General features: G+C 61.9%; 110 protein-coding genes, 1 pseudogene and 1 riboswitch (1 of these 112 running past the window's edge). Of the genes and pseudogenes, 46 read left to right on the top strand and 65 right to left on the bottom strand.

The window, feature by feature from the left end; translation table 11 throughout:
• Nucleotides 1-553, bottom strand: partial view of a pimeloyl-ACP methyl ester esterase BioH gene (bioH, locus tag OJHNALOF_RS01995; protein WP_094201188.1) — the 5' portion only. It extends 218 nt beyond the left edge of the window; 553 of the gene's 771 nt are visible here — the first part of the coding sequence; the start codon lies at nt 551-553; the stop codon falls past the left edge of the window.
• Nucleotides 554-580: 27 nt separating this feature from the next.
• On the opposite strand from bioH, the gene OJHNALOF_RS01990 reads away from it, so the two are divergent.
• Both OJHNALOF_RS01990 and nfuA read left to right on the top strand, forming a co-directional pair.
• Nucleotides 581-1,276 carry a ComF family protein gene (locus OJHNALOF_RS01990; RefSeq protein ID WP_165661004.1) on the top strand — a complete coding sequence of 232 codons (696 nt, stop codon included), beginning with the start codon at nt 581-583 and terminating at the stop codon, nt 1,274-1,276.
• Nucleotides 1,277-1,347: 71 nt separating this feature from the next.
• Nucleotides 1,348-1,926 (top strand): Fe-S biogenesis protein NfuA, encoded by a 579-nt coding sequence (gene nfuA / locus OJHNALOF_RS01985; protein ID WP_094201190.1) that lies wholly within the window; start codon nt 1,348-1,350, stop codon nt 1,924-1,926.
• An 84-nt stretch (nt 1,927-2,010) separates the two neighbouring features.
• On the opposite strand, the gene gpsA is transcribed toward nfuA, so the two are convergent.
• The 3 genes from gpsA to OJHNALOF_RS01970 are packed head-to-tail and all read right to left on the bottom strand — an operon-like array spanning nt 2,011 to nt 3,962.
• A complete protein-coding gene (gene gpsA, locus OJHNALOF_RS01980) occupies nt 2,011-3,015 on the bottom strand; it encodes an NAD(P)H-dependent glycerol-3-phosphate dehydrogenase (protein WP_165661003.1) in 1,005 nt (334 codons plus the stop codon).
• Nucleotides 3,015-3,500 (bottom strand): protein-export chaperone SecB, encoded by a 486-nt coding sequence (gene secB / locus OJHNALOF_RS01975; RefSeq protein WP_094201192.1) that lies wholly within the window; start codon nt 3,498-3,500, stop codon nt 3,015-3,017. The genes gpsA and secB overlap by 1 nt, the downstream gene beginning before the upstream one ends.
• Before the next feature lie 33 nt (nt 3,501-3,533).
• Nucleotides 3,534-3,962, bottom strand: coding sequence for a rhodanese-like domain-containing protein (locus OJHNALOF_RS01970; protein ID WP_165661002.1), 429 nt, complete (start codon nt 3,960-3,962; stop codon nt 3,534-3,536).
• 217 nt (nt 3,963-4,179) lie between these two features.
• Here OJHNALOF_RS01970 and gpmM point away from each other — a divergent pair, with 217 nt between their 5' ends.
• A complete protein-coding gene (gpmM, locus tag OJHNALOF_RS01965) occupies nt 4,180-5,712 on the top strand; it encodes a 2,3-bisphosphoglycerate-independent phosphoglycerate mutase (protein WP_165661001.1) in 1,533 nt (510 codons plus the stop codon).
• Between the two features lie 10 nt (nt 5,713-5,722).
• Entirely contained in the window at nt 5,723-6,940 is a 1,218-nt protein-coding gene (envC, locus tag OJHNALOF_RS01960) for a murein hydrolase activator EnvC (RefSeq protein WP_165661000.1), read from the top strand.
• 2 nt (nt 6,941-6,942) lie between these two features.
• On the opposite strand, the gene OJHNALOF_RS01955 is transcribed toward envC, so the two are convergent.
• Nucleotides 6,943-7,194 (bottom strand): YkgJ family cysteine cluster protein, encoded by a 252-nt coding sequence (locus tag OJHNALOF_RS01955; protein WP_165660999.1) that lies wholly within the window; start codon nt 7,192-7,194, stop codon nt 6,943-6,945.
• Entirely contained in the window at nt 7,194-7,766 is a 573-nt protein-coding gene (locus OJHNALOF_RS01950; RefSeq protein WP_165660998.1) for a gamma-glutamylcyclotransferase, read from the bottom strand. The genes OJHNALOF_RS01955 and OJHNALOF_RS01950 overlap by 1 nt, the downstream gene beginning before the upstream one ends.
• 107 nt (nt 7,767-7,873) lie before the next feature.
• Between OJHNALOF_RS01950 and OJHNALOF_RS01945 the strand changes: the two genes are divergently transcribed.
• Together OJHNALOF_RS01945 and OJHNALOF_RS01940 are read left to right on the top strand one after the other, a co-directional pair.
• Nucleotides 7,874-8,245, top strand: a complete 372-nt coding sequence (locus OJHNALOF_RS01945; RefSeq protein WP_165660997.1) for an acetyl-CoA sensor PanZ family protein — start codon at nt 7,874-7,876, stop codon at nt 8,243-8,245.
• A 34-nt stretch (nt 8,246-8,279) separates the two neighbouring features.
• Complete coding sequence (locus tag OJHNALOF_RS01940; protein ID WP_165660996.1) at nt 8,280-9,662, top strand: aspartate ammonia-lyase; 1,383 nt, start codon at nt 8,280-8,282, stop codon at nt 9,660-9,662.
• A gap of 262 nt (nt 9,663-9,924) precedes the next feature.
• On the opposite strand, the gene OJHNALOF_RS01935 is transcribed toward OJHNALOF_RS01940, so the two are convergent.
• The 5 genes from OJHNALOF_RS01935 to phnW form a co-directional block, all read right to left on the bottom strand.
• Nucleotides 9,925-11,271, bottom strand: coding sequence for a DASH family cryptochrome (locus OJHNALOF_RS01935; protein ID WP_165660995.1), 1,347 nt, complete (start codon nt 11,269-11,271; stop codon nt 9,925-9,927).
• Between the two features lie 70 nt (nt 11,272-11,341).
• Nucleotides 11,342-12,352 (bottom strand): putative 2-aminoethylphosphonate ABC transporter substrate-binding protein, encoded by a 1,011-nt coding sequence (locus OJHNALOF_RS01930; RefSeq protein WP_165660994.1) that lies wholly within the window; start codon nt 12,350-12,352, stop codon nt 11,342-11,344.
• Nucleotides 12,353-12,529: 177 nt separating this feature from the next.
• Nucleotides 12,530-13,426: a DMT family transporter gene (locus tag OJHNALOF_RS01925; RefSeq protein ID WP_165660993.1), complete on the bottom strand. Its 897-nt coding sequence runs from the start codon at nt 13,424-13,426 to the stop codon at nt 12,530-12,532.
• Entirely contained in the window at nt 13,426-14,256 is an 831-nt protein-coding gene (gene phnX / locus OJHNALOF_RS01920; protein ID WP_165660992.1) for a phosphonoacetaldehyde hydrolase, read from the bottom strand. Before phnX ends, OJHNALOF_RS01925 begins: the two co-directional genes overlap by 1 nt.
• A 15-nt stretch (nt 14,257-14,271) precedes the next feature.
• Nucleotides 14,272-15,366 (bottom strand): 2-aminoethylphosphonate--pyruvate transaminase, encoded by a 1,095-nt coding sequence (gene phnW, locus OJHNALOF_RS01915; RefSeq protein ID WP_165660991.1) that lies wholly within the window; start codon nt 15,364-15,366, stop codon nt 14,272-14,274.
• A 216-nt stretch (nt 15,367-15,582) separates the two neighbouring features.
• Here phnW and OJHNALOF_RS01910 point away from each other — a divergent pair, with 216 nt between their 5' ends.
• The 4 genes from OJHNALOF_RS01910 to OJHNALOF_RS01895 all read left to right on the top strand — a co-directional run bounded on the left by OJHNALOF_RS01910 (nt 15,583) and on the right by OJHNALOF_RS01895 (nt 20,512).
• Nucleotides 15,583-16,284, top strand: a complete 702-nt coding sequence (locus tag OJHNALOF_RS01910) for a UTRA domain-containing protein (RefSeq protein WP_165660990.1) — start codon at nt 15,583-15,585, stop codon at nt 16,282-16,284.
• A gap of 96 nt (nt 16,285-16,380) precedes the next feature.
• Nucleotides 16,381-17,436, top strand: coding sequence for a putative 2-aminoethylphosphonate ABC transporter ATP-binding protein (locus OJHNALOF_RS01905; RefSeq protein ID WP_094201212.1), 1,056 nt, complete (start codon nt 16,381-16,383; stop codon nt 17,434-17,436).
• Entirely contained in the window at nt 17,433-19,109 is a 1,677-nt protein-coding gene (locus OJHNALOF_RS01900) for a putative 2-aminoethylphosphonate ABC transporter permease subunit (protein WP_165660989.1), read from the top strand. Before OJHNALOF_RS01905 ends, OJHNALOF_RS01900 begins: the two co-directional genes overlap by 4 nt.
• On the top strand, nt 19,109-20,512 hold the full coding sequence (locus OJHNALOF_RS01895) for an FAD-dependent oxidoreductase (RefSeq protein ID WP_165660988.1): 1,404 nt from the start codon (nt 19,109-19,111) through the stop codon (nt 20,510-20,512). The genes OJHNALOF_RS01900 and OJHNALOF_RS01895 overlap by 1 nt, the downstream gene beginning before the upstream one ends.
• A gap of 50 nt (nt 20,513-20,562) precedes the next feature.
• On the opposite strand, the gene glpX is transcribed toward OJHNALOF_RS01895, so the two are convergent.
• The 6 genes from glpX to ftsY form a co-directional block, all read right to left on the bottom strand.
• Nucleotides 20,563-21,570 (bottom strand): class II fructose-bisphosphatase, encoded by a 1,008-nt coding sequence (gene glpX, locus OJHNALOF_RS01890; RefSeq protein WP_094201215.1) that lies wholly within the window; start codon nt 21,568-21,570, stop codon nt 20,563-20,565.
• A gap of 21 nt (nt 21,571-21,591) precedes the next feature.
• On the bottom strand, nt 21,592-22,248 hold the full coding sequence (can, locus tag OJHNALOF_RS01885) for a carbonate dehydratase (protein ID WP_094201216.1): 657 nt from the start codon (nt 22,246-22,248) through the stop codon (nt 21,592-21,594).
• Nucleotides 22,249-22,353: 105 nt separating this feature from the next.
• A complete protein-coding gene (rpoH, locus tag OJHNALOF_RS01880) occupies nt 22,354-23,211 on the bottom strand; it encodes an RNA polymerase sigma factor RpoH (protein WP_094201217.1) in 858 nt (285 codons plus the stop codon).
• 176 nt (nt 23,212-23,387) lie between these two features.
• Entirely contained in the window at nt 23,388-24,338 is a 951-nt protein-coding gene (gene ftsX / locus OJHNALOF_RS01875) for a permease-like cell division protein FtsX (RefSeq protein ID WP_165660987.1), read from the bottom strand.
• Nucleotides 24,335-24,997, bottom strand: a complete 663-nt coding sequence (gene ftsE, locus OJHNALOF_RS01870) for a cell division ATP-binding protein FtsE (RefSeq protein ID WP_094201219.1) — start codon at nt 24,995-24,997, stop codon at nt 24,335-24,337. Before ftsE ends, ftsX begins: the two co-directional genes overlap by 4 nt.
• Nucleotides 24,998-26,881 carry a signal recognition particle-docking protein FtsY gene (gene ftsY / locus OJHNALOF_RS01865; RefSeq protein ID WP_165660986.1) on the bottom strand — a complete coding sequence of 628 codons (1,884 nt, stop codon included), beginning with the start codon at nt 26,879-26,881 and terminating at the stop codon, nt 24,998-25,000. It abuts the gene before it with no gap.
• 133 nt (nt 26,882-27,014) lie between these two features.
• On the opposite strand from ftsY, the gene rsmD reads away from it, so the two are divergent.
• Nucleotides 27,015-27,611 carry a 16S rRNA (guanine(966)-N(2))-methyltransferase RsmD gene (gene rsmD / locus OJHNALOF_RS01860; protein WP_094201221.1) on the top strand — a complete coding sequence of 199 codons (597 nt, stop codon included), beginning with the start codon at nt 27,015-27,017 and terminating at the stop codon, nt 27,609-27,611.
• Nucleotides 27,611-27,895: a DUF1145 domain-containing protein gene (locus OJHNALOF_RS01855; protein WP_094201222.1), complete on the top strand. Its 285-nt coding sequence runs from the start codon at nt 27,611-27,613 to the stop codon at nt 27,893-27,895. Before rsmD ends, OJHNALOF_RS01855 begins: the two co-directional genes overlap by 1 nt.
• A gap of 1 nt (nt 27,896) precedes the next feature.
• On the opposite strand, the gene OJHNALOF_RS01850 is transcribed toward OJHNALOF_RS01855, so the two are convergent.
• Complete coding sequence (locus tag OJHNALOF_RS01850) at nt 27,897-28,217, bottom strand: DUF2007 domain-containing protein (RefSeq protein WP_094201223.1); 321 nt, start codon at nt 28,215-28,217, stop codon at nt 27,897-27,899.
• 585 nt (nt 28,218-28,802) lie between these two features.
• Between OJHNALOF_RS01850 and OJHNALOF_RS01845 the strand changes: the two genes are divergently transcribed.
• Nucleotides 28,803-29,660, top strand: coding sequence for a sulfurtransferase (locus OJHNALOF_RS01845; RefSeq protein ID WP_165660985.1), 858 nt, complete (start codon nt 28,803-28,805; stop codon nt 29,658-29,660).
• Between the two features lie 48 nt (nt 29,661-29,708).
• Here OJHNALOF_RS01845 and OJHNALOF_RS01840 read toward each other — a convergent pair whose 3' ends face one another.
• Nucleotides 29,709-30,086, bottom strand: a complete 378-nt coding sequence (locus tag OJHNALOF_RS01840; protein WP_094201225.1) for a YijD family membrane protein — start codon at nt 30,084-30,086, stop codon at nt 29,709-29,711.
• Between the two features lie 23 nt (nt 30,087-30,109).
• A complete protein-coding gene (gene fabR, locus OJHNALOF_RS01835; RefSeq protein ID WP_094201226.1) occupies nt 30,110-30,721 on the bottom strand; it encodes an HTH-type transcriptional repressor FabR in 612 nt (203 codons plus the stop codon).
• A gap of 307 nt (nt 30,722-31,028) precedes the next feature.
• On the opposite strand from fabR, the gene OJHNALOF_RS01830 reads away from it, so the two are divergent.
• Nucleotides 31,029-32,375 carry a sodium-dependent transporter gene (locus OJHNALOF_RS01830; RefSeq protein WP_165660984.1) on the top strand — a complete coding sequence of 449 codons (1,347 nt, stop codon included), beginning with the start codon at nt 31,029-31,031 and terminating at the stop codon, nt 32,373-32,375.
• 566 nt (nt 32,376-32,941) lie between these two features.
• Here OJHNALOF_RS01830 and OJHNALOF_RS01825 read toward each other — a convergent pair.
• From OJHNALOF_RS01825 to OJHNALOF_RS01810, 4 genes are all read right to left on the bottom strand, one after another.
• On the bottom strand, nt 32,942-35,095 hold the full coding sequence (locus OJHNALOF_RS01825; protein ID WP_206063528.1) for a S9 family peptidase: 2,154 nt from the start codon (nt 35,093-35,095) through the stop codon (nt 32,942-32,944).
• Between the two features lie 175 nt (nt 35,096-35,270).
• On the bottom strand, nt 35,271-35,585 hold the full coding sequence (locus tag OJHNALOF_RS01820; RefSeq protein ID WP_240919616.1) for a YdbL family protein: 315 nt from the start codon (nt 35,583-35,585) through the stop codon (nt 35,271-35,273).
• Between the two features lie 10 nt (nt 35,586-35,595).
• A complete protein-coding gene (locus tag OJHNALOF_RS01815) occupies nt 35,596-35,778 on the bottom strand; it encodes a YnbE family lipoprotein (RefSeq protein WP_094201229.1) in 183 nt (60 codons plus the stop codon).
• Nucleotides 35,775-37,562, bottom strand: coding sequence for a YdbH domain-containing protein (locus OJHNALOF_RS01810; protein WP_206063527.1), 1,788 nt, complete (start codon nt 37,560-37,562; stop codon nt 35,775-35,777). Before OJHNALOF_RS01810 ends, OJHNALOF_RS01815 begins: the two co-directional genes overlap by 4 nt.
• 68 nt (nt 37,563-37,630) lie before the next feature.
• Between OJHNALOF_RS01810 and OJHNALOF_RS01805 the strand changes: the two genes are divergently transcribed.
• Nucleotides 37,631-37,987: a DUF2500 domain-containing protein gene (locus OJHNALOF_RS01805; protein ID WP_165660982.1), complete on the top strand. Its 357-nt coding sequence runs from the start codon at nt 37,631-37,633 to the stop codon at nt 37,985-37,987.
• Here OJHNALOF_RS01805 and OJHNALOF_RS01800 read toward each other — a convergent pair.
• Nucleotides 37,968-38,399, bottom strand: coding sequence for a DUF411 domain-containing protein (locus tag OJHNALOF_RS01800; RefSeq protein WP_370462286.1), 432 nt, complete (start codon nt 38,397-38,399; stop codon nt 37,968-37,970). The two genes, OJHNALOF_RS01805 and OJHNALOF_RS01800, sit on opposite strands and share 20 nt — an antisense overlap.
• Nucleotides 38,400-38,541: 142 nt before the next feature.
• On the opposite strand from OJHNALOF_RS01800, the gene OJHNALOF_RS01795 reads away from it, so the two are divergent.
• The gene (locus tag OJHNALOF_RS01795; protein WP_165660981.1) at nt 38,542-38,931 is read left to right on the top strand and encodes a SirB2 family protein; all 390 of its coding nucleotides are present in this window, start codon (nt 38,542-38,544) and stop codon (nt 38,929-38,931) included.
• Between the two features lie 22 nt (nt 38,932-38,953).
• Here OJHNALOF_RS01795 and OJHNALOF_RS01790 read toward each other — a convergent pair whose 3' ends face one another.
• Nucleotides 38,954-40,504 carry a M14 family zinc carboxypeptidase gene (locus OJHNALOF_RS01790; protein WP_240919615.1) on the bottom strand — a complete coding sequence of 517 codons (1,551 nt, stop codon included), beginning with the start codon at nt 40,502-40,504 and terminating at the stop codon, nt 38,954-38,956.
• A 200-nt stretch (nt 40,505-40,704) separates the two neighbouring features.
• On the opposite strand from OJHNALOF_RS01790, the gene OJHNALOF_RS01785 reads away from it, so the two are divergent.
• Together OJHNALOF_RS01785 and ftsZ are read left to right on the top strand one after the other, a co-directional pair.
• Entirely contained in the window at nt 40,705-41,667 is a 963-nt protein-coding gene (locus OJHNALOF_RS01785; protein ID WP_094201233.1) for a YafY family protein, read from the top strand.
• A gap of 64 nt (nt 41,668-41,731) precedes the next feature.
• Nucleotides 41,732-42,814, top strand: a complete 1,083-nt coding sequence (gene ftsZ, locus OJHNALOF_RS01780; protein ID WP_165660980.1) for a cell division protein FtsZ — start codon at nt 41,732-41,734, stop codon at nt 42,812-42,814.
• A 70-nt stretch (nt 42,815-42,884) separates the two neighbouring features.
• Here the strand turns inward: ftsZ and gltS are convergent, their stop codons facing one another.
• The 4 genes from gltS to OJHNALOF_RS01760 all read right to left on the bottom strand — a co-directional run bounded on the left by gltS (nt 42,885) and on the right by OJHNALOF_RS01760 (nt 47,330).
• On the bottom strand, nt 42,885-44,093 hold the full coding sequence (gene gltS / locus OJHNALOF_RS01775) for a sodium/glutamate symporter (RefSeq protein WP_094201235.1): 1,209 nt from the start codon (nt 44,091-44,093) through the stop codon (nt 42,885-42,887).
• 34 nt (nt 44,094-44,127) lie between these two features.
• Nucleotides 44,128-45,078: a formimidoylglutamase gene (gene hutG / locus OJHNALOF_RS01770; protein ID WP_165660979.1), complete on the bottom strand. Its 951-nt coding sequence runs from the start codon at nt 45,076-45,078 to the stop codon at nt 44,128-44,130.
• 20 nt (nt 45,079-45,098) lie between these two features.
• Entirely contained in the window at nt 45,099-45,821 is a 723-nt protein-coding gene (locus OJHNALOF_RS01765) for an IclR family transcriptional regulator (protein WP_165660978.1), read from the bottom strand.
• A 393-nt stretch (nt 45,822-46,214) separates the two neighbouring features.
• Nucleotides 46,215-47,330: an endonuclease/exonuclease/phosphatase family protein gene (locus OJHNALOF_RS01760; RefSeq protein ID WP_165660977.1), complete on the bottom strand. Its 1,116-nt coding sequence runs from the start codon at nt 47,328-47,330 to the stop codon at nt 46,215-46,217.
• A gap of 68 nt (nt 47,331-47,398) precedes the next feature.
• Here OJHNALOF_RS01760 and OJHNALOF_RS01755 point away from each other — a divergent pair, with 68 nt between their 5' ends.
• The 3 genes from OJHNALOF_RS01755 (at nt 47,399) to OJHNALOF_RS01745 (ending at nt 49,277) form a co-directional block, all read left to right on the top strand.
• Nucleotides 47,399-47,719, top strand: coding sequence for a DUF3634 family protein (locus OJHNALOF_RS01755; protein ID WP_094201239.1), 321 nt, complete (start codon nt 47,399-47,401; stop codon nt 47,717-47,719).
• A gap of 65 nt (nt 47,720-47,784) precedes the next feature.
• A complete protein-coding gene (locus OJHNALOF_RS01750; protein ID WP_240919614.1) occupies nt 47,785-48,465 on the top strand; it encodes a hypothetical protein in 681 nt (226 codons plus the stop codon).
• A 137-nt stretch (nt 48,466-48,602) separates the two neighbouring features.
• Nucleotides 48,603-49,277, top strand: coding sequence for a cytochrome b/b6 domain-containing protein (locus OJHNALOF_RS01745; RefSeq protein WP_165660976.1), 675 nt, complete (start codon nt 48,603-48,605; stop codon nt 49,275-49,277).
• A 55-nt stretch (nt 49,278-49,332) separates the two neighbouring features.
• Here the strand turns inward: OJHNALOF_RS01745 and OJHNALOF_RS01740 are convergent, their stop codons facing one another.
• The gene (locus OJHNALOF_RS01740) at nt 49,333-49,794 is read right to left on the bottom strand and encodes a cytochrome c (protein WP_094201241.1); all 462 of its coding nucleotides are present in this window, start codon (nt 49,792-49,794) and stop codon (nt 49,333-49,335) included.
• Nucleotides 49,795-50,028: 234 nt separating this feature from the next.
• Here OJHNALOF_RS01740 and OJHNALOF_RS01735 point away from each other — a divergent pair, with 234 nt between their 5' ends.
• The gene (locus tag OJHNALOF_RS01735) at nt 50,029-50,445 is read left to right on the top strand and encodes a universal stress protein (RefSeq protein ID WP_094201242.1); all 417 of its coding nucleotides are present in this window, start codon (nt 50,029-50,031) and stop codon (nt 50,443-50,445) included.
• A gap of 470 nt (nt 50,446-50,915) precedes the next feature.
• Complete coding sequence (locus OJHNALOF_RS01730) at nt 50,916-52,133, top strand: choline transporter (protein WP_094201243.1); 1,218 nt, start codon at nt 50,916-50,918, stop codon at nt 52,131-52,133.
• Between the two features lie 64 nt (nt 52,134-52,197).
• Here the strand turns inward: OJHNALOF_RS01730 and OJHNALOF_RS01725 are convergent, their stop codons facing one another.
• The 3 genes from OJHNALOF_RS01725 to OJHNALOF_RS01715 are packed head-to-tail and all read right to left on the bottom strand — an operon-like array spanning nt 52,198 to nt 53,744.
• Entirely contained in the window at nt 52,198-52,737 is a 540-nt protein-coding gene (locus OJHNALOF_RS01725; protein WP_094201308.1) for a DUF1415 domain-containing protein, read from the bottom strand.
• A gap of 53 nt (nt 52,738-52,790) precedes the next feature.
• Complete coding sequence (locus OJHNALOF_RS01720) at nt 52,791-53,420, bottom strand: DUF3047 domain-containing protein (protein WP_165660974.1); 630 nt, start codon at nt 53,418-53,420, stop codon at nt 52,791-52,793.
• Between the two features lie 39 nt (nt 53,421-53,459).
• Nucleotides 53,460-53,744: a DUF1294 domain-containing protein gene (locus OJHNALOF_RS01715; protein ID WP_165660973.1), complete on the bottom strand. Its 285-nt coding sequence runs from the start codon at nt 53,742-53,744 to the stop codon at nt 53,460-53,462.
• A gap of 54 nt (nt 53,745-53,798) precedes the next feature.
• Here OJHNALOF_RS01715 and OJHNALOF_RS01710 point away from each other — a divergent pair, with 54 nt between their 5' ends.
• Complete coding sequence (locus tag OJHNALOF_RS01710; RefSeq protein WP_165660972.1) at nt 53,799-54,428, top strand: TetR/AcrR family transcriptional regulator; 630 nt, start codon at nt 53,799-53,801, stop codon at nt 54,426-54,428.
• Between the two features lie 53 nt (nt 54,429-54,481).
• A complete protein-coding gene (locus tag OJHNALOF_RS01705; protein ID WP_165660971.1) occupies nt 54,482-55,468 on the top strand; it encodes an MDR family oxidoreductase in 987 nt (328 codons plus the stop codon).
• 12 nt (nt 55,469-55,480) lie between these two features.
• Here OJHNALOF_RS01705 and OJHNALOF_RS01700 read toward each other — a convergent pair whose 3' ends face one another.
• Nucleotides 55,481-56,338, bottom strand: coding sequence for a delta-class carbonic anhydrase (locus OJHNALOF_RS01700; protein ID WP_165660970.1), 858 nt, complete (start codon nt 56,336-56,338; stop codon nt 55,481-55,483).
• 142 nt (nt 56,339-56,480) lie between these two features.
• Between OJHNALOF_RS01700 and OJHNALOF_RS01695 the strand changes: the two genes are divergently transcribed.
• Complete coding sequence (locus tag OJHNALOF_RS01695) at nt 56,481-56,858, top strand: DUF2946 family protein (RefSeq protein WP_165660969.1); 378 nt, start codon at nt 56,481-56,483, stop codon at nt 56,856-56,858.
• A 119-nt stretch (nt 56,859-56,977) separates the two neighbouring features.
• The gene (locus tag OJHNALOF_RS01690; RefSeq protein ID WP_206063526.1) at nt 56,978-58,372 is read left to right on the top strand and encodes a PepSY domain-containing protein; all 1,395 of its coding nucleotides are present in this window, start codon (nt 56,978-56,980) and stop codon (nt 58,370-58,372) included.
• A gap of 37 nt (nt 58,373-58,409) precedes the next feature.
• On the opposite strand, the gene OJHNALOF_RS01685 is transcribed toward OJHNALOF_RS01690, so the two are convergent.
• From OJHNALOF_RS01685 to OJHNALOF_RS01675, 3 genes are all read right to left on the bottom strand, one after another.
• Nucleotides 58,410-60,206 carry an ABC transporter ATP-binding protein/permease gene (locus OJHNALOF_RS01685; RefSeq protein ID WP_165660967.1) on the bottom strand — a complete coding sequence of 599 codons (1,797 nt, stop codon included), beginning with the start codon at nt 60,204-60,206 and terminating at the stop codon, nt 58,410-58,412.
• A 7-nt stretch (nt 60,207-60,213) separates the two neighbouring features.
• Nucleotides 60,214-60,867, bottom strand: coding sequence for a DUF2459 domain-containing protein (locus tag OJHNALOF_RS01680; RefSeq protein WP_165660966.1), 654 nt, complete (start codon nt 60,865-60,867; stop codon nt 60,214-60,216).
• A 292-nt stretch (nt 60,868-61,159) separates the two neighbouring features.
• On the bottom strand, nt 61,160-61,627 hold the full coding sequence (locus OJHNALOF_RS01675; protein ID WP_165660965.1) for a cupin domain-containing protein: 468 nt from the start codon (nt 61,625-61,627) through the stop codon (nt 61,160-61,162).
• A 257-nt stretch (nt 61,628-61,884) separates the two neighbouring features.
• Between OJHNALOF_RS01675 and zntB the strand changes: the two genes are divergently transcribed.
• A complete protein-coding gene (gene zntB, locus OJHNALOF_RS01670) occupies nt 61,885-62,844 on the top strand; it encodes a zinc transporter ZntB (RefSeq protein WP_165660964.1) in 960 nt (319 codons plus the stop codon).
• A gap of 1 nt (nt 62,845) precedes the next feature.
• On the opposite strand, the gene OJHNALOF_RS01665 is transcribed toward zntB, so the two are convergent.
• Genes OJHNALOF_RS01665 through OJHNALOF_RS01650 form a run of 4 tightly spaced genes read right to left on the bottom strand, consistent with a single transcriptional unit; the run spans nt 62,846 to nt 67,507 of the window.
• Nucleotides 62,846-64,225, bottom strand: a complete 1,380-nt coding sequence (locus OJHNALOF_RS01665; RefSeq protein ID WP_165660963.1) for an ABC transporter ATP-binding protein — start codon at nt 64,223-64,225, stop codon at nt 62,846-62,848.
• On the bottom strand, nt 64,222-65,058 hold the full coding sequence (locus OJHNALOF_RS01660; RefSeq protein ID WP_206063525.1) for an ABC transporter permease: 837 nt from the start codon (nt 65,056-65,058) through the stop codon (nt 64,222-64,224). The genes OJHNALOF_RS01665 and OJHNALOF_RS01660 overlap by 4 nt, the downstream gene beginning before the upstream one ends.
• Complete coding sequence (locus OJHNALOF_RS01655; protein WP_165660962.1) at nt 65,055-65,990, bottom strand: ABC transporter permease; 936 nt, start codon at nt 65,988-65,990, stop codon at nt 65,055-65,057. The genes OJHNALOF_RS01660 and OJHNALOF_RS01655 overlap by 4 nt, the downstream gene beginning before the upstream one ends.
• Nucleotides 65,987-67,507 (bottom strand): ABC transporter substrate-binding protein, encoded by a 1,521-nt coding sequence (locus OJHNALOF_RS01650; RefSeq protein ID WP_165660961.1) that lies wholly within the window; start codon nt 67,505-67,507, stop codon nt 65,987-65,989. The genes OJHNALOF_RS01655 and OJHNALOF_RS01650 overlap by 4 nt, the downstream gene beginning before the upstream one ends.
• 166 nt (nt 67,508-67,673) lie before the next feature.
• Here OJHNALOF_RS01650 and OJHNALOF_RS01645 point away from each other — a divergent pair, with 166 nt between their 5' ends.
• Nucleotides 67,674-68,213, top strand: coding sequence for a glutathione peroxidase (locus tag OJHNALOF_RS01645; RefSeq protein WP_165660960.1), 540 nt, complete (start codon nt 67,674-67,676; stop codon nt 68,211-68,213).
• A 98-nt stretch (nt 68,214-68,311) separates the two neighbouring features.
• Here OJHNALOF_RS01645 and OJHNALOF_RS01640 read toward each other — a convergent pair whose 3' ends face one another.
• Complete coding sequence (locus OJHNALOF_RS01640) at nt 68,312-69,847, bottom strand: BCCT family transporter (RefSeq protein ID WP_165661063.1); 1,536 nt, start codon at nt 69,845-69,847, stop codon at nt 68,312-68,314.
• A 298-nt stretch (nt 69,848-70,145) separates the two neighbouring features.
• Here OJHNALOF_RS01640 and OJHNALOF_RS01635 point away from each other — a divergent pair, with 298 nt between their 5' ends.
• The 3 genes from OJHNALOF_RS01635 to OJHNALOF_RS01625 are packed head-to-tail and all read left to right on the top strand — an operon-like array spanning nt 70,146 to nt 73,729.
• Nucleotides 70,146-71,273, top strand: coding sequence for an aromatic ring-hydroxylating dioxygenase subunit alpha (locus tag OJHNALOF_RS01635; protein WP_094201260.1), 1,128 nt, complete (start codon nt 70,146-70,148; stop codon nt 71,271-71,273).
• Between the two features lie 33 nt (nt 71,274-71,306).
• On the top strand, nt 71,307-72,755 hold the full coding sequence (locus tag OJHNALOF_RS01630) for an NAD-dependent succinate-semialdehyde dehydrogenase (RefSeq protein WP_094201261.1): 1,449 nt from the start codon (nt 71,307-71,309) through the stop codon (nt 72,753-72,755).
• A gap of 23 nt (nt 72,756-72,778) precedes the next feature.
• Nucleotides 72,779-73,729: a PDR/VanB family oxidoreductase gene (locus OJHNALOF_RS01625; protein WP_165660959.1), complete on the top strand. Its 951-nt coding sequence runs from the start codon at nt 72,779-72,781 to the stop codon at nt 73,727-73,729.
• A gap of 29 nt (nt 73,730-73,758) precedes the next feature.
• Here OJHNALOF_RS01625 and OJHNALOF_RS01620 read toward each other — a convergent pair whose 3' ends face one another.
• Together OJHNALOF_RS01620 and OJHNALOF_RS01615 are read right to left on the bottom strand one after the other, a co-directional pair.
• Nucleotides 73,759-74,700, bottom strand: a complete 942-nt coding sequence (locus OJHNALOF_RS01620) for a helix-turn-helix transcriptional regulator (protein ID WP_165660958.1) — start codon at nt 74,698-74,700, stop codon at nt 73,759-73,761.
• Nucleotides 74,701-75,645, bottom strand: coding sequence for a LysR substrate-binding domain-containing protein (locus tag OJHNALOF_RS01615; protein WP_165660957.1), 945 nt, complete (start codon nt 75,643-75,645; stop codon nt 74,701-74,703).
• A 99-nt stretch (nt 75,646-75,744) separates the two neighbouring features.
• Here OJHNALOF_RS01615 and OJHNALOF_RS01610 point away from each other — a divergent pair, with 99 nt between their 5' ends.
• A complete protein-coding gene (locus OJHNALOF_RS01610) occupies nt 75,745-76,815 on the top strand; it encodes a tartrate dehydrogenase (protein ID WP_165660956.1) in 1,071 nt (356 codons plus the stop codon).
• Nucleotides 76,816-76,880: 65 nt separating this feature from the next.
• On the opposite strand, the gene OJHNALOF_RS01605 is transcribed toward OJHNALOF_RS01610, so the two are convergent.
• Together OJHNALOF_RS01605 and OJHNALOF_RS01600 are read right to left on the bottom strand one after the other, a co-directional pair.
• Nucleotides 76,881-78,413, bottom strand: coding sequence for a TerC family protein (locus OJHNALOF_RS01605; protein WP_094201266.1), 1,533 nt, complete (start codon nt 78,411-78,413; stop codon nt 76,881-76,883).
• Nucleotides 78,414-78,714: 301 nt separating this feature from the next.
• Entirely contained in the window at nt 78,715-79,608 is an 894-nt protein-coding gene (locus tag OJHNALOF_RS01600; protein ID WP_165660955.1) for a LysR substrate-binding domain-containing protein, read from the bottom strand.
• A gap of 162 nt (nt 79,609-79,770) precedes the next feature.
• Here OJHNALOF_RS01600 and putP point away from each other — a divergent pair, with 162 nt between their 5' ends.
• The 5 genes from putP (at nt 79,771) to OJHNALOF_RS01575 (ending at nt 84,591) form a co-directional block, all read left to right on the top strand.
• On the top strand, nt 79,771-81,255 hold the full coding sequence (gene putP, locus OJHNALOF_RS01595; protein ID WP_206063523.1) for a sodium/proline symporter PutP: 1,485 nt from the start codon (nt 79,771-79,773) through the stop codon (nt 81,253-81,255).
• Between the two features lie 26 nt (nt 81,256-81,281).
• Entirely contained in the window at nt 81,282-82,148 is an 867-nt protein-coding gene (locus OJHNALOF_RS01590) for a DUF1989 domain-containing protein (RefSeq protein ID WP_165660954.1), read from the top strand.
• Nucleotides 82,149-82,216: 68 nt separating this feature from the next.
• Nucleotides 82,217-82,963 (top strand): 5-oxoprolinase subunit PxpA, encoded by a 747-nt coding sequence (locus OJHNALOF_RS01585; RefSeq protein WP_165660953.1) that lies wholly within the window; start codon nt 82,217-82,219, stop codon nt 82,961-82,963.
• Nucleotides 82,960-83,670, top strand: a complete 711-nt coding sequence (gene pxpB, locus OJHNALOF_RS01580; RefSeq protein ID WP_165660952.1) for a 5-oxoprolinase subunit PxpB — start codon at nt 82,960-82,962, stop codon at nt 83,668-83,670. Before OJHNALOF_RS01585 ends, pxpB begins: the two co-directional genes overlap by 4 nt.
• A complete protein-coding gene (locus OJHNALOF_RS01575; RefSeq protein WP_165660951.1) occupies nt 83,671-84,591 on the top strand; it encodes a biotin-dependent carboxyltransferase family protein in 921 nt (306 codons plus the stop codon).
• A gap of 166 nt (nt 84,592-84,757) precedes the next feature.
• On the opposite strand, the gene OJHNALOF_RS01570 is transcribed toward OJHNALOF_RS01575, so the two are convergent.
• The 4 genes from OJHNALOF_RS01570 to OJHNALOF_RS01555 form a co-directional block, all read right to left on the bottom strand.
• On the bottom strand, nt 84,758-86,140 hold the full coding sequence (locus OJHNALOF_RS01570) for an NAD(P)/FAD-dependent oxidoreductase (protein ID WP_165660950.1): 1,383 nt from the start codon (nt 86,138-86,140) through the stop codon (nt 84,758-84,760).
• Between the two features lie 162 nt (nt 86,141-86,302).
• Complete coding sequence (gene thiE, locus OJHNALOF_RS01565; RefSeq protein WP_165660949.1) at nt 86,303-86,920, bottom strand: thiamine phosphate synthase; 618 nt, start codon at nt 86,918-86,920, stop codon at nt 86,303-86,305.
• Nucleotides 86,917-87,714: a hydroxyethylthiazole kinase gene (thiM, locus tag OJHNALOF_RS01560; protein WP_165660948.1), complete on the bottom strand. Its 798-nt coding sequence runs from the start codon at nt 87,712-87,714 to the stop codon at nt 86,917-86,919. Before thiM ends, thiE (OJHNALOF_RS01565) begins: the two co-directional genes overlap by 4 nt.
• A gap of 76 nt (nt 87,715-87,790) precedes the next feature.
• Nucleotides 87,791-88,279, bottom strand: a complete 489-nt coding sequence (locus OJHNALOF_RS01555; RefSeq protein WP_165660947.1) for an HPP family protein — start codon at nt 88,277-88,279, stop codon at nt 87,791-87,793.
• Between the two features lie 103 nt (nt 88,280-88,382).
• Between OJHNALOF_RS01555 and OJHNALOF_RS01550 the strand changes: the two genes are divergently transcribed.
• On the top strand, nt 88,383-88,952 hold the full coding sequence (locus tag OJHNALOF_RS01550; RefSeq protein ID WP_165660946.1) for a TetR/AcrR family transcriptional regulator: 570 nt from the start codon (nt 88,383-88,385) through the stop codon (nt 88,950-88,952).
• A 6-nt stretch (nt 88,953-88,958) separates the two neighbouring features.
• Here the strand turns inward: OJHNALOF_RS01550 and OJHNALOF_RS01545 are convergent, their stop codons facing one another.
• The 7 genes from OJHNALOF_RS01545 to thiC all read right to left on the bottom strand — a co-directional run bounded on the left by OJHNALOF_RS01545 (nt 88,959) and on the right by thiC (nt 96,055).
• A complete protein-coding gene (locus tag OJHNALOF_RS01545) occupies nt 88,959-89,360 on the bottom strand; it encodes a TM2 domain-containing protein (protein ID WP_094201277.1) in 402 nt (133 codons plus the stop codon).
• A 384-nt stretch (nt 89,361-89,744) separates the two neighbouring features.
• On the bottom strand, nt 89,745-90,866 hold the full coding sequence (gene thiH / locus OJHNALOF_RS01540; RefSeq protein ID WP_165660945.1) for a 2-iminoacetate synthase ThiH: 1,122 nt from the start codon (nt 90,864-90,866) through the stop codon (nt 89,745-89,747).
• Nucleotides 90,863-91,633: a thiazole synthase gene (locus OJHNALOF_RS01535; RefSeq protein WP_165660944.1), complete on the bottom strand. Its 771-nt coding sequence runs from the start codon at nt 91,631-91,633 to the stop codon at nt 90,863-90,865. The genes thiH and OJHNALOF_RS01535 overlap by 4 nt, the downstream gene beginning before the upstream one ends.
• Before the next feature lies 1 nt (nt 91,634).
• Entirely contained in the window at nt 91,635-91,835 is a 201-nt protein-coding gene (gene thiS / locus OJHNALOF_RS01530) for a sulfur carrier protein ThiS (protein WP_094201280.1), read from the bottom strand.
• Nucleotides 91,836-91,839: 4 nt separating this feature from the next.
• Nucleotides 91,840-92,592, bottom strand: coding sequence for a molybdopterin-synthase adenylyltransferase MoeB (locus OJHNALOF_RS01525; RefSeq protein ID WP_165660943.1), 753 nt, complete (start codon nt 92,590-92,592; stop codon nt 91,840-91,842).
• A 2-nt stretch (nt 92,593-92,594) separates the two neighbouring features.
• Entirely contained in the window at nt 92,595-94,103 is a 1,509-nt protein-coding gene (gene thiE / locus OJHNALOF_RS01520) for a thiamine phosphate synthase (protein WP_165660942.1), read from the bottom strand.
• A complete protein-coding gene (thiC, locus tag OJHNALOF_RS01515; protein ID WP_165660941.1) occupies nt 94,100-96,055 on the bottom strand; it encodes a phosphomethylpyrimidine synthase ThiC in 1,956 nt (651 codons plus the stop codon). Before thiC ends, thiE (OJHNALOF_RS01520) begins: the two co-directional genes overlap by 4 nt.
• Before the next feature lie 74 nt (nt 96,056-96,129).
• A riboswitch (TPP riboswitch) is annotated at nt 96,130-96,231 on the bottom strand.
• Between the two features lie 176 nt (nt 96,232-96,407).
• Between thiC and OJHNALOF_RS01510 the strand changes: the two genes are divergently transcribed.
• Both OJHNALOF_RS01510 and OJHNALOF_RS01505 read left to right on the top strand, forming a co-directional pair.
• Nucleotides 96,408-97,328 (top strand): o-succinylbenzoic acid (OSB) synthetase, encoded by a 921-nt coding sequence (locus OJHNALOF_RS01510; RefSeq protein WP_165660940.1) that lies wholly within the window; start codon nt 96,408-96,410, stop codon nt 97,326-97,328.
• Nucleotides 97,329-97,438: 110 nt separating this feature from the next.
• Nucleotides 97,439-99,418 carry an exoribonuclease II gene (locus OJHNALOF_RS01505; protein WP_165660939.1) on the top strand — a complete coding sequence of 660 codons (1,980 nt, stop codon included), beginning with the start codon at nt 97,439-97,441 and terminating at the stop codon, nt 99,416-99,418.
• Nucleotides 99,419-99,518: 100 nt separating this feature from the next.
• On the opposite strand, the gene speB is transcribed toward OJHNALOF_RS01505, so the two are convergent.
• Together speB and OJHNALOF_RS01495 are read right to left on the bottom strand one after the other, a co-directional pair.
• On the bottom strand, nt 99,519-100,484 hold the full coding sequence (gene speB / locus OJHNALOF_RS01500; RefSeq protein WP_094201286.1) for an agmatinase: 966 nt from the start codon (nt 100,482-100,484) through the stop codon (nt 99,519-99,521).
• A gap of 161 nt (nt 100,485-100,645) precedes the next feature.
• Nucleotides 100,646-101,527 carry a LysR family transcriptional regulator gene (locus OJHNALOF_RS01495; RefSeq protein WP_206063521.1) on the bottom strand — a complete coding sequence of 294 codons (882 nt, stop codon included), beginning with the start codon at nt 101,525-101,527 and terminating at the stop codon, nt 100,646-100,648.
• 173 nt (nt 101,528-101,700) lie between these two features.
• On the opposite strand from OJHNALOF_RS01495, the gene dctP reads away from it, so the two are divergent.
• From dctP to OJHNALOF_RS01480, 3 genes are read left to right on the top strand one after another with little or no spacing between them, the layout of a single operon-like run.
• The gene (gene dctP / locus OJHNALOF_RS01490) at nt 101,701-102,717 is read left to right on the top strand and encodes a TRAP transporter substrate-binding protein DctP (protein ID WP_094201288.1); all 1,017 of its coding nucleotides are present in this window, start codon (nt 101,701-101,703) and stop codon (nt 102,715-102,717) included.
• A gap of 59 nt (nt 102,718-102,776) precedes the next feature.
• Entirely contained in the window at nt 102,777-103,388 is a 612-nt protein-coding gene (locus tag OJHNALOF_RS01485) for a TRAP transporter small permease (protein ID WP_094201289.1), read from the top strand.
• The gene (locus tag OJHNALOF_RS01480) at nt 103,385-104,665 is read left to right on the top strand and encodes a TRAP transporter large permease (RefSeq protein WP_165660938.1); all 1,281 of its coding nucleotides are present in this window, start codon (nt 103,385-103,387) and stop codon (nt 104,663-104,665) included. The genes OJHNALOF_RS01485 and OJHNALOF_RS01480 overlap by 4 nt, the downstream gene beginning before the upstream one ends.
• Nucleotides 104,666-104,802: 137 nt before the next feature.
• Here the strand turns inward: OJHNALOF_RS01480 and OJHNALOF_RS01475 are convergent, their stop codons facing one another.
• From OJHNALOF_RS01475 to OJHNALOF_RS01460, 4 genes are read right to left on the bottom strand one after another with little or no spacing between them, the layout of a single operon-like run.
• On the bottom strand, nt 104,803-105,585 hold the full coding sequence (locus tag OJHNALOF_RS01475) for an alpha/beta fold hydrolase (RefSeq protein ID WP_165660937.1): 783 nt from the start codon (nt 105,583-105,585) through the stop codon (nt 104,803-104,805).
• 53 nt (nt 105,586-105,638) lie between these two features.
• A complete protein-coding gene (gene pcaF, locus OJHNALOF_RS01470; protein WP_094201292.1) occupies nt 105,639-106,844 on the bottom strand; it encodes a 3-oxoadipyl-CoA thiolase in 1,206 nt (401 codons plus the stop codon).
• Nucleotides 106,841-107,635, bottom strand: coding sequence for a CoA-transferase subunit beta (locus OJHNALOF_RS01465; RefSeq protein ID WP_094201293.1), 795 nt, complete (start codon nt 107,633-107,635; stop codon nt 106,841-106,843). The genes pcaF and OJHNALOF_RS01465 overlap by 4 nt, the downstream gene beginning before the upstream one ends.
• Nucleotides 107,635-108,453, bottom strand: a complete 819-nt coding sequence (locus tag OJHNALOF_RS01460) for a CoA transferase subunit A (RefSeq protein ID WP_165660936.1) — start codon at nt 108,451-108,453, stop codon at nt 107,635-107,637. Before OJHNALOF_RS01460 ends, OJHNALOF_RS01465 begins: the two co-directional genes overlap by 1 nt.
• A 258-nt stretch (nt 108,454-108,711) precedes the next feature.
• Here OJHNALOF_RS01460 and OJHNALOF_RS01455 point away from each other — a divergent pair, with 258 nt between their 5' ends.
• Entirely contained in the window at nt 108,712-109,497 is a 786-nt protein-coding gene (locus OJHNALOF_RS01455) for an IclR family transcriptional regulator C-terminal domain-containing protein (RefSeq protein ID WP_165660935.1), read from the top strand.
• A 1-nt stretch (nt 109,498) separates the two neighbouring features.
• On the opposite strand, the gene OJHNALOF_RS01450 is transcribed toward OJHNALOF_RS01455, so the two are convergent.
• Nucleotides 109,499-110,401: a LysR family transcriptional regulator gene (locus OJHNALOF_RS01450; protein ID WP_094201296.1), complete on the bottom strand. Its 903-nt coding sequence runs from the start codon at nt 110,399-110,401 to the stop codon at nt 109,499-109,501.
• A 108-nt stretch (nt 110,402-110,509) separates the two neighbouring features.
• On the opposite strand from OJHNALOF_RS01450, the pseudogene OJHNALOF_RS01445 reads away from it, so the two are divergent.
• Nucleotides 110,510-111,038, top strand: a pseudogene (locus OJHNALOF_RS01445) (muconate cycloisomerase); the annotation flags it as partial.

Genomic DNA, 111,038 nt, shown 5'->3' with positions numbered 1-111,038 from the left:
CCTCACCCAGCAGTCCCAGGCCGGCGGCCAGGGCTCCAGGATCCGGCGCCGGCTTGCTCGCCAGGCTGTCGCGCAGCCGGCGAATGTCGTCCCGGGCATGTTCGCTGCCCATGGCCTGCAGTGCCAGAAAGCGATTCACCACCTGATGATGATCCTCCGCCAGCTGTTGTTCAAAGCCGCTCAGCACCTCTGGCTTGATGCCGGGCCAGCCGGCTTCGCTGACAAAACGCGGAGAGCTGGCCAGGGTGATCAGCGCACTGACCCGCGTTGGTGCCTGCAGCGCGGCCTGAGTGGCCACCAGGCCGCCCAGGGACCAGCCCAGCCAGGCGGCCCGCTCCGGCACTGCCGCCAGTACGCTGTCGGCCCAGTCGGCCAGGGTAGCGCCGGCCGCCAGCGCCGGGCTGTGGCCAAAGCCCGGCAGATCCACAATGTGCAGGCAAAAGTCGCCTTCAAGCCGGGTGGCCAGCTCGCGCCAGACCGCGCCATTCATGCCCCAGCCATGCAGCAGCACCAGATGCGGGCCTCGGCCGTGTTGTTCTGTATATACACTCATTACATGATTCCTCGTCGCGACCACGCCATGATACGGCCCTTGCTTACCCGCTTACAATCCGGTCCGCTGTGGTGGGGCCAGTGCCTGCTGTGCCGGCAGGACTGCCATGAGGCGCCGCTGTTGTGCCGGCATTGCCGCGCCGATCTACCGGTGCTGGACCATTACTGCCCCGGTTGCACCCGTGCGCTGCCGCTGGCCGGCGTCCGCTGCGGCCATTGCCAGAGAAGGCCCCCTCCCTGGCAGCGCATGCAGGTTGTCGCGCCCTTTGCCCCGCCCTTCAGCCGGCTGGTGCACGATCTTAAATATCACGGCCGTCTGCTCAACGGCCGTCTGCTGGGGCAGTTGCTGGCCGAGCGGCTGGCGCCTCCCTGGCCCGAGGCGGTGCTGCCGGTGCCCCTGCACTGGTGGCGGCGCCTGCGCCGGGGGCACAACCAGGCGGAAGAGATTGCACGGGGCCTGCAACAAACCCTGCCACTGAAGGTGGATCGCCGGCTGCTGCGGCGCATACGGGCCACCCCCTCGCAAACCCACCTGAGCCGGGCCGAGCGTCGCCGCAACCTGACCGACGCCTTTGTCGCCGGCGCCAGCCGCTACCGCCACGTGGCGCTGCTGGACGATGTGATCACCACGGGAGCCACCATGGCCGAACTCACTCGGCTGTTGCTGGCTCGGGGAGTGGAGCGGGTGGAAGTCTGGGCGGTGTGCCGCACTCTTGAACACTGACGGCTATTCAAGGCCCGACAACAAGAGTATGATAAAAGTTGAGCTGTTTAGTCAGGTTTACGAGGATAGCGATGATTACGATTTCCGAAACCGCCCAGGGACATTTCCGCAAGCTGCTGTCCCAGCAGCCGGAAGGCACCAATATTCGAGTCTTTGTGGTTAACCCGGGCACCCCCAATGCCGAGTGTGGTGTTTCCTACTGTCCACCCGATGCGGTGGATACCGACGATACCCATCTGCCGTTTGACGGCTTTGAAGCCCTCGTCGATGCCCAAAGCGCGCCCTTCCTGGAAGAGGCCGAAATCGACTTCGTCACCGATCAGATGGGCTCCCAGCTGACCCTGAAGGCGCCCAACGCCAAGATGAGCAAGGTGCCCGACGACGCGCCCCTGGCCGACCGGGTAGAGTATGTGATCCAGTCCCAGGTCAACCCGGGCCTCGCCAGCCATGGCGGCAAGGTGGTGCTCACCGAGATCACCGCAGAGGGCCTCGCCATTCTGCAGTTTGGTGGCGGCTGCAACGGCTGCTCCATGGTGGACGTGACTCTGAAGGAAGGCATCGAGAAACAACTGCTCGAGCTGTTCCCGGGTGAACTCACCGGCGTGCGCGACGCCACCGAGCACGAGCGCGGCGAGCACTCCTACTACTGAGTGCATTTGCTCAAACGCAAAAAAGGAGCCGAGAGGCTCCTTTTTTGATTCGGTGTTCACTTCGAGCTTATCGCTTCCAGCCTGCTATTCCGCCTTGCGGTCCCGGCTCAGCAGGGCAATGGCGGCTTCTTTGGCGTTCTTGCCTTCATACAGCACCTGATACACCTGCTCGCAGATGGGCATTTCCACGCCATGGCGCCCGGCCAGCCGGTGCACCTCGTCGGCATTGCGGTAGCCTTCCACCACCTGACCGATCTCGGTCATGGCGGTGTCTACGCTTTTGCCCTGGCCCAAGGCCAGGCCAAAACGGCGGTTGCGGGACTGGTTGTCGGTGCAGGTGAGCACCAGATCACCCAGTCCGGCCATGCCCATAAAGGTGTCCTGCTGGGCGCCCAGGGCTACCCCCAGGCGCTGCAATTCGGCCAGGCCACGGGTAATGAGCGCTGTGCGGGCATTGGCGCCAAAGCCCAGGCCATCGGCCAGGCCGGCGCCGATGGCGATCACGTTCTTGACCGCACCACCCAGCTGCAGTCCCACCATGTCGTCGTTCAGATACACGCGAAACGAACGGCCGCAGTGCAGCAGATCCGCCAGCTCCTTGCCAAAGGCCGGCTCGGTCGCGGCCACGGAGATGGCGGTGGGCAGGCCCATGGCCAGCTCCCTGGCAAAGGTCGGGCCCGACAGCACCGCCAGCGCCCGCTCCTCACCGAGAATGTCTTTTGCCACCTGTTGCAACAGGTTGCCACTGGCCGGATCCAGACCCTTGGTAGCCCAGGCAATGCGGCTGTCGGGGCGCAGAAAGGGTTTTATCTTGCTCAGCAGATCGGCAAAGACATGGCTGGGCACCACGATCAGCAGATCGCGACTGGCCTGCACCGCCCGCTGCAAATCCGCCTCGGGCGCCAGGCTGTCGGGAAAGGCCGCGTCAGGCAGGAATACCTGGTTGCAACGGTCCGCCGCCAACGCCGCCACCTGCTCGGGCCGGTGGCTCCACAGCAGGGTGCGATGGCCGTTGCGGGCCAGCGCGATGGCCAGGGCCGTGCCGTAAGAGCCGGCCCCCAGCACGGTAATGGCGGCGTCCGGTTTCATCAGGCGTCGGCCTGCGGCTGTTGCTGCTGGGCGCGCTGGACGTGGGCGGCAAACAGGGCGTCAAAGTTCACCGGCGCCAGGTTCAGCTGCGGGAAGGAACCCTTGTTCACCAGGCTGGCCACGGTTTCGCGGGCATAGGGGAACAGAATGTTGGGGCAGAAGGAGCCCAGGCAGTGCGCCAGCTGGGGCTCGGCCATGTTACCGATGGTGAATACGCCGGCCTGCTGAATTTCGCACAGATACACGGTTTCGTTCTCACCCATCTTGCAAGTCACGGTCAGGGTCAGCACCACCTCAAACACGTTGTCACCCAGGCGGGCACTCTTGGTGTCGAGATCCAGTTTTACATCCGGCTTCCACTCCTTTTGAAACACCAGGGGAGTGCCCGGGGCCTCAAAGGACATGTCTTTCAGGTAGATGCGCTGAATCTGAAACTCTACCTGTTGTTGCGCCTGGGCATCGGCGCCGTTTGCTGCTTCGGCCATGAAAATATCCTTTTGCTCAATGGGTTGTAAAAATTAACGTTTGGTCACCGGCAGGTTCTGGCTGCGCCAGTCGGTCATGCCGCCACGCAGGGTATGCACCTGGGCAAAGCCGGCCTTGCTCAGCAGGCGACCGGCGCCGCCGGTGGTCATGCCGCTTTCGCATACCAACACCAGGGGCTTGTCCTTGTACTTTTCGATCAGGTTCAGGTTGTTGGCCTTGAGCTGAGCGTTGGGCACGTTGACGGCGCCGGCAATGTGGCCCTTGCGGAATTCTTCCGCCGAACGAATGTCGACCACGGCGGCATTTTGCTTGTTGATCAGCATGACCGCTTCCTGGGCCGGCACCACCTTCACTTTGGACAGCCGGGCAATAATAAAGGTGTACACCACCGCCGAGGCAAGGCCCAGCCAGACCATGGTCAGCAGCGGATGCCGGGCGGCAAAGTCGAGATACTCTTGCATGATGTTACTTCTTGCGATTCAAAAGACGGAAAAGCCCGAGTATACATGGGCACTCGGCAAATAACAGCCGCCCACTCCCGTGCAAACGCGGCCCGGATCACCCAATGGCAAATCCCCCGCCCCCTCGTCTGGTGACCAATTCATCAGTTGTAGTAATATGACGGACAGTTTCAGTTTTCATCGCATTACACTTCAAATAAAGACATAGGGTTACACCATGAACTCGACCAAAAAGCCCCTGGTACTGCTCATTCTCGACGGCTGGGGATACAGCGAAAAAACCGAACACAACGCCATTCACACCGCCCGCACCCCGGTACTCGACCAGCTGATGCAGGCGCGCCCCTCCACCCTGATTTCCACCTCGGGAGATGACGTGGGTCTGCCCGATGGCCAGATGGGCAACTCCGAGGTGGGCCACGTCAATATCGGCGCCGGCCGCATCGTCTATCAGGAGCTGACCCGCATCGGCAAGGCCATCAAGGACGGCGATTTCTTTACCAATCCGGCGCTGACCCAAGCCGTGGACGGCGCCGTCAACAAGGGCCGGGCGGTGCACATCATGGGCCTGCTGTCGCCGGGCGGCGTTCACAGCCATGAGGATCACATTGCCGCCATGGTGGAACTGGCCGCCGCACGGGGCGCCGAACAAATCTATCTGCACGGCTTTCTCGACGGCCGCGACGTGGCCCCCCGTTCGGCCCGGAGCTCACTCGAACGTTTTGACGGTTTGTTTACAAAACTGGGCAAAGGCCGCATCGCCTCCGTGGTGGGTCGCTACTACGCCATGGACCGTGACAACCGCTGGGATCGGGTGCAGAGCGCCTATGACCTGCTGACCCAGGGCAAGGCCGACTACAGCGCCGCCACCGGCGTGGAGGCCCTGCAGGCCGCCTACGACCGCGACGAGAACGACGAGTTCGTCAATGCCACCGTAGTGGGTGAGCCGGTCGCCATGCAGGACGGCGACGCCGTCATCTTTATGAACTTCCGCGCCGACCGGGCCCGGGAGCTGACCCGCGCCTTTGTCGAGGACGACTTCACCGGTTTTGAGCGCGGCGTACGCCCGGCGCTGTCCGACTTTGTGATGCTCACCGAGTATGCCGCCGACATTCATACCAGCTGCGCCTACCCGCCCGAGCACCTGGTCAACACCCTTGGCGAGTGGCTGGCCGAGCACAACAAGACCCAGCTGCGCATCTCGGAAACCGAGAAATACGCCCACGTGACCTTCTTCTTCAACGGCGGCATCGAGGAATGCTTTGCCGGCGAACAGCGAGAGCTTATTCCCAGCCCCAAGGTGGCCACCTATGATCTGCAGCCGGAGATGAATTCACAGCAGCTGACCGACAAGCTGGTCGAGGCCATTGAGAGCGGCCAGTTCGACGTCATCATCTGCAACTATCCCAACGGCGACATGGTCGGCCACACCGGCGTGTTCGAGGCCGCGGTCAAGGCCTGCGAGGCGGTGGACAGCTCCATTGGCCGAGTAGTGGCGGCGCTGGAAAAAGTGGGTGGCGAGGCATTGATCACCGCCGATCACGGCAACGCCGAGCAGATGGTCAACCCGGAAACCGGCGAGATCCATACCGCCCACACCAACCTGCCGGTGCCGCTGATCTACATCGGCCGCGATGCCAGCCCGGTGGAAGGCGGTCGGCTGTCGGATCTGGCGCCCACCATGCTGACCCTGATGGGCCTGGATATTCCGCCGCAAATGACTGGCAAGCCCCTGATGGTTCTGAAATAATCTGAGCCCTATGGGCGCACAAAGACTGATTGTTTCAATATTGCTGAGCACCGGCCTGATGGCCGGTGCTTGCGCATGGGCGAATGACAGCAAGGATCTGAAGAACGTAAAGGGTCAGATTGCCAGTCAGCAGCAAGACATTCAGGTCCAGCAACGAGAGCTGAAGGCGCTGCAACAACAGCTGGCCGAGGACGAAAAGGCCATTTCGGCCCTGGCCCGAAAGCTGAACCAGACTCAAAACAAGCTAAAAGACAATGAGCGGGAGCTGGCCCGGCTCGAGCAGGAGCACCAGTCCCTCAACCAACAGGCCGACGAACAGCGCCACCAGCTGGCCTCCCAGCTGCGTGCCGCCTACCAGAACGGCCGTCACGACTACCTCAAACTGCTGCTCAACGGCCAGGACAGCAGCGACATTGACCGCCTGCTGCATTACTACGCCCACCTCAACCAGGCTCGGGCCGATGCCCTGCAACAACTGGCCGAGATTCGCCGCCAGCTGGCCGACAACCGCCGCCGGGCCGAACAGGGCCGCACTCGGCTCAAGGAGCTGCTGGCCGGCCAGCAACAACAGCAGCAGTCATTGCAGCAACGCCAGCACGAACGCAACCAGACCGCCAACAAGATCAATGCGCAACTGGAGCAGGGCAACCGCCGGCTGGCCAACCTGCAGCAGGCCGCCAGCCACCTGGAGCAGCAGATCAAGGCCGCCGCCGAGCGAGCCGAACGGGAGCGGCGTGAACGCGAACGTCGCGAGCAGGAACGCCTGGCCGCGGCCCGCAATCAGGCCGGGCCGTCGGGCCACACCCCGGTGGTGGCCAAGACTCAGGGGAGCTTTGGCGGACTTGCCAAGGGCAGCCTGCCCTGGCCGTTGCAAGGATCACTGCTGCATCGCTTTGGCGCCGCCCGCACCAGCCAGCTCAGCTGGAAGGGTCTGCTGATTGGCGCCCCCGCCGGCCGGGAAGTCAGCGCCGTGGCCAATGGTCAGGTGGTGTACGCCGACTGGCTCAACGGCTTTGGCATGGTGATGGTCATCGACCACGGCAAGGGCTACCTCAGCCTGTACGGCCATAACCAGTCATTGCTGCTGGGCCCGGGAGACAGGGTCAAGGCCGGTCAGGCCATAGCACTGAGCGGTGAAAGTGGTGGCCAGGACAAGCCGGGGCTCTACTTCGAGATCCGCTACCGGGGCCAGGCCATTGACCCCCTGCCCTGGCTGCGCCGGGGCTGATTTCAGGCCGTTGCTGCCTCCAGCTCGCTGATCAGCCAGATGGCGTTATCGCGGCCGGTGCCGCACACGTCGGCGGCGGGGTTAAAGCGGGCGCACAGCGCCGGCCGCTCGGGCCTGCCAAACAGCTCACAACGCATGTCTGCCAGCAGATGGGCACAAGGCACCCCCGCCGGCTTGCCATCGGGCATGCCCGGCAACGGCGCGCTGATGCTGGGGGCGATGCAGCAGGCGCCGCAGTTGGGCCGGCACTCCATCAGCCTTCTCCTTCAACCGGTGGCAACAGCGCCACCAGCCCGGCCACATGGTCGTCATGCACGCCCTGGCGGGCCAGCGCTTCGGCAAGGTTGAGCAGATAGTCCCGGTTGCTGCCGCTGGGGCCATGGGCATGGGCGATCTGCGCCGCCATTTCCGCCGGCGGCGCGTCCCCCAGAAAGGCGGCGTTGTGCTCGGTGGCGAGGTAAATCAGGCCATCTTCGGCCTGGCCGCTGTCAAATTGCACCGCCACCCGCTCCCGCAGGTAGCCATTCTTTTCCCGCAAATCGAGCTGTGCCAGTACCGCCGGCTCAATACGGTAGGCCATGCCGTGGCAGCGGACCTTAGGCGCACGAACCAGGGTGGCTACCCGGCCCGGCGCCGCCGGCGTGCCGCGATGATCGTGGGAGCCCTGCCAGAACCGGCGCGCCCAGCCGTCAATCCAGGCCGGACGGCGTTCCACAAAGGGAAAGTCCGCCTTCCAGATAAGGGAGCCGTAGCCAAACAGCCAGAAGCTGTCATGCTCATCGAAATGGGTCATGGCGCGATTGTGCGCCCGGGTGTCGAAACTCATGGAATCTGTCGTGGTGAAAAATGCCGCACCATAATGCCGCCGAACGGCCCGTTTGTCGAACTCGCCTCATGCTAGAATGCCGGTTTTTATGGCTAAGGAGCGGCATCATGCGCCTCACCGTACATCACCTGACTCAACTGCCCGAGCAATACAGGGCTCACGCGGAACTTATTCTGCAAGGCAAGCCCCTGCCCGAGAATCAGCCCTTTTTGCTGGCCACCTTTAACGACCGCGCCGTGGCCCTGGCCTGGCACCAGGACGAGCGCATCGGCTTTTTCGCGGTGCGGGACATTACTCGGCGTCGGGGCGTAGGCAGCGAGCTGCTGCGCCAGCTGAAGGCGGACGCCCAGGCTAACGGCCTCACTCGGCTGGAACTGAGCCTCGCCGGCCTGCCCGCCGAAGACGCCACGGCGCTGACGGCCTTTTTCAGCGTCTGCGGCTTTCGGCAAAAAGACGGAGTGCTAAGCTCTTTGCTGTAGTCATGACCGTCTGACATCAATGGAGGAAGCAGTGATGAAAATGCGAACCGAACGGGATTCCATGGGCAACATAGAGGTACCGGTCGAGGCACTCTACGGCGCCCAGACCCAGCGCGCCATCAACAACTTCCCCATCTCGGGCCAGCCCTTGCCCCCCGCCTTTATTCACGCCCTGGCCCTGCTCAAGGCCGGCTGCGCCCACGCCAACGGCGAACTGGGCCGGCTGGAGCAGGACAAGGCCGACGCCATCGTGCATGCCGCCCACGAGGTGATTGCCGGCAAACACGACGACGCCTTTCCGATAGACGTGTTTCAGACCGGCTCGGGCACCAGCACCAACATGAACGTCAACGAGGTGCTGGCCCACCTGGCCAGTGCCCACCTGGGCAAGCCGGTGCATCCCAACGACGACGTCAACATGGGCCAGAGCTCCAATGACGTGATTCCGTCCGCCATTCACGTCAGCACCGCGCTCGCCTTCAGCCGTGAACTGCTGCCGGCCCTGCACCAGCTGGAGCAGACCATACTCGGCAAGGGCGAACGCCTGCAGGACAAGGTGAAAACCGGCCGCACCCACCTGATGGACGCCATGCCCCTGCGTTTTGATCAGGAGCTGGGGGGCTGGGCCACGCAGGTGCAGTATGGCCGTGATCGTTTGCAGGGGCTGCAGAGCCGGCTGCAGCAACTGGCCCTGGGGGGCACCGCCATCGGTACCGGCATTAACGCCGATCCGCGCCAGGCCAGGCTGGCCTGCGACTATCTCAATGAGCATACCGGCCAGGACTTTTGTCCGGCGGAAGACTACTTCTACAGCCTGAGCTGCCAGGACACGGCGGTGGAGCTGTCGGGCCAGCTCAAAACCCTGGCGGTGGCACTGATGAAAATCGCCAACGATCTGCGCTGGATGAATTCGGGACCACTTACCGGTCTGGCCGAGATTCAGCTGCCGGCGCTGCAGCCGGGCTCGTCCATTATGCCCGGCAAGGTCAACCCTGTGGTGCCCGAGGCGGTGGCCATGGTGGCGGCCCAGGTGATGGGCCTGGACGCCGCCAACACGGTGGCGGGACAGTCGGGCAATTTTCAGCTCAATGTGATGCTGCCGCTGGTGGCCAGCAACCTGCTGACCATGATGAAACTGCTGGCCAATTGTGCGCCGCTGCTGGCCGAGGCCATCGACGGCTTTACCCTGAACGAGGAGCACCTCGGCGAACACCTGGCCCGCAACCCCATACTGGTGACGGCGCTGAACCCGGTGATCGGCTATGCCAAGGCGGCGAACATCGCCAAAAAGGCCTATGCCGAGTGCCGCCCCATTCTGGAGGTGGCGCTGGAAGAAACCGATCTCTCCGAGGCCGAACTGCGCAAACTGCTGGATCCCGCCGCCCTGACCAAAGGCAGTCAGCAGGAAAAAGGTTAAACCTACGGCGCGGTGCAGTCCGTCGGACCACATTGTTGGGATTCGCTACGCTCATCACCAACCTACGCTTCTGTTTCATGGGGCTGCAAAGCTGACTGCCAGTTTTCGTCATTAGTAGGTTGCGAATGAGCGCAGCGAATTCCAACACAAAGCCGGCTGCGGAATTCTGATGATGCACTACGCTCATCGCCCATTTGCGATTCGTCCGCCTCATTCCCACGCTCAACATGGGAATGCATAACGGAGCCTTCAGGCAAAAGCCTCAACACTCAAGCGGCACCAGGGGTGCCGGGTAATCCAGTAATTGCTCGCCGCGCTGGTGGCGCTCTACCTGTTCAAGGGTGACCGGGCCCAGTTCGGGCAGCCACTGGTGCAGGTGAGTGAGCTTGGGATCGTACTGGCGCCACTGCCGGTGCGGGTTGAAATGGTGCCCCTGGCGCGGATCGTGGCCGGCGCCGGCAATGTAGGCCCAGTTGCCCCAGTTGCTGGCCACGTCAAAGTCCACCAGGTGCTGTTCAAAAAAGCGCGCGCCCAGCCGCCAGTCCAGCCCCAGCTCGTGCATCAGGCAACTGGCCAGATTCTGCCGAAGCCGGTTGGAGCAAAAGCCGGTGGTGATGAGCTCCTTCAGGCCGGCATCGATCATCGGCCAGCCGGTACGGGCATTACACCAGGCCTGCCAGTATGCGGCATTGAAAACGCCCGGCACCGCCTTGCCGGTGAGACCGCCGGCCGCAAACAGCCGCGTGCCGTGCACCCGCAGCGACCAGTGAAAATACTCCCGCCACAGCAACTCAAAGCGCAGCCAGTAACTGTGCTCGTCGCTGCTCCACCGTTGCTCGTAACGCAATACTTCATGCCACACCCTTCGTGGTGAAAGGCAACCCCAGGCCAGGGCGGCACTAAGGTGACTGGAGAAATAACGGCCGGTCAAATCGTTGCGGCTGGCCTTGTAATGGGCCAGGGCCCGTTGTTCAAACAGGTAATGCTGCAGCCAGCCCCGGGCCGCCGTCTCTCCCCCCTGCCAGGCCGGATGGGCCGGCGCACCCGGCGTCGCGGGCCAGTGAATGCCGGTTGCTAGCGGGCACCTGGCGGCCTGAAGCCGGCCGAGGTCAGCCGCCGGTTGCGGTGCCGACACCGGCCAAACCGGTTTTTTCTCCACCAGTTTTCGAAAGCCGGTGAAGCTGGCGGGAAATGTCTCGAATAACGGTTCAACCTGATGTGGTGCAAACAGCGGCTGGGTTTCAACCGTGCGCACGGTTACGCCGGCGTCTTGCAGCCGAGTCAGCCAGTCGGCCTCTTCCGGCGCCTGGGCGGCATGAGTGACCAGCTCAAAGGGCTGCTGCCGGTGCCAGGCCAGCAGCAGTGCCACCGGGTCGCCCTCCAGCAACGTGAGCGGAAAGGTTGCCAGCCGCTCGCGTAAATCCGCCAGCGCCTGCTGCAAATAGGCCACCCTGGCGGTACCCAGCCGATGCAGCCCGGCGTCGTCGGCCTGGCGCCAGTGGGCGGGCAGAATAAAAACCGCCGCCGTTGTTCCCTGGTACTCCGCCAGCCGTTGCCAGCCGGCGTGATCGTCCAGCCGCAGATCGTTGCGTAACCACAGCAGTCGCATGGCCGCCTCCTGGTAAAAAAAGAACCCGGTACGCTGACCGGGCTCTCACTGACAGGCATTCATTCAAGCGCTATTTGGCTTCGCTCTTGCCGTCGTAACGGCGCTGCCACTCGGCCAGAATGGCCTCGCGCTGGCCGGCCGCCCAGGCGAAGTCGTTGTCGATCATCACGCTGGCCGGCTGCTCCGGAAAGTACTGCACCGGCCTGGCCACACCCGGCATTGCAACCACCGCGAAGCTCTGATTATAGAGCTCGTTGGCCTGGCGGGTGACGGCGAAGTCCAGCAGCTTTTGCGCCGCCGTTTCATTGTCGGTGCCCTTGACGATGGCCGCCGCTTCCATTTCCCAGCCCACTCCCTCACTGGGGAAGACCAGATCCAGCGGGGCGCCCTGCTGCTTGAGGCTGGCCCCCCGGTAGGCCATGGAAATACCGATGGTCGCTTCACCCGAGGCCGCCTGCACGCAGGGTTTGGAGCCGGAGTGCGTGTAGTTGGCAATATTCTGGTGCAGACCATCCATGTAGGCCCAGCCCTTATCTTCACCAAACTGTTGCAGCCAGGCCGAGACATCGAGAAAACCGGTACCGCTGGAAGCCGGGTTGGGCATCACAATATGGCCCTGGTATTCGGGCTTGGTCAGATCCTGCCAGCTACTCGGTTTGGTCAGGCCATGCTTTTCGGCTTCGATGGTGTTGTAGCAGATCACCCCCAGCCAGGCGTTCATGCCCACCCAGTGAGGCGTGTCGCGGGCATCGCGGAACTCTGCCGACAGCTGTTCCAGGCCGGCCGGGGCATAGGGGGCCAGCATGTCGTGTTCATCCATCAGCATCAGGCTGGTAGCGGCCAGACCCCAGATCACGTCGGCCTGGGGGTTTTCCTTTTCCGCCAGCAGGCGCGCGGTAATAATCCCGGTCGAATCCCGCACCCAGCGAATGGCGACGTCCGGGTTTTCCTGTTCAAAGGCGGCCTGATAGGCCTTTAGCTGATCCAGCTCCAGGGCGGTATAAACGGTCAGTTCGGTCTTGGCCTGGGCACCGGCGGCGGCCAGGGCCAGCAGCAAAGCCAGGGGGGTCTTCTTCAGCATGCTTCCTTCTCCATTTGGTATATACCAGAAAACACGCTCAGCTTAAAACCAGCGAATGACAGTCCGGTGACAGTTTCGTGAAAAAGTGGATAACCGACACCATCATGGCCACCACGCAAAAAAGAAACGGCCGGGCAAGCCCGGCCGCATCACGGCTGTAATATGTTCCATTCGGCCTCAACCGGCCAGGGCCACCAAGGTCAGCCCCCCCAGTATCAGCGCGGCCCCGGGCAGTTTCCCTCCCCGGTACGACTCGCCCAACAGCCAGATGCCCAGCAACACTCCCAGGGGAATGCTGAGCTGACGCAAGGCCACCACATAGGAAACCTGACTGGCCAGGGCCAAAGACCACAACACCAGGCTGTAGGTCAGCCCCATCATGATACCGGCCAGCATGGCGGGACCGGCCGACCGGCGCCCGGTTTGCATCAGCCCGGTGCGAAAGCGCGGCCACCACAACAATGGCAACGACGTCACCAGTACCGCCATCACCTGCAACCAGAGATAATACAGGGCCAGGCTCTGCCGGCCGTGCAGCCCGTCCAGCCAGACCCGCAACAGCGAGATGGCATGAGCGTCGATCAGGCTGTAGCCGCTGGTGCCAACGGCGGCCAGCAGGGCCAGGGCGCAACCCGGTGTCAGGTACTGCCGCACCCGCCACTGGCGCAGACTGAGTACCGGCAACAGCAGGCAACCGGCCAGCATCAGGGCCATGCCGACCCCTGCCGCCGGCGTGATGACCTGGCCCAGGGCCAGCCCACCCACCCCCACCAGCAACATGGGCAGGGCCCGGGCCAGCGGATAGGCCAGGCTCAGGTCCCCCTGACGATAGGCCGCGGCCAGCGCCGCCATATACAGGTTCTGACACAGTCCGCTGGCCAGCAGCCAGCCCCAGAAGGCCAGCCCCTGCTCTCGCCCCAGCATCCACAGGCCAAACGGCAGCAACACCAGGCACTGGGTCAGGTTGGCCAGCCAGAAAAAGGCATAACCGGGGCTGACCCTCTTGCCAAGCAGGTTCCACAACGCATGCAACGCGGCGGAGCACAGCACCAGCAACAGGGCCAGCGGCGTCATCAGGGACGCTCGCCCCGGGCCAGGCGGGCGTTGATGTCGTCAATCACCGCCGGCAATTCGGCGATAGTGTCGATCACATAATGGGCGCCGGTACCGGCCAGGCGAGCATGGGCCTTGCTGCGCAGACGCTGCTGCTCACTCGGCGCCAGGGCCTGCCAGTCTTCCAGCGACAGGCCTACCTCGTTGCCGGACACCGCCAGTACCACCGTCCACATGCCGGCGTTCAGGCCTTCTTCAATACCCACACCGGTATCATCCACCTTGACGCAGGCCTGCACCGCCCCCGCCTCCAGGGCACAGGCCGCCCGCAGGCTCATTTCCGGCCAGGGCCGGCCGCGCTGCACGTCACTGGCGGTGATCACCACCTCGGGGGCATAGCCCTGCTCGGCGGCGCGCTGCACCAACTCAACGATCATGTCGCGGCTGTAGCCGGTATTGGCGCCCAGGCGAATGCCGCGCCCGGTGAGCTCCGCGGCCACCCGATCCATGCCCGGGATCAGCACGGCGCTGTCGCGAATGCATTCGATCTGAATCTGCACGAAGTCCTGATACAGGCGATCGATTTCCGCCTCACTTGGGGCCTCACCCTTGATCTGCAGCCAGGCTTCACGAATACGCGGCATGGCCAGCATCTGGCAAATGTGATCACGCTTTTCGCTGCCCATGGGAGCCCGGCACTCGGCCTGGGTGACGTCAATGCCTTCGCCGGCAAACAGGCGCCGAAAGGCGTTAATTGGCGCGACGGAGCCAAAATCCACCGTGGTGCCGGCCCAGTCCATGATCACCGCCTGCACGGCCCCGGTATAACGACGTTCAAAACGATAGCTCATTGTGGTTTCCTTTATTTACCAGAAAATAGCGTCTTCGATGGCAGCCAGCAGGCCGACCACGTCCTGTTGATACACTTCTCCTATGGTGCCGATGCGAAAACAGTCCACCGCCGACACCTTGCCCGGATAAATCACATATCCGCGCGCTTTCAGTCCTTCATAAAACCGCTTGAAGTCGTAGGCCGGCGCCTCGGGTGCGGCGAACACGGTGATCACCGGCGACTGCCAGTCCCGCGCCACCAGCGGCCGAAAACCGAGCCGTTCCATGCCATCCACCAGGGTCCGCTGGTTGCCTTGATAGCGCCGATGACGAGCGCCCACGCCCCCTTCCTGCTCCAGCTCGGCCAGGGCCTGGGCAAAGGCTCGCACCACATGGGTCGGCGAGGTAAAGCGCCACTTGCCGCCCTGACGTTCCATGCACTGCCACTGATCGAACAGGTCCAGGCTGACCGAACGGGCCTGGCCCTCACAGCGCTGCATGGCCGCTTCCCGAGCGATAATGAAACTGAACCCGGGGACACCCTGAATGCATTTATTGGCACTGGAGATCAAAAAGTCGATGGCCAGCTCGCCCGCATCCATGGGGACACCGCCAAAGGAACTCATGGCGTCCACGATCAGGGTCTTGTGCCGTGCCTTGGCGGCCTGACACAGTTCCGCCAGCGGATTGAGAATGCCGGTGGTGGTTTCACAGTGCACAAAGGCCACATGGCTGATGGACGCATCCGCTGCCAGTGCCTGGCTCAGCAGCTCGGCCGACAACGGCTCGGTCTCCGCCACTTCCATGGTGGCAAGGCGCAGCCCCAGGCAACGGGCAATATCGGCCATGCGCCGGCCGTAGGCGCCGTTGATCAATACCAGCAACTTGCCCTCGGCGGGTACGGCCGAGCCCAGCACCGCTTCCACACCGGCGGTGCCGCTGCCCTGCATCAGCACACTGGTGTAGCCCGAATGGGCAGTGGCCAGGCGCACCAGCTGGCGGCGAATGGGCTGCACCACGCCCTGGTTGTAATCGTCGTCCCAGGTACACCAGTCCTTCATCATGGCCTCGCGCACACTGGCGGAGGTCGACAGGGGGCCGGGGGTCAGCAGCAGATAGGGATTATTCACGTTCACTCCTGGTATATACCAAACTTGCAAACACGATAACCGTACCACCGTCGGCGGGCAAGGCAACAACCCCGGCTGCAACAAAAAATTCATCTGTAGCAGGCCTGTGCATTGACCTCCACAGGGGTAATAATGGCCACCAGTTTCAACACCTTGACGACAACCACCGCGCCCTCGGGCGGTAAAAATAGTGGTGTAGTCCATAATGGAAAGAGAATGAGCAAACCCCATTACCAGCAGATCAGCGACAGCATTGAAGCCCAGATCCGCAGTGGCGCCCTGCCCACCAACAGCAAGCTGCCCTCGGAACGCCAGCTCAGCGACGCCTTCGCCACCACGCGGGTCACCCTGCGCGAAGCGCTGTCGCGGCTCGAAGGCAAGGGGCTGATCTACCGCGCCAACCGCCGTGGCTGGTACATCACGCCGAGCCGCATCAACTACAACCCGACCCAGGGACTGCCCTTCAACGAAGTGGTTTCCGGCCAGGGCCGACAGCCCCACACTCAAGTGCTGACGCACCAGCTGGCGCCGGCCGAGCCGGCGGTGCACCGAGCCCTGGGGCTGGCGCCCCTGACTCCCCTGCACCGTGTGCAGCGGCTGCGCTCCATCGATGGTCACGCGGTGCTGCTGGAAGAAAACCATGTGGATCCGGCCCGCTTTCCAGGCCTGGCCGAGCATGACCTGACCCGCTCCCTGACCCGGTTGTTCGAACAGGAATACGACGTCAGCATCGCCACCATGGAACTCAACATGTATCCGGTGGCCCTGGATGAAAACCGGGCCCAGGCCCTGGGCGTGGCGACCGGGGCCGCCGCCCTCTTTATCAGCCGGCTGTCACGGGATCCCGTCGGCAGGGCCATTGAACTGGACTGGGAGTACTGGCGCCACGACGCACTCAATATTCAGCTGTCGGTCTGAGCAAAAAACATCACCCTGTCAATAAAGTGTCACACCATCGTCACAAACACTTTGTAGATTGCCCGAAACTGGTCTAAACCAGATGAGGGTAATCTGATGACATATTTAGCAATCGACAATGTGGTAAAGCACTTCGGCGACTTTCGCGCCCTCAAGGGCGTCAGCCTGACCGTAAAGGAAGGGGAGTTCATTTGTTTTCTCGGCCCAAGCGGCTGCGGCAAGACCACGCTGCTGCGCGCCATCGCCGGCCTGGACCTGCCTACCGACGGTCGCATTGAACAGGCCGGGCGCGATATCACCCAGGCGCCTCCCGAGCAACGCGACTTCGGCATCGTGTTTCAGTCCTATGCCCTGTTTCCCAACCTCACCGTGTACCAGAACATCGCCTTTGGCCTGGAAAACATGCGCTTGCCCAAGGACGAGATTCGCTCACGGGTGGCGGCGCTGCTGAATACCATCGGCCTGCCCGACAGCGGTAGCAAGTATCCGGGGCAACTGTCCGGCGGACAACAGCAGCGGGTGGCCCTGGCCCGGGCCATTGCCCTTTCACCCGGCCTGCTGCTGCTGGACGAGCCTCTGTCTGCGCTGGATGCCCGCGTACGCATTCAGCTGCGCGCCGAAATCAAACGGCTGCAGCGAGAACTCGGCATCACCACCATCATGGTGACCCACGATCAGGAAGAGGCCCTGGCCATGGCCGATCGCATCGTGGTGATGAACCAGGGTGAGATCGAGCAGATCGGCACCCCTGAAGAAATCTACTATCAGCCCGCCACACCCTTCGTGGCCCGCTTTATCGGTGCCATGAACTTCTATGCCGCCGTGGCCGACCATCACGGCCGCCTGAACCTGGGTGAACATACCCTGCCCCGTCAGGTCACCCCTGGCAGCCGGCACCTGCTGGCCTGGCGTCCGGAGCTGACCCGGCTGGCCGGGTCCGGTACCGGTCCTCAGCTGCGCGGGCGCATTCGGGAGCTGTCTTTCCTCGGTGCCTTTATTCGGGCCGAGGTGACAGTAGACAGTCACCCGGATCCCATCCTGGCGGATCTGTCGCCCCGGGACTGCGATCTGCAACGACTGCAGCCCGGGCAGGAAGTGGCGCTGGAGCTGCCGCTGGAGCATGCCCACCTGTTCAGCGGGGCCGGCGCATGACAACCCTGAGCCTGCCCCGCACGGCCAGCCGGGACGACAAACTGCAGCGCTGGCTGCTGACCCTGGCCTGCGTGCTGTTTCTGCTGGCCCTGGTGCTGCCCCTGGGCCAGATCCTGCATACCGCCCTGGTGGATGATCAGGGCCGATTCGTCGGCCTGGATAACATTCGTCGCTACCTGGCTACGCCGGCGCTGATCCACTCCCTGATCAATACGCTGACCATGGGCCTGCTGGTTACCCTGCTGGTAACCGGCCTGGCCTTTCTCTACGCCTATGGCCTGACCCGCACTCGGCTGCCGGCCCGGACCCTGTTCAAGGTGGTGGCCATGGTGCCGATACTGGCCCCTTCACTGCTGCCGGCCATCAGCCTGATTTACCTGTTCGGCAACCAGGGGGTGCTGCGTCACTGGCTGGGCGACGAAAGCATCTATGGCCCCATCGGCATCATGCTGGGGCTGTCGTTCTGGGCATTTCCCCATGCGGTGATGCTGCTCAGCACCGCCATGGGCGCCACCGACGGCCGCTTGTTCGAAGCCTGTCGCGTATTGCGCGGCGGCCCGGTACGCGCCTTTTTTCAGGTTACCCTGCCCGGCATCAAGTATGCGCTGCTCAGCACCCTGATGGTGGTGTTTACCATGGTGATCACCGACTTTGGCGTGCCCAAGGTGATCGGCGGCCAATACGCCATGCTGGCAACCGACATCTACAAGCAGGTGGTAGGCCAGCAGAACTTCGCCATGGGCGCACTGATCAGCACCCTGTTGCTGCTGCCGGCCCTGCTCGCCTTTGCCGCCGACAGCTGGTTGCAGCGTCGCAACAAGCAGTTGATCGACAGCCGTTCCCTGCCCTACCAGCCCGCTCCCAACCCCTGGCGTGACGGCTTTTTCCTGTTGTTCTGCAGCCTGATGGCCCTGGCCCTGCTGGCCGTGATCGCCATGGCCGGCTACGCCTCCCTGGTGCAGTTCTGGCCCTATAACCTGAGCCTGAGCCTGAACCACTACCGGTTTGATCTTATCGACGGCTGGCAGGCCTATGGCAACTCACTGCGCATGGCCGGCCTGACCGCCCTGTTCGGCACCCTGACCATTTTCCTGGCCGCCTGGCTGGTAGAGAAGGGGCAGGGTCAGAACGGCCTGCGCAAGCTGCTGCACGGCCTGGCCATGGTGCCGCTGGCGGTGCCCGGCCTGGTGCTGGGCCTGGCTTACATCTTCTTTTTCAATCAGCCGGAAAACCCGCTGCGCGTACTTTACGGCGGCATGACCCTGCTGGTGGTGTCGACCATAGTGCACTTCTATACCGTCGGACACCTGACCGCGGTCACCGCGCTCAAGCAGTTGCCCGCCGAAATCGAGGCCGTAGCCGCCTCCCTGCGCATCAGCCGGTTCAAGGCCATGTGGCGAGTCAGCCTGCCCATGTGTCTGCCGGCGGTGCTGGATGTGGCCATCTACCTGTTCGTCAACGCCATGACCACGGTCTCGGCGGTGGTGTTCCTGTACGGTCCCGACACCATGCTGGCGTCCGTTGCCGTGCTCAACCTGGACGACAGCGGCAACATCGCCCCGGCCGCCGCCATGGCCATGCTGATTTTCACCACCGCACTGCTGGCCAAGCTGCTGCACCTGGCCGCCAGCCGTGTCCTGCTGCGCCTGACTCAGGGCTGGAGACAACGATAATGCCAACACCACAACGCCCCTTCTGGCTGCAACAGGCTCTGGAGCGGGAGCAACCGGCACCGGCCGCCCCCCTCGATCGGCATCTTGAGGCCGATGTGTGCATCGTCGGTGGTGGCTACACCGGGCTGTGGAGCGCCATTCGGCTCAAGCAGGCAGAGCCGACACTCAATATCGTGGTGCTGGAGCGGGAACTGTGCGGCAGTGGCGCCTCGGGTCGCAACGGCGGTTGCCTGCTGACCTGGTCCACCAAGTATCCGTCACTGCGCCGGCGTTACGGAGAGCAGGAAGCCGCCCGCCTGGTGCGCGCCTCGGAACAGGCGGTGCTGGAGATTCGGGATTTTTGCGAGCAACACGGCATCGACGCAGAACTGCGTATCGACGGCACCTGCTACACCGCCACCAACGGTGCCCAGAGTGGCGCCATGGACCGCCTGGTGGCCGTGCTTGAGCACGCCGGGCTGAACAGCTGGTCCAGCCTGAACGAGGGAGAGTTGCTGGCCCACACCGGCTCCGAGGCCCACCTGGAAGGCCACTTCTCCCCCCTGGCCGGTTCGGTGCAGCCGGCGCTGCTGGTGCGTGGCCTGCGCCGGGTGGCGCTGTCCCTCGGCATTGCCATCTTTGAACACAGTCCCATGACCCGGCTCGGACGCGGCCGGCCGGCCCGGGTGGAAACGGCTCAAGGCAGCGTGACCGCCGGCAAGGTCATCCTGGCACTGAACGCCTGGACCCCGAGCCTGTTTCGAGAATTCGACAAACACCTGGTACTGGTGTCGTCCGACATGGCGATCACCACGCCGGCGCCGGCCGAGCTGAAGCGCCTCGGCCTGAACCATGGCGCCGCCGTGGTCGATGGCCGCACCTTTGTGCACTACTACCGCAGTACGCCCGACGGTCGGCTGATGCTGGGCAAGGGCGGCAACCTGTTTGCCTACGGCAACCGGCTGCATGCGGCCTTTGACCAGCCCAGTCGCTATCGGGCCATGCTGAAGGCGGCGCTGCAGCGCTTTTTTCCCGGGCTTCGAGCCGGCATTGAAGCCACCTGGACGGGGCCATCGGACCGTTCCGCCACCGGCCTGCCGTTTTTCGGTCGGCTTGAGGGCGACGGCGATATTTACTATGGCCTGGGCTATTCCGGCAACGGCGTGGTGCAGAGCCTGCTGGGCGCCAAAATACTCACCAGCCTGGTGCTGGGACGAAACGATGAGTGGGCTCGCTGCGGCTTGGCCAGGGGACCCCAGGGGCGTTTTCCTCCCGAGCCGGTGCGCTGGCTGGGCGCCATTACGGTGCGCAACGCCATTCGGCGCAAGGAAAACGCCGAAGACAGGGGTGACATGCCCTGGCCCTGGGATCGCTGGCTGGCACGCTTCGCCGATGCTGCCGGCAAGGCCGACAAGGAAGCCTGAGCACAAAAAAGGGATGCCTCGGCATCCCTTTTTCATTCGTGAAATCGGCGTTACAGAATGATGTCCTGCAGCTTGGCATCCTTGCGCGACAGAATATGAGTCGAGCGAATACGCCGTACGGTGCGTGACTTGCCCCGAATCACCAGGGTCTCGGTGTGGGCGTAGTTACCATCGCTGCTGATGCCCTCCAGCAGATCGCCCTTGGTGATGCCGGTGGCGGAAAAGATAACGTTGTCGGTGCGGGCCATGTCTTCCAGCTTGAGCACGGTACCCACTTCAATGCCCATTTGCTTGCAGCGTTCAATCTCGGCCTGGCCGGCGGCCAGGTTTTCCTCGTTCGGGCCCTTGACCTCGTAACGGGGCAGCAGGCGAGCCTGCATGTCGCCGTCCAGGGAGCGGACCACGGCGGCGGAAATCACTCCTTCGGGGGCGCCACCCACACCATAGAGCATGTCCACTTCGCTTTCCGGAATACAGGCCAGAATCGAGGCGGCCACGTCCCCGTCGGGAATGGCGAACACCCGCACGCCCAGGGCCTGCATGGTCTTGATGGCCTTGTCGTGGCGCGGCTTGGCCAGGGTGATCACGGTAAAGCGCGACAGCGGCTTGTTCAGGGCCTTGGCCACCGCCTTGATGTTCTGCTCGATGGACTTGTTGAGATCGATGGCGCCCTTGGCGCCGGCGCCGACGATGAGTTTTTCCATGTACATGTCGGGCGCACGCAAAAAAGCCCCTTTTTCACCCACCGCCATCACCGCCAGGGCGTTGGACTGGCCCATGGCGGTCATGCGGGTGCCCTCAATGGGATCCACGGCAATATCGACCTCGTCGCCGCCCAGGCCGACCTTTTCGCCGATATAGAGCATGGGCGCTTCGTCGATTTCGCCCTCGCCAATCACCACTTCGCCGCTGATCTCGATCTCGTTCAGCACATGACGCATGGCCGCCACGGCGGCGCCGTCGGCAATGTTCTTGTCGCCCCGGCCCAGCCACTTGTAGCCGGCCAGCGCGGCCGCTTCGGTCACCCGGGAGAATTCGATGGCCAGTTCACGTCTCATGAAAATTTCCTAATCAGTTATTTATTGTTCGTCGCCCAGCACCCGCTGGCGGAACACGCGATATACATCGGGAATTTGATCCATGCCAGACACGCACATGTCCAGATCGTGCAGGCGGCCGTCCTTGATACCGTAAACCCAGCCGTGCACGGACAGGGGCTGACCCTGTTTCCAGGCATTCTGAACAATGGTGGTGTGACACAGGTTGGCCACCTGCTCGACCACGTTGAGCTCGCACATGCGATCTTCCCTGACCTGCTGATCTTCGATGGCGTTCAGGGTGTCTTCGTGCTTGTGGCAGATGTCCTTGATATTGCGCAGCCAGTTGTCAATGAGCCCCAGCTCCTTGTTCTGCATGGCCGCCAGCACACCGCCGCAACCATAGTGGCCGCAGATGATGATGTGCTTCACCTTGAGTACTTCAACGGCGTATTGTACCACCGACAGGCAGTTGAAGTCCGTATGTACCACCAGGTTGGCCACATTGCGGTGCACGAACACGTCACCGGGCAGCAGGCCGGTGAGCTGGTTGGCCGGCACTCGGCTGTCGGAACAGCCAATCCACAGGTATTCCGGTGCCTGCTGCAGCGACAGTTGTTCAAAAAAGGTCGGATCCTCTTTCTTGATGCGTTCGGACCAGTCCCGGTTATTGTCAAACAGATGCTTCAGTTCTTTCATGGAATACTACCTGCCATGTTGTCGTTGGATATTAATAAAGTAGGCGGAAAAAAGGCCCGCAAAGGGGCCTTGAATCACCGAAAATGTCATAAAGGGCCGGACAGCTTATGCGTCCATGGCGGCCTTCAGTTTTTTCAGGGCGGTTTTTTCCAGCTGGCGAATACGCTCGGCGGACACGCCGTATTCATCGGCCAGGCTCTGCAGCGTGGTCTTGTCGTCTTCGTCGAGCCAACGGGCCTGAATAATACGCTGGCTGCGTTCGTCCAGGGCGTTCAGGGCGGCACGCAGGCGGCTGCTGGCGGCCTGCTCCCAGTTGGCTTCTTCCACCTGGGTAGCCACGTCGGAGCTTTTGTCTTCCAGGTAGTGCACCGGGGCAAAGCTGCCTTCGCGCTCGTCGTCGTCTGAAGCTAGATCAAAGGCCTGATCCTGGGCGCTCATGCGGGATTCCATCTCCAGCACTTCAGAGGGCGACACGCCCAGATCCTCGGCAACCCGGTTGACTTCCTGCTGGTTGAACCAGCCCAGACGCTTTTTGGACTTGCGCAGGTTAAAGAACAGCTTGCGCTGGGCCTTGGTGGTCGCCACCTTGACCACGCGCCAGTTGCGCAGCACATATTCGTGAATTTCGGCCTTGATCCAGTGAACCGCAAAGGACACCAGACGCACGCCCACGGTCGGGTCGAAACGCTTGACCGCCTTCATCAGGCCGATGTTGCCTTCCTGAATAAGATCCGCCTGAGGCAAGCCGTAGCCGGCATAGCTCTTGGCGATATGCACCACGAAGCGCAGGTGCGACATCACCAGCTGGCGGGCCGAGGCCAGGTCGCCATCGTTCTGCAACCGCTCGGCCAGGGACTTCTCTTCCTCCGCGCTGAGCACGGGAATGGTGTTCACCGCCTGGATATAGGCCTCCAGGCTGCCCTGGGGAACCAGGGCAAAATGGCGCTGAAAATCTGTCGTCATCAAACTCGTGTTCATTACCTGACTCCGTGTGAACGGCTTCGGTTATTCCCCTGCAATGACTCTATCGACTTCGCCGGTCACATGCCGGCGAATGAAAATTTATGGATTCGCCATCAAAAGTCAAGGGAAGCACCGGGCTGTGCTGCCCCAATAAGACCACAGTCTGGCCGCAAGGTTCAAGCCGGCTCTATGGCTCTTATGTGACGGCGCACGGAAAAACCGGACGCCAGCAGGCTTAAAAGGGTTCCAGTCAGCACCAAAAGCAGGCTTTCGTTCAGTCCCAGCCCCAGCAGAGTAAAATCACTCTGGTACAGGGCCGCCAAGGCACTGACCTTGTGACTGAGCCAGAACACCATGACCAGGGTCAGCCACCAGGCCAGCAGACCGCCGATAATGCCGTACCACAGCCCCACATAGAGGAAGGGCCTGTGTATAAAGCCGTCGGTGGCGCCTACCAGCTTCATCACCTCGATCTCGTAACGGCAGCTGAGAATGTTGAGCCGCAGGGTGTTGCTCACCACCAGCAATACTCCGGCCAGCAACAGCACCGCCATGCCCACCACCGCCTGGCGCATCAGCTCCACAATGCCCGACAGCCGGGCCAGCCAGGCCATATCGAGCCGGGCCGTGGCCACCAAGGGCTCGGCGTTCATGTCGGCCAGCAGCAACTCGGCCATGTCGGGCTGGCGACCGCTTTCCGACAGGTTCAGGATCAGCACCGCCGGCAGCGGGTTTTGCTCTAGCAGATCGAGCGCCTCGGCAAAGCCGGCGGCGCCGCTGAAATCGGACAGGCCCTGCTCCGGGCTGATATAGGTAACCTTGTAAATCTCGCTCATGCCCTCAAGCCGGGTCTGAAACGCCTTGACCTGATCTTCAGCACTGTTTTGCTTGAGATAGAGACTGATCTGGGCCTGGCTCTGCCAGAAGCTGCTTACCGACTCGGCATTTTTCAGCAACACGTAGAAACTCGCCGGCAGCGCCAGGCTGACGCCGAGTACGGCAATGGTCATCAGCGAGCTGAGCGGCGTGCGCCACAGCTCACCCAGGCTGGCAAACAGCTGACGCAGGTGATCCACCCAGTACATGACCAGGCGCTGATGCCAGGTCAGCTTGTGAGTACCGCTCATACCACCTCCTCCTGCATGCGTCCGGCGTTCAGCCGCAGGGTGCGGTGGCGCTGGGAATTGATCAGGCCGGTATCGTGGGTGGCGATCAGCACGCTCACGCCAACCCGGTTAAAGGCTTCAAACAGGCGTAAAATGTCCATCGACAGCTCGGGATCCAGGTTGCCGGTAGGCTCGTCCGCCAGCAGCAGCAGCGGCTTGTTGACGATGGCCCGGGCAATGCCCACCCGTTGCTGCTCGCCCCCCGATAACATGGGCGGAAAGTAACGATCCTTGCCGTGCAGGCCAACCTTGTCGAGGGCGGCCGACACACGTCGCTGAATATCGTGATGGCTGTAGCCTTCAATCACCAGCGGCAATGCCACGTTGTCGAACACGGTGCGCCCCTGAATGAGGTGATGATCCTGAAAAATCATGCCGATGCGCCGACGCACAAAGGGAATGTCGCGGCGGGCAATGCGGCTGACGTTGCGGCCGTTGAAATAAACCTGGCCATCACTGGGCCGCTCCATCACGCTGATCAACTTGAGCAGGGTGCTTTTACCGGCCCCCGAATGGCCGGTGAGGTACGCCATTTCACCCTTCTCTAAATGAAAGCTGACCTTTTGCAGCGCCTGAAAGCCGCCACTGTATACCTTGCTAACCTGCTCGAAGCGGATCATTTAGTCTTCCCGGCTGAAAAGCGCCTCGATAAATTCGGAGGCATTAAAGGGACGCAAATCGTCGATTTTCTCGCCCACCCCGATATAGCGAATGGGAATGCCAAACTTGTCGGCCACGGCAAAGATAACGCCGCCCTTGGCGGTGCCGTCCAGCTTGCTCAGGGTGATGCCGGTAATGGGCACGGCGTCGTTGAAGATCTTGGCCTGGCTGAGGGCATTCTGGCCGGTGCCGGCATCCAGGGTGAGCATGATCTCGTGGGGCGCGGCAGGATCAATCTTCTGCATCACGCGCACGATCTTCTTCAGCTCCTCCATCAGGTGCGCCTTGTTCTGCAGGCGACCGGCGGTGTCGGCAATCAGCACGTCCACCTTGCGCGCCCTGGCGGCTTCCACGGCATCGTAAATCACCGAGGCGGCATCGGCGCCGGTGTGCTGGGCAATGACCGGAATGTCGTTGCGCTCGCCCCACACCTGCAGCTGCTCCACCGCGGCGGCGCGGAAGGTATCGCCGGCGGCCAGCATGACCGATTTACCCTCGGCCTGGAACTGGCGGGCCAGCTTGCCGATGGTGGTGGTCTTGCCCACGCCGTTCACACCCACCATCAGGATTACATAGGGCTTGTGTTCGCTGTTGATTTCCAGCGGCTGGTCGACCTTGGCGAGGATTTCCCCCATTTCTTCCTTCAGCAGCTCGTACAGGGCTTCACCGTCCTTGAGCTGCTTGCGACTGGCCTGGCTGGTGAGGTTGTCGATGATCGACATGGTGGTTTCCACCCCCAGATCGGCGGTGAGCAGCTGGGTCTCCAGCTCTTCAAACAGATCATCATCAATCTTTTTGCCCCGGAACAGGCCAAAGAAGCCCGAGCCCAGGTTTTGACGGGTTTTAAGCAATCCGGCCTTCAGGCGGGCAAAAAAGCCTTTTTTCGGGGTCTTTTCAGCCTGAGCGGCGGCTTCGGCGGCCAGACGCTCCTGTTCTTCCGCCTCCTGCGCCAGGCGCTCCTGCTCGGCCGCTTCCGCTTCAGCGGCCAGCCGGGCTTCTTCTTCCACTGCCTGCCGGGCAGCTTCCTCGGCCTGTTCCGCAGCCAGCCGCGCTTCTTCCGCGGCTTTCGCTTCGGCCGCCAGCCGCGCCTCTTCCGCGGCCTTGGCTTCGGCCGCCAGCCGTGCTTCTTCCGCGGCCTTGGCTTCGGCCGCCAGCCGTACTTCTTCCGCGGCTTTCGCTTCGGCCGCCAGCCGTGCTTCTTCCGCGGCCTTGGCTTCGGCCGCCAGCCGCGCTTCTTCCGCGGCCTTGGCTTCGGCCGCCAGCCGTGCTTCTTCCGCGGCCTTGGCTTCGGCCGCCAGCCGCGCTTCTTCCGCGGCCTTGGCTTCGGCCGCCAGCCGTGCTTCTTCCGCGGCCTTGGCTTCGGCCGCCAGCCGCGCTTCTTCCGCGGCCTTGGCTTCGGCCGCCAGCCGTGCTTCTTCCGCGGCCTTGGCTTCGGCCGCCAGCCGCGCCTCTTCCGCGGCCTTGGCTTCGGCCGCCAGCCGTGCTTCTTCCGCGGCCTTGGCTTCGGCCGCCAGCCGCGCCTCTTCCGCGGCCTTGGCTTCGGCCGCCAGCCGCGCTTCTTCCGCGGCCTTGGCTTCGGCCGCCAGCCGTGCTTCTTCCGCGGCCTTGGCTTCGGCCGCCAGCCGCGCCTCTTCCGCGGCTTTGGCCTCGGCCGCCAGCCGTGCATCTTCCGCCCGGGCCTCGGCTTCCTGTTGCTTCAGCTGCGCTTCCACTTCCGCGCCATGACCGGCTTCCGCTTCGGATTCCACCGCATCATGAGGTGTTTGCTGTTCCTGTGGTTCTTCCGGCTGCTCGTCTTTCTTTTTGCCAAAGCCCAGCCAGGAGAAAAAACCTTTTTTCGCCATTATTGCCAATACTCGCTGTTGTTCGGGACGATTAGGACTGGCCGTGATTCGGCCGCTTCATTAGAATGTTCGTCCCTTAATGGGGCACAAAACCGCCTTATACTAGCACTTTATTGAAAGACGGCGAAACGAGATGGCAAAAGCAAAACCGGCAAAAAAAACCGCTGCGGCCAGCGGCCAGATTCGGCTTATCGGCGGCCAGTGGCGCGGGCGAAAATTGCCGGTATTACACAGTGAAGGACTCAGACCGACCACGGACAGGGTCAAGGAAACCCTGTTCAACTGGCTGATGTTTGATATTCGCGATCGGCGTTGCCTGGATCTGTTTGCCGGCAGCGGCAGCCTGGGCTTTGAGGCCCTGTCCCGTTACGCCGCCGAGGTGGTGATGGTGGAAAAAGACGCCGCCGTAGCCGGCCAGCTGAAACGCAACCTGGCTACCCTGCCGGCGGCACCGGGCGCTGTGGTACAGGCCGATGCCGTGCAATTTTTGCAACAGCCGGCAACGCCCTTTGATGTGGTGTTTCTCGATCCGCCCTTTCATCAGGAACTTCTGCCCAAAGTCTGCGAACGGCTTGAAAACCACGGCTGGCTCGCCGATGACGCCCTTGTCTATATCGAACGGGAGCAGGGGCTGGCATTGCCCACCCTGCCCACCAACTGGAGCCTGCTGAAAGACAAGCAGGCCGGCCAGGTCAGTTATCAACTCTACCAAAGGGAGCAAGTGAAATAATGAAGGTACTCAACCTGCTGATGCGGCTGGTAATGCTGGTGTTCTGGGCCGGTATTATTTACGCCCTGGTCGGCCCCGGTTTTGAAGAAGCCGGCTCCATGCCGCTGATCCTCGGCGCCGTGGTGCTGGTCATGCATGTATTGCAAATGCTGATGTTGAAACAGGTTGCCAGCCTGCTGAATCCCGGCGCCGGCGATTACCTGGAGGTGCTGGTGTTCGGCTCCTTTGCCATGCACCGCCACCGTGCCCGCCTGAAAGCACTGAGCGAACAGCAAAAGCGCTGAGTTATTGCTCCGGGCCTTCGGGTCCGGAACCACACCGCCAGCAGATCTCAAAACTGGCGTCGTTTTCCTCGCCGCAGCTCCCGCAATGCCAGGTCCCCTGGCTCTTTCGCTGATAATCCTGTAAGAACGTTCGCGCCCGCTGCCAGTCTTTTTCCTGCACCAGCAGGGTGACCTGGGCCACGTCCATGGGCAGCTCACCGAGCGCCCCCGCCAGGGCCTCTCCCTGAAGCTTTACCGCCATGCCACGGCTTTCCAATGCCCCCTTGAGGGTATGTGCCTCCAGGCTATGAGCCGCCTGATATACCGGTATCCAGTCGTTCATTCATTCCCTTCCGAACAGGCAATAGAAAAAGGGGGTGACATCATGTCACCCCCTTTTGGGTTGTCGTATGGTTAATCCTTAAACCAAGTTGCTCCCTGCAATCCCTGACAATACCTTTTCCTTAAGGTGATCCTCTTACCGTTCCGTCGGCGTGTCCTTTTGGTCATCCTGACCGCAGTTCATCCTGAGCTGCTAGACTGTCTCCGTCCTGGGAGGTGTCCCTTACCGCATCCTGCGGGGTTCCTTTCGCCTTTCCTGGCAGCCGGTCCATCCTGACCAACTTCCTTGCTCCTTGCCCTTCTAACTATAGGGAACTTTCATTTTGCCTCAAGCGGCCACACCGCCGAAAAAAGCCCGGTGTCACCATCAATAATATGAAAAACAAATACAACACACTGTTTATAAAAACAAAATTAAAAACACCCTGGCCGTGGTCCGCAAACGAAAACGCCTTTTCCCACAATCAAAGTAAGAGATCTCGCACACGAGGCCAGGGCATTATCGTTACGCGTTGGGCGGGTAACAAAACGGTGGCGCCCCCGTTGCGGCTTCCTTAGGATTAACTTGTCTATTAAGGGAGGTTTTATGAACAAACTGGAATTACCGTCGGCACTGGTGGAACCACAATGGCTGGCTCGGCATTTGAACCACCCCGACCTGGTGGTGCTGGATGCCAGCTGGCACATGCCCGCCAGCGGCCGTAATGGCGTTGAGGAATGGCAACAGCGGCGCATTCCCGGCGCCCGCTTCTTTGATTTCGACGGCCGTATCAAGGATCAGCATGCCAGCCTGCCCCATATGCTGCCCGACGAGACCTTGTTCTCGGCCGAGGTCTCGGCCCTGGGCATCGGCAACCATCAGGCCATAGTGATCTACGACAGCCTGGGTATCTTTGCCTCCCCCCGGGCCTGGTGGATGTTTCGCGCCATGGGCCATGACAGGGTAGCCGTACTCAACGGTGGCCTGCCCGCCTGGCAAAGTGAGGGACTGCCCCTGGAACAGGAAACGCCCGCCGCCATTGAACCCGGCCACTTCACCGCCCGGCGCCAGCCTCAATGGATTGCCGATGCCTCCGACGTGGAGCGGGCGTTGCAGGACAAGGGCAGCCGAGTGCTGGACGCCCGCAGCCGCGAGCGTTTCAGCGGTGCCGCCGCCGACCCCCGCCCCGGCGTACGCCCCGGCCATATGCCCGGCGCCGCTTGCCTGCCCTTTAACGAGCTGCTTGAACAGGGCCGCCTGCTGCCGGCCGACCGGCTGGCCGACACCTTCTCGCCGCTGGTAAAAGCCGAGCAAAGGCTGGTGTGCAGCTGCGGCTCCGGCGTGACCGCTGCCATTCTGGCCCTGGGGGCCGAGCTGGCCGGTTACGACCAGATCGCCGTGTATGACGGCTCCTGGGCCGAATGGGGGGGCTCGGCCCACCTGCCGGTGGAGCAGGACGCCTGAAACAAAAAACCCGCCAAAATGGCGGGTTTTTACGCTTGAGCGCGAAGCTTACTTTTCGGCTTCGGCCTTGGGGGCCGGACGCTCGGCCACACCCAGCTTGATCGCCAGCCAGATCACCAGTACCAGGGTGATCATCACCGACAGGTAGTTGGTGCCCATTTCCGGGAACTGGGTACGCAGAAAGGCAGAGTAACCAAACACGCCGATCAGAAAGCTCAACAGGGCACACACCGGGGTGTCGCCTTCCATGGGAACGCTCAGATATTCCTGATACAGCATGTGCGCAGCCAGCACCAGCGAGATAATGGGGAAAATGGAAAACGCCAGCTCACTCACGCTCAGGGTAGCCAGGGTGGCATTGCCACACAGGCCCACAAGCAGCGCCAGCAATATGGGTTTACGGCGAATGTTCTTGTTTCCAGACATAGTGATCCTTCCTGATTTAAGGCCTATAGCCGTTTTGCCTTGTTGTATGCATCTGCGCCCTTGGCGATCATGCGCAGTTGCAGAATCATGCGTTCCGCCAGCACGGCACGCTCCTGTTCGTTCATGTCCAGCGCATCGGCGCCGGCACTGAACACTATGGTGACCATGGCCTGAGCCTGGGCCTCGGCATAGCCACGGCTGGTTTTCTGCTTTTCTTCCAGGTAGTCGGTCAATTCGGCGGTGAAATGCTGAATTTCCCGCGCCACCGCCTGCCGAAAAGCCGCCGAGGTGCCCGACCGTTCCCGCAACAACAGCCGGAACACATCGGGGCTGCCGTCGATAAATTCCATAAAGGTCTTTACCGAAATCTGAATCACGCTGCCGCCATCGGCAATGCGCTGGCGCGCCTGACGCATGAGCTGACGCAGGGTCAGTCCGCCTTCATCCACCAGGGTCAGACCCAGCTCCTCCATGTCCTTGAAATGACGATAAAAGGAGGTGGGCGCCAGCCCGGCTTCCCGGGCCACTTCCCGCAGGCTCAGGCTGGAAAAACTGCGCTCGGCACTCAACTGGCGAAAGGCAGCGTCAATCAGAGACCGTCGGGTCTTCTCTTTCTGTTCTGCGCGAACGCCCACGGCACACCATGCTTAAAACGTTAATGACGGAATCATACCCTGTTGCGCCGAAGCGGTCAGCCCCGATGGGGCAATTTGTGATTGGCCGCATTCGGACGTCCGTTTTCGCCACCGCGGCCGACCGGCAACTGCCCCGTTGCATGGCCGTTTGAGCCCTATCTTTTACCCTTGAACGGGCCCTTACCCCTATCGCCTTCTGAACATTCCGGTTTTCTTTGACAAAAACTCTGCAAAACTCCATAGTCTTCGCCATTTTATATCGAAGCAAACTGTACATTAATATTTACAGCATCAGGAGCAAGCGAACGTGAACGCAAGGGCGCAATTCAGCAGCAAGCTGGGATTCGTGATGGCCGCCGCCGGCTCGGCCATCGGCGTGGGCAATATCTGGGGCTTTCCCACTCAGGCGGCCAGCAACGGCGGCGGTGCCTTTCTGCTGATGTATCTGCTGATGATACTGCTGCTGGGCTACCCCATGCTGGTGGCCGAAATTACCATAGGCCGTCACGGCCAGGCCGGCCCTTTTCACGCCCTGCAAAAGCTTACCAAGGGCCCCGGCCGGGCCATTGCCGGCCTGGTAGGGCTGGCGGCGGTACTCACCGTCAGCCTGATCTTCACCTTTTACGCCATTGTCTCGGGCTGGTTTATCGCCTACGCCCTGGAGCCGGTCGCCGGCCTGCTGGGACAGGATGCCGCCGCCACCTGGCTCACCGGCTTTTCCACCGCTCGCAACCTGGTGTTTACCCTGGCCTTCGCCCTGCTCAGCCTTTATGTCGTGAGCCGAGGGCTGGAGCAGGGCATTGAAAAGTGGTCGAGCCGGCTGATGCCACTGCTGCTGCTGATGCTGGTGCTGCTCACCGGCTATATGCTGACCCAGCCCGGGGCCGGCGAGGGCCTGAAGGCCTACCTGGTGCCCGACTTCTCTCGCGTGCTGAACCGGGACGTGCTGATCGGCGCCCTGGGCCAGAGCTTCTTCTCCCTGTCGCTGGGGGCGGCGGTGATGATGCTGTACGGCTCCTACCTCAGCCGTCGGTCCAGCATTCCGGCACTGGCGGCCCAGGTGACCCTGCTCGACACCAGCGTGGCCTTCCTTGCCGGCCTGCTGATTTTGCCGGCCATGTATGTGGCCCAGCACAACGGCGTGGCCATTTTCGCCGAAGACGGCAGCCTGCTGAGCTCCGACACCCTGGTGTTCTCGGTGCTGCCGGCACTGTTCGAAACCATGGGCCAGGCCCAGTACCTGATCGCCTTTGCCTTTTTCGTACTGATGATAGTGGCGGCGCTGACCTCTTCCATCTCCATGCTGGAAGCGCCGGTGTCGCTGGCCATTGAGAGCACCGGCCTGTCACGACTCAAGGCCACCTGGCTGATGACCGCCCTGTGCACCCTGGTAAGCGTGATCATCGTGTTCAACTTCGGCAGCCTGTTTGGCCTGGTGATCACCCTGACCACCCAGTACGCCCAGCCCCTGGTAAGCCTGTGCATCACCATTTACGCCGGCTGGGTGTGGCAGCGCAACAAGGTGCTGGCCGAACTCAAGTCCGGCTGCCCCGATGTGGAGCAGGGCCTGTTCTGGAAAATCTGGCCCTGGTACGTGCGCTTTGTGTGCCCGGTGCTGGTGCTGGTGGTGATCATTCAGTCCATCGGCGGCTGAACGCCCTGCACTCCCCAAACACAAAAGGGCCGCAATGCGGCCCTTTTGTGTTGTTGACTGATAATTCGGTGCAAATACGAAGCACCAGCAGGGTTACCCCCACCGACACGCTTCAGTGGCTGCCACTCACGATAAAAGCCTGCTGCGAGCATACTTAATGTTCGATCAGGCTTTTATCGTTCGTCACGGCGAGCAAGCTCGCCCCCATGGACGCTCGGAAAATGTATCTGACCGCCATGGATGGCGGGAATGCCGAAAATGCAGGAGCAATTATTCGGCCATGGCATTTGACGGTCGGTTACGGCAATCCCTGCTGTTGCTCCGCTTAATATAAGCGCCGCATGTTAAACAGCGTCTGGCAACTCGGTGCCGAACAAGGAGGACAAAGGGTATCTGCTTTGCCGCACTCTCTGCGCCAAGGATGGCGCAGTGAAGCCTACATGGATGTATTCACGGCGTGTCGGCGAAGTAGTGTGCTTTGGCCGACGGTATTGCACGGCCAAACCGTGTACTAAAAAGCAAAAGGGCCGCTATGCGGCCCTTTGTGTTTTTCTCTTGCAGGTAAATCAGCGCGTGACTTCGTCGTCCGGGGCATGCAGGCCGGCGGCCAGGTGACTGCCCTGCTCTTCATCGGCCAGCGCCAGCAGAAAGGCGTATTCCCGGGCCAGCTCGTGATAAGACTCAAAGCGGCCGGACTTGCCGCCGTGACCGCTGTCCATGTCGCAGTGCAGCAACAGCAGGTTGTCGTCGGTCTTCATCTCGCGCAGCTTGGCCACCCATTTGGCCGGCTCCCAGTACTGCACCTGGGAGTCGTGCAGGCCGGTGGTCACCAGCATGTTGGGATAGGCCTGAGGCTGCACCTGATCGTAAGGGCTGTACGACTTCATGTAGTGGTAATAGTCGGCGTCGTTGGGGTTGCCCCACTCGCCGTATTCGCCGGTAGTGAGCGGAATCGACTCATCCAGCATGGTGGTAACCACGTCCACAAAAGGCACCGCCGCCACCACGCCCTTGTACAGCTCGGGAGCCATGTTGACCACGGCGCCCACCAGCAGGCCACCGGCGCTGCCGCCCGAGGCAAACACCCTGTCCTTGTCGCCATACCCCTGTTGTACCAGGGATTGGGTCACGTCGATAAAGTCGTGAAAGGTGTTCTGCTTGCTCATCAGCCGCCCCTGATCGTACCAGTCCCGGCCCAACTCCTCGCCGCCACGCACATGGGCAATGGCATAGACAAAACCCCGGTCAAGCAGGCTCAGGCGCGCGCTGCTGAAGTCCGGATCCATGCTGGCGCCGTAGGAGCCGTAGGCATACACCAGCAGCGGGTTGCTGCCGTCGTGCTGAAACTTGTCGGCCCGGTACACCAGCGACACCGGCACTTTGGCGCCGTCCCGGGCGGTCACCCAGACCCGTTCGCTGCGGTAGTCGTCGGCATTGAAATGCTCACCCACATACTGCTGCTTGAGCTCGCGCCGCTCCTGGGTATCCATGTTCACTTCATAGATGGTGACCGGTCGGGTCATGGAGGAATAGCCGTAGCGCAGCCAGGGGGTGTCGGCCTCGGGGTTAGTACCCATCCAGCTCACATAGGCCGGATCGTCAAACTGGATCTGGCGCTCGCTGCCGTCGTTGCGGTTAATCTGACGCAGGTGCAGCAGGCCTTCGCGGCGCTCTTCCAGCACCAACCAGTCGCGAAACAGGGCATAGCCTTCCAGCAGCACGTCATCCCGGGCGGGAATGACCGGCTGCCACTGCTCGGGGGCATTGGCCTTGTCGGTCACATAGAGGCCAAAGTTGGCACCGTCCTTGTTGGAACGTACGTAAAGCCGCCCCTGATAATGCTCCAGATCGTACTCGTGGCCGTGCTGGCGGGCCATAAACAGCTCGGGCTCGGCGTCGGGCTGGTCGGCAGGGATCATGCGCACTTCGCTGGCGTCGGTATTCCAGGCGCCGATGAAAATCACCTCGCCGGAGCGGCTCTTGTAAAGGCTGGTGTAGAAGCTGCTGTCCGCTTCTTCGTGCACCAGCACGTCTTCACTCTGCGCGGTGCCAAGCCGGTGGCGGTACACCTGAAACGGCAACAGGGTACTGTCGTCCTGTTTCACGTAAAACAGGGTTTTGCCGTCTTTGGCCCACACCAGGTTGCCGGAGGTGTTTTCCAGCACTTCGGGGTAAAGTTCACCGGTTTCCAGCGACTTGAAGCGGATCTGATACTGGCGCCGGGACAAAAAGTCTTCCGAAAACGCCAGGGTTTGCTGATCCGGGCTGACCGCCATCTGGCCCTGGCCGTAATAGGCCTGGCCTTCGGCCCGCTGGTTGCCGTCGAGCAACACTTCCACTCGCTCCGGGTTGCTCTCGGGGTAACGCTCGGCAATGCCGTACTCCTGGCCTTGCTGATAACGGGTGCGGTACCACCAGCCCTGCTTCAGGTAAGGCACGCTGTTGTCGTCCTGGCGAATACGCGCCACCATTTCCTGAAACAGTTTTTCCTGCAGCTCATCCAGCGGCGTGAGCACTTGCTCACTGTACTGATTTTCCTGCTCCAGATAGGCAATCACTTCGGGATCATCACGCTCGTCGTCGCGCATCCAGTGATAGTTGTCCACGCGCACGTCGTCGTGGTTGCTGAGCAGGTGGGGAATTTTTTTGGCGACTGGCGGTTTCACTTCCACGTCGGTTCCTTTGGCATAGGGTTTGGCACACGCCACCCATGCTAACATCAGGCAAAGCCTTACCCTATTACGCACACGTCACTCCTTTTCGGTCCGCACAAAAAACGACCAAATCATATCTACAGAATACGCCGCCAGCCAGAAAAACCGGTGAAAAATGCCAAATAAAACGGAAAGGAAATTCAAATGAAGCCGCGTTATGCGGCTTTTTCAGGGGAAGTGATCACTTACGTTGCCAGCGACCATCGGCCAGCTGCACATACTGGCCGCTGGGGGTACGCTCAATATTGAGCTGGCCGGCGCGGGCCTGCACCACCGCCAGGCTGGTGCCGGTCTTGCGGGCGATGTCCCGGTAGCTTTCCAGCCGCTTGCGGTTAATGTCGCTGGCAACGGCGTTAACCTGGCCGCCGCCCTGCACCACGCCCACCAGGCCGTTGAGTTGTTCACCGATAAGTCCCTGCCGTTTGGCCTGCTGCAGATCCAGCGCCCAGGCCGACAGGCTCAGGGTTGCCGCCAAAATCATAGCCAACCATCGCATATCAACCTCCTCAGAACAGCTCCTGCTCTTGCTCAAACAGTTTTTCCAGCTCCCGGTCCACCCGCACGCGAATCTCGTGATCCACCTTGACGTTCAGGTTCACCGTGATCGGCTTGTCGGGTACCACGACCTCCACCCTGGGAGTGCAGGCCGCCAGCCACAGGCTCCAGAACACCAGGATTGCTACTCTCATTCGTTGCTTCCCCCTTGCAGCCCGGCCGGCAGCCGCTCGCTCAGTTGCTCGGCAAAACGCAGGCTCGTCAGCAACTGTAACAGGTTTTCCTCGTGCCGGTAATTGAAGTTGACCGGGTGCAGGCGCTCGCCCACCGGCGCCTGGCCCCGCAACCGGCTCACGATAACCGCATCCCCCTTCGGGGTCATGGCCAGTTCGGCCTCCAGCCGGTGGTAACGCAAATCCTTGAGCATACCCAGGGTCAGGGCGAGGGACAGGTTGTCCTCGGCGGCACCAAGCAGGGTGTCGGCGGCCTGGTAGGACACCCAGCCGTCATCGCCCCACAACCGGCCATTCTCCACGCTGAAACGGCCGTCAAACACAAAGGGCAGCCGGCCATGCAGGTCGCCGTCGCCGGTCAGTCCCGGCAGCGCCGCCAGGCTCAGCAACTGCGCCAGGGAGATGTCCTGCAAATGCAGCTCACCCCGGGAGTGTGCTCCCAGTTTCATCGGAGACAACGCCAGCCGCCCGTCCAATACACGCCCGGTGAGTCCCGCCAGCCAGAACGCATTGTTGCGCCAGTCCAGGGCGGCGTGAATATTCGTGACCGGCACCCCGGTGTTGAGCTCACCGATGGTCAGGCCACTGCCCGGACTCAACACCAACCCCTGGCGCCGCCACCCCAGACCCAGTTGTCCGGTCACGCCCTGCGCCCGCACCTCGCCCAGCCCCAGATCACCGTCACTCAGGGCCAGATCCAGGGTCACCGGCCGAGTGGCATCCAGCAGGTTGCCGGCCCGGCCCGACAACGTCAGTTCACCGCCGCTGACTGTGGCCACCGGCAGGTTCAGCCAGCCCTGCAGCCAGCCGGTCACCGCCGCCAGCGGCAGTGACTGTTCGGGCAACTGCAGGGCCAGGCCGCCCTGACGCCGCCAGTAACCGCTTACTTTCACTTGCGGGTTCAGCCGCAAGGTCAGCTCACCTTGTTGATGATCGGTCAGGCTCAGCTCCAGCCGGCCACCGGGAAGGCCTTGCTGCTGCCAACGGCCGTCTCGCCAGCTCAGGGTCCAGTGGCCAACGCCAGTCAGGGGAAGGGCCCGAGTCGGACGCAGGCTCAGGTCGCGCAGCCGCCCTTGAGGCCAGGACAGCTTCGACAGGCTCAGGCGGGAAGCGGGCTGCCAGTACCAGCCCTGCTCACCCTGCGCCAGCCGCCCCCGCAGTCGCAGTTGGCCCGCGAACGGCGCCGGCAGCGCCGTGCTCGCGTTCAGTTGCAGGTCCTGCCCGGGCTTCCACTCGCCTTCCATGGCCACCAGCCCGGTCAGGGCCGGCAACAGCAGCGAACCCGGCAGGGTGCCCCGCCAGCGCCAGCCGCCATCCCGGGGCGTCAGCAACAGGGTCAGCTCACCGCCGCCGGTCTGCCAGTCAATGAACATGCCGGCCTCATCGCGGCGCAACCGGGCCGGCCCGGTCAGCTCGCCCTGAGGCAGGTACAGCACCAGACGTTCAATGGCAAAATCGACCGGCGGCAGGGTCAGCAGCAACGACAGGGCATCCCGCTCCCCTTCCGTGCCCTGATTACCACTGCGGGAACAGGTGAGATCCAGACTGAGCCGCGCCAGCCGGCCGGAAATGCCGCCGTCGCGCCAGTGCAGTTCAAAGCCCTGTGCCCGCTCCCGCGGACAGGCGGGCACATGAGCCCGCTCCAAGCGGGCACTCAGCTCCAGCCAGGACGGCAGCACCTGCGCGCCCCCTGACACCGGCCAGAGCAACAGGGCGGCCATCAAGCCGCAAACAATGCCCCTCATGGCAAAAATCCACTTGCGCCGCTTGGCACAGGTTTTAAGCTGAAGCCAGTGACAGGGAGGAAGCCATCATGGACACCTTTGTGCTCTGGGCCATTATCATCATCGCCTTCGTGGTGATTGGCCGGCAGCTGTACCGGCGTTTCTACGACCATATTCAGCCTCAACACAGCCTCAAGGTAGTGATCACCGGCAAACAGATGCGGGAATTCATGGGCCGCACCCGCCAGGAAGACACCGAGATGCCGCCGCCCCGGGTGAATTACTATGTCAGTTTTCGACCCCAGAGTGGCGGCCGGGAGCGGGAGTTTCAGGTTAGCGAGCACCTCTATGAGCGGCTTGAGCCCGACAGCACCGGTACCCTGGTGATCCAGGGCCGGCGCTTTATCGCCTTTGAGCCGGACGACGTTATCCTGGATAACGACTGAATACCGCGGTCTCGCCCTGACGGTCAATGCTCAGCACCTCGTAGGGGGAGCCGGGAATGTCCATGCCCGGCGCACTCTGGGGCATGCCGGGAATGGTCAGGCCATGCACCTCGGGGCGTTGTTGCAGCAGCCGTTTCACATCCGCCGCCGGCACATGGCCCTCGATGACATAGCCACCCACATGGGCGGTATGGCAGGACGCCAGTTCCTGTTTGACCCCGGCCCGCACCTTGACGGCTCCCATGTGCTCGGTGTCAATGCTGTTGACCTCAAAGCCGGCCTCGCGCATGTGCTCCACCCAGCCTTCGCAGCAACCGCAGGTGGGCGACTTGTACACGGTCACCGGGCCGGTAACTGCCATGACCGGGGTGGCCAGCAGCAGGGTCAGACTCAGCAGGCTGTTTTTCATCATGATTTCTCCTGGTCGCGCAACCATATTGTGCAATCACTCCAGACTACCAAATCACGCCGGCAGCGTCCCGGCCCTTGGTATTCAGGCCGGCGCCAAACGGTTATGCTAGCCGCCCTGATAACAACATAACTCTGGAGTCACCATGTCCTATCTTGCCGTCAAGCACGCGCACATGATGTTCGCCCTTATCAGCATTGTGCTGTTTATGCTGCGGGCCTGGCTGGCCGTGCCGTCCCCGGCTCGGGTCAGCAACAAGCTGCTGAAGATTCTGCCCCATATCGTCGACACCCTGCTGCTGCTGTGCGGCATCTGGCTGGCGGTGCAGATCAATCAGGCGCCCTTTGGCAACAGCCCCTGGCTGACCGCCAAGGTGGTGGGCCTGGTGCTGTATATTGTGGTCAGCACCATCGCCATTAAACGCGGCAAGACCCGGCAGCAACGGCTGGCGGCGGCGCTGGCTTCCATCGCCATCTTTGCCTATATCTACGGCGTCGCCGTGAGTAAGTCACCCCTGTCCTGGCTGGCACTGTAATACCCCGCGCCCGACGTTATCCTTATTTTCTAACGTCGGGCGCCGTGGGCCATACCGGAAACACCGGAAAGTCGCCCGGCGCCAGCCAGCTCCAGCCCGCTTCCTGATACAGGGCGTTGACGGAGCGCGGATCCAGCATCAGCGCCGCCAGCGGCGCCAGGGGCTGATCCATGGGCACCAGCAAATCCCCCGGCCCCAGCCTCACCGATCCGGCTTGAGAAGCCACCTGTACCCGCCACTTTTCACGCACACCGGTTCGGCGTTCGATGGGGGGCAGCAACGCCTCGATGAGCAGGCGCTCGGCACGCACCACTTGCGGCGCACTCAGGGTGCTGAAACGAATATGGTGATGATGCAGCCAGCGCGCCATGCGCTCCCGCTCCCGGGTCACCGCATAGGCCGGCGGCAGCGTCACCGGCTCGCCGGCCATGATGCGGTTTTGATTGATAAAGGCATGAAAACGGCGCTCGCCGTCGGTCATCCGTACCAGCGGCAACCACAGCTCAGGCTGTTCGGGGTTGCGTTCAAAGCGTATATCCATCCACAGGGTACGGCCATTCTCGGCCTGCGAGCGCCAGCCGGTGCGCGCCCGACGTGTCAGGGGCACCAGTCGTGAAGCCTCGTCGGCGGTCAGCCGCAACAGGGTCAGCAGGGCCAGGTGCTGCTTGCGCACCCGCTCGGCAATATTGCGCGGCGTGGCATAACTTCCGGCCTTGTGATCCAGCCGGCTTTCGATCAGCACAGATACCCGCCCCTGCAGGGCGGCGTAATTGCGCAGGTTGGTAATGCCCAGTCCGCCCCGGGCCACCCCCTGCCCCAGGCGCGTGATCTCGCCCCGGTAGGGCGCGGCTTCAAGCCCTTCCAGGGTCACCCGCCGTATCAGCGCCGGCAGCAAGTGGTGCTCGGTGTAGTCGCGCAGGGGGCCGTCGATGTTGGGGTTGTTGCCGACTTCGAACTGGGTTTCCACGTCGGTCAGCCAGCCCTGCTCCCGAGTGAGCTGGCGCTTCCAAATGCCGGACTCGTGAGAGTCATAAACCAGATCCGGGTCAAAACGGTGCAGGGCATTGACCAGCAAGCGGGTTTCGCCGGCGGCCAGAGCCACATAATCGATATTGGTGTTGTCATCGTTGGCATTGTGGCGGCGGGACAGATCCCGTCCGTCCGGATTGGCCATGGCCACCAGCACCAGGTTCAGTCGTGCCAGCAGCCCGTCGTGCTCACCGCTCAGCAGTTCCCGGGCCAGCTGCTGCACCGCTTCCGCCCCCGCCGGCTCGTTACCGTGCTGGGCCGCCAGCACCATTACCGTGGCCTTGCCCGGCTCGGGCCGCTGCGCCTGCAAAAAGGCCGGCGACGACGACACCAGCAGGGCGTCAATGGGCCGGCCGCCGGCGGAATCCCCCAGGGGCACCAGTCGAGCCTGTTCATGGCCGTCGGCCAACGCCACAAGGTACTGACGAATGTCGCGACTGTCGGGCAACACCATAAATTCGCTTTTTTCAAAGGGGGTTGGCGCGACCGGCACGCCCCACACCAGGCTTGCCCACAGCGCCATCAGGACGGTCAGACACCTCATGACGACTCCGTAAAGGTTCAGTTATTTCAGTAAGTTATAGAGCCATTTCAAGCGTTTCCACAAGGCCGTCATCACGTCAGAAACAGTCCCGAAAACTCCATGTGTGGAAAAATGGCGACACTCCATCACGAAAAGGTTGCGTCAAAACTTGTCACACCCTGTGCCTAGGATACAATCATCCCAAGCAAGAGGGCATAACCATGAGTAAGAAACTGCTGAGACAACTGACCCTGGCGCGCTGTGTTCCCTATCGTCCATACAAGCTGACCGCGCGCCAGCTGCAAGAGAAACTGGAAGAAGAAGGAATTCAGGTCAGCCTGCGGACCGTGCAGCGGGATCTGGAAGAAATGTCGGGCATGGGCTTGTTTGATCTGACTTCGGATGATCGCAGCAAACCCCATGGCTGGTGTTTTGAACGCAATGGTTTGAACGACTTCGCCAACTTTATGCCGCTGGGCCTGGCCATGGCGCTCAAAACCTGGAACGACCAGGCCGCCGACCTGCTGCCGGCCAGCGTGTTGACCGAACTCAACCCGATCATCGACAAGGCCACCCAGGTCATCAACGACAGTCAGAGCGAGCTGGCCAGCCGCTGGATGGAAAACGTGGTGCAACTGCCCAAGCCATTCCCGGGCAGCCCGGAAATGCGCCGCGCCACCACCATTCGCGACGCCCTGTGGCGGGGCCGCAAGTTTGGCGCCGAGATCAAACGGGTGATCAAGGGCCGCACCGTCTGGCTGCGCTACGAGCAGGTCAACCCGCTCGGCATCGTCACCCGCAAGGATGGCCCCATGCTGCTGTGCACGGTGTCGGACATGGATCCCAAGATTTACGGCATTCCCTTTGAGCACATCAAGGACGTGGAGCTGAGCAGCCGCCCGGTGACCCAGCCGCGGGAGTTCAGCGTACACAAGCTGATTCGTGAAAAAGGCTATCAGGAAGAGGCGGATACCATTCATTTTGTGGGCCGCATTACCAATCCGGGCCGGTCGCTGCTGGAAGACACCATTCCGGGCCACAATCCCCGATTGACCCGTTACGACAAGCAAAGCATGATGGTGGAAACCGACGTCAAAGATTCGCCCGAATTTCGTCGCTGGCTCACCGACATGGCAGGCAAGGTAGAGATACTGGCACCGGAATCCCTGAAAACCGCCAAGTAACGGTATTCACACTGATAGCAAGGGCTGACTGGTTCAGCCCTTTTGTTTTTCCACGGAGTACAGGATGAACGAGATCCTTTTTGAACCCGCCGAGCCCGACTGCGACACCATTCGCATCAGCGTGGTGGGTGTGGGTGGCTGCGGTGGCAACACCGTTAACCTGCTGGCCGACCACAGCCTGCCGTCCCATGTCAGCACCATGGCGATGAACACCGACGCCAAGGCCCTGCAGCAAAGCCGGGTGGAAACCCTGCAGCTGGGCCGGGAACTGACCCGGGGCCTGGGCGCCGGCGCCGAGGCGGAAGTGGGACGACGTGCCGCCGAAGAGAGCGAGGCCGACATTCGCGCCCGCCTGCAGGGTGCCGACCTGTGCTTTATTACCGCCGGCATGGGCGGCGGCACCGGCACCGGCGCGGCCCCCGTGGTGGCCCGGCTGGCCCGGGAGATGAACATCATGACGGTGGCCATCGTTACCCGCCCCTTTGGCTTTGAGGGCAAAAAACGCGCCCTGATGGCCGAACAGGGTCTCGACAACCTGGCCGAACACACCGACGCCCTGCTGGTACTGCCCAACGACTACCTGCTCAAGGTGCTGGGCGCACGCACCCCGCTGCTCAAGGCCTTTTCCGAAAGCAGCAAGGTGATTCAGAACGCGGTGCGCGGCCTGGCCGACATCATTGGCCAGACCGGCCTTATCAACATCGACTTTGCCGACGTGCGCACCATCATGAGCCAGCAGGGCAAGGCGGTCATGGGCATCGGCCTGGCCAAGGGCGAAAACAAGGTGGAAGAAGCCACCCTGCAGGCCCTGAACAACCCGCTGCTGGAAAAGGTGGAGCTGGGCCGGGCCCGGGGCGTGCTGCTCAACGTGGTGGCCTCGGCCGACATTGGCCTCGACGATTTTCAGAAGATCGGCGACCGGGTGGCCGAGTGTGTGGGCGAAGACGCCACCGTGGTCTCCGGCATCACCCTGGATCCGGAGCTGACCGACAGTATTCAGGTCACCATGATCGCCACCGGCATTCAGCCGGCCAAGGAAAGCATCGCCCCGGTGCAGTCGCCCAAGCCGGCGCAGCCGACGCGCCAGGACGGGCCCGAGCCGGAAGGCCTCGATATTCCCGCCTTTCTGCGCCAGCGCCAGCAGTAAATGCCGGCGGCACATACCACAAAAAAAGGCCGACGAAAGCGTCGGCCTTTTTGCTGGCTGACCGTCAGGCTCAGCCGAACACGTTCAGACACCAGGTAATGGCGGGGATGGCCACGATGTCGATCAGCACGGCTCCGCACAAGGGCGCCACGATAAAGGCCTTGTGGGAGAACACTCGGTAGCGGTCGCACACCGCGCCCATGTTGGCCACGGCATTGGGGGTGGCGCCCAGACCATGGCCGACAAAACCGGCACAAAGCACGGCGGCGTCGTAGTTGCCCCCCATCAGGCGGAACATCACAAAATAGGCCAGCACAATAATGGCCAGGGTCTGCACCGCCAGAATGACCAGCAGTGACCCGCCCAGATCCGCCAGCTGCCACAACTTCAGCGACATCATCGCCATGGTCAGGAAAATGCCGAGGCAGAAATCCCCCACCACGTTGTTGGCACTGTCGGACAGCGGCAGCACCCGCACCACTTCGTTGAGGTTGCGAATCACGATGGCCACAAACATGGCGCCCACGTAAGACGGCAGAATAATGTCGAGGTGCTCGCGCAGGTTACCGCTCAGCCACAGGCCGGCCACCATGGTGCACAGCACCACGGCCACGCTCTTGAGCAGCAGGGTGCCGGTCACCGGTTCGCGGCTCGGCTTTTCCGACTCTTTCAGCTTTTCCAGCTCGTGTACCTGCTCGGCCTCAATGGCCACGTTGTGGCGCTTGATCAGCAACCGGGCCACCGGGGCGCCCAGCAGGCCGCCGGCCACCATGCCAAAGGTGGCCGCCGCCAGCGCCGCGGTGGTGGCACCGGTCACGCCCAGGGCCTCGGCCTCGGGACCAAAGGCGGCAGCGGCGCCAAAGCCGCCTTCCAGCGACACCGCACCGGCCATCAGGCCCAGCAGCGGGTGTTCACCCAGAGCGGAAGCAATGCCGATGCCGATGCCGTTCTGCATCAGCGCCAGCAGCCAGCAGGCCACCAGGTACACGCCCAGCACCTTGCCGCCCTTTTTCAGCAGTGCCAGGCTGCCGCCCAGGCCCACAGTGGCGAAAAAGGCGATCATCAGCGGGCTTTGCAGCGCCAGATCGAATTTAAACTCCACCTGGGCCCAGTCCCGGGCCAGCCAGGCGAACACGGCAAAGCCAAAGCCGCCAATCACCGGCGCCGGCACACACAGCTGGTGCAGCACCGGAATGCGCCGTTGCAGGTACATGCCCAGCATCAGCAGCAGCGCGGCCAGGGTGGTCGTGGTCATCACGTCAAAGGTCATCACGTTCATAAAACTTCCCTATAGATACAGCTTGAGGGGCCTGTCAGCCGGCCAGGCGGGCCAACAGGCGCGCGGCCACACGGGCCGTGAGTGAATGGTGATCCCGTGCCGGATTGAGCTCGGCAATATCGGCCATCATCACCTTGTTGCTGGCCTTGATGCGCTCCAGCGCAGCTTCCAGCAGGCCCATGTCCATGCCCCGCACCGCCGGCGCGCTTACGCCGGGGGCCAGGCTGGCGGGCAATACGTCCAGGCAAATGGTCAGGTAGATAACATCCACCTCGGCCAGCGCCTGATCCAGTGCGTCAAACAAGGGCACCGGGTTCCAGCCGTTCAGCTGCTCATCCAGCACAATGCGGGTGTTCAGCTGTTCGGCGCGGTCAAACAGCGCCGCCGTGTTGTGGCAACGGCTGACGCCAATACAGGTGTAATGAAAGGGCGTGCCCAGCTGCTCGCACAGCAGGGCACACTGGTTAAAGGGCGTGCCGGAGCTGGCCCGGGCGGAACGACGCAGATCCAGGTGGGCATCAAAGTTAATGATGCCGACCCGGGGCAGACTGCCCCTGTCCTGCAGGTGGCGCATCAGGCCGGTAAAGCTGCCAAAGGCAATCTCGTGCCCGCCCCCAAGGCCAATCACTCGGTGGCCGCTGTTGAGCAGGCGGGCCACCTGTTCGGCATAGAGCGACTGGGCCAGTTCCAGCTCGTCCTCGTGGCAGAACACGTCACCACCATCATAGAGCGGCAGCTCACCGTGCCAGGACAGATTGGCGGCGGCGGTGCGCAGCGCTTTGGGTCCCATGGCGGCGCCGGGGTTGCCCTGGTTACGGCGCACGCCGGCGTCGCTGCAAAAGCCAAGCAGCGCCACCCCGGCCGCCGACGGCCCGGTCAGCGACTGCACCTGCTGGTGCCAGCGCCGGGCCAGCGGGCCCTCTTCGGCGTCAACCCGGCCCTGCCACAGATTCATGTCGGCGATCTTGTAGGTGGTTTGCTTCATCTTGACTCCTGCACTCTTGTTCAATAACTCATGGCGCCCAGACGCTGGGCCGCCTCACAGGTCCAGCGAATCCACTGGGCGGCGGCGGGACCCACTCGCTCCGCCGGCGCCATCAGGCTGATGCCGCCAAGCAGTTGCTCCCGGCTGCTCAGCACCGGGGCACTGACGCCCCAGATGTTGGGATCCATCTCCCCTTCGGACACCGCATAGCCCTGGGCGTGAATGTGCCGCAGCTCGGATTCCAGCTCCTGGCGCGGCGTGAGCGCCAGACCGGCCAGTGCCGCCTCACGCAGGCCCTCGTCGGCAAAGGCCAGCAACACCTTGGCGCTGGCGCCGCGCAACAACGGCTGGGACTGCCCCTTCTGGTAGCAGCAACGCAGCGCCTGGGAGCTGTCAATCATTTCCACGCACAAGGCGCGCCGGCCGGACACCATCATCAGCGCCGCACTTTCGCCGGTGCGCACCGCCAGCTCGCTGAGCAGGGGCCGGGCCCAGGTCAGTACGCTGTTATGCTGCTCAAAGCCCGCCGCCAACTGCACCGCCATGGGCCCGGGGGCGTAATGGCCGCTGTGGCGCTCCTGCACCATGGACCAGCGGCTGAGTGCCGCCAGATAGCGGTAGGTGCTCGACAACGGCAAACCGGTCTGCTCTGCCAGCTCGCGGGCCGTGATCGGCTCGGGCGCCACGGCCAGGGCCGACAGCAGGGCGAAAACCTTGTCCTGGGATGATGTTTTTTCCGGCATGTGTCCTCCTGGGGGGCGCGACCTTCGCTCGAAAAGCGAGCTAAGTAAATCTTGATTCTCACAATGTGATAAATAAACGCAATTTAAATGCACTTATTCCACTAATGTGAAAAAAATGACACATTTTTCTCAGGGGAAAAGAGGTGACCGGAGCGGCGGAAAGGGTAAAAAACGGACAGAAAAAAGGGCAGGCCAAACGGCCTGCCCTGACATGAAGAATATCAGCGGATTGTGCGGGTCACCAACCCGTACAACTGAAACTTCGAAAGCAATCTAGGGTCTCGAACAGCATTTAATCGCCAAAACGCCTCGGTTCCCAGCCTTTCATTTTCAATGTTTGATATCGCTCGCGTTATTGCCTGCCAGCCCGGTAAAAGCGTGAAGATTCTCACATCACGGTACGATATCCACCCACACCAGCCGGTGATCCGAGCCCATGGCCCGGCGCGCCGGGCGCCCGTTGCCCCGCCAGAACCAACCGGCCTCATCCTGCTCCGGAGCGGGCCAGAGCACACCGCTGGCACTGGCTTCCACTCCGGCCCCGGGCAGCACATAGTCCAGCCGCAGGCCGTGCACATGGGTCCATAGTCGGGCCGGCCCCCGACGCACATCAACGGGGCGCAGCCGGCGCGCCCCCGCCGAGGCAGGCCGTAGCCGGCCCCGGCTGACCGTCTGGTTCAGCGCCGCATCCGCCAGCAGGGCGCGGATCTTTGCGCGAAAGCCGTTGCCGTCCTGCGGATCGGCATTCAGATCCCCCAACAACACAAAATCGGCGCCGGGTGCCAGGCCGCCGGCACGACCGTGATCGTCCACCAGATAATCCCCCTTGCCCGGGCGAATATAGTCGTGCCACAGCCTGAGCTCATCGTGGTTGCGGCAGCTGTTGCGTCGCTCCGGGCCCTCATCGATGGGGGGTGTCGGGTGGCAGGCCAGCAGGTGCAACACGCGGCCGCCGGGAAGGCACACCGGCAGATCCACATGATTCTTTGACGACAGCGGCAGAAAATTCAGCACCGAGGCTGGGTAAAAGGGTCGGCCGTCGATTTGAGGCAGGCGAGCGCCGGGCATATTCGTCCATAAAAAACGGCGAAAGGTACGCAATTTGTCGGTTAACAGCGGCAAACGCGACAAAATGGCAAAACCGTACTGACCGTGAAAGGCGCCAAAACCCAGGCCGTCCCCAGGCAGCTCGGGCGCCGGGCCGCCGTCGAGTGCCCGCGGCCCGGCCAGGCCGGTGTTGACCGGTGCCAGATAGCGGTAGGGGTAGTCAATGCCGCGCTCTCCCGCCGCCAGGTAGTGACGCACGAAGGCCTGCAGGTGGCGGTCGTCGGTGCCCTCGCCATCGTGATCAAACTCGTTCAGCAGCAGAATATCGGGCCGGACCCCCTGTACCATGGCGGCCAGGTGGCGCAACTGAGGGCTTCCGGCCCTGGCGATCTCCGCCGCCAGGGCGCCGGGCGAAGCCCGGTCCAGGGCCATGTTGAAGGTGGCAATTCGTATTTTTTGCACTCGGGGTTATTGCCTTTGTCGCTTAAAATGTCATCATTTTGTTTTGAACGTTTTCAGGGAAGAAAACCATGTTTGGCATACTAGCGGCAACCTCTGCCGCGCTGTTTGTATTGCTTTATCTGCTGCGCCGGCGACAGGAAAGTTTCTGTATTTCCATTCACGGCATGCGCCTGCAGGTGAAACGGGGCGCACCGCCCCAGGCGCTGCTGAGCCACTGCCGGCGCGTGGCCGACGACGCCCGCACGCTCAAAGGCACGGTGCGCGGCATTCGCCGCGGCAACGGCGTGGTGTTGATGTGCTCCCGCAGCATTCCCGCTTCCTACCGGCAGGACATTCGCCTGTTCTGGCAAAAACAGCCGCATTCGAGCGAACCAAAGGGCCAGTTATGAGTCCCATCCTTGACTTGTTTTCCGTTTCCCGCTTTGCTGGACATATTCCCTTATCAAGAGATTGCATGATGAAGAAACTCAGCCCGCTTCTGCTATGCGCCCTGCTGGCCGCCTGCGCCGGCAAGCCCGCCTCCGACACCGACGCCGATACCGCCAAGACCACGGAGGCGGCCGAACAGGAACAGCAGGTCACCCCCAAGGGTGAGTTTGCACAGATCGATGTCAGCCGTTCCCGGGAAGCGATGGACGAGATCGCCGACGGCAAGGCCGACACCATCAACAAGATACTGCAAAGCCCCAACGACTATGCGCCGCCGGTGCTGTATCTGATGTCGGCCATCATGTTCGACAACGACTATCAGGATCAGGGCACCTTCTGGTATTACGCCGCCCAGCTGCGTGCCCGCAGCGACGCCAACAAGTCCGGGGATGAAACCACCCACGCCGCCGTTACCCGGCTCAACCAGCAGTTTGGTGTGCGCATCGGCCCCCACTCCCTGGAAAACCCGACTCGGCTGCGCTCCATCGTGACCCAGGTGCTGAAATGGGACAGCGAACAGAGCCGCGGCTATGATCCGCGCTGGATAGCCTTGCAGGGCCGGGATGTCACCACCGAAACCCAGGTGAACTTCGCGCCCCGGGAAAAGTGGCAGGAAATCGACGCCCTCACCCGCAACCAGTTCCGTCAGGGACTGGAGCAGGCCCTGACCCAGATTAGTGCCCGCCAGGGTGAACAGGCCCAGTAAGTCATTACCCACGTCCTTTTCCATACTGGCATCCCGGTCTTTACCGGGATGTTTTATTTTGGCACTCTCCGTCGCAGTGAATGGTCATACCAACACGCCCGTTAATGGCGCGGCACAGTCAGCTGGAGAATCCTCGAATGAGCACAGAAACACTTCCCCCCGTCCGTGTATGGGACTGGTCGGTTCGCCTGTTTCACTGGAGCATGCCGGTGCTGCTGGCACTGCTGTGGTATTACGCCGGCGAAGACATGGACAAGCACATGCTGTTTGCCCAGCTGCTGCTGGGGCTGCTGCTCTACCGGGTGATCTGGGGCTTTGTGGGCACCCCCTACGCCCGCTTTAACCACTTTCTCTATCACCCGCGCCATGTGCTGGCCTATGTGCGCGCCAGCCTGCGCCCGCAAAAACCCGTCTACCTCAGCCACAATCCCCTGGGCGGCGTCATGGTGCTGGTCTTGCTGGGCGGCCTGCTGCTGCAGGGCGGCACCGGGCTCTTTGCCACCGACGACATCTTTTACACCGGCCCGCTCTACGACTACGTCACCGGAGACACCGCCGAGCAAATGACCCGCTGGCACAAGCGCTGGTTCTACTGGGGACTGCTGGCGCTGGTAGGGCTGCACGTGCTGGCGGTGCTGCTGTATAGGCTGCGGGGTGAAAACCTGGTGGGCCCCATGATCACCGGCCGCAAGCAGGCCCCCGCCGACAGGGTGGCCGACCACCTGCGGCATGAAGCACGCTTTCCCTGGGTGCGCTTTGTGCTCACTGCCGGTGTCGCCTGGGGCACGGTGACGGCATTATTTCAGCTGTAAATAAAAAAACGCCGGGGCAAGCCCCGGCGTTTTTTCTTGGCCAGACGACAGCGCCTTAGTCTTTACGGTAGTTGTCGTGGCAGCCCTTGCAGGTTTTGAACAGCTGGCCGGCGGCCTGACGAGCCTGAGCCTGATCAAAGCCTTCCTCACCGGACACCTGCACCAGGTTCTTCAGGGCGTCACCAAAGTCCTTGCCCTTGGCCTGCATGCCTTCCATATCGTCCCAGGCCTTGGGCAGCAGGTTGCTCTCCTTTACCTCGCGGGTTTCGGGAAAGTAGGTTTCACCCAGCAGGCTGGCGGCATTGCTCATGTTAATCGCACGCTGGTGCAGGGCGGCGGCGTCAAAGTCGATGTCACCCTTGGCCATGCCACCAATCACACCCGCCTGGGCGGCCATCACCTGGTACAGGGACTGGCGGTACTTGACCGCGTCTTCGGGCTTGAACAGATCGGCCTGGGCGAAGACCGAGCTGGCAAACAGGCCGGTTGCGGCCACCATCAGTGCTTTTTTCAACATTGCTGTGCTCCTGAAGAAAAAGGAATAACAAGGTGCTCAAAAGGCACCCTTTTTAGTAGGCATTCAACGGTATCTCACCCGTTCGCCGGGATCTAGCGCAAGTTACCGAAAATAACCGAATCGCGGCTCGCCCGTGATGCCCGCCACGGCAAATGCGTCTTCACTCCCGGCCAGCTCTGCAATACTGAAATACAGGGCAAATCAGCCCCGTCATTCGGTAACAAGGAGCCCAACATGTATCAGCACATCATGATTCCGGTGGATCTGGCCCACGTGGAGCGGCTGCACACGGCACTGCAAACCGGTGCCGACCTGGCCCGGCTTTACGACGCGACGGTCTGCTATGTGGGCGTGTCGTCCAACGCCCCGTCCGAGGTGGCCCACAATCCTCGGGAATTTGAGCGCAAGCTGCAGGCCTTTGCCACCGATCAGGCGGCCCGGCACCAGCTGCCCAAGGTCAGCAGCGCCGCCTGCATCAGCAAGGATCCCGCCGTCGACCTGGATCGCACCCTGCTCAAGGCGGTGAAAGACAGCGGCGCCGATCTGGTGATCATGGCTTCCCACGTTCCCGGCCTGGCCGAGCATCTGTTTGCCTCCAACGCCGGTTACGTGGCCAACCATGCCGAGGTGTCGGTACTGGTGGTGCGCTAAGGCGCGCCACCGGTAAACATAACGACACTAATCAAATTTGATGGCTTCAACCGGCACGCACCCGAGATCAACGCACTACTAAACAACCACTTATATTCTCCCTTGAGTTGAAAGATCACGCTTTTCGTCCTTAGCGCTTGATCATTACAACCCTAACCTTTAGGCTACTCACAATTAATTGAACGTTCAATTAATGAGTGGCGAGCACTATCGCAACACGCAACAGTGAACAACGGCAGCGTTCGGGCAGGCAGACAGCCCGCATGCCATCTGCTTCGAGGAGTTTTCAGACCAGCCAGAGCATCCATTCAGTTTTTACCTATCGCAATCGCGGCATGTGCCATCGACCGGGCGATAGTTAAGACCTGATCTGCGCCTCACTGCGCAGATGGAAGCTCCTTTTGTGTATCAACAACAGGAGAAAACACAGTGTCTTTGATGAATAAGGAAATAACCGGAGGCGAGCAACAATGACCACATTGCTGTCAGCAGGGATTCTGCTTACCTTCGCCGCCATTGCCCTGATCCTTTACCGCTGGGGCAATATTCGCTGCATCGGCGTCACCCCGGTGCGCACCTTCACCTTTATCGCCATTCTTTTTACCTCCGGCCTGGACGTGGGACTGATCATGTTCCCGTTGACCGAGTTCGCCGGCTACGCCGATCTGGCCGCCAGCCCGGAATATGGCTTCAGCAACCCGCTGGCCATCGAGTTCGGTTTCTGGGGCTTTCTGATCTGGGGCTTCTACTTTCTCACCTGCTTCTATTTCTGTGTGATCGAGCCGCGGGTGGGCTTCTTTGAGCTGGCGCCGGTCAAGTTCATCAATAACATGGTGATCATCGGCACCTGCGCCTTTACCGCCTTTTTGCTGCTGAGCAACCTGCCCTGGTACATGCCGGACATGGGCGACGGCAGCAGTGTGGTGGGCGGCTTCTACCTGATCGTGCTGCTGGTCATCGCCGCCGCGGTGTATTCCAGCACCAGCCTGCGCTACGTCAAAATTCTCAGCCTGGGCACCAGCTGGCTGTTTATCGCCCTGATTGCTGCCATGTGGGGCAGTGCCTTTATCGGCACCGGCAATGCCCTGGGCGAGTTTGTCGGCACCTTTGCCCTGCTGGGGGACTATTTCGGCAACCTGCACCGCTTTGTTCTGCCCATCAATGACTATCACGAGTTCTATCTGTACTGGTGGTTCTCCTGGAGCATCATGATCGGCCAGTTTACCGCCCGGTTTGTGGGTGGCCTGCGCACCTGGCAACTGCTGGCGGCCATGCTGGTCTTTCCGTCCCTGGCCATCGCCACCTGGTTCAGCGTGCTCTATTACTTCCACCTGAATGAGCTGAGCACCGCCGGCTTCTTCAACTGGGCCATGGTGGTGGTGGGAATCTCCATGGTGATCAACTCGCTGGACTCGCTGATACGACTCTATACCGACAACCTCAACCTGTCGGTGTCCCGGCTGGGTAAGGTGCGCTACTTCGCCGGCAACCTGGTGGCGCTGGCCGGCCTGACCCTGCTGTTCCGGCTCGATTTCCTGGAGATTCAGTGGGTGGGCGCCCTGGTGATCGGGCTGTTCTTTGCCTGTGCCGGCTATATGCTGCTGTACAAGCGTGCCGATGTGCTGGCCATTGCGGGCTCCCCCGCCGCCAATCGCATCGATTACAGCAAACTCGAGTGGGCGAACTGATTATCGCCATTCCCCTGGATGGTCTTGCCCGTACAACAAAACGGCACCCCGGGGTGCCGTTTTGTTATTCGGAATCCGGTGACCGGGTGCACTGCGCCAGCAGCCGGACAAAGAAGTCGTTGCCCTTGCGCCGGGCAAACTGAATATTGCGCTCGGGAATGGACTCGGGATCGTCATAGTCTGCCAGGGCTGTTTCCATGCTGGCTTCACGAATAATATGCAGGGTGGGATAAGGCGAGCGGTTGGTGTAGTTGGCAGCGTCATCCTGAGGCTCACCATCAAAACAATAGTCGGGATGAAAGCTGGCGAGCTGATATTCTCCCTCAAGCCCCTGATCGAACAGCAAGTCGTTGGCCAGATCGACCAGATCCAGATAGGCATAAAACCCCTCAAATCCCCGGGGCAGGATCACCAGGGTGGTTTCCACCTCCGGCTGTTCATCCAGCAGCCTGCACTCTGCCAGCAGCGCCTGCAGCACCATGGCCGGTTTGTGCTCTTCCACCACCACATAGCGAATGCTGGCGCGCTCCACCTCCCGCCGGGCAAAGGGGCAGAGGTTGTATTTCATGATCACCTGCTTCACCCAGTTTTCGGTGTGCGCCATGTACTGCGCGTGTTTTGACTGTTCCGGCATGACTCGTTTCTCTTCTGTTGCGGTTAATCGGCGCTAAACACCAGTTCCCCATAATAACCGATGGCGGTGCCGCCGCCGTTGTCGGCGTCGGTCATGATGGCCACCGCCTCAAGGTAGCGAAAGTCCTTGCCGAACAGCCGGCGCAGATCGTCCCTGAGGTTGCGTTTTTCCCGCGCCCAGCCCGGGTCTGGCCCCTGTCGCAGCGCCAGCATCATGGCCTTGTCGCCGGTAAAGGGGTTGGGCCAGTGCCGCCCCGCCGCAACCTCGCGGGTCCACACATAACTAATGGCCTTGCTGCTGAGCCGGGTCCAGCCGTCGCGCACCACCACATAAACCCGCAACGCAAAATCGTCGCCGGCCTTGCCGCGCTCGTTGGCGGTGCCCGAAAACCGCTCCACCCGCCATTGCCAGCTGAGCCAGGGGGTAGCCTGCAGATCGATACGCCCTTCGTAAAACAGCCCCGAGGCCGCGCCCCGGCTCTCGGCCCTGAGCACCGGCCGCCCCAGCCCGGCATCCGGCACCAGCCGGTAAGCGGTGTTGCCCTCAAAGCGTTTTTGTTTCCAGCCCAGCATATCGGCCGGCGTAAAGGTCAGCGCCTGCGCCGGTATGGCAACCAGAAAGGACAACAATATGGCAAACAGACGAGGGCGCATGGCGATTTCCGCAAAAAGGATCTTCTGCCAGTATAGGTATTACTCCCAGCGCGCCCACCACAGCGCCACCGGCAGCAGCAGGTTAAGCAGTACCGTCAGCCAGAATACCGCCTGAAACGAGGGCTTGCGCGACTTGTGCCGAAGCAGGTGGCGGGCCAGCCAGGCACCGGGCCAGCCCCCGAGCAATGCCAGCCCGTGCAGGGTGCGCTCACGCACGCGCCACTGCCCCAGGCGGGCGGCGCGTTTGTCCCACCAGTAAACCCCAAAGGTGACCAGGCTGAGCACCAGATACCACAGCGCCAGCCCGGCATAGACCCGAATCATGTGTTTCTCCTGTGTGCATTGCCTTTTATAGACAACCAGTCTAAATTATGTCCCATGAATGCTTCCCCCCCCAAACGCCGGGGCCGGCCTCCCAGGCAGCCCCGCGATAATCCCGACACCCGCGACGCCCTGATCCGTTGCGGCGTGGCGGTGCTGACCGAGCAGGGCTTTGTCTCTACCGGCATCGACGGCGTGCTCAAACAAGTGGGGGTGCCCAAAGGCTCCTTTTACCACTATTTCGACAGCAAGGAAGCCTTTGGCCGTGCGATCATGGAGCGCTACGCCGCCTATTTCGCCGCCAAGCTGGACCGCTGGCTGCTGGATGACGACACCCCGCCCCTAAAGCGCATTGACCACTTTATGCAGGACGCCATGGCCGGCATGGCCCGCCACCATTTTCGGCGCGGCTGCCTGGTGGGCAACCTGTGCCAGGAAGTGACCATTTTGCCGGACAGCTACCGCGAGCAGCTGCAGGCCATACTGCAAAGCTGGGAACAACGGCTGGCGGCCTGCCTGCGACTGGCCGCCGAACGGGGCGATCTGGCCGCCGACGCCGACTGCGACCGACTGGCGGAATTGTTCTGGATTGGCTGGGAAGGGGCCGTGCAACGGGCCCGCATAGTACAAAGCGATGCCCCCATGGCGCTGTTCGGCCAGGAGTTTCTGGCCCGGCTGCCACGTTGAGCGTTTTTTAACACCCATTTATAGACGATTGGTCTAAATAAAAGGAGCACACCATGTTTAACGCCATTCTGCTCACCCAGGCTGACGACAAGGCCACTCACGCCGCCCTGACGCCCCTGCCCTGCGACGATCTGCCCGAGGGCGAGGTGCTGGTGCGGGTGGAATGGAGCACCCTCAATTACAAGGACGCCCTGGCCATTACCGGCAAAGGCCCCATAGTGCGGCGCTTTCCCATGGTGCCCGGCGTGGATCTGGCCGGCGTGGTGGAACACAGCAACAGTGACCAGTGGCGCCCCGGCGACAATGTGCTGGTAAACGGCTGGGGTGTGGGCGAGCAGCACTGGGGTGGCCTGGCCCAGCGGGCTCGAATGCAGGCGGGCTGGCTGACCCGGCTGCCGGAAAACCTCAGCGGCCGCCAGGCCATGGCCATTGGCACCGCCGGCTACACCGCCATGCTGTGCCTGATGGCGCTGGAACGCCACGGCCTGACCCCGGAGCAGGGCGAGGTGCTGGTCACCGGCGCCAACGGTGGCGTGGGCAGCCTGGCCATCATGCTGTTGGCGCAACGGGGTTATCGAGTCGTGGCCTCGACCGGCCGTATGGAAGAAAAGGACTACCTCACCGCCCTGGGCGCGGCCGAGGTCATGCACAGAGACGAACTCTCCGCCCCCGGCAAACCCCTGGCCAAGGCCCGCTGGGCCGCCGTGGTGGACTCGGTGGGCAGCCACACCCTGGCCAATGCCTGCGCCCAGACTCGGGAAGACGGCCTGGTGGCCGCCTGTGGCCTGGCCCAGGGCATGGATTTTCCGGCGACCGTGGCGCCCTTTATTCTGCGCGGCGTGACCCTGCTCGGCATTAACAGCGTGACCCGGCCCCAGGGCGAGCGGGAGCAGGCCTGGACCCGGCTGGCGCAAGAGCTGAACACCGACCGGCTGGAGCAAAACACGCGGGAAATTGGCCTGAGCGAAGCCATTGACGCCGCGCATGCGTTGCTGGCCGGCCGGGTGCGTGGCCGGCTGGTGGTGGACGTGAACCGTTAAGCCGTTGCCGGATCAGAAGGTGCCGTCAGACAACAGCTGCGGGTTGCTCACCAGGTTGCGCACGCCGTGGGCGTGACCCTCGTTAAAGTCGTTCTGCCGGCACCACTCGCCCACAGAGGCAATGTTGACCTTGAGCACCTCGGGGCGCACGCCCCAGGTCACCTGAAAGGGTGAGCCCTTCTCGTTGTAGGCCGGGCCCGTGGTGGAACCGGCATACTGCACCGGCGTGCCGGTGTTAGCGGGAATATTCAGGCCCTGATGGCGGCCCTGGCGCACGCCGTGGGCGGCCAGCTCGCCAAAGTCGGCGGCGCCGGCGTCGTTCACCAGCACATAGACCTGGGCCTCCACCCGCAGTTGCGGATTTTGCCCGGCCTGGCTCAGGCAGGCGGCCAGGGTGGGGCCGGGAGTAACCTGGGCGCTGGAATGCACATAGTGCACCTCTATGGTGTCGCCGGGGTAAAGGCTGCCATGACGGCCGGGGCAGATGTCGCCCTGCACCGGCGCCAGCTCCTGCTCGCTCAGGGTGCCCGAATAACGATAGCCGCCCTGATAACCGCGACCGTCACCGTTGCCGGCAAAGCGGGTGAACTGCCCGCCCTTGTGCTCGGCGTTCTTGTGAAAGTGAATATTGCACAGGTTCATTTGGCTGGCCGGCGGCGCCGGACTGAAGACGACGGGGTTGCTGCCTTTGAGCCGATCGATGTCTCGAGGAGATTGCGGGCCAAAACCCTGACCGGTGGTGTTTTGCGACAAGCGCTGACGTTGTTGCTCGATTACCGTGTCGGAAACCAGCTGTTCGAGGGTATCGGCCATCACGGCCACGGGGGTGACCACGCCAGTGGCCAGGGCGAAAAGCGTCGCTGCCTTCATGTTCTTCCCTGTGTGGAATGAATGAGACTCGAATGCTAACCACCCTCGCCGACCTGTCAAGCCGGCCCGGGCCGCGGTAACGGGCTGTTATCCCGTCAGAATCCCGCTAAAATGCATTTCTTTTCGCCTACGCCGATCCTGAATGTTACCCGTGCCGCGCCTTCATCAGCCCGTTCGCCGTGCCGCCGCCTGGCTGGCGCTGCTGGCGACCCTGATGATCTATGCGGCGCCGCTGGTTTCCCAGCGACTGGTGGCAACGTCGCCTCATCATTCGGCGCACCATTCATCCCATCATGACGCCGGTCATCACGGCCACCATGCCCCGGCCACCGACCACCATGCCGGTCACGAGGCTTGCGGCTACTGCACCCTGCTGGGCCAGCTGTGGTGGTGTGTCGGCCGGCCTGCCGCCGCCGCCGTGGCACCCGCGACCGTGCCCCCGGCCCTGTGCGAGCCGGCCACGCCGCTGCTGGCGCGGGGGCACGCCCCCTTTCAGCCCCGCGCCCCGCCACCGAGTTGATGCTCTTGCTTATGTCCGCGCCCACCGGGCGCGGCAATCTTTTTGACGGTGTTTCGCTGCGTCGAAACGCCCTTATGTTGGCGCGCGCCATGCTCGGCGGCGCCCCGCAAGGAATTCTTATGGCATCATCAACCCCAGCCCGGCAATGCTCAGGCAACGCGGCCCGGGCCACTGCCCTGACCGCCTTTCTGACCCGGCTGCATTTTTATATTGGCCTCTTCGTGGGCCCCTTTATTCTGATGGCCGCCCTCACCGGCACCCTCTATGTGCTGACCCCCCAGCTGGAAAACCGGCTATATGCCGATCAGCTCACCACAGACTCTACCGGCCCGCAGAGGCCACTGGCGGAGCAGATTGCCGCCGCCCAGGCCAGCCTGCATGGCGAGGAAACCCTGGCCAAGGTGCGCCCGGCACCGGCGCCCGGCACCACCACGAGAGTGATGTTCCATCAGCCCGGCCTGAACGACTATGAACACCTGGCGGTGTTTGTGGATCCGGTCACCCTTGAAATAAAGGGAACCCTGGTCAGCTACGGCACCAGCGGCACCCTGCCCGCCCGCATTGTTCTCGACTATCTGCACCGCCACCTGATGCTGGGGGAAGCGGGCCGCATTTACAGCGAGCTGGCCGCCTCATGGCTGTGGATTGCCGCCCTGGGCGGCGTATGGATGTGGTGGCGCACCGGCCGGGGCGGCAGTGGTGCCGGCCGCAGCCAGCGGCGCAGGCTGCGCCGCTGGCACAGCCTGACCGGACTGTGGCTTGTGGTGGGGCTGGTGTTCTTTTCGGCCACCGGGCTGACCTGGTCCAAATGGGCCGGCGGCAACATAGGCGCACTGCGTGCCCAGATGGGCTGGGTCACCCCGTCATTGTCGGTGCAGCTCAACGGCACCGCCCCCGCGAATCACGCCCAGGGCGCACACGCCGGCCACGGCGATCACGGCACCCATGGTGCGCCCGCCATGCCCACCAGCCTGGCGCTTTGGGACCAGGTGCTGGCCAGCGCCCGGGCCGCCGGCATCGACGCCGGCAAGCTGGAAATCAGCCCCGCCGCCAATGCCGACAGCGCCTGGCAGGTCAAAGAGCTGGACCGCTCCTGGCCCACCCAGGTAGATGCGGTGGCGGTCGACCCGCGCGATCTGAGCATTACCAGCCGGACCGATTTTGCCGACTATTCGCTGGTGGCCAAGCTGATCCGCTGGGGCATAGACGCCCATATGGGCATTTTGTTCGGCCTGCCCAACCAGTTGCTGCTGGCGGCCTTTGGCATGGCCCTTAGCGCCATGACGGTGCTCGGCTACTGGATGTGGTGGCGTCGCCGCCCCGCTCCCGGTGCCACTCAGGCCTTGCTGTGCCAAAGCTGGGCGCGCCTTGGCCTGCCCGCGCGCCTCGTTAGCCTGCTGCTGGCCCTAGCACTGGGCTGGAGCCTGCCGCTGATGGGCGCCAGCCTGCTACTGTTTGTGCTGATCGATCTGCTGCGCGCGCGCACCGCCGAGGCCGCCACCGAACCCGCCTGACCACCTCACCCACGGCGGGCCCCGGCCCGCCGTTTTGCTAAGGCTCGCCCCGAAAGCGCTGCTGCTGTTGCAGCCGCCATAGCTGAGCGTAGCGCCCATCCTTTGCCAGCAACTGCTCGTGGTTGCCCTGCTCGGCAATGCGCCCTTCCTGCATCACCAGAATATGATCGGCGTCCACTATGGTGGACAGCCGGTGGGCGATCACCAGGCTGCTCTGACCTTGAGATACCTCGCGAATGGCGCGCAAAATGCTGCGCTCGGAGCGGCTGTCCAGGGACGAGGTGGCCTCGTCAAACACCAGTATCGGCGGGCGCTTTAGAATGGTGCGGGCAATGGCCACCCGCTGCTTTTCGCCGCCGCTGAGTTTCAGCCCCCGCTCCCCCACCAGGGTGGCGCTGCCTTCCGGCAGGCTGGCGATAAAGTCACTCAAGTGCGCCAGACGTATGGCCTCGTTCACCTCGTCTTCGCTGGCGTCGATGCGGCCATAACGAATGTTGTCGTAAATGGAGGCGTTAAACAGCACCGTATCTTGCGGCACGATGCCGATGGCCCGGCGCAGCGAGGCCTGGCTCACGGCGCGTATGTCCTGGCCGTCGATCAAAATGGCGCCCTCGCCCACCTCGTAAAAGCGAAACAGCAGCTTCACCAAGGTGGACTTTCCCGAGCCGCTGGCCCCCACCACCGCCAGCTTTTGCCGGGGCCTCAGGGTAAAGCTCAGATCGTGCAGAATCTGCCGGTCGGGGCGATAGCCAAAGCTGACGTTACGAAACTCGATTTCGCCCCGAGTGACCTTAAGCTCGGGCGCATTCTCCACATCATTGATTTGTGGCCGGCGGCGCAGCAGGGCAAACATGCGTTCGATATTGGCCAGCGACCCTTTCATCTCCCGGTACACAAAGCCGAGAAAATTCAGCGGCAGAAACAGCTGCGTCATAAAGGCGTTGATCAGCACAAAGTCGCCCAAGGTCATGGTGCCCGCCACCACCCGCTGGCCGGCCAGCACCATCATGGCGGTCATGGCCACGGCAATGATCAGCGCCTGGCCGCCGTTCAGGGCAAACAGGCTGAGCCGGTTATTGCGCCGGGCCCGCTCCCACTCCGCCAGGTCGTCGTCGTAGCGGCCCGCCTCGTACTGCTCGTTGTTGAAGTATTTCACCGTTTCAAAGTTGAGCAGGCTGTCTACCGCCCGGCTGTGGGTTTGCGAGTCGGCCTTGTTGGCGGCGCGCACAAAGCCGGTGCGCCAGTCGGTGGCCACCACCGACCAGGCCACGTACGCCACCACGGCGCCAAGCGTAATCAGTGCAAACCACACCGAGTAGTTGATCAGCAGCAGCGCCGTGACCAGGCCGATCTCCAGCAAGGTAGGCACGATATTGAACACCATAAAGCGCAGCAAAAAGCCCACCCCGGTCACGCCCCGCTCTATGTCGCGCGACAGGCCGCCGGTGCTGCGGTTGAGGTGAAAGTCGAGCTCCAGCCGGTGCAGGTGGTTGAACACGCCGAGGCCAATGCGGCGCATGGCCCGCTCGGTAACCCGGCCAAACAGGGCATCGCGAATTTCGCCAAACAGCACGTTGGCAAAGCGCACCGTGCCGTAGGCCAGCAGCAACCCCAAGGGCAGCGCCACCACAGTGCTGACGGCGGTGTCCATGCCATCGACAATGTATTTGAGAATAAAGGGCAGGCCCACGCTGGCCAGCTTGGCCGCCACCAGGCAGCACAGCGCCAGGCCAATGCGGCCCTTGTAGGCCAGCAGGTAAGGAACAAGCGTTTTCAGGGTGCGAATATTGATGGTGGCGTCATCCATATCCGGGTGGTACGAGCCTCGGCGCATGGGTCAGTCAGTTGTGTGAAGAATACCCCTGAGCATACTCCCCTTTGGCGGAACGGGCCTGACGCATCAGGCCGCCGGCGGTCAACGCCTGCGCCGGGCGCAGGGGCAGCCCTGCCGCCACCAGCCGCCGGGCCACCCAGGTGTTGCAGGTGTGCAACAGATGATAGGACTCCACCGAGGCATAAAAGCGGCCGCCGCCATAGCGCCCCGCGCCCACGTCCCTTAAATTGCCCGCCTCGTTGCGGGCAAAGGACGCCGCCACCTCGCCCAGCAGCTGCTCCATGCCGGCGGGGGGTACGCTCAGTTCCAGCACCGGCAGCCCGGCAAATGCCACCGCCGGTGACTGCGACAACGGCACCAGGTGCAGCACGGTATCCGTGGGCCAGAGCAGGGCCCTGAGCGCCAGCCCGGCCCCCGCCCGCTCATGCTGATAAAAGGCCCGATCACCCCAGCCCACCTCGATAAAACGGGCGGCAGGAAAGGCTGCTTTCAGTTCCGGCAAATGCCACTGCAATCCCACCGCCGGCAGCACCAGCCCCACATGCCGGCCGTGATCCACCAGATACAAATCTTGCCCCCGCTCCTTCGCCGGCCGCCACTCACTCGCCGCACCGCAGCCGGTGCAGAGCAAGGCAAGCAGCAGTACAAGCCAAAGGTGCATAGTGGCTTCTCAGGCGATGGGGATGATTCTTGAGTATTGCAGATAAGGGAAAGCAAAACGGGCCACGATGGGCCCGTTTTGCTTGATGAGTAACGTGTCAAACATCTGCGCGGCGCTTTGACTTGTTAGAACATATGACCTCGCCATGTTTCCTTCATTTCTTTATTTGAATGAGTCAATCTGACGTTAGGCGAGAACATTGTATGGCGCCCTTTTCAACTATAGCTCTAGCTCTGCTCCTTCTTTCCAATGGGCTGCACGCCCCATACGGGCCGTGCGGCAAAAGAGTTCACTACTTCCTAGGGTCATCGGCAGGGTTGATATAGGTGATCCCCCATGGTCCCATCCCGTTGAGCTGCACGATCACCTCCTCGTTAGTCCACGCGAAATGGTTCGTATTGGGTTGAATGATCATCAGGCTCCCCGGTCCCAAAGCTGAGGTCTTCTGAGGATCAAGCTTGTCGCCCATACCCATATGAAAGGTGCCAGACAGGACGGTGACCCTCTCGACGGCCGGGTGCATGTGGGCTGGAAGGCTATAGTTGGCGGGGAACTTGAGGCGCGCCGTAAAGGGAACCGCTTCGTTCATCGGCCCCTCAAGCACTGCGATCTTTGCGCCCGGTGGCAAGGAGGGAACATCGTTCCACTTGAGATCACTCGGAGTGATCATTTGATGACCATCTGATTGCGCCCAACTCGCAGATACAGCGATAACAGAGCCGACCAGGATGACAGCTACGCTGTGGATCCAAGATTTCATGATGTTCTCCTTTTTGCACAGTACGTAGGGTCAATCATAGGATAGAGACACGGGCCTTGTTCCCGTTTATGCCCGCGCCTAATACCTGTTTACTGACCTGTCTCATTTATGCACATCCAAAGACACTTTATTAAATCTCAACCTATTGCCTCATCGGTAAAAGGCAATGCGCAATAGCCAAGGATTGACGCGTTTCACATGAAACCACGCCATGCTTGCGTTAAGCTGGGGCTTTCTCGCGCCGGGGAGGAAGGCAGATGGAACCGCTACCGCAACAGTGCATTTATCGCCTGCAGCTTGGGGGTGAGAACGGGCTGCAGCCGCTGGCAGAAAGTGAGCCGGCGGCGACGCCGGTATGGCTGCACCTGGACTATGAGCAGCCCGAAAGTGCCGGCTGGTTGCATACCACGCCGCTGATTCACGACAGCGCCCGGGACACCCTGCTGGGCCAGAGCAGCCGGCCCAAGCTGGTGCGCCAGGGCGACAACCTGCTGCTGACCCTGCGGGGCATCAACCACAACCAGGGCGACAGCCCGGAAGAGATGGTGGCGCTGCGCATTTACATCACGCCCCAGCTGATTATCAGCAGCCGGCACCGGCCGTTGCTGTCGGAGCAGGACGTATACGAGCAGCTCGCCGACAGCGAGGGCCCGGTCACGCAAGGAGACTGGCTGGTGGAAATGTGCGACGCCCTCACCGACCGGGCCGGCGAGTTTGTGGAAAGCCTGCACGATCAAATTCTGGAACTGGAAGAGCGCATTCTGGAGCGGGAAAGTCCGGCCCAGGGCCAGCTGGGCCGTATTCGTAAACAATTGATTTTGGTGCGCCGTTACCTTTCTCCCCAGCGGGATCTGGTGGCGCGGCTGGCCAGCGAGAAAATCGGCTGGCTCAACGACGACGATCGCCGCCGCCTGCTCGACATTGCCGACCGGCTGAGGCGCTGGCTGGACGATCTCGACGCCGGCGTGGCCCGCACCGCGGTGCTGGCGGACGAGGTCAATAACCTGATGGCCGAGGCCACCAACCAGCGCGCCTATCAGATGTCGATCATGGCGCTGCTGTTTCTGCCCGCCAGTTTTCTTACCGGCCTGTTCGGCATCAACCTGGCCGGCATGCCGGGGGCCGATAACCCCGCCGCCTTCTGGATTTTCTGCCTGAGCCTGCTGGCCCTGGGCGGCGGCCTGGGGTTCTGGCTGCACCGCAATCGCTGGTGGTAAGTCAGCCCAGGGTCAACACCCGGTCCGCCACCTTGTTCACCAGCGCCGCCTCGTGGCTCACCAGCAGCAGGGCACAGCCCCGCTCCCGGGCCAGATCGGTCAGCAGTTTAATGGTGTGCTGCTGGGTCACCAGATCCAGTCGCGAGGTGGGCTCGTCGGCAAACAGCAGCACCGGCTCCAGCAGCAGAATGCGCAAAATCGCCAGCCGCTGCAGCTCGCCCCCCGACACCTCCCGGGGCAGGCGATCCAGCAGATTCAGAGACAGCCCCAGGCGGGGCAGCAGCCGCTCCACTTCGGCCCAGTCCTTGCGGTGCAGTTTCACCAGATCCTGCAGGCCCTGGCCCAGGCGGCATTCCGGGGCAAAGGCGGCGGGCGGATCCTGATAAAGCTTCTGGTAGCGGGTGCGAGGCAGGCTGGCATCGCGCCATACCGTGCCGGCGTCCGGCGCCAGCACGCCTAAGCAAATGCTGCCCAGGGTGCTCTTGCCACAGCCGCTCGGGCCCACCACCCCCATGATCTCGCCGGCGTTCAGCTCAAAGGAAACATCACTGAACAGGCTGCGGCCGCCCCGGGACTTGGCCAGCCCTTCCACTTGCAGCACGCGCTCACCGGCGCCGGCCGGCACCAGGGCCGGCCAGGCGTCGGGCTCCGCCGCCAGCAGGGCCCGGCCATAGTCGCTCACCGGCGCCTTCAGCACGGCTTTCGCCGGGCCGGATTCCAGCACCTCGCCATTGCGCACTATCATCACCTCGCCGCCGAGCTGACGGGCCACAGCAATGTCGTGGGTAATGGTGAGCAAGCCACCCCCCGCCTCGGCCACCTGCCTGAGCAGCCCGGTCACTTGATCCCGGCTGCCGGCGTCCAGGCCCTTGGTGGGCTCGTCGGCAATCACGATATCGGCGCCGCCGGTGCTGGCGGCGGCAAAGGCCAGCCGCTGCATCATGCCCCCCGAGAGCTGGCCCGGCAGCCGATCAAGGGCATGACCCAAGCCAAGCCGGGTCAGATCCTCTTTGGCCAGCCGCCGGGCTTCAGGCCAGTCCCGGTCCGCCAGGTAGCGATAGCCCTCGGCCACCTGATCCACCGCCTTCATGGTGGGGTCCAGCGCCAGCCAGGGCTCCTGGGGCAGCATGGTGAGCCGGCGGCCCCACAGTTTGCGCCGCTCGGCGGCGGGCAGGCCGCTGAGCTCTTCGCCCCGCAGCCAGAGCCGGCCTTCCACCCGCAGCGCCGCCGGCAGGTTGCCCATAATGGCCTGGGCGATCAGGCTCTTGCCGGAGCCGGTTTCCCCCAGCAGGGTCAGCGGCCGTCCGGCGGTCAGGGTAAACGACAGCGGCCGCACTATGCCGGGCACCGCCAGTTGCTGTGCTTTCAGCAATTCGGTCATGGTTTGCGGCCTCCCGCCAGCAGGTTAAGGGCCAGCACCAGCAGAAACACCGCCGCTATGGGTTGCAGCAGTATCCAGGGGGCCTCGTGGTAATAGGGCAACAGCTCGGTCATCATCAGGCCCAGCTCGGCGGTGGGCGGGCGCAGCCCGACGCTGACAAAACCCAGGGCGGCAATCGCCAGAATGGCGGTGGCGGCGCCAAAGGCACCCAGGGTCAGCACCACGGGCGCCAGCGCCGGCCACAGGTGACGGCGCACTATATAACCGGGGCCAAAGCCCAGCAGGCGCGAGGCCTCGATTTGCGGCGACGCCATCAGGGTGCGGGTGGTCAGGCGCACCACGCGAAAATATTCAATCCACAGCACCAGGGCAATGCCCACATACAGGGTCCAGAAATTGCCCGGCGCCAGGGCCACCAGCAGCAGCACCAGCAACAGTCCGGGCAGGGCCAGCAGGGTGTCGGCCAGCACGCCCAGCGCCCGGTCTACCCAGCCGCCGCGCCAGCCGGCAAGCACGCCCAGCAGCACGCCGGGCACGGCGGCGGTCACCACGCCCAGCAGCGACAGGCCCAAAGACAACTGCACCGCCGAGCTCATACGCGCCAGCATGCTGCGGCCCAGGTGATCGGTGCCAAACAGTTCGGCTGCTCCCGGCGCGGCCAGAATGCGGCTGTAATTCTGCTTTACCGGATCCAGATCCATCACCAGCGGCAACACAAAGCCAAACAGGGCCAGGGCCAGCAACAGGCCGGCACCCCAGCGCTGACGGGTGTTCAGCCACCGGCGACCGCCGGCTTGGGCCGCCGGGGCGGCAAGGTCAGTCACCTGGCTCATACTTCTCTCCTTCTCGGATCGATACGGTGGCACAACAGGTCCACCAGGGCGTTCAGCAGTACGAACATCAGCCCCAGCACCAGGGCGGTGCCCTGGATCATGGGCACGTCCCGCGCCACGATGGCGTGCACCAGGGCATGGCCGATGCCGGGCCAGGCAAACAGGGTTTCCACCACCACCACGCCTTCGATCAGATACACCAGTTGCATGGCCTGATGGGCCAGCACCGGCACCGCCACATTACGCAGGCCATGGCGCATAAACACTCGGCCCTCGCTCAGCCCCTTGGTGCGGCCAAAGGCGTAATAGGCGGAGCCGGCCACGCCCTGCATGGCGTTGCGGCTCACTCGGCAGGCCACCGCCGCCAGCCCCAGGGCCAGGGTCAGCGCCGGCAGCAGGGTGTGGGCGGCGGTGCCATGGCCGGCGGCGGGCAGCCAGCCCAGCTGCACCGCCAGCAACATCACCAGCAAAATGCCGATCACAAACTGAGGCAGGGCCCGCAGCACGGTGGCCAGCACCAGGGTCAGCCGGTCCAGCCGGCCGCCGGGCCTGAGCCCGGCGAGCAGGCCAAGGGGCGGCCCCAGCAACAGCGACAGGCCCACCGCGGCCACGGCCAGGGTGAAGGAGTGGCCCAGCTGGTGACGCAATTCCTCAATGACAGGGTCGCCGCTCACCAGGGAGTTGCCCAAATCGAGCTGCAGCAGATCCCACAGCCACTGGCCCAGGGCCTGCCAGGCGGGCAGGCCCAGTCCCAGCTCGGCCTGCACCGCGGCGGCGGCGGCCGCATTCACATGGTCATAACCATAACGGCCGGCGGCAATGCGAAAGGCCATGTCGCCGGGCAGTGCCTGGGTGAGCACAAAGGTCAGCACGCCCACCATCAGTGCCACCAGCACCGCCTGCATCAGCCGATAGCTTAATACCGGTATCACTGGGCCCACCTCATGTCGCTCACACGATAGCTGCGCTCAAAGGGATCCATGCTGAAGCCCTCAACCTGCCTGGATACGGCGGCGGTCTGCTGATACCAGGCCACGGGAATCACCGGCAGCTGCTCATGCAAAATGGTGGCGGCTTCACGGCGCAATTCGGCGGTATCCTGGTCCTGGGTGGCGGTCAGCAGTTGCTGCAAAATCTCGCCCAGGCGCTCGGAGTGCCAGTTCATCGCGCCCCAGTCGCCGCCGTTCGGTCCAAAGTCCTGCAGCAGGGTGCCCAAAGGATCGGGCACCAGGGCAAAGTTGCGGGCCATCAGCCCCAGCTCCAGGGTGCCGTCCCGGTGACCGGCGGGTATTTCACTGGAGTTGGCCACGTTCACCGCCAGCTCCACCCCCAGCTCCCGCCACTGATCCTGAATGGCGGTGGCCAGCAGGGGCAGCTCGGGCCGGTCGGAGAAGGTGGTCAGGGTCAGTTTAAAGGGCGTGCCGTTGCGGCTGAGCATGCCTTCGTCGTTCGCCTGCCAGCCCAGCCCGGCAAGCAGGGCCCTGGCCTGTTGCAAATCCCGTTCGGCACCGCTCACCTGGCTCAGGTGCCAGTCGCTCATGGACGGCGGAAACAGCTGGCCGGCACCGGCCTCGGGGGTGCGCAGCAGGGCCACCGCCATGCCGGTGCGCTCCAGCGCCAGACTCAGGGCCCGGCGCGCCTCGGGCTCGGCCAAAAAGGGATGCCCGGCGTTTACCTTCAGGGTCACGGTGCGGGGAATGGCCACGGCCTGCACGGCGAGTTTGGCATTACGCTGCAGCCGGGCTCGGCTTGCCGGATCCAGGGTAAACACGACATCGGCATCGCCGCTTTCGGCCATCAGTGCCCGGGTTTCGCCCCGGCCGGCGGCCAGGTAGCTGAGCCGTTCAATGGCCGGGGTTTCACCCCAGTAATCCTGAAAGACTCCGGCGGTCAGCTTTTGCGGCATTTGCAGCTGTTCAATGCGGTAGGGGCCGGTGCCAATGACCTGGGTGGCTTCGCCCGCCTCGTTGTAGGACGCCGGCGCCAGTATCTGCACCGAGCTGTGCGCCAGCAGTGCCGGCAGCGGCGCAAAGGGACTGCGCAGCCGCACCACCACCTCGTTGCCTTCGGCGGCAATGGCCGCCACCGGCGCCTGGCTCAGCATGCCCGGTTTGGCCAGGGCCAGGTTCAACGCCTGCACGGCCACCTCGGTGGTCAGCGGGCTGCCGTCGTGAAACTGTACGCCCGGGCGCAGGCGAAAGCGCCAGGTCAGCCGGTCTTCAGACAGCGCCCAGCTTTCGGCCAGGCCGGCCTCGGGCTCGCCCCGATCGTCGACCTCTACCAGGGTCTCGCTGATCTGCAGCCGAGTGTAAACATAACCGGCCTTGGCGGGGTCTGTGCTGCCAATCTCCCAGGGCGCGACGATGTCGAGCACGCCTTCGGTGGCATGAGAAACGGCGGTAACGGCCAGCAGGCCGGCACCGAGCAGGATCGAACGGGGTTGCATCATGGGGGGCTACCTGAAACGGAAGGGTGAACAATCAATATGGTTACAATATAACATCACATTTTACCTTTGCCGCCCAGCCCGAGTGCAAGCATTTGTTATTCGCCGGGGTCATTTTTTGTCAGTAACCTTACGCCATGCCCGTGCTGATTCCTGAAAGGAGAGTCGAATGAAGAAATTGTTCTGTGGCCTGTGCGGCCTGCTGCTGTGTCACACAGCCTCCGCCACCGAGCCCGATACCGCCGCCCTTTATCAGCACCAGCTGCCCCGGCTGCATTCCAGCGAACTTCTCGATATGAGCCAGTTTGCCGGCCAGCCGCTGCTGGTGGTGAACACCGCCAGCCACTGCGGCTTTACCGGCCAGTTTGAAGGCCTTGAGGCCCTGTATCAGCAATATAAGGATCAGGGATTAAAGGTGGTGGGCTTTCCGTCCAACGACTTCAAGCAGGAAGCCAAAAGCGAGGCCGAAGCGGCAGAGATGTGCTTTGTGAATTACGGCGTCACCTTTGACATGGCGGCACCGGTAAGCGTGAAGGGCGACCAGGCTCACCCCATTTTCAAGGAGATCACGCGCCAGAGTGGCAAGCAGCCCCGCTGGAACTTTTACAAGTTCGTGATTGATCGGAGCGGCCGGGTGACCGAGGTGTTTTCCAGCATTACCGGGCCCGAAAGCAAGCGGCTGCAGGCCGCCATCGAAAAGGTATTGTAACCGGTGCAAACGCAGCAATGCCGGCCCGAGGGCCGGCATTGCATTATTATTGGCGGCAATCTCGCCGCCCCAACGGGTCTGGCAGATGCCAGTGAGGCTCAGGGAGTCACGGCGCCTTCCGCCACCTTGTCCAGCGGACCCTGGCCGGACTGAATGGCTCCAATCTCTTCATTCAGGCCCTTGTAGGTGGAATAACACATCAGCAGCATCAGCACCGACAGGGGCAAGGCGGTGGCCACCAGGGCGGACTGCAGTCCCGACAGGCCGCCGGTCATGATCAGCACGGCGGAAATGCCCGCGATCACCACGCCCCAGATCACCTTGGTCACGCTGGACGGGTTGGGGTTACCGTTCTCACTGACCATGCCCAGCACAAAGACGGCGGAGTTGGCCGAGGTCACAAAGAACACCAGTACCAGTACCATGGCCAGAATGCTGAGCAGGGTTCCCATCGGGAAGTAATCCAGGAACTTGAACAGCGCCGAGGTCACGTCGGTTTTCACCGCCTCGGCCAGGGCCACTTCACCCAGGTTCTGAATAATGTGAATGGCGGAGCCGCCCATCACGGCAAACCAGACAAAGGAGCCCAGGGCCGGAATAAATACCGCACCCATCATGAATTCCTTAATGGTTCTGCCTTTTGAAATGCGGGCCACAAAGCTGCCCACCAGGGGGGCCCAGGCAATCCACCAGCCAAAATAGAACAGGGTCCAGCTGGCAATCCAGGTGCCGTCGCTGTAGGGCTCGGTTCTGAACGACATGCTGATAAAGTTCTGAACGTAATCGCCAACCCCCTGGAACAGGATTTTGAAAATGGTCTGGGTCGGTCCCATCAGAATGACAAAGCCGAGCAGTGCAAAGGCCAGCAGCATGTTCAGGTTGGACAAATGCTTGATGGCGCCCTGCAGACCTGAAATGGTCGAGGCGATATAGACCACGGTCACAATGCCGATAATGACAACCTGGGTGGAAATGTTAACTGGCAGTTCCCAGAGCGCATTCATGCCGCTGTTCACCTGCAAAGTGCCAAAGCCCAGGGACGTTGCAATTCCTATCACAATGGAAAGAATAACAATAATATCAATCCACTTGCCCATGGGCCCCTTGATTCGATCACCGATTAACGGATGAAAGACCGAACTGAGTGAAGACGGCAGTTTTTTCCTGAATTGAAAAAAGGCCAGAGACACCCCCACCAGGGCATAACAGGCCCAGGCGGAAACGCCCCAGTGCAGATAAACATATTGCATGGCGGTTTTGGCCGCCTGCTCGCTATACCCTTCACCGACAGGGGGATCGATGTAATAGGAAACCGGCTCGGCAATGCCCCAGAACACAAGACTGATACCAATGGAGGCACTGAACAGCATGCCAATCCAGGTCGCAGTATTATATTCTGGGCGATCGTGGTCATCACCCAGGCGGATATTTCCGAATTTTGACACGCCCAAATACATGCAAAATGCAAAGAAAATAAACACACAACCAAGAATGAACCAGCCCAGGTTATTGTAAATAAAACCTAAAGATCCATTCGAAAACGACTCCAGCTTCTCAGGTATAAAAATTCCAGTACTTATCAACATAAGACTAAGAATTAACGATATATAAAATACCGATTTCTTATTTTTCATCATGATACGACCTCTCCATTTTCCTCACTCCATATGCTCCCACGGGTACGCCGCCGCACCGCGTAAACGACACCGAAGGTTGACAAAAGATAGCGATGGAGACAGTGTGCGTCAACAAAAAATTAACCGAAAGAAAACAACACAAAAACACACAAACCACTGTTTTATAAATAAAAACCAAAAATAAGTGTTAGCTTGGTTAATTTTTTCAAAGATTTCCATTGACTCACGAGAGGATGGAGACCTAACATCCGCATAAAACGTCAACCCACAGTTTACACTGGGAGCAAAAGAAGCCATGAGCAATGCAAGCAAAGTCATTTCCATCAAGGACCACAGCGATATCGACAACGCCTGGACCATACCCGCCCGTTACTACACTTCGGACGACGTCTTTGAGTTTGAAAAGGAAAAAATCTTTGCAAACTCATGGGTTTGTGTTGCCCATTGCAGTGAAGTGGCCGACAAGAACGCCTATATCACCCGTGAGCTGATCGGCGAGAGCCTGGTTATTGTGCGGGGCCGGGACGGCGTGCTGCGCGGCTTCTACAATGTTTGCCCCCACCGTGGTCATCAACTGCTGAGCGGTGAGTCGGGCAAGGCCAAAAACGTGATCACCTGCCCCTACCACGCCTGGGCCTTTAAGCTGGATGGCCAGCTGGCCCACGCCAACAACTGCGAAAACGTCAACAACTTCGAAGCGGATGCCATGAGCCTGAGCAGCTTCCACGTGGTTGAGCACGCCGGCTTTATCTACGTCAACCTGACCCGGGGCGAGCCCCAGCCCATCGAGGAACAGCTGCCCGGCCTGGCCGAGAAAATGGAAGAAGCCTGTGCCGTCATCAGGGATCTGAAGCTGGCGGCCCGCTTTGTCAGCCATACTCCGGCCAACTGGAAGACCATCGTCGACAACTATATCGAGTGCTATCACTGCCCGACCAACCATGTCAGCTTTGCCAGCTCGGTAGACGTGAACGTGTATGACCATCAACTGCATGACAACTGGACCGTGCAGATCGGCAAGGCCAAGCCGTCCGAATCTTCCTACCAGTTCGACAGTTCACTGGTAGACCCGCGCTTCTCCGGCTTCTGGATCTGGCCCAGCACCATGTTCAACATGCCCCCGGGTGGCGACTTCATGACGGTGATCTACGAGTTTCCGATCAGCGCCGGCGAGACCCTGCAGCATTACGACATTTACTTCCTGAACGAAGAACTGACCGAATACCAGAAAAACCTGGTCGACTGGTATCGCGATGTATTCCGCCCGGAAGATCTGCGCCTGGTCGAGAGCGTACAGCGCGGCCTCAAGTCCCGGGGTTACCGGGGTCAGGGCCGCATCATGGCCGACCGCCAGCGCAGCGGCATCAGTGAGCACGGTGTGGCCCACTTCCACAAGCTGGTTGCCGGTGCACATCAGGACTGACGGCACGCATTCCCCATCAAGGAGCATTACAAGATGAATATTCTCAGCAATCAGGACCTGTTCCGGCAGGCCTGCTACGTCAACGGTCAGTGGATTGATGGCGACAACGGCATTGCCGTGACCAACCCGGCCGACCAGTCGGTGCTGGGCACCGTGCCCAGCCTCTCCGTGGAGCAGGTGAACGACGCCATTGTGCAGGCCCATGCCGCCATGGCCGGCTGGAGCGCACGGACCGCCAAGGAGCGCGCCAAGATTTTGCAGCGCTGGTTTGAACTGATCGAAGCCAATATCGACGATCTGGGCACCATCATGACCCTGGAGCAGGGCAAGCCGCTGCAGGAGGCCAAGGGCGAGATCCGCTATGCGGCGTCCTTTATCGAGTGGTTCGCCGAAGAAGGCAAGCGTGTCTACGGCGAGACCATTCCGCAGACCGTCAGCACCAATCGCCTGTCTACCATCAAGCAGCCTATCGGTGTGTGCAGCGCCATCACGCCCTGGAACTTTCCAGCCGCCATGATCACCCGCAAGGCCGCGCCCGCCCTGGCGGCAGGCTGCAGCATCATCATCAAGCCGGCCTCGGAAACGCCGTTCACCGCCCTGGCCCTGGCCGAACTGGCCGCCCAGGCGGGCATTCCCGCCGGCATTTTCAACGTGATCACCGGCGATGCCCGCACCCTGGGTGAACCCCTGACCAAGCATGAGCTGATCAGCAAGTTTTCCTTTACCGGCTCCACCCAGGTTGGCCGCAAGCTTTATGAGCAGTGCGCCTCAACCATCAAGAAAACCTCCCTTGAGCTCGGCGGCAACGCGCCCTTTATCGTGTTTGACGACGCCGATATCGACAAGGCCGTGGCCAGCGGCATGCTGGCGAAATTCCGTAACGGCGGCCAGACCTGCGTTTGTGTTAACCGCTTTTACGTGCACGACGCCGTTTATGACGAGTTCCTGGAAAAATTCACCGCCAGGGTCGCCGAACTGCGGGTGGGCAACGGGCTGGAGCAAAACACCGATATCGGCCCCATGATCACTCGGCGTGCCATTGAGGGCATGAATGTGCTGCTGGAAGATGCCCTGGCCAAGGGCGCCCGCCTGGTGGATCTCGGCACCGAAATCGAGGAGCAGGGCAACTACATCAACCCGAAGATCCTGGTTGATGTGGATGACTCCATGGACATAGTGCACGAAGAAATCTTCGGCCCCATTGCCACCCTGATCCGTTTCACCGATGAAGACGAAGTGCTGAACCGGGCCAATGACACCATTTTTGGCCTGGCCGCCTACTTCTTCTCTCAGGATGTGCGCCGGGTATACCGCGTGGCAGAGCGACTGGAAAGCGGCATGGTCGGCATCAATACCGGCATGATTTCCAATGAAGTCGCGCCCTTTGGCGGGGTCAAGCAGTCCGGCCTGGGTAAGGAAGGCTCCCGATACGGCATTGAGGACTACCTGAAAGTGAAGTACCTCTGTATCGACATCGCCTGATTTGAAATAAAGCGAGTACCGTTATGAACCAGCAAAAAATTGCCGTCAGCGTCAGCAAGATCGAACGACTGAGCCCCAACATCAAGATGTTTGAATTTACCGCCAAGGATACTCCCCTGAGTACCTTTCGTGCCGGTAGCCATGTCACCGTACACATGGATGAGGTGGGGATCAGACGCGCCTACTCGCTGATCAGCGACCCTGAGCGTCCCGAGCACTACCGCATTTCGGTGCTGCGGGATGAAAACTCCAAGGGAGGCTCCGCCTACATGCACGACAGCGTGGCGGAAGGGGATGAACTGTTCCTGTCACCGGCAGAGAACTTCTTTCCGCTGGTTCATGACAATACCTGCAAGCATGTGCTGGTTGCCGGCGGCATCGGCATCACGCCCTTCCTGTCCTACCTCTATGAGCTGGAACAGGCGGACATGGAGTTTGAGCTGCATTACTGCTTTCGCGATGGCGCCAATGCCGCCTATGTGAATCATCTGCGCGAGCGCATTGGTGATCGGCTGCATGTGTATGACAACGCCCAGGATCAGCACCTGTCGGTGGAGCAACTGGTGGCGCGCCAGGGCAAGAACACTCATCTCTATGTGTGCGGTCCCCAGCCGCTGATCAACGCGGTGATTGAGCACGGCAATGCCCTGCTGGGAGAAGAGCAGACCCACTTCGAGAACTTTGGCGAAGTGGCCAGCAACGGCGACTCCTTTGAGGTGCACTTTCAGCGCTCCGGCTTCACCCTGGAGGTGGGCGAGAACATGTCCATCCTGCAGGCCATCGAGGCCGACAAGCGTATCGCGATTGACTGCATGTGCCGCAACGGCGTGTGTGGCACCTGCGAAACCGCCATTCTGGAAGGGGAAGCCGATCACCGCGATCACTACCTGGACGACGATGAACGCGCCTCTCAGCAGACCATGATGATCTGTGTCTCACGGGCCCGCAGCAAACGCCTGGTGCTGGATCTCTGATATTGATTGGCGCCCTGCCCGGGGCGCCATTATTTGGCCGTCCGGCCCGCTTCCTGCTCGAACTCGAACAGCAGAAACGACTGCTGATCATCGTCCAGGTGGTGGTGTGCGGTGACCTCCCAGCCCTGAAACTGCAGCCGGCCCTTTCCGGTTTCGCACACTCGCTCCAGCCATGCCTTGTTGTTCATCACCAGCTGATACAACAACCGTTGCAGCTCCAGATAATCCAGACCGTCGGCCTGCCCCTGGCGGTTACTGACCAGGATCTCGCCGGCCTTGTCGGTAAACACCACAGGGTGATCCATGTGCGCCAGCAGCACATCAAAATACTGCTTCATCTTGCGCAGGCGCAGCTCGTTATTCTTGCGCTCGGTGTTGTCGAGGCTGATACCCAGCAGCTTGGTGACCTTGCCGTTGGGCCCCTTGACCCCGGTGGCCCGGGAAGTGATCCAGCGATGCTGGCCATGGCGCTCGATTTTAAAGTCCATTTCATGGGCGCCGCCTTCACGAATAATCCTGGAGTAGCCGTTCACCAGTTTGTCGCGGGCCTCATCGTTCATCAGGGCCCAGAAGTCATCGTTGGTGTTCAGGCGCACGCCATAAACGGCTTCCACATTGTCGGAGTATTGCAGCTCATCCGTCAGCAGGTCCCACTCCCAGGTGACGATTTCGGCCGACTCCTGCAGGTGTAACTCGGTGATATTGCTGACCCGGGTCTGTCCGGTATCGGCCTGCTGCTGGCCCTGCTCCGGCTGGACGTTGGTATATTCCCCGTACTTCAGCCAGATCTTGTCGACCTCCAGATGGCTGGCCAGGCGGTCGAGGTTGCCTTCATCGATCATGCCCCCCTTGGTCCACTTGTTGACCGCGGTACGGGAGACCCCCAGGGCCTCGGCCAGCCTGAGCTGGCTCATTTTCTTTTGTTTCAGCAGGGCCAGCAGGCGTTTTCCAAATTCATTGGTGCTCGTCATTTATCTTTGTTTACCTTGTGTTTGTTCGTCCTGACCCTTCCATTGCATGTTGTCCGCCAGGTACGTTTCCAGGCTCTCGATAAACACGCGCAGGTTGGCGCTGGTTCTGACACTGCGGGTATATACCGCATACACATCGGCGGTCTGATACCACGCCGGCAGCACCCGGACCAGCAGCCCCTGTTCCAGCTCCTTCGCCACGCTCCAGATGGAGCGCAGCAATATGCCTTCACCGTTCAGGCACCATTGTTTGGCCACGTCGCCGTTATTGACACTCAGGCTGCTGTTGGGAGAGACCGTCATGCGCTCTTCTCCGCTCTCTATTTTCCAGGCGGCCGGGGCCTGATTGCGCTCGCGAATGCAGATGCAGGTATGCTGCCGCTCCAGCTCCTTGGGATGCTCGGGCCGGCCGTGCCGGGCCAGGTAGTCGGGCGAGGCACAAAGGATCCTGATGTTGTTGGCGAGGCGCCGTGCAATGTGCTGCTCCGGCAGGGTGCCGCCGATGCACAGATCCAGATCCATGCGTTCACCGATGAGGTCCACCGGCCTGTCGACCAGGGTCAGATCAATGCCCAGTTGCGGATAGCGCGCGCGCAGCGACAGAATAAAGGGGTTGAGGTATGCCGCCCCAAAGCCGGTGCTGCAGCTGATGCGCAGCACACCGCTAATCTCTTCACGACAGGCACCCAGTGCGGCCTTCATGTGCGCCAGCTGCTGCAGCAGCTGTTCGCCGGTGCCGAGCACGATTTCCCCTTCCGGGGTCAGACTGATGGCGCGGGCAGAGCGAAAGAACAGCACCAGCCCCAGGTTTTCCTCCAGCAGCTTGATGCGTTTGGACACATAGGCCGGAGACACCATCAACTGCTCCGCCGCGCGGGCAAAACTCATCAGGCGGGCGGCGGTGACAAACACCCTGATGTCTTCCAGGGCGGGCAGCTTGTCCATAAACCGTAAACCCAAAGATTACATTTCGTGCCTACATCTTATCAGAGCAGATCATAAACTGGTTGCCTAAATTCTCACTTTGAACAGCCAGGGGTAATCATGGGAACACATTTCAATATCGCCGTCATTCCCGGCGACGGCATCGGCAAGGAAGTCATTCCCGAAGGCCTGAAGGTACTGCAGGCCGCCGCCGGCAAGCACGGCATCAGCATGGAGTTCACCCATTTCGACTGGTCGTGCGAGACCTACCACAGCACCGGCAAAATGATGCCGGACGACGGCCTGGAGCAGCTCAGCAAGTTCGATGCCATTTTCCTGGGGGCGGTTGGCTTTCCCGGCGTGCCCGACCATATCTCCCTGTGGGGCCTGTTGCTGCCGATTCGCCGCGCCTTCAACCAGTATGTCAACCTGCGTCCGGTGCGCCTGTTTGAAGGGCTGCAGTCACCGCTGGCCAACAAACAGCCCGGTGACATCGACTTTTATGTGGTACGCGAAAACGTAGAGGGCGAATACTCCGCCATCGGCGGCATTCAGTATGAAGGCACCGAGGACGAGGTGGTTTCCCAGCAGAGCATCTTTACCCGCAAGGGCACGGACCGCATTCTGAAATATGCCTTTGAGCTGGCCCGCTCCCGGGACAAGAAACACCTCAGCTCGGCCACCAAGTCCAACGGCCTGTTTCATTCCATGCCCTACTGGGACAGCCGGGTGGCGGCCATGGCGAAAGACTACCCCGACCTTAAGGTGGACCAGTTCCATATCGACATCTTCACCGCCAACCTGGTGAGAATGCCGGAATTCTACGACGTGATTGTGGGCTCCAACCTGTTCGGGGATATTTTGTCCGATCTGGGTCCCGCCTGCACCGGCACCATTGCCATTGCGCCGTCCGCCAATATCAACCCGGAGAAAACCTTTCCCTCCATGTTTGAGCCGGTGCACGGCTCGGCCCCCGATATTGCCGGCCAGAACATCGCCAACCCCATCGGCACCATCTGGGCAGCGGCCATGATGATGCAGCACCTGGGCAGCCAGGCCATGCACGACACCATCATGAGCGCGGTGGAAGCCGCCATTCGCGACCGACTCTCCCTGACCCGGGACATGGGCGGCACGGCCAGCACCCAGGCGCTTGGCCAGGCGGTCACCGACCTGATCCTCGCCCAGTAACCGGCGCGGTAACGGACACAAAAAAAGGGAGCACCGACGTGCTCCCTTGTTGATCAGTCACCGGTTCAGGCGGCGAGCGGAGTGATGCGCACCTGGGCGATGCGGAAGTCTTCCACTTCCGTGACCTCAAAGCGCAGATCCTCGTGCTCAAACACGGCACCGGCTTCCGGCAGCTGACCGGCCAGCGCCAGCAGCATGCCCGCCAGGGTGGCGTATTCGTCATCCGGATCCACCAGTCCCTTGCGTGACAGTACCTGCTCCAGGTAGTGCAGATCGGTACTGCCCTTGACCAGCCAGCCGTTGTCTTCCACCAGCACTTCCGGATCCTCGTCTTCGTCGAGAAACTCGCCGACAATGGCTTCCAGCAGGTCGTGGGGCGTGACCAGGCCCTGCACGGTGCCGAACTCATCGTTCACCAGCACCATGTTGCCGCGGGCATCGCGCAGCACGTTGAGCAGTCGGATCACGCTGATGCTGTCGGGCACGATAATGGGCGCGCCGCCTTCCGCCAGCTCCGCCAGGGTCTTGCCTGCCTTCAGGCCAGCCATCAGATCCTTGGCCCGCACCACGCCCAGCAGGTTGTCGAGCTCGCCGTCGCACACCGGGAATTGGCTGTGGGACGAAGCCATCAGCTCCGCCACCTGCTCTTCCCGCGTGTCGTTCACGTCCAGCCAGACGATGTCGGAGCGGGGCGTCATCACGGTGCGAATGGAGCGCTCGGCCAGCGACAGCACGCCGCTTATCATGTTGCGCTCTTCTTCCACAAAGCCCTGCTGCTCGGTTTGCTGGGGCGCTTCTTCAGACTCGTCTTCGGCCTTCAGCTTGCCCCCCATCAGCCGGAAAATGGCGTCTGTGGTGCGTTCCCGCAGGGGCCGGTGGGCTTCCTGGCGGACCTTGTTGCGCTGGGCCAGCTGGTTAAAGAACTCGATCAGAATCGAGAAGCCAATGGCCGCATACAGATAACCCTTGGGAATGTGGAAGCCAAAGCCTTCCGCCACCAGGCTGAAACCGATCATCAGCAGGAAGCTCAGGCACAGCACCACGACCGTGGGGTGGGCGTTGACGAAGTCGGTCAGGGATTTGGACGCCGCCAGCATCACCGCCATGGCGACCACCACGGCGATCATCATCACCGCCAGGTTATCGACCATGCCCACGGCGGTAATAATGGAGTCGAGCGAAAACACCGCATCCAGCACCAGGATCTGGGCAATCACCACGCCAAAGCCGGCATAGACATTGCTTTTCTCCTCTTCCTGCATGTTGCCTTCCAGCCGCTCGTGCAGCTCGGAGGTGGCCTTGAACAGCAGGAACAGACCACCGGCCATGAGAATGAGGTCCCGCCCCGAGAAGCTGAAGCTGCCCAGGGTCACCAGCGGCGTGGTCAGCGTCACCAGCCAGGACACCACACTCAACAGGCCCAGGCGCATCACCAGCGCCAGGGTCAGGCCTATCACCCGTGCTTTTTCCCGCTGATGAGGCGGCAGTTTTTTCACCAGAATGGCAATAAATACCAGGTTGTCGATACCCAGTACGATTTCAAGAATAACCAGTGTCAGCAAACCCGCCCACACGGACGGATCCATCAGGAATTCCATGTTTTACCTCGTTGAGAGAATGTGGTTAAGCGGATCAGCGAATCACGCGCGCCAGGCCGGAAACGTGAGTATAGTCACGGCAGCGAGCGGGTCGGAACAAAACGGCGGACGCCGGAAAAAGCGGGGAAAGGCAGGAAAATGAGTGATTAACAGCGTGTTGCAAGCAACTTCGCGAGCAGTCCATATAGTACACCGGCGTTTGGCCGGACCTCTTGGTTAAAATGAGCGCATATCATAATCGGAAAACGCCCGCTGGCAATAGTATTTCGATTATCTGCTCGGCCGGGGGCTGAGCCCGGGATCACCCCCCCTGGACCGCCCCGTTCGCAGCCTGCTCCCGAATCCAGTCGCAAAAGACCTGCACCGCCGTCGACGGCTGGGGATGATGGAACAGCCAGTACGCCCGCTGTTCATTCACCGGCTGATCGAACAAGGTCAGCAGGGTGCCCTGAAGCAGTTCGTCCTCGATCAGCCGGAGCGGACACAAGGCAACCCCCTGACCGGTAATGGCAGCGGCGCTGAGCAGGTTGAATTCCTGGTAAATGCCGCCGTCGCTCAGGGTAGCCGGATTGAGCCCGTGGTGCCGAAACCACTGCTGCCAGGGCTGGTGGGAATGATCGTGCAGCAGTTCCCAGTGCAGCAAGTCCACCGGCTGACGGGCTTCCCCCACTCGATCCAGATACAGAGGGCTGGCCACCGGATAGGTGGCCCCGGAAAACAACCGCTGCCCCTCGGCCTGTGCCGGCGGCTCGCCATCCAGCCAGTTGATCAGCACATCGGCCTCGGCATCGATGGGAGCATAGAGGTAATCGGCATACTGAATGCTAATGGACAGCTCCGGGTAGCGCTCGCGAAAGCCACTCAGGCGCGGGATCAGCCAGCGCACCGCCACAGAGGGCAGGCAGCGCACCCGCAATCGCTGCCCCTGTTCCTTACTCAACAGGCCATCCACCGCCTGGTCGAGCAGGCGAAACCCTTCACGCAACCCTTCCGCCAGCCGCCGCCCTTCGGCGGTCGGCACCACGCCGCGTCCGCTGCGGGCCACCAGGGCGACTCCCAGGCTGTCTTCCAGCCGGCGCAGCTGGTGGCTGACTGCCGACTGGGTAATGCTCAAGGCCTGAGCCGCCGCCCTCAGGCTGCCGGTCGAGACGATGGCATCAAAGGCTTTCAGGGAAGATAGGCTGGGACGCACCATAAAACATGACTTAAATTCATACAATGCTCGAATTTATATCACTTTTAGATAATTAAAAACATATATAACCTCGTTCTTATCAGGTTTTGCGCCAGGGGTGGCGCCCCGGCCATGCCCCGGTCACACCGATCTCAATCAGGGAAGAAACAACGAGGTATCTCTATGGACACGGCAGTGCTGGTCTCTTTCGGACTCTATTTGCTGATGATGCTCGGCATCGGATTTTACTTCTATCGGGCCACTAAGAACCTGTCTGACTACATATTGGGCGGCCGTAACCTGCCCCCTAGCGTGGCGGCACTCAGTGCCGGCGCCTCGGACCTGAGCGGCTGGGCCCTGATGGGCCTGCCCGGCGCCATCTTCTCCCAGGGCCTGGGTCAGGCCTGGATCGCCATCTGGACCGTGATCGGCATCTACCTGAACTGGACCCTGATTGCCGAACGGCTGCGGGTGTTCACCGAGGCTGCCGGCAACGCCCTGACCCTACCCGACTACCTGGAAAGCCGTTTCGATGATCGCAACCGCATACTGCGTACCCTGTCGTCCCTGGTCATGCTGTTGTTCTTCACGTTTTATGTGTCGGCCGGCATGGTCGGCGGCGCCGTGCTGTTTGAAAGCCTGTTCGAGATCGACTACCACACAGCCCTGTGGGCCGGTGCCCTGATCATCGTCTCCTACACCTTTCTCGGCGGCTTTCTCGCCGCCTCCTGGACCGATCTGGTGCAGGGCATCATGATGGCCCTGGCGCTGCTGTCAGTAGCGGTGATGACCTGGCTCAACCTGCCCGTAGACACCGAGTTGCCGGCCCAGGCTCCCGCCATGAAGGGCTTCTGGGACGATATCAGCCTGATAGGCATGATTTCTCTGGCCGGCTGGGCCATCGGTTACTGCGGTCAGCCCCACGTGGTGGTGCGCTTTATGGCGGTACGCAAACGTGAAGACATCGCCGTGTCCCGTCGCATCGCCCTGGGCTGGTCCGTGATCACCATGGGCTCCGCGGTGGCGGTCGGCGTGTTCGGCTTTCAGTGGTTCGGCGGCAACCTGGACAACAGCGAACGAGTGTTTCTCGATCTGGCCCATCTGATGCTTAACCCCTGGGTCGCCGGCTTCGTACTGGCCGGGGTGCTGGCCGCCATCATGAGCACCATAGATTCCCAGTTGCTGGTCTGCTCCAGCGCCCTGTCCGAAGATCTGTACCGTGGCTTTATGCGGCCTCAAGCCAGCCAGCAGGAACTGGTCTGGGTCGGCCGACTGAGTGTAGCGGCGGTGGCCGTGATCGCCGGCATCATGGCTACGGATCGAGACAGCAGCATTCTGGAGCTGGTCGCCTACGCCTGGGGCGGTTTCGGTGCTGCCTTTGGCCCGGTCATTCTGCTGTCTTTGTTCTGGCGCAGCATGAGCCGCAACGGCGCCATCGCCGGCCTGCTCACCGGCGCCCTGGTGGTGGCCCTGTGGAAACCGCTGAGCGGCGGCCCGGCCGGCATTTTCGACATCTTTGAGGTGGTTCCCGGCTTCTTCGCTTCACTGCTGGCCATAGTGGTGGTCAGCCGCCTGGGGAGCGCCAAACGCGAGCAACAGCGTTTTGACACCCTGCTGCAGTCCATGGACAGCCGCACTGCCCCGACCGCCGTGACCACCAGCCACTAATTCATCATCAACAGGAGTCAGCCAACATGGCCAAAGTACCCGCAGCCTATCAGGCAACCAAGGGATCCATTCTGGATGTGGATAAAGCCTTCTACGACCGGCTCACCGCCGCCAACACCGAGCGCACCTTGCTCGAAACGGTCACCGTACCGATGCGCGACGGCCAGGCCTGGGTGGTGCCCGCCGGTCACGTGTTTCGCATCAAGGTGACCGAAGGCCCTCAGGTAGGGGATTTCAATATGTGGAACCTGCACAACCCTCGCGAGCGGATGTGGGCTTCGCGCACCCGCCAGCTGCAGCGTGCCCACGTCAGCACCTATGATCGGCTGTGGTCCACCCTGCCCTATCTGAGACCCATGGCTACCATCATCGACGACAGCCTGGCCGACTACGGTGTCGACGAAGACGGCGGCCGAGTACATGACCTGCTGGGTACCCGCTGCGATCCCTATGTGAACCGCCTGCTCACCGGCGAGGACTTTGACTTCCACTGCCACTCCAACCTGGTACGGGCGGTACAGCCTTACGGCCTTACCGAACTGGACGTGCACGACGTGCTCAACGTGTTCCAGTGCACCGGCCTGAACGACGACGACCAGTACTTCATGAAGGCCTGTCCGGCCCAAAAGGGAGACTACCTGGAGTTCTTCGCCGAAATCGACCTGCTGTGCGCCATGTCCTGCTGCCCGGGCGGAGATCTGTCCATCGACCTGTGGGGACCGGAAGCACGCGACCCGCTGGAAACCTGTAACCCGCTGGACGTGGAGATCTATGCAGTCGAGCCCGCGTTGCTGGCGGACTGGTCATCACCCCAACCTGCCCCCTACAAGGGCAACCATGGCATGCGCCTGCAGCGGGTTGACTGGCCGGCGCTGAAAAAAGCCTGCTGCTAAGCGGGGTGCCCGGCTCGGCCGGGCACAGTAAGATAGGCAGAGTAACCATCACGGAGAGAGTGGCCGCCATGCCAAAACTACTGCTGAATGCCGATATGGGGGAGAGCTTTGGCCCCTGGAAAATGGGAATGGACGAGGCGGTGATGCCCTTTGTCGATCTGGCCAACGTGGCCTGTGGCTTTCACGCCGCCGACCCGGACACCATGCGCCGTACCGTGCGCCTGGCCCTGAAGCATAAGGTGAACGTGGGCGCCCATCCCGCCTACCCGGATCTGGTGGGGTTTGGCCGCCGCTCCCTGGCCTGTTCTCCCACCGAAGTGGAAAACATGGTGCTCTACCAACTGGGGGCACTTAACGCCATCTGCCGGGCCGAGGGCACACAAGTGCATTACGTCAAACCCCACGGCGCCCTCTACAACGACATGATGCGAGATCACGACCGGCTGGCGGCGGTAATGCGCGCCGTGGCCGCCTTTGACGCCGGCCTGCCGCTGATGCTGATGGCCACCGCCGACCCTCGTCCGGCCCGGGAGCTGGCCGACCAGCATGGTGTTACCCTCTGGTTTGAAGCCTTCGCCGACCGGGCCTACGACGCCGATGGCTTTCTGGTGCCGCGCAGTCAGGCCGGCGCCGTGCATCACGATGCCAAGGTGATCGTCGAGCAGGCCCGGCGCATTGCCCAGGGCGAAACACTGGTCGCCAGCGACGGCAGCGCGCTGCGCCTCGTTGCCGATACCCTGTGCGTGCACGGCGACAACCCGGAGTCTATCGCCGCCATTCAGGCCATTCGCCAGGCACTGGAGTCGCTGTCGTGAGTGCCCTGCCCCGGCTGGAGAATGCCGGCATGGACGCCTGGCTGGTGCGCCTGTTCGATCATATCGACGAGCGCAACATGGGCTGGATCACCGCCCTGGTGCGTGCCTGCGAACAGGCCTTTGGCCCCCGGCTGGTTGACCTCATTCCTTCATACACCACGGTGCTGGTGCAGTTCGATGCCCTGATCCTGGACCATGCCGAGGCTCGCCGCCTGCTGGCGGACATTCTCGCCCGGTTGCGTCCGGATCAGGATGAAGGAGAGGTCCCGATCAAGGAGCTGCCGGTGTGGTATCACCCCAGCGTGGGCCCCGACATGGCCCGGCTGGAACAAAGCACCGGTCTCGATGCGACCCGGCTTATCGCCCTGCACAGTGAGCACACCTACCGAGTGTTTGCCCTTGGCTTCGCCCCCGGGTTTGCCTTTATGGGCTCGGTGCCGCCAGCGCTGGAACTGCCCCGGCTCGATACGCCGCGCCGGCGGGTGCCGGCGGGCAGCGTGGCCATTGCCGGCCGCCAGACTTCCGCCTACCCCCAGGCCTCACCCGGCGGCTGGAATTTGCTCGGCCGCACCAGCGCCCGCCTGTTCGATCCGGCCAGCGAAGTACTCAGCCTGCTGCAGGTGGGTGATCGGGTACGCTTTGCCCCGGTCGGCAAGGCCGAATTCGAGCGGCTGGGCGGCGACACCACCCCCATGGAGGAGCGTTAAATGAGCGCGGGATTCATCACCATCAACCGCCCCGGCCCCCTGACCACGGTGCAGGACGCCGGTCGCTTTGGCGTACGCCGGCTGGGTATTACTCAGGGCGGCCCGGCCGATCTGCACGCCTGGGCCTGGGCCAACTGGCTGGTGGGCAATCCCTGGGGCAGTGCCGCCGTCGAGATCACCCTGGGCGGACTGGAGCTGACTGCCGAGCATGACTGCCTGCTGGCACTGACCGGTGCCGACATGCAGGCCAGCCGCAACGGCGAGCCCCAGCCCGGCTGGCAATCCTTTACCCTCAAGGCCGGCCAGCGGCTCAGCCTGGACATGTGCCGGCAGGGTGTGCGCGGCTATCTGGCGGTGGCCGGCGGTTTCGTTGCCGAGCCGGTGCTGGGCAGCGCCGCCTGCGTGGTACGCGACGGCCTCGGTGGTCACAGAGGGGACGGCAGCAAGCTGGCCGAAGGGGACAGGCTGGCCTTTGCCGGCGGCGGTCAGGCCCGCCCCCTGCCGGCGAACGCACTGCCCGATTACGCCGAGCCCGTGGTGCTCGGACTGATCCCCGGCGCCCAGATTGCCGAATTTGACGGCGCCAGCCTGTTTGAGGCCTTTAACCGGCCCTGGCAGGTCGACACCCGGGCCGATCGCATGGGCGTGCGCCTGCTTGGCCCGACCCTGAAGTGCAAGCTGACCTCCATGGTGTCGGAAGGCATCAGTCTGGGAGCAGTGCAGGTGCCCCCCGACGGCCAGCCCATCGCACTGCTCAATGACCGACAAACCATCGGCGGCTACCCCCGCCTCGGCACCCTCAGCCCGCTGGCCTGCGCCCGCCTGGCCCAGTGCCCGCCGGGCAGCGAGCTGCGCCTGCGCGCCATCAGCCAGGAGCAGGCACTACGCGACTACCGCCGTTTCCGCACCCGGTTCAACTGAACGCTGTACTGGCCTGCAGATCTGGATCCCCACTCGGATCTTGCGGGGATCCGAGTGCAAGGATCCTTATTGCAGTGCAACATGAGATCCTCGATCTCGAAGGGTGGCCAGTCCGGCAACAAAAAAGCCCGCTTCCTAAGCGGGCTTTTTCCTGCCGGGCCAGGCCTCAGTCGACCTTGTCGAAACGCTTGTTCTCAATAAAGTCGAGGGACATAAAGCTTTCCAGCGAGTCGTCCTTGATCTCCAGCCAGCTGGCCGGCAGGCGGGTCGCCATGGTGCCGGTTACGGTAGAGCGATAGCACTGCTCGCGAAAGTTCATGATGCCGGCCTGCTTGTCCTGTTGCCACTCCTTGAGCAAGGCGGCCTGCTCTTCCACTCTGAATTCGGGGTAGTCGGTGGGGCCGAGCAGATCGCGAATGTAGCTGGCCTGAAAGTCGATGGCGTCGCAGCAGCCACCCAGCCGCTCATGGCGATCCAGCCAGTGGGCCATGTCCTGGCGGCGCTCCTCCGCTTCCGGCAGGGTAATTTTGCCGAGGATCACATCGCGGGCATACCAGGCCTGGGCGTCGAACATGTTGAAGGTGAAATACTGATCCTGCATGCCCAGATAGATCATCTTCGGGTTGTGCTGGTAGAAAATACCCTTGTACAGGTTGTCCGGATACAGGCAGTTATGGGTCTTGAGCCGCAGCGCGTCCGGCAGGAACGGAAAGTGAAACAGGTAGCCGGTGCACATGATGATGGCGTCAAACTCCTTGGTGGAGCCGTCGGCAAAATAGCCGGTGTTGCCATCGAAGTGGGCCAGCAGCGGCCGTTCTTCCATGCCCTCTGGCCAGTCAAAGCCCAGCGGGTTGCTGCGATAGCTGATGGTCACCGATTTGGCGCCGTACTTGTAGCACTGGGAGCCGATGTCTTCCGCCGAGTAGCTGGCACCCACCAGCAGCACGTTCTTGTCCTTGAATTCCAGGGCGTCACGGAAGTCATGGGCATGCAGCACTCGGCCCGGGAACTGCTCCACGCCTTCAAAGTAAGGCATGTTGGGGGTGGAGAAGTGACCGGTGGCCACCACCACATAGTCGAATTCGTCGCTTTCCTGCTCACCGGTCTTGTGGTTCATCACGGTGACGGTGAACTTGCCGGTGCGGTCGTCATGGTTGACCCAGCGCACCGGACACTCAAAACGGATGTATTTGGAAATGGCCTGCTTGTCGATACGACCCATGATGTAGTCTTTCAGCACGGCCCGCGGCGGGTAGGAAGGAATGGCCCGGCCAAAGTGCTCGTCAAAGGAATAGTCGGCAAACTCCAGACACTCTTTCGGGCCGTTGGACCACAAATACCGATACATGCTGCCATGAACCGGCTCGCCGTTCTTATCCAGTCCCGTGCGCCATGTGTAGTTCCACATGCCGCCGATATCACTTTGCTTTTCAAAACAAACGATTTCCGGCAGGTTCTGCACCCCTGCCCTGCGAGCCGCTTCAAACGCTCTCAACTGTGCCAGACCACTGGGTCCGGCGCCCAAAATCGCGATTTTTTGCTTGCTCACACGTGCACTCCTTTGTTGCAAAAACCTTGCAATACTAAAGGAATTTTTCGTTTTTTTACAAATAAATACGAATATAGAGCGCAAAAGTACCCATCAACACGAAACAGTTGCACACTAATTTTTTATGTTAACAGGCTGCGTGACACCGACATATCACCCGCGCTACTCACCCATATGGGAAATCAGCATGGCCGCCGCCGCCCTCGGGCAGGGAGCGGCGCAGATGGCCGACACCAGCGCCACACCATGCACGCCGGTTTTTGCAACTTCGCGTAAATTGCCGGCATGAATGCCACCAATGGCCACAATGGGATGAGAACTTTGCGTCATCGCCCGGCTCAGCCCATTCAACCCCCATTCCTTGATCAGGTTGGTTTTGGTGGGCGTGGCAAAGATGGCGCTCAGGCCCAGATAATCCACCGGCAGTGATTCGGCTTCTAATAACTGGCCGTCGCTTTCCACCGACAGTCCCAACAGCCGATCCGGCCCGAGCAGGCGCCGGGCGTAAGCCGCGGGCATATCGGACTGCCCCAGGTGCACGCCGTCGGCGTTGACCGCCAGCGCCACGTCCACCCGGTCGTTGATGATCAGCGGCACACCGGTGCCCCTGAGCACGTCTTGCACCGCCTCGGCCCGTTCGATAAAGGCGCGCACATCACCGTGTTTTTCCCGCACCTGCACCAGGGTCACGCCGCCGGCCACCGCTTCGCCGACCACATGTTGCAGACGGTCAACGGAAAGCTGTTCGTCGGTAACCAGATATAAGCGATAGGGGTTCATGGGGTGTTCACCGCAATATTCAGGCGCTTGTCCAGGGTCTCGGCATCCAGACGGTAAAGGGTGTCGAGCAGATGCAGCTGCAGGCTGCCCGGGCCCGGCGACTGGCCGCCGGCCACCTCACCCGCAACCCCCATCACCGCCGCCGCGGCCACCCCCGAGGCCTCGCCCACGGCGGCAAAGGCGCCGGTGAGCGCCGACAGGGTGCAGCCCATGCCGGTGACAAAGGGCATCATGGTATTGCCATTACGCAGCCTGATTTCGCTTTTTTCATGAATAATGATGTCGGTTTCACCGGAGATCACCACACTGGCCTCATAATGATCCGCCAGGTAATGCCCCGCCGCCAGCGCCGACTCCACCCTATCCAGGCCGTCCACCCCCCTGCCCTGTGACGAATCGCCGGCCAGGGCGATGATCTCGGAGGCATTGGCACGAATAATCAGCCGCTCGGCCAGTGCAGCCAGCCGGCGTGAGGTATGGGTGCGCAGGCTGCTGGCACCGCAACCCACCGGATCCAGCACCACCGGCTTGCCGTGCCAGTTGGCCAGCTCCACCGCCAGCACCATGCGTTCAATCCAGCTGCTGTCCAGGGTGCCGATGTTAATCACCACGGCGCCCACCAGGGGCACCAGCTCCGCCAGCTCTTCCCGGGAGTGGGCCATTATCGGCGAGGCCCCCAGCGCCAGCAGGCCGTTGGCGCTGTTGTTCATCACCACAAAATTAGTGATGTTCAGCACCAGCGGCTTTTGCACCCGCACCGCCTTGAGCGCGGTAATGATTTGTTTGGTGTTCATGGTGCCCCTTGCACATGTTCATGTTTATGGCCAGATGCTACCGGATAGCACGTAAAACATGAACGTTGCCCCGCGGTTACCAGCGCACGGGATAACGCCGGCCGGTGCTGCGGTGAAACACCAGGCCACCCAGGATGATGATGACGGCCCCCAGCGCCACCGGCGACCACAGAAAGTCCCAGCCCTGCCCGCTCAGCATCACGATCAGCGGATTGGCACCCGCCGGCGGATGGGTGGTGTGGGTCAGCAGCATCAGGCTGACCGCCAGTCCCACCGCCAGCCCCAGTGACCAGGGCTGCACGCCGAGGCCGTTCAGCACGATCAGTCCCACCAGGGTGGTGAGCAGATGGCCGAAAAAAATGTTCCGGGGCTGGGCCAGGGGACTGTCGGGCAGGCCGAACAGAATCACCATGGTGGCGCCAAAAGGTGCCATCAGCCACAGTCCGCTGGACTGCAGGCCATCCAGCCCGGCCAGGGTGGTGATGCACAACATGGCCCCCAATCCCGCCACCATGGCCGGATAACGCCCGATAAACCGAAAAAAACCGTTGTCGTTGCTGCTCATTGCTCTGTTCCTTGAATGAAAGTAGACCAGTCTGTCTACACTCGCCCAATGTAGACAGACTGGTCTACCTCTGTCAATATGTCATCAACAACGGGAGAACCACATGGATAAGCGCCAGCAGCTCGTAACCACCGCCTTTGACCTGTTCTACCGGCAGGGCATTCATGCCGTGGGCATCAATCAGATATTGCAGGAGTCGGGCATTGCCAAAAAAACCCTGTATCACCATTTTTCCGGCAAGGAGGCGCTGGTAGCCGCCGTGATTGCCTACCGGGATAGCGTGTTTCTGGAATGGTTAGAGGGGCGCCTGGAGCGGCGTGGGCCCGGCCCTGAGGGCGTGATTGAAGCCCTGTTCACGGCACTGGATGACTGGATCAACGACAGGGAATGCATGCTCACCGCATTTCACGGCTGCTTTTTTATCAATACCTGTGCCGAATACGGCGATCCCGGCCATGAGCTGCACCGGCAGTGTGCCCGGCACAAAACAGCGGTAACGGAGATGCTGACAGCGCGGTTATTGCGGGAGGGGCTGAATGAGGCGAGCGCCACTCAGCTGGCGCATACCCTTAGCCTGCTCAAGGAAGGAGCCATCGTGCAGGCACAGGTGCAGGGCGACAAGCAGGCCGCCCTGCAGGCCAGGGCACTCGCCCTGCGGCTGATGGCGACCTGATTCGGCTCAGCCGAAACGCCGGGAGCGGCGGTTGACCTCGTCTATCTGGGTGTTGAGGGTGCAGTAGTCGTAGAGGTAACCGACCAGGAACAGGCCGCCGGTAAGGAACCAGATAATGGCGGTGATCCACTTGCCCATATAGAGCCGGTGCAGCCCAAAGAAACCGAGAAAGGTCATCAGTATCCAGGTGATGCTGTAGTCCTTGGGGCCGGTGGCAAAGCGCTGATCGGCGGCCCTGTCCAAAGACGGGATCAGGAAGAGGTCCACAATCCAGCCGATAAAGAACAGGCCAAGGGTAAAGAAGTAAATGGTGCCGCTGACGGGACGGCCGTAGTAAAAGCGGTGGGCGCCCATGAACCCGAAGATCCACAGAATGTAGCCGATCACCTTGCTGTGCGTGTTGTTCATGCTGCCTCGGGGTGGGTGATAAAAACGACCATTCTAGACGTTGCCGTGGGCAACTGCCACGCCTGTGGGCATAGCGGCGACCCGGTTCGTCGTGACCTGAATATGAATATGTTGTGGTTCGCTGCGCTCATCACAACCTACTGATCAGGACGTGCGTTTAAATTTTGCGCACAACCGAAAATACAGAGCTGTTTGCGGCATGGACCCCCGCCTTCGCGGGGGTGACGATATTTCATTGGAATCTGTGGGCTGACAAAACCTTGGCTGCAGCAGTAGTAGGTTGGAATGAGCGCAGCGAATTCCAACACCAAAGGCGGCTGCGGAATGTTGGGATTCGCTGCGCTCATCGCCAACCTACGGCAAGATTTGCGCTGTCGGACGGCTTCAGCGACTGGCGGAGTAGCTGTTGTCCCAGTCCTTCCATACCGGTTGCAGGCCGGTGGCGGCAATGGCCCTGGCCACTTCGGCAGGGCTGCGGTCGTCGTCGATTTCGAACTGCTCCAGCTCTTCCTTGACGTTGTCCACATAGCCGCCGGGCTGGGTCTTGGAGCCGGCGCTGATGCTGGTGATGCCCAGCGGAATCACCTTGTCGCGGAACTCCTGGGCTTCCCGGGTCGACAGGCTCAGCTCCAGCTCGCCGTCGAGCAGGCGGTAGGCACAGATCAGCTGCACCAACTGGCGGTCGGTCATGATCGACTTGGGCTGCAGGCCGCCGGTGCAGGGCCGCAGCCGTGGGAAGGACACCGAATAACGGGTCTTCCAGTAGTGCTTCTGCAGGTAGCGCAGGTGCGCCGCCACATAGAAGCTGTCGGCCCGCCAGTCTTCCAGCCCGAACAGGGCGCCCAGGCCGATCTTGTCGATGCCGGCCTTGCCCAGCCGATCCGGGGTTTCCAGCCGCCAGCGGAAGTCCTTCTTCTTGCCGCGAATATGGTGCTCGTCATAGGTCAGGTGCTGGTAGGTTTCCTGATACACCATGACACTGTCGAGGCCGTACTGGCGCAGCTCGGCGTATTCTTCCTGAGACAGCGGCTGCACTTCCATCATCACATAACTGAAGTGGCGCTTGATGATGGGCAGCATCTGCTTGAAGTAGGCCAGTCCCACCTTGCCCTCGTGCTCGCCGGTCACCAGCAGCACGGTGTCGAAACCCATGGCCTTGATGGCCAGGCATTCCTGTTCGATTTCCTCGGCGCTCAGGGTCTTGCGCTTGAGCCGGTTGCTCATGGAAAAGCCGCAATAGGTGCAGTCGTTGGCGCACAGGTTGGACAGATACAGCGGAATGTAAAAACCCACGGTATTGCCGAAGCGCTGCCGGGTCAGCCGGTACGACTGCTGGGCCATTTGCTCGAGGTAAGGCTCGGCCGCCGGCGAGATCAGCGCCATAAAGTCGTTCAGATCCCGCTTGGGTTTGGCCAGCGCCCGCTCCACGTCCCTGGGCTGCTTGCCGTAAATGCTCATCTTGACGTCATCCCAGTCCATGGATGACCAGACATCGAAGAAACTCATAAGGTCTCCAGGAAGGCGGTCAGCGGGCTGGAGGCCTGGGCCTCGTGGCTCTGGCCGGCCAGACCGGCTTCATAGCCCATGCGACCGGCGATCACCGCCCGGCGGAAGGCGTCGCCCATGGCAATCGGGTCGCCGGCCACGGCGATGGCGGTGTTCACCAGCACGGCGTCGGCGCCCAGCTCCATGGCGTAGGCGGCATGGCTGGGGGCGCCGATGCCGGCGTCCACCACCACGGGCACGGTGGACTGCTCGATGATGATTTCCAGGAAGTCATGGGTCACCAGGCCCTTGTTGGAGCCGATGGGCGCACCCAGGGGCATGACGGCGGCACAGCCCACTTCTTCCAGCCGCTTGCACAACACGGGATCGGCGCCGCAATAGGGCAGCACCACAAAACCTTCCTGCACCAGCCGCTCGGCGGCCTTCAGGGTCTCGATGGGGTCGGGCAGCAAGTATTTGGGATCCGGGTGGATCTCCAGCTTCAGCCAGTTGGTACCCAGGGCTTCCCGGGCCAAACGGGCGGCGAACAGCGCCTCGTCGGCGTCCTTGGCGCCCGAGGTGTTGGGCAGCAGGTTCACGCCCAGCTCCAGCAGCGGCGGCAGAATGTCGTCGCTGTGGTTGTTCAGGTCCACCCGCTTCAGCGCCATGGTCACCAGCTGGGAGCCGGAGGCTTGCAGGGCGTCCTGCATCAGGCGGCCGTTGGCAAACTTGCCGGTGCCGGTGAACAGGCGGGATTCAAAGGTTTTATCGGCAATCGTCAGACTCATTTCAGCCTCCGGCAATGGCGTGGAACAGGGTAATGTTGTCGTTGGGGGCAAGCTGGCGCTCGGCCCACAGGCTGCGCGCCACCACTTCGCGGTTGAGCGCCACCGCCACCCCGGGCTTGTCCTGCTCCAGTTCGGCCAGCAGTTGCGCCAGGGTGGTTCCCTCGGTCAGGGGATGTTGTTCGTCGTTCAGAATAATGTGCATGGTTTCAGTTCCCCTTGGGTCCACATACCGGACAGGCCGGATCCTTCGGCACCTTGAGGCCGTGCCAGCGGTGCGCCTTGGCGTCGAACAGCTTGAGCTCACCCCAGGGCACGGTACCGGTGCCGGTTAAATACTTGATGGCTTCCAGCGCCTGCAACAAGCCGATGGTGCCCACCACGGGGCCGATGACACCGGCATTGCTGCAGGTCAGCCGTTCTTCCATTTCGGGGCCATACAGGCAGCGATAGCATCCATGGTCGCGGGACGGATCCAGCGCCAGCAACTGGCCTTCAAAGCGAATGGCCGCGCCCACCAGCAGGGGCTTGCCCTGTGCGTAGCAGGTGGCGTTCAGGGCCTGGCGCACCGTCATGTTGTCGGTGCAGTCCAGTACCAGATCCGCCTCGGCCACAAAGCCGGCCAGGCTGTGCTCGTCCATTTTCTGGTTGACCGCCACCAGCTCGACTTCCGGGTTCAGCTTTTGCAGCTTTTCCCGGGCCACCTCGGCCTTGGCCATTTTCAGGCTGTCGACGTCGTACAGGGTCTGGCGTTGCAGGTTGCTGACCTCGATCTGATCGAAGTCGGCCAGCCACAGGGTGCCGACCCCGGCCGCCGCCAGATACTGGGCGGCCGGCGAGCCCAGCCCGCCCAGGCCGACGATCAGCACGGAGGCGTTTTTCAGCCTGAGCTGGCCCTCCTCGCCCACTTCCTCCAGCAGCAGATGCCGGCTGTAACGCATGAATTCGCTATCGCTGAGCATGTTTAGCCCTCCACCATTGTCAGCAGTTCCCGGGTGGCCGCATCCGGGTCCGCCGCCTCGGTAATGGCGGTGACCAGGGCGATGCTGCCCACGCCGGTTTCCGCCACCAGCGGCACCCGGTCCTTGCTGATACCGCCAATGGCCACCAGCGGGAACTCGTCCTGCATCAGCGCCACGTAGCGGTGCAGCCGCTCCAGGCCCTGGGGCCGGGACGGCATGTCCTTGGTCCTGGTGGGAAAGATATGTCCCAACGCCAGGTAAGACGGCTTCAGCTCCCGGGCCCGCAGCATTTCATAATAGCCGTGGGTAGACAGCCCCAGCTTGAGACCGGCGGCGCGAATGGCCTCCAGATCCGCCACTTCGATGTCTTCCTGACCCAGGTGCACGCCGTAGGCGCCGTGCTCAATGGCCAGCCGCCAGTAGTCGTTAATGAACAGCCGGGCGTTATAACGCCGGCCCAGCTCGACGGCGGCGCGAATGTCTTCTTCCACCTCGGCGTCGGTCTTGTCCTTGATGCGCAGTTGCAGGGTACGAACGCCCTGCTCCAGCAGCCGTTCCAGCCAGGCGACCGTGGTCACCACCGGGTACAGGCCGAGCTGGTTGGTGTCCATGGCGGCAAAGGCGCCCTGCGGATGCGGGCCACTGATGCCCAGCCGCTCCGCCAGGGCGCTGCCCGGCATCACCACGGTGGGGAAGTCATCAAGGTTGGTGGGCCAGCCCAGATGGGCCACCGGGCCGGCGCCGGCGCCGATGGCCTCGGCGGCTTTCAGGCCCTGGTTGACGTAGGCCTTGGCCAGCACCAGGGCGTCTTCAATCGGGTAATCCTGGGCCACGGCGGTGGCAATGGCCGACGACAGGGTGCAGCCGGTGCCATGACCGTGCCGAGTATCCAGGCGCGGGCTGGCCAGCCAGATTTCCCGCTCGCCGTCGCTGTAAAAGTCGATGGACTGATCCCCGGTCCAGCCGAGGTGGCCACCCTTGACCAGCACGGCGCCCGCGCCCATTTCCCGCAGGGCGGCGGCGCCGGCCCGCAGGCGCTCGGGCGAGTCGGGCGCGATGCCCGACAGGGCTTCCAGCTCCACGGCGTTGGGGGTGATCAGATCCACTTCCGGCAGCAGGTGTGCCTTGATCGCCGGCAGCAGGTTGGGCTCGGCCATGGACTGGCCGGTGCTGGCAATGGCCACCGGATCCAGCACCACCCAGGGCTGCCACTGGCGGCGGTATTCCTTGAGGTAGCGCGCCAGCACCTCGGCACGCAGGCCACCGGGCAGCAGGCCAATCTTGATGGCGGCGGCCTGCATGTCGGTGGAGAGGGATACCAGCTGGCTGGTAAAAGCCTGCATCAGTACCGGCTCCACCATGGACACCGATACCGAATTCTGGGCGGTGATGGCGGAGATCACCGAGCAGCCGTGGCCGCCCAGTGCATGAATGGTGTGCAGATCGGCCTGAATGCCGGCCCCGCCGCCCGAGTCGGAACCGGCTATGGTCCAGACGATGGGTTTTGTCATAAAGATTCTCGCTCCAGTTTGTCGGCCTGGTGATACAACTCACCGCCGCGTTTCTTGAATTCTTCCGACATTTTCGCCATGCCGGCCTGCACCAGTTCGGGCTGGCCGTCCATGCCCACCAGCTGCACCTGAATGTTGTTTTCCAGGCTGGCGGCATAATCGCGCACGTCCTGGGTGATCTTCATGGAGCAGAACTTGGGTCCGCACATGGAACAGAAGTGCGCCACCTTGCCCGACTCCTGGGGCAGGGTTTCGTCGTGATATTCCCGGGCGGTGTCCGGGTCCAGCGCCAGGTTGAACTGATCGTGCCAGCGGAACTCGAAGCGCGCCTTGGACATGGCGTTGTCGCGGATTTGCGCACCCGGGTGGCCCTTGGCCAGGTCGGCGGCATGGGCGGCGATCTTGTAGGTGATCAGGCCCTGTTTCACGTCTTCCTTGTTGGGCAGGCCCAGGTGCTCCTTGGGAGTAACGTAACAGAGCATGGCGCAGCCATACCAGCCGATCAGCGCGGCGCCGATGCCGGAGGTAAAGTGGTCGTAACCCGGGGCGATGTCGGTGGTCAGCGGGCCAAGCGTATAGAAAGGCGCTTCGTGGCAGTGCTCGAGCTGCTCTTCCATGTTGCGCTTGATCATGTGCATGGGAATATGGCCGGGGCCTTCGATGATCACCTGCACGTCGTATTCCCAGGCGATCTTGGTGAGCTCACCAAGCGTGTGCAGCTCGGCAAACTGGGCCTCGTCGTTGGCGTCGGCGATGGAGCCCGGGCGCATGCCATCACCCAGGGACAGGGACACATCGTAGGCGGCGCAGATTTCACAGATCTCGCGGAAGTTCTCGTACAGGAAGCTTTCCTTGTGGTGGGTGAGGCACCACTTGGCCATGATGGAGCCGCCGCGGGACACGATGCCGGTGACGCGCTTGGCGGTCATGGGCACATAGCGCAGCAGCACGCCGGCGTGAATGGTGAAATAGTCCACGCCCTGCTCGGCCTGTTCGATCAGGGTGTCGCGGAACACCTCCCAGGTCAGGTCTTCGGCCACGCCGTTCACCTTTTCCAGCGCCTGGTAGATGGGCACGGTACCGATGGGCACCGGGCTGTTGCGCAGGATCCACTCACGGGTTTCGTGAATGTAGCGGCCGGTGGACAGGTCCATCACGGTGTCGGCACCCCAGCGGGTGGACCACACCAGTTTCTCCACTTCTTCCTCGATGGAGGAGGTCACCGCCGAGTTGCCGATGTTGGCGTTGATCTTCACCAGAAAGTTGCGGCCGATGATCATGGGCTCGGCTTCCGGGTGGTTGATGTTGGCGGGAATGATGGCGCGGCCTTCGGCCACTTCCTTGCGCACAAATTCGGGGGTGATGTTTTCCGGCAGGTTGGCGCCAAAGCTCTCACCCGGATGCTGCTTGCGCAGCAGCTCGTCCCGCACCCGCTCGCGGCCCATGTTTTCGCGAATGGCGATGTATTCCATCTCGGGGGTGATAATGCCTTTGCGGGCATAGTGCATCTGGGTTACGCACTGGCCCAGCTTGGCCTTGCGGGGCTTGGGCAGGTGCTCGAAGCGCAGGTGATCCAGGCCGTCATCGGCCATGCGCTGCTGGGTGAAATGGGAGGTGGCGTTTTCCAGCTCCTCGGTGTCGTTGCGTTCCAGAATCCACTGGTGGCGCAGCTGGGGCAGGCCACGGCGGACATCAATTTCGGACTCGGGATCGCCGTAGGCACCGGAGGTGTCGTACACCGGCACCGGCGCATTGGGCTCGAAAATGGGGTTTTCTTCGCTGCCGCCCTTGAAGCTGTCGGCCAGGGCGATTTCACGCATGGCGACCTTCAGGTCCGGGCGTGAGCCTTCAAGATAAATACGGGATGAGTTAGGAAAGGGTTCGCCCTTCAGGTTGTGAATGTATTCCTGGGCCTGGCTGCGAACTTCACGACGGTTTACTTTTTTTGACATAGCGATCTCACTTTTGCGTCCATTTGGTGAAATGCTTGTCGGGAGTGTTGATAAAGAACTGCCTACATCCGGTGGCACATTCTTTACTTGCTTCCCTTCGCAGGTATTAGCCTGATCAGGTTCAACGGATCCCGCTTTCGCGGTCTCAGCCCATGAGGGCACTCCGACAAGATGGTCGCAGTATAACCAGACCGAGTTCACAAAAGCAAAGGACTTGTCCCCCTTGCGCCACAGCCGAAAAAGCAGCGATCGCAAACTTTTTGGCATGGCCTGTCGCACTGCCAGGAATACTGTTGCCGGTCGCGCCGGCGTGTTACCTTTATATAAAAGTAATTATTCGGAAGCCACGCCCATGCCCATTTCGGTTTATCGCTATGCCCTGCCGCTGACCAAGGAAAAGCAGATTGATGGCGTTGCCGTGCGCCGTCGCCACGGTTTTTACGTGAATATTGACGGCCACTGGGGCGAGGTGGCGCCGCCGGTGACCGCCGAATTGGCAGACACCGAAGCCGAACTGCTGGCCGCCTGCGAGCGGCTGACGCAGGGCCTTGAACACCAGGCCACCCTGCCCTGGGTTCGCTTTGGTCTGGGCTGCGCGCTCACGCCTCCCACCGCGGCGGCCGCCTCCAGCCTGCCGCTGCTGGAAGGTGAGCGGGAACCCATTATTCGCGCCTGGCGTTGCCGCCGAGTGCATCCCACTCGAGCCTGGCTGACCCTGAGCGGCGATGTGCAGTTTGATGCCGGCCTGGTGCGCGAACTGACCCTGCTGGTGCCCGGCCTGAAACTGATGCTGGACGCCGGCGGCCGACTGAGCGAAACGCAGTTGTCCGGCCTGTGGCAGCGCATTGACGGCGGCGCCATTGACTGGATTCTGGATCCGGGCCTCGATGACGCCCACACGCGGACACTGGCCCGGCAACACGACTGGCCGGTGGCGCTCAGCGCCGACCGCTGCGCCGACCGCTGCGGCGGCCGGGTGCCGGCGCCCTTTGAGGGGCTGCGTGCCCTGGTGCTGCGCCCCTCTCTGCTGGGCGAGCCCGCCCTGTGCCGGCAACTGGCCGACGGTGCTCGAGCACAGGGGCTGGACGTGATGCTGGCGGGCAATCTGGAAAGCGGCCTGGGCCACCGGCACATTGCGCAACTGGCGGGGGAACTGACGCCGAACAGCCCGGCCCAGCTCGACGGCCTGCGCTATTTGCTGCACAGCGGCGTGAACGCCCAGGGGCAGCCGGAAGCGCAAAATACCACCCTGGTGTATGGCCCGGGTTGTTGATAAAAGCACCAAAAAAGAACGCACCAAAATAGTGCAAAAGACAAGGTGTTCTTGGCAATTCGAGGGTAAATACGTATAGTCAGGCCGATATTTCGACAGGTTCCCAACACATGTTTCAAGACAACCCCCTGCTGGCCCAGCTCAAGCAACAAATCCGCGACACCCTTCCCACCAAGGAAGGCATGGTCAAAGGCACCTCCAAAGGCTTCGGCTTTCTCGAAGTCAGTGACAAGGAAAGCTATTTCATTCCGCCGCCGCACATGAAAAAGGTGATGCACGGCGATCGCATCACCGCCGTGCTGCGCACCGAAAACGACAAGGAACTGGTTGAGCCAGAGACCCTGCTGGAGCCCGGCCTGACCCGCTTTGTGGCCCGGGTGAAGTGGTTCCGTGACCGGCTCAATATTGTGCCCGATCACCCGCTGATGAAAGACGCCATCAAGGCCCGCACCATCAAGGGGATGAACGAAAAGAACCTGAAGGAAGGCGACTGGATCCTGGCCGATCTCAAGCGCCACGCCCTGAAAGACAACGGCTTTTTCGCCGAAGTGGTAGAGCTGATCGCCGGCGTGGACGATCCCATCGCCCCCTGGTGGGTGGTGCTGGCCCGCAACAGTCTGGCCAACCAAGCACCCCAGGACAGGGAACAGTGGGAACTGCTGGAAGACACCCTGCCCCGTCAGAACCTGACCGAAGTGCCCTTTTTCACCATCGACAGCGAGTCCACCCAGGACATGGACGATGCCCTCAGCGTGAAAAAGCTGGACAACGGTGGCTGGGAGCTGCTGGTGGCCATTGCCGATCCCACCGCCTATGTGTCCCACGACAGCGAGCTGGACAAAGTCGCCGCCGAGCGCGCCTTTACCGTTTACCTGCCGGGTCGCAACATTCCCATGTTGCCGCGCACCCTGGCCGACGAGCTGTGCTCGCTGAAGGAAGGGGAAGACCGCCACGCCCTGTGCGCCCGCATTCACATTGATGCCGACGGCAAGGTGGCCGACGACGCCGAATTCTTTGCCGCCCGCATTCGCTCCCACGCCCGTCTGGCCTACAACAAGGTCTCCGACTGGGTGGAAGGCAGCGGCGACTGGCAGCCCGAAAGCGAAGTGATTGCCGAGCAGTTGCGCGAGCTGACCGCGCTGACCCGCGCCCGCAACGGCTGGCGCAGCACCCATGCCATCGTGTTCCCGGATCGCCCCGATTTCCGCTTTGAACTGGACGAGGCCAGCAATGTGGTGGCCATTCACGCCGATCATCGCCGCATTGCCAACCAGATGGTGGAAGAGTGCATGATCGCCGCCAACCTGGCCTGCGGCAACTGGCTGACCAAGCACTGTGGCACCGGTGTATTTAACGTGCACGCCGGCTTTGACGAAGAGAAGCTGGCCCAGCTGCAGGAGCTGCTGAAAGAGCACGAGGCCCCGGTAGACCCTGAAAAACTGACCACCCTGGAAGGCTTCTGCGAACTGCGCCGCTGGCTGGACGCCCGCGACACCAGCTATCTGGACAACCGAGTGCGCCGCTTTCAGTCTTTCGCCGCCATGAGCGTGACCCCGGGCGAGCACTACGGCCTGGGCCTGGACGCCTACGCCACCTGGACTTCCCCCATCCGTAAATATGGCGACATCATCAACCACCGGCTGATCAAGGCCATACTGGCCGAGAAGGCCCACGACGCCCATGCCCCCAATGCCGAGCTGGCGGTGCACCTGTCGGAGCAGCGCCGCATGCACCGCCGTGCCGAGCGCGACATTGCCGACTGGCTGTATGTGCGCTACCTGCAGCCGGCGGTGGCCAACGGCCACGCCTTTGATGCCGAAATCATCGACATCGGCCGGGGCGGCGTGAAACTGCGCCTGCAGGAAAACGGCGCCGTGGTATTCATGCCTTCTTCCCTGATCCTGCCCAACCGGGATCGGCTGGAATGCAGCTGGGACGATGGCCGCGTTTACCTCGACAAGCAACCGGTATACGAACTGGGCCAGCACATTCAGGTGATCCTGACCGAGGCCATTGAGGACACTCGCTCCCTGATCGCCAAACCGGCCATTCCGCTGGTACCGGAAAAGCAGGAAAAACCCGCTTCCTGAAGGTGATAACCCAAGACCGAAAAGGCCTGCAAATGCAGGCCTTTTTTATACTCGTTAGGGGGCCGGCCTCACACCAGGGCCACCTTGGTCACGGCTTCCCTTAACGCTGCCCCCGCAGCCTGCGGCCATGGAAGACATAACCGATCAGGTTCAGCAGTACCTGGGCTGCCAACACACTGGTGGTGCCGGTATGATCGTAATCGGGCGCCACTTCGCACAGATCTATGCCGACCACTTCACCGGAAAATGCCACACCCTGCAGGACTTCCATGACTTCGTAATAGGTAAAGCCGCCATGGCTTGGTGTGCCAGTGCCCGGGGCGATAGAAGGATCAAAACCGTCAATATCGATGGTGATGTAATAATTCACCCCTTTGGGGATCAGATCCAGTACACCCTGTACCCCCAGCCGGCGAACATCCCGCACCGACAATATGGTCGAGCCCGCGTCCTGCGCCGCCTTGTGGTCGGTCCGGTTGGAAGAGGACACGTTGCGAATGCCAAGCTGGGTCATGCCAGTGATAAAGGATTGCTCCACCGCCCGACGCATGGGGTTGCCATGACCAAAACGCACGCCGTGGCGTTCATCAACAAAATCCAGGTGAGCATCAATCTGAATAATGTGAATGGGGCCTCGACCTTCAAAGGCGCGGATGCAAGGGGCGTTGACCGAGTGATCCCCGCCCACGGTGACCGGCAGGGCGCCGGATTCGAGGATTTTGCGCACACCATACTCAATGTTGGCATGGCTCTTTTCGGTATTGGTATGCACCATATCTGCATCGCCAATATCAACGATTTTTACCCCTTCCAGGTACATGGTGTCTTCTTCATAGCTATAAGCGCCACCATGACCAAAGGAAAACAGGGTAGACGCTTCCCGCACGGCGCGCGGGCCCATACGTGCACCGGAACGCCACTGGGTGCCGCAGTCAAAGGGAGCGCCCATAAAAGCCACATCCGCCTTCAGGCTGTCCCAGTCTTCACAAATAGGGCTCTTGGCAAAGGTACAAAATCCGACGAAGGGCAGATTAAGGCGCCCCTTCTCATAGCTGTTTTCACTCATGATCCGTTTCCTCGCTGGTGTCCGCCCGAGCCGGGCCGGGCCGGCAACTTAACATCCCGGTTAAAAAACCATCTACTTGGTTCCGCCAGCGAGTATGACAAAGCCAATTTCATCAAAAAATATAAATTTTAATATGCTTACTTTACATAAAATAAAGTTAATTACCGTCCGCCGATCTGCAGTCCCAAGCTACTGACCAGGTCGTCCACAAACACCCGGACCACCTCATGGGGCGCCGGTATGGTTCGCATCGCCAGACAGAATTCGGAGTGCCAGCGCAGCTCAGGTAACGCCAATTCCTTCATTTCACCACTGGCCACCCAGGATTCGGCAAAGTGCACCGGCAGAAAGCCGAGAAACCGGCCACTACGGATCAGCATGGCCTGTGCTTCCATGTTGGAGACAAATGCCGCCCCCAGGTAAGGCCGTATCAGGGGCATTTCTGCCTGCTGCACGTAGGTCCGACTGGAAATGGGGTAACTGCCCACCCGCTCCAGCGATAACCCCGCCGAATCCACCTCGTATAACGGATGGCGCCGGCCGCAGTAAAACCGGTGCTCCTCGGTGTACAGGGGTTGATAGCTCAAGGCCGGGTGCCGCTTCTGAAAGGGCCCTACGGCCAGATGCAAATTGCCGTTGAGCAACTCGCGCTCAAGTTCTTCCGGCGGCAACACCGCCAACCTCAAGGACACCTGGCTACTGCGCTCAAAAAACCGGTGAATGGCGTCGGGCATGGGCACCTCGGTATTGGTGATGGTGTTGTCCACCAGGCCCACCCTCAGGGTACCGGTCAGCATATTGCGCAACGAGCCCAACTCCGCCTCCAGATCCGAAAAGCTGTTGAGCATTTCCCGGCATCGCCGGTATACCACCTCCCCCTTTTCCGTCAGGCCAAACCCACTTCGTCCCCGGTGACAAATCGAAAACCCCAGCCGCACCTCGAAGTCTCGAATATGGGTACTGATCGCGGGCTGACTCATGCCCAATACCGACTCGGCACCCACAAAACCGCCGTACTCCACCACGGCACAAAACGTCTGCATATGTTTTACCGAATACATGAAACCACGCCCCGGAGTTACATTAAATTTACAAAAGTATACATATTAATATTCGTATTTTTGGATAAATATCCATCTGCAATACTGGCCTCGAGAAGAACGGAATCACCTTCGGCCTGAAAGGCCGAACTCACTCAATAGCAGGAGATGATGCTATGAAAGCCACGCAAACGACACTTCATACCCTGGCCCTGAGCACCCTGCTCACCCTGGCACCCGCCCTGGTACAGGCCGAAGAGTGGAAGTTCGCCATTGAAGAGATTCCCGGCTCCATCATGGATGCCTATGCCCAGGAGTTTAAAAAACGGATTGAGGACCAGACTCAGGGCGATGTCAGTGTGCGCATCTACCATCTTGGCTCGCTCGGCACCCCCACCGAACTGGTGGAGCTGGCAGCCGATGGCATCATCCAGTTCACCAACGTGTCGGTGGGCAACCTGGGCACCATAGTGCCCGAATCACAAATCTTCCTGCTGCCCTATGCCTTCCCGTCCGACTCGACTGCCATGGCCAGCTTCCTCGACAGCAGCCCCCTCATTCATCAGGAACTGGCCCAGGACTACCGGCAGCGCGGGCTGGAGCCACTCGGTTTTTATTCCCAGGGGCCTCAGGTATGGACCACTAACAAGCCCATTCGTACCCCCGACGACCTCGATAATTTCAAGATGCGGGTCATGGTGTCACCCATCCTGCTGAAGTCCTATGCCGATCTCGGCGCCAGCCCCACTCCAGTCCCCTTTGGCGAAGTCTATGGCGCCCTGCAGCTCAAACAGGTGGATGGTCAGGTCAATCCCATTCCGGCCATAGAGGAAATGAAGTTCTACGAAGTGACCGACTACCTGATCTGGGCTGGCGAGCAGGAACTGGTAACCAATGTGCTGGCAGGCAGCGACTGGTTCGAATCCCTCAACTCCGAGCGCCAGCAGCTGGTTAAACAGACCATGGCCGGACTGCAGGGCTATATTCAAGACGTCGTAACCAATTACAACCAGGAAAAACTGGAGCGTATTCAACAGGCCAAACCCGGTATTGAGCTGATCAGGCTGACCGAGGAAGAGCGTGCTTCTTTCAAGTCCCGCACCGGGCAGACCCATGAGGCCTATACAGAGATCACCGGTCAGCGCGGCCAGCACCTGCTTGAGCAACTGCAGGCAGAACTGACCACGCTCTGATACCACCATACCGCCCTGAGAAGGGCGGTTTTGCTTTGTGCCAGTACGAGATCACCTCTATGTCACGCATTATTACGCTGCTCAAATCCCTGGACCGGCTGACGGAAAAAGCCGAGGCCCTTATCCTGGCCGGCGCGATACTGATCATGGCGGTCAATACCATCGCCAACGTGTTCGGCCGTTATGTATTTTCCCAAAGCCTGTATTTCACCGAGGAGTTAAACGAGTTTCTTATTGTCGCCATTACCTTTGTCGGCCTGGGCTACATCACCCGCAAGGGGCGCCATATCAGAATGTCTGCCATCTATGACGTCATGCCGCCGCTGGCGCGCAAGGCAACCATGATTGTTATCGCCTTATGTAGCGCCATCATCATGTTTTTGCTGGCCTGGTACGCTTACGGCTATATCGATCGCCTGGCCGCCCGAGGCCGGGTCACGCCGGCCCTGCAGATACCCCTGTATCTCACCTATATCTGGGTTGTCGCCGGACTCGTCTTGGCCGGGCTGCAGTATGTGCTGACCATCATCAAAAACCTGAGCCACAACAGCCAGGTCTACCTGTCGCTGACCGTAATCGACGAATACCAGGATCCGGAGCTGGAACAATTGCAGCAACAACTCAAGTCCCCCACCCGCCCGGGCCACTTTGAGAAGGAGCTCCAATCATGACGTTAATGATGCTGAGTATAATGCTGCTGCTGTTGCTGGCCGGGTTTCCCATGATGATGCCGCTGCTGGTAGCGGCGGTGATGGCGTTACTGATCTACCTGCCGGATCTGACCCCCCACGTACTGGTTCAGCAGATGATCGGCGGGGTCAAGCCAGGGGCACTTATCGCCGTGCCCCTGTTCATCCTCGCCGCCGACATCATTACCCGAGGGCATTCGGCCGACCGCCTGGTGGATGTGGTGATGCGTTTTATGGGCCATCTTCGTGGTGGCATGGCCATTTCCGTCACCTCCGCCTGCGCATTGTTTGGCGCCGTGTGCGGGTCCACCCAGGCCACCGTGGTCGCCGTCGGGGGGGCCATGCGCCCACGCATGCTCAAATCCGGCTACCACGACAACTTCACCATGGGCTTGATCGTCAACGCCGCCGATCTGGCCTACCTGATCCCACCGTCCATTGGCATGATCATTTACGGCGTCATTTCCGGCACCTCCATTTCGGCCCTGTTTCTGGCCGGTATTGGTCCAGGGCTGCTGGTCATCTCCCTGTTCAGCCTGTATTGCGTCTGGTACGCCCATCGCCATCAGATTCCGGTGGAGCCCAAAGCCAGCTGGGGTGAACGCCTGTTTGCACTGCAGCGTGCCACCTGGCCCATCGGCTTTCCGGTGATCGTGGTCGGCGGCATTTACGGCGGCATCTTCAGCCCCACCGAATCGGCGGCCATCTGCGTGCTTTATGCGCTCGTGCTGGAATGGCTGGTGTTCCGTTCGATCAAACTGAAGGACATCTACGACATTGCCCTGTCTACCGGCGCCATTACCGCCGTGGTGTTTATCCTGATTGCCGCCGGGGCTGCATTTTCCTGGATACTGTCGTTTGCCCAAATTCCCCAGCAGCTTATCGCCGCCCTGGGTCTGGAGCAGGCCAGTTCACTCACGGTATTACTGGCCATCAATATCGCCTTTTTCCTGGGCTGCATGTTTGTGGACTCGATTGTGGTAATCCTGATCATGGTGCCCATCTTCGCCCCGCTCATCGCCAGCAGCGGACTGGACCCGGTGCTGGTCGGCGTGTTGATCACCCTGCAGGTGGCCATTGGCGCCGCCACGCCGCCCTTTGGCTGTAACATCTTTACCGCCGTGGCCATTTTCCAGCGACCCTTTATCGAGGTGGTCCGCGGCGTACCCGTGTTCCTGCTGCTGTTACTGCTGGTCACCGCCTTGCTGATTCCCTTCCCGCAAATCGCCCTGTTCCTGCCGAAGCTGGCGGCGGGCTGACCCAACAGTGAAGCCGACGGGATTAAGCAGAGCCCCCTTCTTGATCGATAGGCTGGTTATCAAGCACGGTATAGAAATGCCACAACGGAAAAGGCCTGCAATTGCAGGCCTTTCTTTTTATTGGTTTTGTTCAGCGATCAGCCGAGATGCTTAAGCAGCAATTCGGCAAACTGCGCCGGCACTTCCACCGAGGGCACATGACCCGCTTTTTCCAGGATCACCGGTTCGCCGGCGCCGGCACACCCGGCCAGATTACGCAGGGTCTCGGGCGGCGTGGCCACATCCTCGCGCCCCCCCAGCAGCAGCAGAGGCACGTCATGGCCCTGCAGTTGTTCACTGAAATCGGCATCGCCGAGCATGTCACACAGCAGGGCGTAGCTGTTGGCGTCACCCCGGCCCATGATGGTGTTCCAGCCGGCCAGCAGGGCGGGCTGGGCCGCCAGGGCGGCCGGGCCAAACCAGCGCGGCACTATGTCTACCGCCATGGTGGCCAGTCCCAGGGTTCGTACCGAATCAGCCCGGGTTTGCCAGGCCTCCCGGGTGCCGATCACCGCGCCGGTGTTGGTGAGGGTAGCGGACAGCAGGCGGTCGGCATGGGCACACAGCAGTTGCTGGCCGATCACGCCACCGATGGAGGTGCCGGCAAAATGGAAGCGTTCGGCACCCGCTACATCGGCCAGGGCCAGGGCTTCTGCCGCCAGATCAGCGGGGGTAATGCGCTCACCGAGCCAGGCGGCACTGCTGCCGTGACCGGGCAGATCCCAGCTCAGCACCCGGTAACGGGGCAGCAGCGCCGGCAGCAGGTCATCCCACACCGCCTGGCTCATGCCCAAAGGGTGTGCCAGCACCACCAGTGGCAGGGAAGCATCGCCCAGCAGGCGGTAGCCCACGGTGCGGCCATGGATGTTGAGAAAAGACATTCGGCCTCCGAATCGTTAAGGGAACGCCGGCATGGACCGGCGTTCATCATCAGTTATACCCGCTCAATCAGGGTGGCAATACCCTGACCCACGCCCACACACATGGTACACAAGGCCAGACGCTTGTTCTGCCGGTGCAGCTCATGAGCCGCGGTTTGCAGCAGGCGGGCGCCGGACATGCCCAGCGGGTGGCCCAGGGCAATGGCGCCGCCGTTGGGGTTGACCCGTGCATCGTCGTCTTTCAGGCCCAGTTCGCGCATGCAGGCCAGGGCCTGGGCGGCAAAGGCTTCGTTAAACTCGAACAGGTCGATATCGTCCATCGACAGGCCGTGCTTTTCCAGCAGCTTGCGTACCGCCGGCACCGGACCGGCACCCATGATACGCGGCTCTACGCCGGCGGTGGCCATGCCCAGCACGCGGGCCATGGGCTTGAGGCCATGGCGTTCCACCGCGTCTTCGCTGGCAATCAGCATGGCGGCGGCGCCGTCGTTGACGCCGGAGGCGTTACCGGCGGTCACGCTGCCACCGGCACGGAACGGCGTGGGCAGCCTGGCCAGCTTCTCAACCGTGGTGTCCGGACGCAGGTGCTCGTCGTCGGCGAAGATCAGCGGCTCCTGTTTGCGACGGGGAATTTCCACCGGCACGATTTCCTCGGCGAAACGGCCGTTACGCCGGGATTCGGCGGCTTTCTGCTGGGAACGGACGGCGAAGGCGTCCTGATCTTCCCGAGAAATATTGAACTGCTCGGCCACGTTCTCGGCGGTTTCCGGCATGGAGTCCACGCCGTACTGGGCCTTCATCAGCGGATTGATGAAGCGCCAGCCAATGGTGGTGTCTTCAATGGCCTGGCTGCGGCTGAAGGCGCTGTCGGCCTTGCCCATCACAAAGGGCGCGCGCGACATGGACTCCACGCCCCCGGCCAGTACCAGATCCAGCTCACCGGCCTTGACGGCGCGTACCGCCGTGCCCACGGCGTCCATACCCGAGCCGCACAAGCGGTTGAGGGTGGTGCCGGGCACGCTGACCGGCAGGCCGGCCAGCAGCGAGGCCATGCGTGCCACGTTGCGGTTGTCTTCGCCGGCCTGGTTGGCGCAGCCCATGATGACCTCGTCAATGGCGGCCGGGTCCAGATCCGGCGCCAGGGCCAGCACGGCTTCAAACACCCGGGCGGCCAGGTCGTCGGGGCGCACCGCCGCCAGGGTGCCGCCAAAGCGGCCGATGGCGGTACGGCGGGGATGACAGAGATAAACCGGCGTCATTGGGCGGCCTCCCGCGAGATCGGTTTGGCGTGGTGCTCGGCGGTACGAGCCTTGAGCTCACGCAAAATGGCCAGCTCCTCGGCGCCGGGCTCGGGGGTCAGTGCCAGCTCGTCGGCAAAGCGTACCGGCCAGCCGGTGGCCTCACGCACCTGCTCTTGAGTCACGCCGGGGTGCAGAGACACCACGGTCAGTTCCTTGGTGTCGGCATCCGGGGCCATCACGCACAGATCGGTGATCACCTTGGTCGGGCCCTTGCCGATGTTGGGCACGCCGTCGCGGCCCTTGCCATCCCGGCCAAAGCCCAGGGTAGTGATGAAGTCCACCGCTTCCACAAAGGCGCGCGGCGAGTGCTTCAGGGTGATGAACACTTCCCTGGAATTGGTGGCGATCTCGGGGGCACCGCCGCCGCCGGGCAGGCGCACCTTGGGCGACTGATAGTCACCAATCAGGGTGGTGTTGAGGTTGGCGTAGCGGTCGATCTGGGCGGTGCCGAGAAAGCCCACGTCGATGTGGCCGCCCTGCAGCCAGTAGCGGAACATCTCGGGCACGGCCACCGTCGTCAGCGCCTGCTCGCACAGCTCACCGTCACCAATGGACAGCGGCAGAATATCGGGTTTGGTCTGCAGGGTGCCGGATTCATAGATCAGGGTCACCTCGGGGGCGTGGGTCAGGCGGGCCAGGTTGGCCGCCTCGCTGGGCAGGCCAATGCCCACAAAACAGGTCATGCCGTTGCTCAGGGCGCGAGCGGCGGTGACCGTCATCATTTCGGAAGCGGTGTATTCGAGCGTCATTATGCCTGCCCTCCTGCGTTGTAAACGTTCTGCTGCAGCCAGTGGTTGAAGGTGTCACGATCCCGGGCGATCGCGTCCCATTCCTTGTAAAAGCTGTTGTTTCTTGCGTAATAGCCGTGGGCATAAGAGGGCGAGGCACCGCCCTTCGCCTCGGCGATGGCGGTAATGGCCCATCCCGGGATCACGCAGGCATTGGCATCGGCCTGCAGGTCGTCGACGATTTCTTCCACGGTCACAATGCTGTGCTTCGCCGCCAGCACCGCTTCCTTCTGCACGCCCACAATGCCCGACACCAGCACGTTGCCCTGACGGTCGGCGCGCTGGGCATGAATGATGCTGACATCGGGGCGTACCGCCGGCACCGCCGCCAGCCGTTCGCCGGTAAAGGGGCATTCAATAAAGCGAATTTGCGGGTTCACCTTGGGCAGGTCGCTGCCGAGGTAGCCACGCAGCACCGCCAGCGGCAGGCCGGCGGCGCCGGCTTCATAGGCGCAGGCCATGGCGGCGTGGCTGTGCTCGAAAATTTCCAGCTTGTGGGGAAATCCCCGCTCCACGGCGTCGCGCAGCCGGTGCAGGGAGCCCACACCGGGGTTGCCGCCCCAGGAGAAGATCAGCTTTTCGGCGCAGCCGGCGCCAATCAGCTGATCGTAGAGAATATCGGGGGTCATGCGGATCAGCGTCAGGCCGCGTTTTTCCTGCCGAATGATTTCGTGTCCCGCGGCAAAGGGGATCAGGTGGGTAAAGCCTTCCATGGCGACGGTGGCGCCGTCCTGGAGATAACGGGCAACCGCGTCGTGCAGGCTCATGAATTGGGCCATGGGTATCGCCTCCCTGGTGGTTATGTTCGCATTGCGAACCTTGGTTTGCATTACGAACATATTTACTCGGTTTTATGGCAGTGGCAAACCCCGTTTGCGGCGAAATGGAGGGATTAAATATTAAAGAATTGAAAAATAAGGACTTATTTTTTGTGATCAAAACGACAAAATAGCACTGAGAAAACAGGGGTTCGTTATGCGAACTTTTTGCTACCATAAATGGCCATTGACCCTTCACTTCGTCACAGGAAAGACATCATGACCACCGAAGACAGGCTCAGCCCGCAAGACCGGGACTTCGTCGCCGCCCTGGCCAGCGGCCTGGAAGTACTGCAGGCCTTTGACCAGCACCACGCGCGCATGACCCTGAGCGAGGTGGCGGCCCGCACCGGCATGGACAGGGCCAAGGCCCGACGCTTTTTGCTGACCCTGCATGCCCTGGGCTATCTCGACAAGCAGCAGCGCCACTTCGCGCTGACCCCCAGGGTGTTGCAGCTGGGTAATGCCTTTCTCGACGCCAACCCGCACCGAATGGTGATTCAGCATTACCTGGAAGAGATCACGCGGGAAATTGGCGAGTCCACCTCACTCGCGGTGCTCGACGGCGACGAGGTAGTGTACATTGCCCGTTCCGCCGCCGAACACCGGCTGATGGCCATTCGGCTATCGGTGGGCACCCGGTTGCCGGCGGCCTACACCTCCATGGGCCGAGTGCTGCTGGCCCAGTTGCCTGAGGAGCCGCTGAACCATTACCTGGACACCGTGCAGCTGCGTGCGCACACGGCCCACAGCATTACCGACAAGCTGGTCCTGCGCCTGGCCCTGGAGCAAGTGCGCCGGCAGGGTTATGCCATTGTGGATCAGGAGCTGGATTCGGGCCTGCGGTCGCTGGCGGTGCCGGCGTTTGACCGGCAGGGCCGGCTGCTCGGCGCCATCAATATCAGCACCAACGCCGCCCGGGTCGACATGGACACCCTCACCGGGCGCTTTTTGCCCCTGCTGCAGGAAAAGGCCCGGCTGATTCGGGACGCCCTGGCGGGCTGACTCAGGGGTAGCGCCCGCTCAGCCGGTTTTCCACCAGCTCCACCAGTATGGTGTTGACCAGCCGCATCGCCGCATTGGGGTTCTCGCCCCGGCGGCGTGAGGCGATTACCGGAATGCTGAGCTGTTCGTCCCGCACCGACACGAACTCCACCCCTTCCCGCTTGAGCTTGTGCACCTGCTCCGGCACCAGGGCAAAGCCCATGTCCGAGGCCACCAGCGACAGTGCCGTCTGCAGATCGTTAACCTGCTGAATCACATTGAGTTTCAGGCCTCGACGGTGGAACAGCCCCAGGGCCACATCGGCAAAACTGGGGCCGGCACCGGCGGGAAAGGTCACCATGGGCACCTCCGCCAGCTCGGCCATGGTGGGCGACTCGCGGGTCAGAGGATGGGAAGACGGCAGGGCGGCGATCAGCGGCTCGTTAAACAATACCTCCTGCTCCACGTCGGGATCGTCAATGCGTACCCGGCCAAAACCGATGTCGATTTTGCCGCTCTTGAGCGCCTCAATCTGATCCTGGGTCTTGAGCTCGTGCAGCACGATTTCCAGGTTCTTGTTACGCCTTAGCCGGCGCACCATCAGCGGCAGCTGGCCGTAAAACACCGACGGCACAAAGCCGATGGCAAACACCGTTTTGCGCAGCTGGGCAATTTGCCGGGTGCCTTCAATACTGGCCTCCAGCCGTTCCATGATGGTGCGGGCCTGCTGCAGAAAATACAGTCCCCCCTGAGTCAGCTCCAGCCCACGGGGCTTGCGAATAAACAACTGCACCCCCAGCTCTTCTTCCAGCTGCTTGATCTGCCGGGTCAAGGGCGGCTGGGCGATAAACAACCGCTCCGCCGCCCGGGTCAGATTCAGCTCCTCGGCCACGGCAATGAAATAACGCAGGTGCCTCAGCTCCATCCATACCTCCAAGGTATCGGTTGCGACTTAATCAATATTGGTGGGTATCGCGACCAAATTGTAACCTCGTCGCAACACAGTGTTATCACTTGAGGCGAAAGAGGTTACATGGCAGCACTCATCCAGTCCATTGAAGCGATTCTGGTCGACATTCCGACCATACGTCCGCACAAGCTTTCCATGACCACCATGGGCGTTCAGACCATGGTCATCGTGCGCATCAAAGACAGCGACGGCCTGGAAGGCCTCGGCGAGGCCACCACCATCGGCGGCCTCGCCTACGGCCCGGAAAGCCCCGAAAGCGTCAAGCTGACCATCGACACCTACTTCTCGCCCCTGCTGCTGAACCAGCCCGCCGAGGCCATCAATACCCTCAGGGTAAGGCTCAACCGCGCCACCCGCGGCAACAACCTGGCCAAGTCCGCCATTGAAACCGCCCTGCTCGACCTCATGGGCAAGCGCCTCAACCAGCCCCTGCATCAGCTGCTGGGCGGCGCCGTGCACCAGCACATTCCGGTGCTCTGGACCCTGGCCAGCGGCGACACGCAGACCGACATCGACGAAGCCAGGCGCCTGCTCGCCGAGCAACGCCACTGCGACTTCAAACTCAAAATCGGCAGCCGCGCGCTGATGGACG

The sequence above is a fragment of the Oceanimonas sp. MB9 genome, assembly GCF_011319775.1.
GTDB lineage: Bacteria > Pseudomonadota > Gammaproteobacteria > Enterobacterales > Aeromonadaceae > Oceanimonas > Oceanimonas doudoroffii.
Note: the sequence above shows the minus strand (reverse complement) of the source record. Positions and strands in the feature narration are given on the sequence as shown.

Coding starts and splice junctions, on each gene's coding strand:
- OJHNALOF_RS01665 (WP_165660963.1), bottom strand. CDS start 64,225: ATGACCGAATTGCTGAAAGCACAGCAACTGGCGGTGCCCGGCATAGTG.
- OJHNALOF_RS01690 (WP_206063526.1), top strand. CDS start 56,978: ATGGCATCATCAACCCCAGCCCGGCAATGCTCAGGCAACGCGGCCCGG.
- OJHNALOF_RS01640 (WP_165661063.1), bottom strand. CDS start 69,847: ATGAAAAATAAGAAATCGGTATTTTATATATCGTTAATTCTTAGTCTT.
- OJHNALOF_RS01845 (WP_165660985.1), top strand. CDS start 28,803: ATGAACAAACTGGAATTACCGTCGGCACTGGTGGAACCACAATGGCTG.
- OJHNALOF_RS01455 (WP_165660935.1), top strand. CDS start 108,712: ATGACCACCGAAGACAGGCTCAGCCCGCAAGACCGGGACTTCGTCGCC.
- OJHNALOF_RS01705 (WP_165660971.1), top strand. CDS start 54,482: ATGTTTAACGCCATTCTGCTCACCCAGGCTGACGACAAGGCCACTCAC.
- OJHNALOF_RS01525 (WP_165660943.1), bottom strand. CDS start 92,592: ATGCTCAGCGATAGCGAATTCATGCGTTACAGCCGGCATCTGCTGCTG.
- OJHNALOF_RS01675 (WP_165660965.1), bottom strand. CDS start 61,627: ATGAAATCTTGGATCCACAGCGTAGCTGTCATCCTGGTCGGCTCTGTT.
- OJHNALOF_RS01680 (WP_165660966.1), bottom strand. CDS start 60,867: ATGCACCTTTGGCTTGTACTGCTGCTTGCCTTGCTCTGCACCGGCTGC.
- OJHNALOF_RS01480 (WP_165660938.1), top strand. CDS start 103,385: ATGACGTTAATGATGCTGAGTATAATGCTGCTGCTGTTGCTGGCCGGG.
- OJHNALOF_RS01940 (WP_165660996.1), top strand. CDS start 8,280: ATGAAAATGCGAACCGAACGGGATTCCATGGGCAACATAGAGGTACCG.
- OJHNALOF_RS01785 (WP_094201233.1), top strand. CDS start 40,705: ATGAGTAAGAAACTGCTGAGACAACTGACCCTGGCGCGCTGTGTTCCC.
- OJHNALOF_RS01855 (WP_094201222.1), top strand. CDS start 27,611: ATGAAGGTACTCAACCTGCTGATGCGGCTGGTAATGCTGGTGTTCTGG.
- OJHNALOF_RS01800 (WP_370462286.1), bottom strand. CDS start 38,399: ATGATGAAAAACAGCCTGCTGAGTCTGACCCTGCTGCTGGCCACCCCG.
- OJHNALOF_RS01735 (WP_094201242.1), top strand. CDS start 50,029: ATGTATCAGCACATCATGATTCCGGTGGATCTGGCCCACGTGGAGCGG.
- OJHNALOF_RS01755 (WP_094201239.1), top strand. CDS start 47,399: ATGTTTGGCATACTAGCGGCAACCTCTGCCGCGCTGTTTGTATTGCTT.
- OJHNALOF_RS01840 (WP_094201225.1), bottom strand. CDS start 30,086: ATGTCTGGAAACAAGAACATTCGCCGTAAACCCATATTGCTGGCGCTG.
- OJHNALOF_RS01795 (WP_165660981.1), top strand. CDS start 38,542: ATGTCCTATCTTGCCGTCAAGCACGCGCACATGATGTTCGCCCTTATC.
- OJHNALOF_RS01535 (WP_165660944.1), bottom strand. CDS start 91,633: ATGAGTCTGACGATTGCCGATAAAACCTTTGAATCCCGCCTGTTCACC.
- OJHNALOF_RS01575 (WP_165660951.1), top strand. CDS start 83,671: ATGAGCGCGGGATTCATCACCATCAACCGCCCCGGCCCCCTGACCACG.
- OJHNALOF_RS01685 (WP_165660967.1), bottom strand. CDS start 60,206: ATGCGCCGAGGCTCGTACCACCCGGATATGGATGACGCCACCATCAAT.
- OJHNALOF_RS01635 (WP_094201260.1), top strand. CDS start 70,146: ATGAGCAATGCAAGCAAAGTCATTTCCATCAAGGACCACAGCGATATC.
- OJHNALOF_RS01615 (WP_165660957.1), bottom strand. CDS start 75,645: ATGGACAAGCTGCCCGCCCTGGAAGACATCAGGGTGTTTGTCACCGCC.
- thiH (WP_165660945.1), bottom strand. CDS start 90,866: ATGAGTTTCTTCGATGTCTGGTCATCCATGGACTGGGATGACGTCAAG.
- OJHNALOF_RS01585 (WP_165660953.1), top strand. CDS start 82,217: ATGCCAAAACTACTGCTGAATGCCGATATGGGGGAGAGCTTTGGCCCC.
- putP (WP_206063523.1), top strand. CDS start 79,771: ATGGACACGGCAGTGCTGGTCTCTTTCGGACTCTATTTGCTGATGATG.
- OJHNALOF_RS01805 (WP_165660982.1), top strand. CDS start 37,631: ATGGACACCTTTGTGCTCTGGGCCATTATCATCATCGCCTTCGTGGTG.
- rsmD (WP_094201221.1), top strand. CDS start 27,015: ATGGCAAAAGCAAAACCGGCAAAAAAAACCGCTGCGGCCAGCGGCCAG.
- OJHNALOF_RS01465 (WP_094201293.1), bottom strand. CDS start 107,635: ATGACGCTCGAATACACCGCTTCCGAAATGATGACGGTCACCGCCGCT.
- OJHNALOF_RS01650 (WP_165660961.1), bottom strand. CDS start 67,507: ATGATGCAACCCCGTTCGATCCTGCTCGGTGCCGGCCTGCTGGCCGTT.
- OJHNALOF_RS01550 (WP_165660946.1), top strand. CDS start 88,383: ATGGATAAGCGCCAGCAGCTCGTAACCACCGCCTTTGACCTGTTCTAC.
- ftsE (WP_094201219.1), bottom strand. CDS start 24,997: ATGATCCGCTTCGAGCAGGTTAGCAAGGTATACAGTGGCGGCTTTCAG.
- envC (WP_165661000.1), top strand. CDS start 5,723: ATGGGCGCACAAAGACTGATTGTTTCAATATTGCTGAGCACCGGCCTG.
- hutG (WP_165660979.1), bottom strand. CDS start 45,078: ATGAAGCAAACCACCTACAAGATCGCCGACATGAATCTGTGGCAGGGC.
- thiS (WP_094201280.1), bottom strand. CDS start 91,835: ATGCACATTATTCTGAACGACGAACAACATCCCCTGACCGAGGGAACC.
- gltS (WP_094201235.1), bottom strand. CDS start 44,093: ATGAACGTGATGACCTTTGACGTGATGACCACGACCACCCTGGCCGCG.
- OJHNALOF_RS01545 (WP_094201277.1), bottom strand. CDS start 89,360: ATGAACAACACGCACAGCAAGGTGATCGGCTACATTCTGTGGATCTTC.
- OJHNALOF_RS01930 (WP_165660994.1), bottom strand. CDS start 12,352: ATGCTGAAGAAGACCCCCCTGGCTTTGCTGCTGGCCCTGGCCGCCGCC.
- OJHNALOF_RS01460 (WP_165660936.1), bottom strand. CDS start 108,453: ATGGCCCAATTCATGAGCCTGCACGACGCGGTTGCCCGTTATCTCCAG.
- ftsZ (WP_165660980.1), top strand. CDS start 41,732: ATGAACGAGATCCTTTTTGAACCCGCCGAGCCCGACTGCGACACCATT.
- OJHNALOF_RS01935 (WP_165660995.1), bottom strand. CDS start 11,271: ATGCGACTGCTGTGGTTACGCAACGATCTGCGGCTGGACGATCACGCC.
- OJHNALOF_RS01450 (WP_094201296.1), bottom strand. CDS start 110,401: ATGGAGCTGAGGCACCTGCGTTATTTCATTGCCGTGGCCGAGGAGCTG.
- OJHNALOF_RS01660 (WP_206063525.1), bottom strand. CDS start 65,058: ATGAGCCAGGTGACTGACCTTGCCGCCCCGGCGGCCCAAGCCGGCGGT.
- can (WP_094201216.1), bottom strand. CDS start 22,248: ATGAAAGAACTGAAGCATCTGTTTGACAATAACCGGGACTGGTCCGAA.
- glpX (WP_094201215.1), bottom strand. CDS start 21,570: ATGAGACGTGAACTGGCCATCGAATTCTCCCGGGTGACCGAAGCGGCC.
- OJHNALOF_RS01825 (WP_206063528.1), bottom strand. CDS start 35,095: ATGTTAGCATGGGTGGCGTGTGCCAAACCCTATGCCAAAGGAACCGAC.
- OJHNALOF_RS01970 (WP_165661002.1), bottom strand. CDS start 3,962: ATGCAAGAGTATCTCGACTTTGCCGCCCGGCATCCGCTGCTGACCATG.
- OJHNALOF_RS01505 (WP_165660939.1), top strand. CDS start 97,439: ATGTTTCAAGACAACCCCCTGCTGGCCCAGCTCAAGCAACAAATCCGC.
- ftsY (WP_165660986.1), bottom strand. CDS start 26,881: ATGGCGAAAAAAGGTTTTTTCTCCTGGCTGGGCTTTGGCAAAAAGAAA.
- OJHNALOF_RS01730 (WP_094201243.1), top strand. CDS start 50,916: ATGACCACATTGCTGTCAGCAGGGATTCTGCTTACCTTCGCCGCCATT.
- OJHNALOF_RS01765 (WP_165660978.1), bottom strand. CDS start 45,821: ATGCCGGAAAAAACATCATCCCAGGACAAGGTTTTCGCCCTGCTGTCG.
- OJHNALOF_RS01815 (WP_094201229.1), bottom strand. CDS start 35,778: ATGAGAGTAGCAATCCTGGTGTTCTGGAGCCTGTGGCTGGCGGCCTGC.
- OJHNALOF_RS01750 (WP_240919614.1), top strand. CDS start 47,785: ATGATGAAGAAACTCAGCCCGCTTCTGCTATGCGCCCTGCTGGCCGCC.
- OJHNALOF_RS01700 (WP_165660970.1), bottom strand. CDS start 56,338: ATGAAGGCAGCGACGCTTTTCGCCCTGGCCACTGGCGTGGTCACCCCC.
- OJHNALOF_RS01740 (WP_094201241.1), bottom strand. CDS start 49,794: ATGTTGAAAAAAGCACTGATGGTGGCCGCAACCGGCCTGTTTGCCAGC.
- OJHNALOF_RS01745 (WP_165660976.1), top strand. CDS start 48,603: ATGAGCACAGAAACACTTCCCCCCGTCCGTGTATGGGACTGGTCGGTT.
- OJHNALOF_RS01905 (WP_094201212.1), top strand. CDS start 16,381: ATGACATATTTAGCAATCGACAATGTGGTAAAGCACTTCGGCGACTTT.
- OJHNALOF_RS01630 (WP_094201261.1), top strand. CDS start 71,307: ATGAATATTCTCAGCAATCAGGACCTGTTCCGGCAGGCCTGCTACGTC.
- nfuA (WP_094201190.1), top strand. CDS start 1,348: ATGATTACGATTTCCGAAACCGCCCAGGGACATTTCCGCAAGCTGCTG.
- ftsX (WP_165660987.1), bottom strand. CDS start 24,338: ATGAGCGGTACTCACAAGCTGACCTGGCATCAGCGCCTGGTCATGTAC.
- zntB (WP_165660964.1), top strand. CDS start 61,885: ATGGAACCGCTACCGCAACAGTGCATTTATCGCCTGCAGCTTGGGGGT.
- OJHNALOF_RS01590 (WP_165660954.1), top strand. CDS start 81,282: ATGGCCAAAGTACCCGCAGCCTATCAGGCAACCAAGGGATCCATTCTG.
- pcaF (WP_094201292.1), bottom strand. CDS start 106,844: ATGACGCCGGTTTATCTCTGTCATCCCCGCCGTACCGCCATCGGCCGC.
- OJHNALOF_RS01710 (WP_165660972.1), top strand. CDS start 53,799: ATGAATGCTTCCCCCCCCAAACGCCGGGGCCGGCCTCCCAGGCAGCCC.
- OJHNALOF_RS01600 (WP_165660955.1), bottom strand. CDS start 79,608: ATGGTGCGTCCCAGCCTATCTTCCCTGAAAGCCTTTGATGCCATCGTC.
- OJHNALOF_RS01645 (WP_165660960.1), top strand. CDS start 67,674: ATGAAGAAATTGTTCTGTGGCCTGTGCGGCCTGCTGCTGTGTCACACA.
- OJHNALOF_RS01900 (WP_165660989.1), top strand. CDS start 17,433: ATGACAACCCTGAGCCTGCCCCGCACGGCCAGCCGGGACGACAAACTG.
- OJHNALOF_RS01910 (WP_165660990.1), top strand. CDS start 15,583: ATGAGCAAACCCCATTACCAGCAGATCAGCGACAGCATTGAAGCCCAG.
- rpoH (WP_094201217.1), bottom strand. CDS start 23,211: ATGACGACAGATTTTCAGCGCCATTTTGCCCTGGTTCCCCAGGGCAGC.
- speB (WP_094201286.1), bottom strand. CDS start 100,484: ATGAGTGAAAACAGCTATGAGAAGGGGCGCCTTAATCTGCCCTTCGTC.
- OJHNALOF_RS01945 (WP_165660997.1), top strand. CDS start 7,874: ATGCGCCTCACCGTACATCACCTGACTCAACTGCCCGAGCAATACAGG.
- gpsA (WP_165661003.1), bottom strand. CDS start 3,015: ATGAAACCGGACGCCGCCATTACCGTGCTGGGGGCCGGCTCTTACGGC.
- OJHNALOF_RS01605 (WP_094201266.1), bottom strand. CDS start 78,413: ATGGAATTCCTGATGGATCCGTCCGTGTGGGCGGGTTTGCTGACACTG.
- OJHNALOF_RS01695 (WP_165660969.1), top strand. CDS start 56,481: ATGTTACCCGTGCCGCGCCTTCATCAGCCCGTTCGCCGTGCCGCCGCC.
- OJHNALOF_RS01510 (WP_165660940.1), top strand. CDS start 96,408: ATGCCCATTTCGGTTTATCGCTATGCCCTGCCGCTGACCAAGGAAAAG.
- thiE (WP_165660942.1), bottom strand. CDS start 94,103: ATGACAAAACCCATCGTCTGGACCATAGCCGGTTCCGACTCGGGCGGC.
- OJHNALOF_RS01925 (WP_165660993.1), bottom strand. CDS start 13,426: ATGACGCCGCTGGCCCTGTTGCTGGTGCTGTGCTCCGCCGCGTTGCAT.
- OJHNALOF_RS01895 (WP_165660988.1), top strand. CDS start 19,109: ATGCCAACACCACAACGCCCCTTCTGGCTGCAACAGGCTCTGGAGCGG.
- OJHNALOF_RS01955 (WP_165660999.1), bottom strand. CDS start 7,194: ATGGAGTGCCGGCCCAACTGCGGCGCCTGCTGCATCGCCCCCAGCATC.
- phnX (WP_165660992.1), bottom strand. CDS start 14,256: ATGAGCTATCGTTTTGAACGTCGTTATACCGGGGCCGTGCAGGCGGTG.
- OJHNALOF_RS01495 (WP_206063521.1), bottom strand. CDS start 101,527: ATGCAGACGTTTTGTGCCGTGGTGGAGTACGGCGGTTTTGTGGGTGCC.
- OJHNALOF_RS01620 (WP_165660958.1), bottom strand. CDS start 74,700: ATGACGAGCACCAATGAATTTGGAAAACGCCTGCTGGCCCTGCTGAAA.
- dctP (WP_094201288.1), top strand. CDS start 101,701: ATGAAAGCCACGCAAACGACACTTCATACCCTGGCCCTGAGCACCCTG.
- thiC (WP_165660941.1), bottom strand. CDS start 96,055: ATGTCAAAAAAAGTAAACCGTCGTGAAGTTCGCAGCCAGGCCCAGGAA.
- thiM (WP_165660948.1), bottom strand. CDS start 87,714: ATGAACACCAAACAAATCATTACCGCGCTCAAGGCGGTGCGGGTGCAA.
- OJHNALOF_RS01725 (WP_094201308.1), bottom strand. CDS start 52,737: ATGGCGCACACCGAAAACTGGGTGAAGCAGGTGATCATGAAATACAAC.
- OJHNALOF_RS01610 (WP_165660956.1), top strand. CDS start 75,745: ATGGGAACACATTTCAATATCGCCGTCATTCCCGGCGACGGCATCGGC.
- OJHNALOF_RS01990 (WP_165661004.1), top strand. CDS start 581: ATGATACGGCCCTTGCTTACCCGCTTACAATCCGGTCCGCTGTGGTGG.
- OJHNALOF_RS01485 (WP_094201289.1), top strand. CDS start 102,777: ATGTCACGCATTATTACGCTGCTCAAATCCCTGGACCGGCTGACGGAA.
- gpmM (WP_165661001.1), top strand. CDS start 4,180: ATGAACTCGACCAAAAAGCCCCTGGTACTGCTCATTCTCGACGGCTGG.
- OJHNALOF_RS01720 (WP_165660974.1), bottom strand. CDS start 53,420: ATGCGCCCTCGTCTGTTTGCCATATTGTTGTCCTTTCTGGTTGCCATA.
- secB (WP_094201192.1), bottom strand. CDS start 3,500: ATGGCCGAAGCAGCAAACGGCGCCGATGCCCAGGCGCAACAACAGGTA.
- OJHNALOF_RS01555 (WP_165660947.1), bottom strand. CDS start 88,279: ATGAGCAGCAACGACAACGGTTTTTTTCGGTTTATCGGGCGTTATCCG.
- OJHNALOF_RS01790 (WP_240919615.1), bottom strand. CDS start 40,504: ATGAGGTGTCTGACCGTCCTGATGGCGCTGTGGGCAAGCCTGGTGTGG.
- OJHNALOF_RS01950 (WP_165660998.1), bottom strand. CDS start 7,766: ATGAGTTTCGACACCCGGGCGCACAATCGCGCCATGACCCATTTCGAT.
- OJHNALOF_RS01810 (WP_206063527.1), bottom strand. CDS start 37,562: ATGAGGGGCATTGTTTGCGGCTTGATGGCCGCCCTGTTGCTCTGGCCG.
- OJHNALOF_RS01625 (WP_165660959.1), top strand. CDS start 72,779: ATGAACCAGCAAAAAATTGCCGTCAGCGTCAGCAAGATCGAACGACTG.
- OJHNALOF_RS01850 (WP_094201223.1), bottom strand. CDS start 28,217: ATGAACGACTGGATACCGGTATATCAGGCGGCTCATAGCCTGGAGGCA.
- OJHNALOF_RS01820 (WP_240919616.1), bottom strand. CDS start 35,585: ATGCGATGGTTGGCTATGATTTTGGCGGCAACCCTGAGCCTGTCGGCC.
- OJHNALOF_RS01475 (WP_165660937.1), bottom strand. CDS start 105,585: ATGTCTTTTCTCAACATCCATGGCCGCACCGTGGGCTACCGCCTGCTG.
- thiE (WP_165660949.1), bottom strand. CDS start 86,920: ATGAACCCCTATCGCTTATATCTGGTTACCGACGAACAGCTTTCCGTT.
- OJHNALOF_RS01715 (WP_165660973.1), bottom strand. CDS start 53,744: ATGATTCGGGTCTATGCCGGGCTGGCGCTGTGGTATCTGGTGCTCAGC.